Source organism: Curtobacterium ammoniigenes NBRC 101786, from assembly GCF_001571045.1.
GTDB lineage: Bacteria > Actinomycetota > Actinomycetes > Actinomycetales > Microbacteriaceae > Curtobacterium > Curtobacterium ammoniigenes.
On record NZ_BCSV01000003.1, the window covers coordinates 345,173 to 448,533 of the forward strand.

General features: G+C 68.2%; 96 protein-coding genes, 1 tRNA gene and 1 other RNA gene (1 of these 98 cut by a window edge). 31 read left to right on the forward strand and 67 right to left on the reverse strand.

Annotation, left to right across the window (positions count from 1 at the left end; genetic code table 11):
• Positions 1–185 carry the 5' portion of a zf-HC2 domain-containing protein gene (locus CAM01S_RS08595; protein ID WP_066519623.1) on the reverse strand. It extends 58 nt beyond the left edge of the window, so the window shows 185 of its 243 coding nt (coding positions 1–185); it begins with the start codon at positions 183–185; the stop codon falls past the left edge of the window.
• The gene (locus CAM01S_RS08600; protein WP_083527904.1) at positions 182–937 is read right to left on the reverse strand and encodes a sigma-70 family RNA polymerase sigma factor; all 756 of its coding nucleotides are present in this window, start codon (positions 935–937) and stop codon (positions 182–184) included. Before CAM01S_RS08600 ends, CAM01S_RS08595 begins: the two co-directional genes overlap by 4 nt.
• 128 nt (positions 938–1,065) lie before the next feature.
• Here CAM01S_RS08600 and aroA (CAM01S_RS08605) point away from each other — a divergent pair, with 128 nt between their 5' ends.
• From aroA (CAM01S_RS08605) to CAM01S_RS08620, 4 genes are all read left to right on the forward strand, one after another.
• Complete coding sequence (aroA, locus tag CAM01S_RS08605) at positions 1,066–2,430, forward strand: 3-phosphoshikimate 1-carboxyvinyltransferase (protein ID WP_066519624.1); 1,365 nt, start codon at positions 1,066–1,068, stop codon at positions 2,428–2,430.
• A 10-nt stretch (positions 2,431–2,440) separates the two neighbouring features.
• A complete protein-coding gene (rsgA, locus tag CAM01S_RS08610; protein WP_066519626.1) occupies positions 2,441–3,502 on the forward strand; it encodes a ribosome small subunit-dependent GTPase A in 1,062 nt (353 codons plus the stop codon).
• A 45-nt stretch (positions 3,503–3,547) separates the two neighbouring features.
• Positions 3,548–4,372, forward strand: a complete 825-nt coding sequence (locus CAM01S_RS08615) for an inositol monophosphatase family protein (protein WP_066519628.1) — start codon at positions 3,548–3,550, stop codon at positions 4,370–4,372.
• Between the two features lie 332 nt (positions 4,373–4,704).
• Complete coding sequence (locus CAM01S_RS08620) at positions 4,705–7,374, forward strand: LuxR family transcriptional regulator (protein WP_066519633.1); 2,670 nt, start codon at positions 4,705–4,707, stop codon at positions 7,372–7,374.
• Between the two features lie 70 nt (positions 7,375–7,444).
• On the opposite strand, the gene CAM01S_RS08625 is transcribed toward CAM01S_RS08620, so the two are convergent.
• Positions 7,445–8,713: a glycosyltransferase family 2 protein gene (locus CAM01S_RS08625; protein WP_066519639.1), complete on the reverse strand. Its 1,269-nt coding sequence runs from the start codon at positions 8,711–8,713 to the stop codon at positions 7,445–7,447.
• A gap of 266 nt (positions 8,714–8,979) precedes the next feature.
• Here CAM01S_RS08625 and CAM01S_RS08630 point away from each other — a divergent pair, with 266 nt between their 5' ends.
• The 8 genes from CAM01S_RS08630 (at position 8,980) to CAM01S_RS08670 (ending at position 19,459) form a co-directional block, all read left to right on the forward strand.
• Positions 8,980–10,362, forward strand: a complete 1,383-nt coding sequence (locus CAM01S_RS08630; RefSeq protein ID WP_083527878.1) for a nucleotide sugar dehydrogenase — start codon at positions 8,980–8,982, stop codon at positions 10,360–10,362.
• A gap of 19 nt (positions 10,363–10,381) precedes the next feature.
• The gene (locus tag CAM01S_RS08635) at positions 10,382–11,371 is read left to right on the forward strand and encodes an NAD-dependent epimerase/dehydratase family protein (RefSeq protein ID WP_066520017.1); all 990 of its coding nucleotides are present in this window, start codon (positions 10,382–10,384) and stop codon (positions 11,369–11,371) included.
• Positions 11,371–13,206: a glutamine--fructose-6-phosphate transaminase (isomerizing) gene (gene glmS, locus CAM01S_RS08640; protein WP_066519644.1), complete on the forward strand. Its 1,836-nt coding sequence runs from the start codon at positions 11,371–11,373 to the stop codon at positions 13,204–13,206. The genes CAM01S_RS08635 and glmS overlap by 1 nt, the downstream gene beginning before the upstream one ends.
• 32 nt (positions 13,207–13,238) lie before the next feature.
• A complete protein-coding gene (locus CAM01S_RS08645; RefSeq protein WP_066519645.1) occupies positions 13,239–14,879 on the forward strand; it encodes a polysaccharide deacetylase family protein in 1,641 nt (546 codons plus the stop codon).
• Positions 14,880–15,228: 349 nt separating this feature from the next.
• Entirely contained in the window at positions 15,229–15,909 is a 681-nt protein-coding gene (locus CAM01S_RS08655) for a hypothetical protein (protein ID WP_066519647.1), read from the forward strand.
• 18 nt (positions 15,910–15,927) lie between these two features.
• On the forward strand, positions 15,928–16,647 hold the full coding sequence (locus CAM01S_RS08660; RefSeq protein ID WP_066519654.1) for a M50 family metallopeptidase: 720 nt from the start codon (positions 15,928–15,930) through the stop codon (positions 16,645–16,647).
• Positions 16,648–16,719: 72 nt separating this feature from the next.
• A complete protein-coding gene (locus CAM01S_RS08665) occupies positions 16,720–18,129 on the forward strand; it encodes an O-acetylhomoserine aminocarboxypropyltransferase/cysteine synthase family protein (RefSeq protein WP_066519658.1) in 1,410 nt (469 codons plus the stop codon).
• A gap of 1 nt (position 18,130) precedes the next feature.
• Positions 18,131–19,459 (forward strand): LLM class flavin-dependent oxidoreductase, encoded by a 1,329-nt coding sequence (locus CAM01S_RS08670; protein WP_066519660.1) that lies wholly within the window; start codon positions 18,131–18,133, stop codon positions 19,457–19,459.
• A gap of 75 nt (positions 19,460–19,534) precedes the next feature.
• Here CAM01S_RS08670 and CAM01S_RS08675 read toward each other — a convergent pair whose 3' ends face one another.
• The 8 genes from CAM01S_RS08675 to CAM01S_RS08710 form a co-directional block, all read right to left on the reverse strand.
• Positions 19,535–21,199 (reverse strand): APC family permease, encoded by a 1,665-nt coding sequence (locus CAM01S_RS08675; RefSeq protein ID WP_083527880.1) that lies wholly within the window; start codon positions 21,197–21,199, stop codon positions 19,535–19,537.
• Positions 21,200–21,345: 146 nt separating this feature from the next.
• Positions 21,346–22,197 carry a hypothetical protein gene (locus CAM01S_RS08680; RefSeq protein ID WP_066519661.1) on the reverse strand — a complete coding sequence of 284 codons (852 nt, stop codon included), beginning with the start codon at positions 22,195–22,197 and terminating at the stop codon, positions 21,346–21,348.
• 85 nt (positions 22,198–22,282) lie between these two features.
• Positions 22,283–22,662: a transfer-messenger RNA gene (ssrA, locus tag CAM01S_RS08685) on the reverse strand.
• 154 nt (positions 22,663–22,816) lie between these two features.
• Positions 22,817–23,293 carry an SsrA-binding protein SmpB gene (gene smpB, locus CAM01S_RS08690; protein ID WP_066519665.1) on the reverse strand — a complete coding sequence of 159 codons (477 nt, stop codon included), beginning with the start codon at positions 23,291–23,293 and terminating at the stop codon, positions 22,817–22,819.
• A gap of 79 nt (positions 23,294–23,372) precedes the next feature.
• Positions 23,373–24,287 carry a permease-like cell division protein FtsX gene (ftsX, locus tag CAM01S_RS08695; protein WP_066519669.1) on the reverse strand — a complete coding sequence of 305 codons (915 nt, stop codon included), beginning with the start codon at positions 24,285–24,287 and terminating at the stop codon, positions 23,373–23,375.
• Positions 24,284–25,039 (reverse strand): cell division ATP-binding protein FtsE, encoded by a 756-nt coding sequence (gene ftsE, locus CAM01S_RS08700; protein ID WP_066519672.1) that lies wholly within the window; start codon positions 25,037–25,039, stop codon positions 24,284–24,286. The genes ftsX and ftsE overlap by 4 nt, the downstream gene beginning before the upstream one ends.
• A gap of 67 nt (positions 25,040–25,106) precedes the next feature.
• A complete protein-coding gene (gene prfB, locus CAM01S_RS08705) occupies positions 25,107–26,207 on the reverse strand; it encodes a peptide chain release factor 2 (protein WP_066519676.1) in 1,101 nt (366 codons plus the stop codon).
• A gap of 11 nt (positions 26,208–26,218) precedes the next feature.
• Entirely contained in the window at positions 26,219–27,385 is a 1,167-nt protein-coding gene (locus CAM01S_RS08710; protein ID WP_066519678.1) for a cysteine desulfurase family protein, read from the reverse strand.
• A gap of 166 nt (positions 27,386–27,551) precedes the next feature.
• On the opposite strand from CAM01S_RS08710, the gene CAM01S_RS08715 reads away from it, so the two are divergent.
• From CAM01S_RS08715 to glgB, 3 genes are all read left to right on the forward strand, one after another.
• Positions 27,552–29,585 carry a glycogen debranching protein gene (locus CAM01S_RS08715; protein WP_066519684.1) on the forward strand — a complete coding sequence of 678 codons (2,034 nt, stop codon included), beginning with the start codon at positions 27,552–27,554 and terminating at the stop codon, positions 29,583–29,585.
• Positions 29,586–29,648: 63 nt separating this feature from the next.
• On the forward strand, positions 29,649–31,640 hold the full coding sequence (locus CAM01S_RS08720) for an alpha-1,4-glucan--maltose-1-phosphate maltosyltransferase (RefSeq protein WP_083527882.1): 1,992 nt from the start codon (positions 29,649–29,651) through the stop codon (positions 31,638–31,640).
• Complete coding sequence (gene glgB, locus CAM01S_RS08725) at positions 31,637–34,042, forward strand: 1,4-alpha-glucan branching protein GlgB (protein WP_245631586.1); 2,406 nt, start codon at positions 31,637–31,639, stop codon at positions 34,040–34,042. Before CAM01S_RS08720 ends, glgB begins: the two co-directional genes overlap by 4 nt.
• Here the strand turns inward: glgB and CAM01S_RS08730 are convergent.
• On the reverse strand, positions 34,036–35,013 hold the full coding sequence (locus tag CAM01S_RS08730) for a tetratricopeptide repeat protein (RefSeq protein ID WP_066519685.1): 978 nt from the start codon (positions 35,011–35,013) through the stop codon (positions 34,036–34,038). The two genes, glgB and CAM01S_RS08730, sit on opposite strands and share 7 nt — an antisense overlap.
• Entirely contained in the window at positions 35,010–36,755 is a 1,746-nt protein-coding gene (locus CAM01S_RS08735; RefSeq protein ID WP_066519687.1) for a DUF8094 domain-containing protein, read from the reverse strand. The genes CAM01S_RS08730 and CAM01S_RS08735 overlap by 4 nt, the downstream gene beginning before the upstream one ends.
• 202 nt (positions 36,756–36,957) lie before the next feature.
• Here CAM01S_RS08735 and CAM01S_RS08740 point away from each other — a divergent pair, with 202 nt between their 5' ends.
• Positions 36,958–38,877 (forward strand): coiled-coil domain-containing protein, encoded by a 1,920-nt coding sequence (locus tag CAM01S_RS08740; RefSeq protein WP_066519694.1) that lies wholly within the window; start codon positions 36,958–36,960, stop codon positions 38,875–38,877.
• A 35-nt stretch (positions 38,878–38,912) separates the two neighbouring features.
• Here CAM01S_RS08740 and CAM01S_RS08745 read toward each other — a convergent pair whose 3' ends face one another.
• The 10 genes from CAM01S_RS08745 to CAM01S_RS08790 all read right to left on the reverse strand — a co-directional run bounded on the left by CAM01S_RS08745 (position 38,913) and on the right by CAM01S_RS08790 (position 47,588).
• A complete protein-coding gene (locus CAM01S_RS08745) occupies positions 38,913–39,680 on the reverse strand; it encodes an alpha/beta hydrolase (protein ID WP_157071486.1) in 768 nt (255 codons plus the stop codon).
• The gene (locus CAM01S_RS15095; RefSeq protein ID WP_083527883.1) at positions 39,677–39,973 is read right to left on the reverse strand and encodes an Rv1322 family protein; all 297 of its coding nucleotides are present in this window, start codon (positions 39,971–39,973) and stop codon (positions 39,677–39,679) included. Before CAM01S_RS15095 ends, CAM01S_RS08745 begins: the two co-directional genes overlap by 4 nt.
• A gap of 12 nt (positions 39,974–39,985) precedes the next feature.
• The gene (locus tag CAM01S_RS14900) at positions 39,986–40,978 is read right to left on the reverse strand and encodes an aggregation-promoting factor C-terminal-like domain-containing protein (RefSeq protein WP_157071487.1); all 993 of its coding nucleotides are present in this window, start codon (positions 40,976–40,978) and stop codon (positions 39,986–39,988) included.
• Positions 40,979–41,079: 101 nt separating this feature from the next.
• Positions 41,080–41,631 (reverse strand): DivIVA domain-containing protein, encoded by a 552-nt coding sequence (locus tag CAM01S_RS08760; RefSeq protein ID WP_066520031.1) that lies wholly within the window; start codon positions 41,629–41,631, stop codon positions 41,080–41,082.
• Between the two features lie 45 nt (positions 41,632–41,676).
• On the reverse strand, positions 41,677–42,651 hold the full coding sequence (locus CAM01S_RS08765) for a phosphatidate cytidylyltransferase (RefSeq protein ID WP_066519703.1): 975 nt from the start codon (positions 42,649–42,651) through the stop codon (positions 41,677–41,679).
• On the reverse strand, positions 42,651–43,205 hold the full coding sequence (gene frr / locus CAM01S_RS08770) for a ribosome recycling factor (RefSeq protein ID WP_066519704.1): 555 nt from the start codon (positions 43,203–43,205) through the stop codon (positions 42,651–42,653). The genes CAM01S_RS08765 and frr overlap by 1 nt, the downstream gene beginning before the upstream one ends.
• Positions 43,206–43,258: 53 nt before the next feature.
• A complete protein-coding gene (pyrH, locus tag CAM01S_RS08775) occupies positions 43,259–43,978 on the reverse strand; it encodes a UMP kinase (protein WP_066519706.1) in 720 nt (239 codons plus the stop codon).
• A gap of 168 nt (positions 43,979–44,146) precedes the next feature.
• Complete coding sequence (gene tsf, locus CAM01S_RS08780) at positions 44,147–44,974, reverse strand: translation elongation factor Ts (RefSeq protein ID WP_066519709.1); 828 nt, start codon at positions 44,972–44,974, stop codon at positions 44,147–44,149.
• Between the two features lie 32 nt (positions 44,975–45,006).
• Positions 45,007–45,906, reverse strand: a complete 900-nt coding sequence (gene rpsB / locus CAM01S_RS08785) for a 30S ribosomal protein S2 (protein ID WP_066519712.1) — start codon at positions 45,904–45,906, stop codon at positions 45,007–45,009.
• A 221-nt stretch (positions 45,907–46,127) separates the two neighbouring features.
• The gene (locus CAM01S_RS08790; protein ID WP_066519714.1) at positions 46,128–47,588 is read right to left on the reverse strand and encodes a sugar porter family MFS transporter; all 1,461 of its coding nucleotides are present in this window, start codon (positions 47,586–47,588) and stop codon (positions 46,128–46,130) included.
• A 354-nt stretch (positions 47,589–47,942) separates the two neighbouring features.
• Here CAM01S_RS08790 and CAM01S_RS08795 point away from each other — a divergent pair, with 354 nt between their 5' ends.
• Positions 47,943–48,443, forward strand: coding sequence for a murein hydrolase activator EnvC family protein (locus CAM01S_RS08795; RefSeq protein WP_066519716.1), 501 nt, complete (start codon positions 47,943–47,945; stop codon positions 48,441–48,443).
• A gap of 68 nt (positions 48,444–48,511) precedes the next feature.
• Here the strand turns inward: CAM01S_RS08795 and CAM01S_RS08800 are convergent, their stop codons facing one another.
• The 9 genes from CAM01S_RS08800 to rplS all read right to left on the reverse strand — a co-directional run bounded on the left by CAM01S_RS08800 (position 48,512) and on the right by rplS (position 55,673).
• Positions 48,512–49,447, reverse strand: coding sequence for a tyrosine recombinase XerC (locus CAM01S_RS08800; RefSeq protein ID WP_066519721.1), 936 nt, complete (start codon positions 49,445–49,447; stop codon positions 48,512–48,514).
• A gap of 25 nt (positions 49,448–49,472) precedes the next feature.
• A complete protein-coding gene (gene dprA / locus CAM01S_RS08805) occupies positions 49,473–50,732 on the reverse strand; it encodes a DNA-processing protein DprA (RefSeq protein WP_066519724.1) in 1,260 nt (419 codons plus the stop codon).
• Positions 50,729–52,270 (reverse strand): YifB family Mg chelatase-like AAA ATPase, encoded by a 1,542-nt coding sequence (locus CAM01S_RS08810; protein WP_066519735.1) that lies wholly within the window; start codon positions 52,268–52,270, stop codon positions 50,729–50,731. Before CAM01S_RS08810 ends, dprA begins: the two co-directional genes overlap by 4 nt.
• The gene (locus CAM01S_RS08815) at positions 52,267–52,653 is read right to left on the reverse strand and encodes a YraN family protein (RefSeq protein WP_066519742.1); all 387 of its coding nucleotides are present in this window, start codon (positions 52,651–52,653) and stop codon (positions 52,267–52,269) included. The genes CAM01S_RS08810 and CAM01S_RS08815 overlap by 4 nt, the downstream gene beginning before the upstream one ends.
• Before the next feature lie 270 nt (positions 52,654–52,923).
• Positions 52,924–53,331, reverse strand: coding sequence for a histone-like nucleoid-structuring protein Lsr2 (locus tag CAM01S_RS08820; RefSeq protein ID WP_373277698.1), 408 nt, complete (start codon positions 53,329–53,331; stop codon positions 52,924–52,926).
• Between the two features lie 49 nt (positions 53,332–53,380).
• The gene (locus CAM01S_RS08825; RefSeq protein ID WP_066519753.1) at positions 53,381–53,704 is read right to left on the reverse strand and encodes a DUF2469 family protein; all 324 of its coding nucleotides are present in this window, start codon (positions 53,702–53,704) and stop codon (positions 53,381–53,383) included.
• Positions 53,705–53,716: 12 nt separating this feature from the next.
• The gene (gene rnhB, locus CAM01S_RS08830) at positions 53,717–54,436 is read right to left on the reverse strand and encodes a ribonuclease HII (RefSeq protein ID WP_066519759.1); all 720 of its coding nucleotides are present in this window, start codon (positions 54,434–54,436) and stop codon (positions 53,717–53,719) included.
• On the reverse strand, positions 54,436–55,197 hold the full coding sequence (gene lepB / locus CAM01S_RS08835) for a signal peptidase I (protein ID WP_066519764.1): 762 nt from the start codon (positions 55,195–55,197) through the stop codon (positions 54,436–54,438). The genes rnhB and lepB overlap by 1 nt, the downstream gene beginning before the upstream one ends.
• A 119-nt stretch (positions 55,198–55,316) precedes the next feature.
• Positions 55,317–55,673, reverse strand: coding sequence for a 50S ribosomal protein L19 (gene rplS / locus CAM01S_RS08840; RefSeq protein ID WP_066519768.1), 357 nt, complete (start codon positions 55,671–55,673; stop codon positions 55,317–55,319).
• A 178-nt stretch (positions 55,674–55,851) separates the two neighbouring features.
• On the opposite strand from rplS, the gene map reads away from it, so the two are divergent.
• Positions 55,852–56,646 (forward strand): type I methionyl aminopeptidase, encoded by a 795-nt coding sequence (gene map / locus CAM01S_RS08845; RefSeq protein ID WP_066519773.1) that lies wholly within the window; start codon positions 55,852–55,854, stop codon positions 56,644–56,646.
• Between the two features lie 72 nt (positions 56,647–56,718).
• On the opposite strand, the gene trmD is transcribed toward map, so the two are convergent.
• The 9 genes from trmD to ffh all read right to left on the reverse strand — a co-directional run bounded on the left by trmD (position 56,719) and on the right by ffh (position 68,174).
• Positions 56,719–57,450, reverse strand: coding sequence for a tRNA (guanosine(37)-N1)-methyltransferase TrmD (trmD, locus tag CAM01S_RS08850; protein WP_066519775.1), 732 nt, complete (start codon positions 57,448–57,450; stop codon positions 56,719–56,721).
• Positions 57,451–57,452: 2 nt separating this feature from the next.
• Positions 57,453–58,163 (reverse strand): ribosome maturation factor RimM, encoded by a 711-nt coding sequence (rimM, locus tag CAM01S_RS08855; RefSeq protein ID WP_083527886.1) that lies wholly within the window; start codon positions 58,161–58,163, stop codon positions 57,453–57,455.
• The gene (locus CAM01S_RS08860; RefSeq protein ID WP_066519778.1) at positions 58,141–58,377 is read right to left on the reverse strand and encodes an RNA-binding protein; all 237 of its coding nucleotides are present in this window, start codon (positions 58,375–58,377) and stop codon (positions 58,141–58,143) included. The genes rimM and CAM01S_RS08860 overlap by 23 nt, the downstream gene beginning before the upstream one ends.
• Positions 58,378–58,381: 4 nt before the next feature.
• Entirely contained in the window at positions 58,382–58,816 is a 435-nt protein-coding gene (rpsP, locus tag CAM01S_RS08865) for a 30S ribosomal protein S16 (protein WP_066519782.1), read from the reverse strand.
• 199 nt (positions 58,817–59,015) lie between these two features.
• The gene (locus CAM01S_RS08870) at positions 59,016–61,100 is read right to left on the reverse strand and encodes an oxidoreductase (RefSeq protein ID WP_066519783.1); all 2,085 of its coding nucleotides are present in this window, start codon (positions 61,098–61,100) and stop codon (positions 59,016–59,018) included.
• 6 nt (positions 61,101–61,106) lie between these two features.
• A complete protein-coding gene (locus CAM01S_RS08875; protein WP_083527887.1) occupies positions 61,107–61,943 on the reverse strand; it encodes an SDR family oxidoreductase in 837 nt (278 codons plus the stop codon).
• An 86-nt stretch (positions 61,944–62,029) separates the two neighbouring features.
• A complete protein-coding gene (locus CAM01S_RS08880) occupies positions 62,030–63,187 on the reverse strand; it encodes an acyl-CoA dehydrogenase family protein (protein WP_066519785.1) in 1,158 nt (385 codons plus the stop codon).
• Positions 63,188–63,190: 3 nt separating this feature from the next.
• Complete coding sequence (gene aroA, locus CAM01S_RS08885) at positions 63,191–66,319, reverse strand: 3-phosphoshikimate 1-carboxyvinyltransferase (protein ID WP_066519786.1); 3,129 nt, start codon at positions 66,317–66,319, stop codon at positions 63,191–63,193.
• A 274-nt stretch (positions 66,320–66,593) separates the two neighbouring features.
• Complete coding sequence (ffh, locus tag CAM01S_RS08890) at positions 66,594–68,174, reverse strand: signal recognition particle protein (RefSeq protein ID WP_066519787.1); 1,581 nt, start codon at positions 68,172–68,174, stop codon at positions 66,594–66,596.
• Between the two features lie 116 nt (positions 68,175–68,290).
• Here ffh and lipB point away from each other — a divergent pair, with 116 nt between their 5' ends.
• A complete protein-coding gene (gene lipB / locus CAM01S_RS08895; RefSeq protein ID WP_066519789.1) occupies positions 68,291–69,016 on the forward strand; it encodes a lipoyl(octanoyl) transferase LipB in 726 nt (241 codons plus the stop codon).
• A complete protein-coding gene (gene lipA, locus CAM01S_RS08900) occupies positions 69,013–69,996 on the forward strand; it encodes a lipoyl synthase (protein WP_066519791.1) in 984 nt (327 codons plus the stop codon). The genes lipB and lipA overlap by 4 nt, the downstream gene beginning before the upstream one ends.
• Before the next feature lie 147 nt (positions 69,997–70,143).
• Here lipA and CAM01S_RS14835 read toward each other — a convergent pair whose 3' ends face one another.
• Together CAM01S_RS14835 and ftsY are read right to left on the reverse strand one after the other, a co-directional pair.
• A complete protein-coding gene (locus tag CAM01S_RS14835) occupies positions 70,144–70,305 on the reverse strand; it encodes a hypothetical protein (protein WP_169795852.1) in 162 nt (53 codons plus the stop codon).
• Between the two features lie 81 nt (positions 70,306–70,386).
• Complete coding sequence (gene ftsY, locus CAM01S_RS08905) at positions 70,387–71,256, reverse strand: signal recognition particle-docking protein FtsY (RefSeq protein ID WP_066519792.1); 870 nt, start codon at positions 71,254–71,256, stop codon at positions 70,387–70,389.
• A 242-nt stretch (positions 71,257–71,498) separates the two neighbouring features.
• On the opposite strand from ftsY, the gene CAM01S_RS08910 reads away from it, so the two are divergent.
• Positions 71,499–72,479, forward strand: coding sequence for a TerC/Alx family metal homeostasis membrane protein (locus CAM01S_RS08910; protein WP_066519795.1), 981 nt, complete (start codon positions 71,499–71,501; stop codon positions 72,477–72,479).
• 65 nt (positions 72,480–72,544) lie between these two features.
• On the opposite strand, the gene smc is transcribed toward CAM01S_RS08910, so the two are convergent.
• From smc to CAM01S_RS08945, 7 genes are all read right to left on the reverse strand, one after another.
• Entirely contained in the window at positions 72,545–76,066 is a 3,522-nt protein-coding gene (gene smc / locus CAM01S_RS08915) for a chromosome segregation protein SMC (protein WP_066519798.1), read from the reverse strand.
• A gap of 31 nt (positions 76,067–76,097) precedes the next feature.
• On the reverse strand, positions 76,098–77,057 hold the full coding sequence (mutM, locus tag CAM01S_RS08920) for a bifunctional DNA-formamidopyrimidine glycosylase/DNA-(apurinic or apyrimidinic site) lyase (protein WP_066519800.1): 960 nt from the start codon (positions 77,055–77,057) through the stop codon (positions 76,098–76,100).
• Positions 77,058–77,792, reverse strand: a complete 735-nt coding sequence (gene rnc, locus CAM01S_RS08925; protein WP_066519808.1) for a ribonuclease III — start codon at positions 77,790–77,792, stop codon at positions 77,058–77,060.
• Between the two features lie 13 nt (positions 77,793–77,805).
• The gene (rpmF, locus tag CAM01S_RS08930; RefSeq protein WP_066519812.1) at positions 77,806–78,009 is read right to left on the reverse strand and encodes a 50S ribosomal protein L32; all 204 of its coding nucleotides are present in this window, start codon (positions 78,007–78,009) and stop codon (positions 77,806–77,808) included.
• 66 nt (positions 78,010–78,075) lie between these two features.
• On the reverse strand, positions 78,076–78,630 hold the full coding sequence (locus CAM01S_RS08935; RefSeq protein WP_066520039.1) for a YceD family protein: 555 nt from the start codon (positions 78,628–78,630) through the stop codon (positions 78,076–78,078).
• A gap of 70 nt (positions 78,631–78,700) precedes the next feature.
• A complete protein-coding gene (gene coaD, locus CAM01S_RS08940; protein ID WP_066519814.1) occupies positions 78,701–79,186 on the reverse strand; it encodes a pantetheine-phosphate adenylyltransferase in 486 nt (161 codons plus the stop codon).
• A 32-nt stretch (positions 79,187–79,218) separates the two neighbouring features.
• Entirely contained in the window at positions 79,219–81,501 is a 2,283-nt protein-coding gene (locus tag CAM01S_RS08945) for an ATP-dependent DNA helicase RecG (RefSeq protein WP_066520041.1), read from the reverse strand.
• Between the two features lie 43 nt (positions 81,502–81,544).
• Here CAM01S_RS08945 and rsmD point away from each other — a divergent pair, with 43 nt between their 5' ends.
• Positions 81,545–82,111, forward strand: a complete 567-nt coding sequence (gene rsmD, locus CAM01S_RS08950) for a 16S rRNA (guanine(966)-N(2))-methyltransferase RsmD (protein ID WP_066519818.1) — start codon at positions 81,545–81,547, stop codon at positions 82,109–82,111.
• A gap of 14 nt (positions 82,112–82,125) precedes the next feature.
• Here the strand turns inward: rsmD and thiL are convergent, their stop codons facing one another.
• Positions 82,126–83,145 (reverse strand): thiamine-phosphate kinase, encoded by a 1,020-nt coding sequence (gene thiL, locus CAM01S_RS08955; RefSeq protein ID WP_066519820.1) that lies wholly within the window; start codon positions 83,143–83,145, stop codon positions 82,126–82,128.
• A gap of 17 nt (positions 83,146–83,162) precedes the next feature.
• Here thiL and CAM01S_RS08960 point away from each other — a divergent pair, with 17 nt between their 5' ends.
• Positions 83,163–83,651 (forward strand): DUF3515 family protein, encoded by a 489-nt coding sequence (locus CAM01S_RS08960; RefSeq protein ID WP_066519822.1) that lies wholly within the window; start codon positions 83,163–83,165, stop codon positions 83,649–83,651.
• On the opposite strand, the gene CAM01S_RS08965 is transcribed toward CAM01S_RS08960, so the two are convergent.
• The 6 genes from CAM01S_RS08965 to leuC form a co-directional block, all read right to left on the reverse strand.
• On the reverse strand, positions 83,648–84,751 hold the full coding sequence (locus tag CAM01S_RS08965) for a D-alanine--D-alanine ligase family protein (RefSeq protein ID WP_066519825.1): 1,104 nt from the start codon (positions 84,749–84,751) through the stop codon (positions 83,648–83,650). The two genes, CAM01S_RS08960 and CAM01S_RS08965, sit on opposite strands and share 4 nt — an antisense overlap.
• Entirely contained in the window at positions 84,752–85,765 is a 1,014-nt protein-coding gene (locus tag CAM01S_RS08970; protein ID WP_066520043.1) for an NAD(P)H-dependent glycerol-3-phosphate dehydrogenase, read from the reverse strand. It abuts the gene before it with no gap.
• A gap of 89 nt (positions 85,766–85,854) precedes the next feature.
• Positions 85,855–86,688 carry a lysophospholipid acyltransferase family protein gene (locus CAM01S_RS08975; protein WP_083527888.1) on the reverse strand — a complete coding sequence of 278 codons (834 nt, stop codon included), beginning with the start codon at positions 86,686–86,688 and terminating at the stop codon, positions 85,855–85,857.
• Positions 86,689–86,691: 3 nt separating this feature from the next.
• A complete protein-coding gene (gene murA, locus CAM01S_RS08980) occupies positions 86,692–88,059 on the reverse strand; it encodes a UDP-N-acetylglucosamine 1-carboxyvinyltransferase (RefSeq protein WP_066519828.1) in 1,368 nt (455 codons plus the stop codon).
• Positions 88,060–88,656 carry a 3-isopropylmalate dehydratase small subunit gene (gene leuD / locus CAM01S_RS08985; protein WP_066519831.1) on the reverse strand — a complete coding sequence of 199 codons (597 nt, stop codon included), beginning with the start codon at positions 88,654–88,656 and terminating at the stop codon, positions 88,060–88,062. It abuts the gene before it with no gap.
• A complete protein-coding gene (gene leuC, locus CAM01S_RS08990; protein WP_066519833.1) occupies positions 88,656–90,128 on the reverse strand; it encodes a 3-isopropylmalate dehydratase large subunit in 1,473 nt (490 codons plus the stop codon). The genes leuD and leuC overlap by 1 nt, the downstream gene beginning before the upstream one ends.
• A gap of 134 nt (positions 90,129–90,262) precedes the next feature.
• Here leuC and CAM01S_RS08995 point away from each other — a divergent pair, with 134 nt between their 5' ends.
• A complete protein-coding gene (locus CAM01S_RS08995) occupies positions 90,263–91,351 on the forward strand; it encodes an FUSC family protein (protein ID WP_066519835.1) in 1,089 nt (362 codons plus the stop codon).
• Positions 91,352–91,379: 28 nt separating this feature from the next.
• Here the strand turns inward: CAM01S_RS08995 and CAM01S_RS09000 are convergent, their stop codons facing one another.
• From CAM01S_RS09000 to CAM01S_RS09015, 4 genes are all read right to left on the reverse strand, one after another.
• On the reverse strand, positions 91,380–91,982 hold the full coding sequence (locus tag CAM01S_RS09000) for a histidine phosphatase family protein (protein WP_066519841.1): 603 nt from the start codon (positions 91,980–91,982) through the stop codon (positions 91,380–91,382).
• Positions 91,979–92,356, reverse strand: coding sequence for a fluoride efflux transporter FluC (locus CAM01S_RS09005; RefSeq protein ID WP_066519842.1), 378 nt, complete (start codon positions 92,354–92,356; stop codon positions 91,979–91,981). The genes CAM01S_RS09000 and CAM01S_RS09005 overlap by 4 nt, the downstream gene beginning before the upstream one ends.
• Positions 92,353–92,952, reverse strand: a complete 600-nt coding sequence (locus CAM01S_RS09010) for a fluoride efflux transporter FluC (protein WP_083527889.1) — start codon at positions 92,950–92,952, stop codon at positions 92,353–92,355. Before CAM01S_RS09010 ends, CAM01S_RS09005 begins: the two co-directional genes overlap by 4 nt.
• Positions 92,953–93,176: 224 nt before the next feature.
• Positions 93,177–93,252: transfer RNA gene (locus tag CAM01S_RS09015), tRNA-Glu, on the reverse strand.
• Between the two features lie 67 nt (positions 93,253–93,319).
• On the opposite strand from CAM01S_RS09015, the gene CAM01S_RS09020 reads away from it, so the two are divergent.
• Genes CAM01S_RS09020 through CAM01S_RS09035 form a run of 4 tightly spaced genes read left to right on the forward strand, consistent with a single transcriptional unit; the run spans position 93,320 to position 95,734 of the window.
• Positions 93,320–94,177, forward strand: a complete 858-nt coding sequence (locus CAM01S_RS09020) for a DUF72 domain-containing protein (RefSeq protein WP_066519845.1) — start codon at positions 93,320–93,322, stop codon at positions 94,175–94,177.
• A gap of 9 nt (positions 94,178–94,186) precedes the next feature.
• Positions 94,187–94,828, forward strand: coding sequence for an MBL fold metallo-hydrolase (locus CAM01S_RS09025; RefSeq protein ID WP_066519846.1), 642 nt, complete (start codon positions 94,187–94,189; stop codon positions 94,826–94,828).
• 10 nt (positions 94,829–94,838) lie between these two features.
• Positions 94,839–95,534, forward strand: coding sequence for a hypothetical protein (locus CAM01S_RS09030; protein ID WP_066519850.1), 696 nt, complete (start codon positions 94,839–94,841; stop codon positions 95,532–95,534).
• Positions 95,531–95,734: a DUF6186 family protein gene (locus CAM01S_RS09035; RefSeq protein ID WP_066519851.1), complete on the forward strand. Its 204-nt coding sequence runs from the start codon at positions 95,531–95,533 to the stop codon at positions 95,732–95,734. The genes CAM01S_RS09030 and CAM01S_RS09035 overlap by 4 nt, the downstream gene beginning before the upstream one ends.
• Before the next feature lie 113 nt (positions 95,735–95,847).
• On the opposite strand, the gene CAM01S_RS09040 is transcribed toward CAM01S_RS09035, so the two are convergent.
• From CAM01S_RS09040 to CAM01S_RS09050, 3 genes are all read right to left on the reverse strand, one after another.
• A complete protein-coding gene (locus CAM01S_RS09040; RefSeq protein ID WP_066519852.1) occupies positions 95,848–97,317 on the reverse strand; it encodes a cation:proton antiporter domain-containing protein in 1,470 nt (489 codons plus the stop codon).
• Positions 97,318–97,701: 384 nt separating this feature from the next.
• A complete protein-coding gene (locus CAM01S_RS09045; RefSeq protein WP_245631587.1) occupies positions 97,702–98,595 on the reverse strand; it encodes a nucleotidyl transferase AbiEii/AbiGii toxin family protein in 894 nt (297 codons plus the stop codon).
• Positions 98,592–99,170 carry a type IV toxin-antitoxin system AbiEi family antitoxin domain-containing protein gene (locus CAM01S_RS09050; protein WP_245631588.1) on the reverse strand — a complete coding sequence of 193 codons (579 nt, stop codon included), beginning with the start codon at positions 99,168–99,170 and terminating at the stop codon, positions 98,592–98,594. The genes CAM01S_RS09045 and CAM01S_RS09050 overlap by 4 nt, the downstream gene beginning before the upstream one ends.
• A 54-nt stretch (positions 99,171–99,224) precedes the next feature.
• Between CAM01S_RS09050 and CAM01S_RS09055 the strand changes: the two genes are divergently transcribed.
• Together CAM01S_RS09055 and CAM01S_RS09060 are read left to right on the forward strand one after the other, a co-directional pair.
• The gene (locus CAM01S_RS09055) at positions 99,225–99,491 is read left to right on the forward strand and encodes a hypothetical protein (RefSeq protein WP_066519854.1); all 267 of its coding nucleotides are present in this window, start codon (positions 99,225–99,227) and stop codon (positions 99,489–99,491) included.
• Positions 99,492–99,537: 46 nt separating this feature from the next.
• The gene (locus CAM01S_RS09060; protein ID WP_066519855.1) at positions 99,538–100,008 is read left to right on the forward strand and encodes a GNAT family N-acetyltransferase; all 471 of its coding nucleotides are present in this window, start codon (positions 99,538–99,540) and stop codon (positions 100,006–100,008) included.
• On the opposite strand, the gene CAM01S_RS09065 is transcribed toward CAM01S_RS09060, so the two are convergent.
• The 3 genes from CAM01S_RS09065 to CAM01S_RS09075 form a co-directional block, all read right to left on the reverse strand.
• A complete protein-coding gene (locus tag CAM01S_RS09065; protein WP_083527891.1) occupies positions 99,988–100,590 on the reverse strand; it encodes a GNAT family N-acetyltransferase in 603 nt (200 codons plus the stop codon). The two genes, CAM01S_RS09060 and CAM01S_RS09065, sit on opposite strands and share 21 nt — an antisense overlap.
• 76 nt (positions 100,591–100,666) lie before the next feature.
• Positions 100,667–101,140, reverse strand: a complete 474-nt coding sequence (locus CAM01S_RS09070) for a MaoC family dehydratase (protein ID WP_066519861.1) — start codon at positions 101,138–101,140, stop codon at positions 100,667–100,669.
• 129 nt (positions 101,141–101,269) lie between these two features.
• On the reverse strand, positions 101,270–101,923 hold the full coding sequence (locus CAM01S_RS09075; RefSeq protein ID WP_066519863.1) for an alpha/beta hydrolase: 654 nt from the start codon (positions 101,921–101,923) through the stop codon (positions 101,270–101,272).
• A gap of 559 nt (positions 101,924–102,482) precedes the next feature.
• On the opposite strand from CAM01S_RS09075, the gene istA reads away from it, so the two are divergent.
• A partial coding sequence (gene istA / locus CAM01S_RS09080; protein WP_245631594.1) for an IS21 family transposase occupies positions 102,483–103,361 on the forward strand: 879 nt, incomplete at its 3' end.

The window sequence follows — 103,361 nt, forward strand, 5'->3', positions numbered from 1 at the left end:
GGCGCTTCCTCACGGCAAGCCCGTTTGACCGTCTCCATCAGCACCGCGCCGACGCGGTGCTCTTCGGAGCATTCGACGCAGGTCTCCATGTGCGCCCGAATGTCCGCCACGTCGTCGCCACGCAACTCGTTGTGCAGAAACTCTTCGAGCTCGGCTCGTGCCTTGGCGCAATCGCAGCCGCTCATCGCGCGCTCCTTCCGCTGGTGCCCGCCGGGGCGGACGCGGTGCGCCCTCGGCCGCGCATCGTCGACGTCGACGTCGCGTCCGGAACCACACCGGTTTCTCTCGCATGGTCGGCCAGCAGTCCGCGCAGCAGACGACGGCCACGGTGCAGGCGGGACATCACTGTTCCCACCGGTGTCTTCATGATGTCGGCGATCTCCTGATACGAGAAGCCCTCGACGTCGGCAAAGTAGACGGCCATGCGGAAGTCCTCCGGGATCGCCTGCAACGCGTCCTTCACCGCGGACGACGGGAGGTGATCAATCGCGTCGGCTTCCGCCGACCGGGACGATCCGCCCTGCGTCACGCTCTCGGCGCCACCGAGCTGCCAGTCCTCGAGCTCGTCGATGGTCCCCTGGTAGGGGTTGCGCTGGTTCTTCCGGTAGGTATTGATGAACGTGTTCGTCAGGATGCGGTAGAGCCACGCCTTCAGGTTGGTGCCCTGCCGGAAGCTCCGGAACGCCGCGAACGCCTTGACGAACGTTTCCTGGACCAGATCGGAGGCGTCCGCCGGGTTCCGGGTCATCCGCATGGCCGCGCCGTACAGCTGGTCCATGAACGGGAGCGCCTGGGTCTCGAAGAGGTCGCGGAGCTCGTCCTCCGACACGGTCGTCGCATCCACGACGTCAGCGCCGTCTTCCAGCTCGATCGCGTCGAGTTGCTCTTCGGTGTCGCGCAGGAGCTGCTCGTGCTCCGGCTCACGGTCCTCGGTCATCGCCCGCCAGTCTAGGCGGACGACCCGAGCGAGCATCCCGGCGTCGAACGCGCTGGCCCGCGGCGGTGCGACGGGTGTCGCGAGTGTCATCACCATGTCCCTCCCGGGGTCGGTACTGTTGTGAACCGATGGAGGCCACGCCCAATTCCCGAACGCCCGCGCCCGATTTCTGGGCCGCACCGATCGCGACGCATGCGCTGGCGGGTGATGTGCGCCTCCCAGGGTCGAAGTCGCTGACGAACCGGGAGCTTGTCCTTGCCGCGCTCGCGGACGAGCCGGGGCGCCTGCACCTGCCCCTGTACTCCCGCGATTCCGCGCTCATGATCGATGGTCTGCGCGCCCTCGGCACCGATATCGCTCCGACCGGCGAAGTGGGCCCCTACGGCTCGGACCTGCTGATCACCCCGGGTCCGCTGCGCGGGGACGTCCGCATCGACTGCGGCCTCGCGGGTACCGTGATGCGCTTCCTCCCACCGCTCGCCGCGCTCGCCGTCGGCGACGTCGTGTTCGACGGCGACGACGGTGCACGACGCCGGCCGATGCGACCCGTCATCGATGCCCTCCGCGCGCTCGACGTCGCGTTCCCGGACGACGGGGGCGGCTCGCTCCCGTTCACGGTGCGCGGAACCGGCGCTGTCCACGGTGGCGCGATCGACATGGACGCCAGTGCGTCGTCGCAGTTCGTCTCCGCGCTCCTCCTGTCCGCGCCGCGGTTCACGAACGGACTCGTCCTCCGGCATGTCGGATCACGGCTGCCGAGCATCCCGCACATCGACATGACGATCGCTGCGCTCCGCGCGCGCGGCGTCACCGTCGACGTGCCCGCCTCCGGTGAATGGCATGTCCACCCCGGACCGATCCGCGCACTCGACGTCACGATCGAGCCGGACCTGTCGAACGCCGCGCCGTTCGCGATCGCCGCCCTCGTCGCTGGCGGTCGTGTTCGCATTCGCACCTGGCCGACGCAGACCACGCAGGTCGGCGCCGACCTCGAGACGCTCCTGCCGCGTTGGGGAGCCCGCGTCACGCGCGACGGCGACGATCTCGTGATCGACGGCGGCGATGGCGTCCGCGGCGGCGCAGAACTCCCGGGCGTCGACCTCGACCTCTCTCGCGGTGGGGAGCTCGCACCAGCGATCGTCGCGCTCTGCGCGCTCGCGTCGACGCCGTCGACGATCACCGGCATCGGCCATCTTCGCGGGCACGAGACCGACCGGCTCGCCGCGCTCGCCGCCGATATCAACGGCTTGGGAGGCGCCGTCACCGAACTCGACGACGGCCTGCGCATCGAGCCGCGCCCGCTCCACGGCGGCGGATGGAAGGCGTTCGACGACCATCGCATGGCGACCGCCGGCGCGATCGTCGGACTCGCGGTGCCCGGGGTCGTCATCGACGACATCGGCTCGACCGGCAAGACGCTCCCGCAGTTCCCGGAGCTGTGGGCCGCGCTCGTCGCGGCGACACCCGCGGCGGGCACCGCGCGCGATCGGTGACGAGTCGGCGATGAGCTGGTGGGAAGATACCGACGCGGATGACGACGATGAGCCGTGGGGCGCGTTCGACGAATCCTCGGCGCGGGTGCGCCCGAACCCGAAGGGCTCGCGGCCTCGAACCAAGGTTCGCCCAGCACATCAGGACGCCACACCGGGCTGGGTGACCGGCGTCGACCGGGGTCGATACGCGGTCCTCATCGACCAGGGACTCGCTGGCGCCGACGGCCGCACCGTCGTCGCGACAAAAGCCCGTGAGCTCGGCCGGAAGTCGGTGGTCACCGGCGATCATGTCTCCCTCGTGGGCGACCTGTCCGGCGAGCCGGGCACACTCGCGCGGGTCGTGCGCGTCGCCGACCGAACGACCTTCCTGCGCCGGAGCGCCGACGACACGGATGATGTCGAGCGTGTCATCGTCGCGAACGCCGACCAGCTGCTCATCGTCGTCGCGGCGGCGGATCCCGAGCCGCGCCCTCGCCTCGTGGACCGGTATCTCGTGGCCGCCTTCGACGCCGGCCTCGATCCGATCCTGTGCATCACGAAGACCGATCGCGCCGACCCAGGATCGTTCCTCGATCACTTCGCCTGCCTTGATCTCCGGATCGTGACGAGCGCGCGGGACGCCGTGCCGCTCGACGCCTTCCACACCGTCCTCGACGGTCACGTCACCGTCGCGGTCGGCCACTCCGGTGTCGGGAAGTCGACGCTCGTCAACGCACTGACCGGCGCCGATCGAGCCACGGGCGTGGTCAACGCCGTGACCGGACGCGGACGACACACGTCGTCATCCTCCGTCGCCCTGCGCGTTCGCGACGGCGGCTGGATCATCGATACGCCCGGAGTGCGATCATTCGGCCTCGGTCATATCGACCCGGCGAACGTGTTCCGCGCGTTCGCCGCCCATGCCGTGCCGGTCCGCCCGCCAGCCGACGGGATACCGCTCGCCGAAGCCCACGACTGGGAGATCGTCGATCGCGTCGCCGAGGGCGAGCTCGGACCGACCGGCGTCGAGCGACTGGACTCGTTCCGCGCCCTGCTTACCGCGCTGGGAGAAGACGACCCTGCAACAGAGTGACCGCGTCGAACAACGCGGTCCCGGTGAGCCGATAGGCTCCCCGGTGTGACCGAGTCTCCCGAGAGCCAGTGGGAATCTGACCTCAGTTTCGCGCTGCACCTCGCGGATCTCGCTGATGCCATCAGCCTCGACCGGTATCGCGCTGCCGACCTCCACGTCGACCTCAAAGCCGACAGAACGCACGTGACCGACGCCGACCAAGCCGTCGAGCGTGCACTGCGGGCGGCGCTCGCCGACGCGCGACCGAACGACGCGTTCCTCGGCGAGGAGACAGCGGCCACCGAAGGGAGCCCGGTCGCGGAGCAGGGCGGTCGGCAGTGGATCATCGACCCCATTGACGGGACCGCCAATTATCTCCGCGGCGTTCCGGTCTGGGCCACGCTGATCGCGCTCGTGGACGGCGGCATTCCCCGCGTCGGTGTGGTGAGCGCGCCCGCCCTCGGCCGGCGATGGTGGGCGGCAACCGATGCGGGAGCATGGACGTCTGACTTCCTCGATCCAAGCAACCCGCGCCGGATCCGCGTTTCGGGGATCCGCGAACTGGACCAGGCGTCGCTCAGCTACAACAGCCTCCAGCAGTGGGACGACGCAGCCCGGCTGCCCGCACTCCTCTCGCTCGCCCGGCAGGTCTGGCGCACGCGCGCCTACGGCGACATGTGGTCGTACATGCTCGTCGCCGAGGGCGCCCTCGACATCGCGGGAGAGCCAGACCTCCGACCGTGGGACATGGCAGCCCTCGCGCCGATCGTCGAGGAGGCGGGCGGGCGGTTCAGCTCGCTTGACGGCGAGGAGGGCCCGTGGCACGGGAGCGCCCTGGCCACGAACGGCCACCTGCACAGGGCAGCGCTCGACGGGCTCCGCGGGACGTAAGTCCCGGACTCAGCGCTTGTGCCCCCAAACTGGGGGCATGTCGCTCCGAGCAATCCAAGAACGGTCTGTCGCTCACCTCCGAACCTGAGTTATCGTTAAGCCAAGAAGCTCGGCTGGTCCGACTCGCGGCGTACCCCACAGCGCGAACGGTGTCGATCGAGTTCCGATACCCGTTCTTTCGTCGAACTGCCCTAACCCGAGGGGTGACCATGACGATTCCTTCGTCGACCCATGCCACCGGCGCTCCCCCAGGCGCCCACGCTCCACATCGCGCGTCGCTCGAGACCGTTCGAGAACGCGCCCATGGTCTCTGCCGAGCGCGGTGAGCCACGATGGAGATCACCGGCCGAGAACCCGAAATCGACCGGATCGCGGCCCTCGCCGCGCTCCCCCGAGAGTCCGCACTGCTCGTCGTCGGTGAACCCGGCGTCGGAAAGACCGCGCTCCTCGAAGCCGTGGCGCTCCGCGTCACGCTCCCTGTCGTCCGTGTCGCCGTCAGCGGCCGCGAAGAGGAGTGGTCCCGTTCCGGCGTCTCCGCGCTCTTCGCCGCCTTCGATCACGATGGCGCAGCCGAGCTGAGTGCTCGCTTCGCCCGCGATGAGGATCCTCGCATCCACGGACTCGCCGCCGGCCAGGAGTTCGTCGCGTCGATCCACTCGCTGCGCCTCCCACCGACGCTCGTGCTCATCGACGACCTCGACCGGATGGATGCGGCGAGCGTCGAACTCGTCGGCTTCCTGGCGACGCGACTGGCGGGCACAGCGATCCGCCTGGTCGCGAGTCTCCGTCGGCACCGCGCCGATGGAGCCATGCGATCGGTGCCCGTCATGCATCTCGGTCCGTTGGCGTTCGACGACGCGCTCACCGCAGTGCGATCGCACGCGACCGCCGATCTCGCGGACGGCGTCGCAGCAATCATCGCTGCGGAGACCGGCGGCAACCCCCAGGCCATCCACGAGCAGATCCACCACCTTCGGCCCGAACAGCTGAGCGGTGTCGACCCGATCCCGATGCCGCTGCGCCCGACTCCGGTCGTCGAGGCGATCGCGCTGCATGCGCTCAGCGATCGCACGCAGGACGACGTCGCCGTCTTGACTCGCCTCGCACTGGCCCCGGTGATGCGCGTTCCCATCGCAGGGATCGATCGCGACGCCCTCGACGATCTCGCCGACGCCGGACTCGTCGATCTCCACGGGCAATATGCGTGGGTGCGCGATCCGCATCTGCGGTCGTACCTGCACTGGCGGACGTCGGCGCGCGATCGACGGGAATCACACGCGGAACTTGTCGCGTCGACGGATGGACGAGCGCCGCGACAGCATCTCTGGCATCGGAGCTACACATCCGAGCACGTCGACCCGATCCCCCTGCTCGACGCCGCGCGATCCTATGCGCTCGAGGGGCTCCCCCGCGTCGCCGTCGCCTTCGCGGAGCGTGCGCTGACCGCCGGGTCGCTGTCCGGTTCCGCCGATCAGGATGCGCTCCTCGCCCTCGGCGAGGCGCTCGCCGGGCAGGGGCGGATTGCACTCGCCGACCGCTACCTGCAGATGAGCCAGCCGCATCGACGGCTCCCGGCCGAGGCACGGCGTCTGCGTCTGCAATACATCACCGAGTACCTCGCGGGCGATCACGTCCACGCCGACGAACTCCTCGCGCCCTTCGACGTGCAGGACAGTGACGAAGCCGAGACCTACGTCGGCCTCCTTGCGCTCGTCGCGGCGTTCCGAGCGCAGGAATGGGACCTCGACGGGGCGCGCGACCTCCTGCAGCGCACGCAGTCGCTCCATGACGTCGCAAGCCCCGCGACGAAGCAGCTCATCGGCGCCACCCACGACCTCATCCGGTCGATCGATGGCGAGCTTCCGCCGGACCAGGCGCTGTACGACGGGCTCGCCGCGAGCGCGCTATCGGCGCTCAGCGATCTGACCCTCATTCTGCTCGGTTGCGCATTGAGCACGGGCGAACGGTACCGGAGCGCCCGTCGCGTGTTCTCGCTCCTGCTCGGCCGCACCGGCTCGAGCGCGCCGATCTGGGCGGAGGCAGTCCGAGCGCTCTCCGCGCTGAACGAGATCCGTGCCGGCAACTTCCGGCAGGCGATCCGGATCGTCGACCAATGGGAGGCAACCCGTCGCGACGGCGAGCGGGTGTTCCCGAGCGATTTCGCGCTGGCGCTCGCTTGGCGCGATCATGTCGAGGGACGGTCCGAAGCGGCGATCGAACGCATCGATGCCGCACTCGGGATGCGCCCGAGCACGCAGGGCTGGAGTTCCAGTGCGCGGCTCCACGCGCTCCGCGGCCGCATCCTCCTGCTCGACGGCAACCCAGAGGCAGCGATCCCGGCGCTCGAGGCGGCGGATGCACTCGCACGAGGAATTCGAAACCCAGCACTCCTCCGTCATCTCGCGGACCTCGTCGAAGCACTTGTCCGCGCTGGCCGGCCGGACGAGGCGCGCCGGATCGCCGCGCGACTCGCGGCCGATCATCACGCCAGGCCAACGCGATGGGGCGCGATCGCGCTCGCACGCTGCATGGCGCTGGTCGCAGAGCCGCCATTCCGCACGGACGCGATCGCGCGGGCGCTCGACGTCTTCGAGCCGGCGGACTCGCCCTACGAGCGCGCCCGGTCATCCGCGGCACTCGCTGCCGTCGATGCGCCGGACCGCTGCGAACGGCACGTGGCCGCCGCTGCGGCCGCGTTCGAGGCGGCGGGCATGCGCTACCGACCGCGCCGTCGGCCGGTCGCCGTCCAAGAACAGCAGCATGTCGTTGCCGAGCTCACGCCGGTTCCCGCGACGCCGAGCGACCCGACGCCCTCGGCGATCTTGACGATGCTGACGGCCGAGGAGCGCGCGGTCGTGCAGAAGGTCACGCAGGGGTACCGGAACAAGGAGATCGCGACCTCGCTGTACATGTCCCAGCGCACCGTCGAGCTCCGGCTGACGCAGATCTATCGGAAGGTCGGCGCCCGGTCACGGTCGCATCTCGTGGCGCTGCTCACCTGACGACGACCGAGCCCCGCCCGGCACACCGCCGCGAACGGCGACCGAGGGTCACCGATGCGGTGCGCCGCCCTCAGGCGGAGGAGCTCGCCAACCGTCTCGTCGGCGAGTGCCAGACGCCCGACGAGGTCCCGCGGAAGGCCATGAGCAGTGCCCGCAGGCACAGATACGAGTCGAGGATCCTGATCAGCGGGAAGATGACTCCGAACACGATGTAGATCGGGCGTCGTGCAACCACGGCAACGAGCAGTGTGAGCACGTAGTCCGGGAGCAGCACCCCGATCACGATTCCGAGTACCGGGTCGAATTGGAGGATCTCCCCCGGGAGCGGGCCGCCGACACCGAGATCGATGAGCACGCCGGCTGTCGCCGCCGCGGCGAGCGCCGGCAGGATCGCAAGCATCATGAGGCTCGATGTGAGCAGTTCCGCCACGAAGAGCGACGTGGCCGCGCCGAAGCGGGTGAGGCCCACACGATGGCGCTTCAGCGTCTGCCAGAAGCCGAGGTTCCAGCGGCGCACCTGCTTGGCGTAATCGCGCAGGGTGTCCGGGTCTTGCGTGTAGGCGATCGCCGCGCCAGGACGGAAGGCGATGCGTCCGAGCCGTTTCGCGTGCACTTCGAACGTCATGTTGAAGTCTTCGATCGCAAGCCCCTCTGCTGTGATGTCGATGTCCTTCAGCACGCGGGTGCGGTACATGCTGGCGAAGCCGGGCACGATCGCGACGACGTTCGCGTGCCGTGACGCCTGCCCGAATTTCTGGAGGTACTGCACCGCGACGTAGACGCGCTCGCGGTAGGCGACCAACAGCCTCCCGACCAGTGAGGAGGCGTTCGGGTCGACGATCGTCGTCGCGCGTCCGGCGACCGCGACGATGTCGGGCGCGTCGAATTCACGCAGGCCGGTCGTGAAGTAGTCCGGAGAAAGGTGCGTGTCCGCATCGAGGAGCATCAGCACCTCGAAGCGTTCCGCGATCCGGAAGTGCTCGATGGCCGCGGCGATCGCGCCTGCCTTGCCGCGATTCGGGTGAAGGTCCCATACCTGCGCACCCGCGGCTCGGGCGATGGCGACGGTGTCGTCGGTCGACCCGTCGGAGACGACGAACACCTGCGTCGGGGCCACGTGCTCGATGGCGGAACGGATCGTGCGTTCGATGACGAGCGCTTCGTTGTGTGCCGCGACGAGGATCGCGACCTGATCGATCGTTGGAGCGACGCTGCTGTCAGGCGCTCGCTCGATCCGGCGCGGGCCCTGTGCGCGAATGAATCGGACCAGCCCGACGGTGGTCCACACGATGGTGTTCACGCCGAGGACGAGCACGAGTGCGATGCAGAAAGCAAGCATGGCGCGACCGTACTGACGCGGCGGCCCCGCGCGCACCGAAAAGCTGCACGGTGAACCGCATGGGCGATGCGGGAGCCCGCAGCCGTCCGCAACCCGGCGGCGGAGAACCGCAAGACGCCCGCGGATGGGTTGCCGGACCGTCTGCCGTGGTCCGAGTGTTGCCACCGCACGACGGATGCCCGACCCGAAGACGGGCACCGTCCTGCCGTTCGTTTCCGCGACCACGCACCGAACATGCGCAATCGCTTTTGAGTTGAGGGGTTCCCATGACCATTCTCGTCACGCCGCCGTCCGGCCCGTCCCGAATCGCGTCGCCGATCACGGCGCCGTCGGTATCGACGATGCCGAGCGCGACGAGCGCCACGCGCACCGTGCCTCCGCACCTGGGTCAGGCATTCGAGTTCGACGTGGCCATCGTCGGGCTCGGGTACGTCGGGCTTCCGACGGCGCTCGCCTACCATCACGCCGGCAGTTCCGTGCTCGGCCTCGACGTGTCGGAGGCGCGGCTTGCGACGATCCGATCACGCGCCGCCGACCTGCTCGATAGCGATCGGGATCGGCTCGAGGAGGCGTTCGTCGCTGACGACTTCCTGATCACGTCGGATCCGGCTGCCCTCTCGCGCGCCGCGGCGGTGATCGTCTGTGTTCCGACCCCGGTTGACGAATACCTCGTGCCGGACCTCGGCATCCTCCGGGCGGCGAGCGCCATGGTGGTCGCGAACAGCGTGCCCGGGCAGCTCCTCATGCTGACGAGCACCACCTACGTCGGCTGCACGGAGGACCTTCTCGTCCAGCCGCTCGTGCACCGGGGGCTGCTGCCCGGTCGCGACGTGTTCGTGGCCTTCAGTCCCGAGCGGATCGACCCGGGGAACGCGACCGTGGCACACGAGGATGTGCCGCGGGTGCTCGGTGGTGCGACCGACACATGCGCGGACGTCGCCGACGCCCTGTTGGCACGGTACGCCCCGGTTCACCGCGTGCCCTCACTCGCAGCGGCGGAGATGACCAAGCTGCTCGAGAACACCTTCCGGGCTGTGAACATCGCACTCGCGAACGAGTTCAGCGACATCTGCCGAACGATGGACATCGACGTGGCCGACGTGATAGACGCTGCGGCCACGAAGCCCTACGGCTTCATGGCGTTCTTGCCGGGGCCCGGTGTCGGCGGCCACTGCATCCCGTGCGATCCGCACTACCTGCTGTGGCAGCTCAAGGCGAAGCGACAGCCCGCGCCGATGATCACGCAGGCGATGGCGGAGATCGCCAGCAGGCCGGGCCGTGTTGTCGATCGGACCCGCGAGGTGCTCTCGGATGCAGGCCGCGGGTTGCGCGGCGCACGCGTGCTCGTGGTGGGTGTCGCGTACAAGCGGGACGTCGCCGACCTGCGAGAGTCCCCGGCACTCGAGATCCTCGAGGGGCTTCGCGCTGCGGGGGCAGAGGTCGGCTACGCCGACCACCGATTCCCGCGTCTCACGCTCCGGAACGGCGAGGTCCTCGACGACGTCGTCGACGAGGCCTCGTTCGCGGCGGACGTCGTCCTCCTGCACACCCGCCACTCGGACGCGGACCTCAGCTGGATCACGGAACGCCAGTTCGTGATCGACACCACCTATCGCGGTGCCGACCTCGTCGACCGCATCATCCTCTGAATCGGATCGGACCCGCAGCATGAAAAGCATCGTGACCGGCGGCGCCGGCTTCATCGGCAGTCACCTCGTCGAACGCCTCCTCGACGCGGGCGACGACGTCGTCGTGCTGGACGACTTCTCGACCGGCCGCCGCGCCAACCTCGACGCAGTGGCGGACCGGGCCGCGCTGCGCGTGATCGAGGGAAGCATCCTCGACCGACGCCTCGTGGACGAGGTCGTGAATGGCGCCGACCGCGTGTTCCATCTTGCAGCTGCCGTGGGCGTGCGACTGATCGTCGATCGACCGCTCGATGGCCTGCGCACGAACATCCACGGCACCGAGAACGTGCTCGATGCGTGTGTGCGCTCGGGCGCTCGACTCCTCCTGGTGTCGACGAGTGAGATCTACGGGAAGAACACGGCGGATCGCCTCCACGAGTCGTCGGACCGGATTCTTGGATCACCCCTCACCGCTCGGTGGACCTATGCGGCTGCCAAGGGCATCGACGAGGCGTTCGCGCACGCGTACTGGAACGAGTTCGGGCTGAACGTGGTGATCGCACGCCCGTTCAACACCGTCGGTGCGCGGCAGACCGGCCGATACGGCATGGTCGTGCCGAACCTCGTCGGCCAGGCGCTTCGCGGCGAGCCGCTCACGGTGTTCGGGGACGGCAAACAGACCCGATGCTTCTCGTCCGTGCATGATGTCGTTCCGGCGATGACGGCGCTCATCGAGTCTCCGGAGTGCGTCGGAGCAGCGTTCAACCTCGGCGGCAAGCGCGAGATCAGCATCCTCGAACTCGCGCAACTCGCGATCGACACGACGGGCTCCTCGAGCTCGATCGTCCTGGTCCCGTACGAGGAGGCGTACGGCGCGGGGTTCGAGGACATGCGGCGCCGGGTTCCGGACAACAGCGCGGCTGCGGCGGCTGTCGGCTTTGACCCGATCACACCCCTGGAGGCTGTGGTCGCCGAGGTCGCAGACGACCTTCGACGCCGGTCGCACGTGGCGGAGCCGGTGGCGCTCTGATGTGCGGGATCATCGGGGCACGTGTCGAGGGCGATGCGACACCGTTCCTCCTCGACGGGCTTGCCCGGTTGGAGTACCGCGGGTACGACTCGGCGGGCATCGCTGTCCGGACGCGGGACCGGGCGCTCACTGTCTCGCGGTCGACGCGTCGGATCGATGTGCTCCGCGAGCAGGTCGATGCGCTCGATCGCGACGGGCTCACCGGCGTCGGGATCGGCCACACGCGCTGGGCGACACACGGCGCGGTGACCGAGGCGAACGCGCACCCGCACCTCGACTGCGGTCGCCGCATCGGGGTCGTGCATAACGGGATCATCGAGAACGCCGACGCGCTGCGGACCATGCTCAGTGCCCAGGGGCACGTGTTCCGGTCCGACGTCGACTCTGAGGTGATCGCGCACCTCGTCGAGCGGACCCTCGCGCTCGAGCCGGATCTGCTCGTCGCCGTCCAGGTCGCAACCGCGCATCTCGAAGGCTCGTGGGCGATCGTTGTTCTCGACGCGCTGTCGGGCCGGATGGTCGCGGCGGCTGAGCGCTCGCCACTCGTTGTCGCGCGCGCCGCCGCCGGCGATTTCGTCGCGAGCGATGTCGGCGCGATCGCCGCTTGGGCGGACACGTTCGTGGCACTCCGAGACGGCGACGCAGTGGAACTCGCCGACGCCTGGGTGTGGACGAGCGGTGGCATGATCGTGCCGCCGCCGATCCCGCAGCCGAGCCCCTTCGCTGCCGCCGCACTCGATCTCGGGGATCACGCGGACCACATGGCGAAGGAGATCGCTGAGCAGCCGGAGGTCGTCGCAGGGCTCCTGGATCGTCGCGCCGCCGCTGTCGCCGATGGCCGACTCTGGACCGATCTCGGTCTGCCGGGCTTTCATCGGCTGGCGGTCCTCGGGTGCGGCACATCCCTGAACGCCGGTGCGGTGATCGCGTCGATGCTGCGATCGACAGGTCGGGTGCCAACCGATCTCATCGTCGCCAGCGAGGCGGACCGAGCCGTGCTCGCACCCGGGACGTTGATCCTCGCCATCAGCCAGTCCGGCGAGACGGCGGACGTGCTCCGCGCCCTCGATCGGTTCGACGGACGATTCCCCGTCCTCGCGCTCACGAACAACCTGCATTCGTCGCTCGCGCGACGCGCTGATGCGGTGCTCGACGCACACGCGGGACCGGAGATCGGCGTGGCGGCGACGAAGACGTTCACTGCGCAGGTCGTGGTCGGCGTCCTCGCGATGCTGTCCGCGCTCGTTACGTCCGGCCGCATCGAGCGCCGACAGGCGCAGTCGCTCGTCGGCGAGATGCACCGGCTGCCCGGCCTCCTGGAAGGGGCGTATCAGGCGAGTGCCACGCGCATTCCGCTGCTCGTCACGAGCGTCAGCGCGGCGACGGGGTTCCTGTTTCTCGGCCGGGGAGGCGCGCTGCCGTTCGCCACGGAGGGCGCGCTGAAGCTCAAAGAGCTGAGCTACCGGTGGGCAGAGGCATACCCGGCGGGCGAGTTGAAGCACGGTCCCTTGGCGCTGGTGACCGAGGGCACACCGGTGGTCGTCGTCGACAACGGTGAGCCGCGCCTCCAGGCCAATATCGCGGAGGTCGCTGCTCGCGGCGGCTTCGTGATCACGATCGGCGGCGACGACGCCGATATCCCCGCGGTCGGGCAGGAGGCCGGTCGGCGTCGACTTCGGGCCGCGCGTTCGGCGGACCGGCTTCCGGGCTTGGACGCGTGGGGGCCATTGGAGGCCGTGGTCCCGCTGCAGATGCTCGCGCGCGAACTCGCCCTGCAATTGGGCTGCGACGTGGACAAGCCGCGCAACCTCGCAAAGTCCGTGACCGTCGAATGATCCATCACCCCCACCCTCACGAAAGAACTGGCATGCTTCCTCTCCAACCGGTCGCGGACACTCCGCCGCGACCTTCGCGGCGCCTGACGGTGCTGCTCGCCGTGCTCGCGGTCCTCGGACTCGTGCTGACGGCGATCGTTTCGATCACCGGCCCGGCGCGCGCCGCGACCGCGAACAAGCACGTCGTCGTCAGCCTGACGTTCGACGACGGCGATGCCGAACAGATGCAGGCTGCTGCGGTGCTGCAGCAGTACGGCTTCACCGGCACGTTCTTCATCATCACCGGCTATGTGGGCGCTCCCGGCTATGTCACCCGCGACAACATCGCAACGCTCGCCGCGGCGGGCAACGAGATCGGCGGCCACACCGTCACCCACCCGGACATGCCACTCCTCAGCGCAGCGGAGCAGCAACGGCAGGTCTGCCAATCGCGGGCGACACTGGCGAGCTGGGGCTACCAGACGCGGAGCTTCGCGTACCCGTTCGCCGATGCGAACCGGGCCAGTGAGAACGCAGTGCGCAACTGCGGGTTCAACAGCGCTCGCGGTCTCGGCGACGTCCAGAGCGTGGCCGGCTGCGCGGGCTGCGTGCTCGCCGAGACGATCCCGCCGCGGAACCCGATGTGGACCCGCGCGCCCGACGAGGTCAGCAGCTCCTGGAAGCTCCAGGACCTCGAGAACCTGGTGACCGCGCCGGCGACGGCGAAGGGCGGCTGGGTTCAGCTGACCTTCCACCACTTCAGCGACAACACCGCCCTCGACCCGACCATGGATCTCGGCCTGTTCACGCAGTTCATCCAGTGGCTTTCGGCGTACACCCACACCGCGGCGAACAACGCGACCGTGGAGACCGTCGGACAGGTCGTCGGCGGTCCGGTGAAGCCCGTGGTCCAGGCCGTCTATCCGGCGCCCGCGCCCGCAGGCGTGAACGCCGTGAAGAACCCGTCCATGGAGACGCAGGCGCAGGGCGCGCCGTCGTGCTTCATGAAGGGCGGCTACGGCAACAACACGCCGACACTCACGACGACGTCGGACGCGCACACCGGAACGGTCGCCGGATTGCTCACCATGGCGAATTACACCGATGGCGACGCGAAGTGGTTGACGACTTTCGACCTCGGCGAGTGCGCACCGACCGTGGTTCCGGGCCAGACGTATCAGATGAGCACCTGGTACAAGTCGAGCACCGTCACGCAATTCGCCGTCTATCTCCGAGATACTGACGGTGTGTGGCACTACTGGACGTCGAGTCCATGGCTCGCTGCGGCCTCGACATACACGCTCGGCAGCTGGACGACAGCCGCCATCCCGGCCGGCTACAGCGGGATCAGCTTCGGGCTGAACCTGTTCCAGAACGGCACGCTCGAGACCGACGACTACGCGCTGTACAACAGCGTCGGTGCTCCGGCTCCGGCTGCGGTCGCACCGGCGAGTACTACCACTGTGACGTCGACGCTCACCCCGGCGACGGTGCAGACGTTCGCTGCGACAGCACCGGCGAAGCCGAAGGTCGCGCCGAACACGTCGACGAAGGTGACCGTCGTCTCGTCCGGCGGCCGTACCCTCGCTCGACAGCTCGGGCAGGTGCCCGCGCCGCGCACCGCAGCGCAGACACCGGCCGTTCCGTCGGGCAGCGTGTCCGGGCTCGCACCGGCAACGACGCTCTCGCACTGAGCGGAGTCCGGTGATCCGACACCACCACACCGAGCGGCCGTCTCAATCCCTCTTGCGGGGTCGGGGCGGCCGCCTGGCGCTCACCGCTGGCGCGATTCTCGTCGGGCTGACGGCGGCGGGCTGCGCGCCCTCAGCGGTGCCGAAGCCGACACACCACGCCGTACCGCGGGTCGCGCCATCGGCCACCGCCTCAGGTTCGAGTACCGCAACAGCCACAACGTCAAGCACGCCAAGCACGCCGAGCACGCCGAGCCCGTCGAATGCGCCGTCCCCGGTCGCGCCTTCGCCGGGCGGCACCAACAGCGGTGGCTCGGGAGCCGGGTCCACTGGCTCCGGCGCGGGTGGAACGGTGGCCGCGCCCCCACCGGCTGCGGGAACCGCCTACCCGTGGCATACGAATATCGTCTCGACGACGTTCTGGGTCGGCGAGGTGTTCGATCCGAACGCTGCCGATGGCTCGCAGGTGTACTCGACCTACGACGGCAAGTGGGAGGTTCACTACGGCGGCTGCGACGGCGTGTTCCGAAACGGGGTGTGCAGCACGGAGGCGCGGTCGGCCGCGAACGGGTACTTCCCGACCGCCATGACGCCGCTCGAGAACCCGTTCTATTTGGATCTGCCGTTCGACGACATCAATGACCCGACCGCGTTCGCGGAGCGCGACCAGGTCGTGCCGTGGGCGTCGCAGCAACCGTATGCGTCGCATCGCGGCGATCAGAACTTCAGCTACATGAAGAACCGTTGGGTCGAGATCCGGAAAGGATCCGCTGTCTGCTACGGCCAGATCGAGGACGCGGGCCCGGGTCAGTATCACGACGCGACCTATGTCTTCGGCGCGACCGACGCGCGTCCCGCGAACACCCGCTACAACAACGCCGGGCTCGACGTATCACCGGCGCTGAACGGGTGTCTCGGATACGCGGAGCTGGACGGCGAGAACGACCACGTCGACTGGCGATTCGTCGACGCCGCCGCTGTGCCTCAAGGCCCGTGGCTTCGTCGTGTGACGACGAGCGGCCTCACCGAGTAGGGGTGCGACGATAGGGGCTTGGTCGAAATCCTCTGCGCTGCCCTGCTCGGCGCTCTCGTGCCGTTCGTCCCGGGAGCCCGCCGCCTCGCGCGTCTCATTGCGACTGTGGTGCACGAGGTCGGGCACTGCGTCGCCGTCGTGCCGTTCGGTGGCCGTATCCGCCGCATCACCCTCCGCGCCGATGGCTCCGGGGAGGCGATCGTGGACCTTGGTCGGGTGCCGCGGATGCTTCGCGGACCGGTGCGGACCCTGAATCTGTTCGCCGGGTACAGTTCCCCGGTCTGGCTCGGCGTCGGCCTCGTCGCCGCTGCAACGGCCGATGAACGTCTCGCGCCGGCGATCGCGCTCGGCGTCGTCGGCGTGATCGCGCTCGTATTCGTTCGCAATGCGTTCGGCGCTGTCCTCGTCATGGCGCTGGCCGCGATCGCCGTCTGGACCGTGCTCGATGCCGGCACCCTGATCGAGGCGGTCCTCGCCGGCCTCGGCGGTCTGCTCGTGGTCGACGGCATGCGATCGGTCCTCCGCGTCGGCCGATGGCTTGTGGTCGCTGCGCCGGTGCGCACCGACTTCCATATCGCCGCCGCGGAGACCCGGATCCCGGCGACACTCTGGTTCGCGTTGTTCCTGGCAGCGCACGTCGCCATCACCGTGCTGATCGCACCGATGCTCTCGGTTCCTGCGCGAGCCCTCGCCGCAGCGGCACGCACCCTCCTCGCCCCCTTCGGGGTGTCTGCGTAACCGGAGGCCGCACAGCGTTCCCGCGCCACCCCGAGGTGGCAGAGTACCGGGAAACATCGGGAGGCACGGTTCATGACGAGCGAGGAACCATTCGGGTTCGCAACGGAACAGATCCACGGCGGCGTCGTACCGGACGCCGCGTTCGGCGCGCGGGTTCCCCCGATTCACATGTCTTCCGGCTTCCTGTTCGACGACTTCGACCAAGCACGAGACCGATTCGCCGGTACCGAGGACGGATACACCTACACGCGTCTCGGCAACCCGACGAACGCCGACGTCGAGCGACGGATCGCACTGCTCGAACACGGTACGGAGGCGATTCTCGTGAGCAGCGGCCAGGCAGCCGCCGCGGTCGCCTTCCTCGGCCTGGTTCAGGCCGGCGATCACATCGTCAGCGCGCAGAGCATCTACGAGGGCACCAAGGGACTGCTGCTGCAGAACCTGCGTCGGCTCGGCGTCGAGGTGGACTTCGTCGAGCGCTCCGGCGACCTCGCCGAGTGGGAGGCGCGAATCCGGCCGAACACGAAGCTCCTGTTCGGCGAGTCGATTCCGAATCCGAAGAACGACATTCTCGACGTCGCGGCCGTCGCCGACCTCGCACACCGCCATGGAGTCCCGCTCGTCGTCGACAACACGCTCGCGACGCCGTATCTGCTCCGCCCACTCGAGCACGGCGCCGACATCGTCATCCACTCGGCGTCGAAGTTCCTCTCCGGTCACGGCGTGGCGATCGGCGGGGCCGTCGTCGATGGCGGCCACTTCGACTGGCGTGCCGAGCCCGAGCGCTGGCCGCACCTGCACCAGCCCGAGCGGGCCCTTGAGGGTGCGAGCTACGCGGAGCGCTTCGGCACCGGTGCGGCGATCGTCTTCGCGCGCGACGTCGTGGCCGCCCGCCTCGGTCCCACCCCGTCCCCGTTCAACGCGTTCCTGATCCGCCAGGGCATCGAGACGCTCTCGCTGCGGGTTGAGCGGCACAGCAGGAACGCGCACGCCATCGCCGAGTGGTTGGCGCGGCGGCCCGAGGTGACGAGTGTCGACTACGCGGGGCTCGCCTCCAATCCGTATCACGCGTTGGCGGAGCGGTATCTGCCACGCGGGGCCGGGTCCGTATTCGCGTTCACGCTCGCAGGCGGCGAGGCGGCGGCGCGCCGTGTCATGGACGCGGTCCGGCTGTTCAGCCGGATGACCCATCTCGGCGACGTGCGATCGCTCATCCTGCATCCTGCATCGACGACGCACGCGCAGCGCACCCCGGACGAACGGCGCGCGGCCGGGATCGACGACGGACTGATCCGTCTCTCCGTCGGTCTCGAGGACGTCGCGGACCTGATCCGCGACCTCGACCACGCGTTCAACGCGCTGAGCGCGACCGGCACTGCAGACGAGTCCGGCGCGTCCCTCGCCGACGGCGCGTCGGATCGCGCGTTCGCAACGTTGACGCACGCCGTGTCCGGTGCCCGCCCGATCGACGAGGAGATCTGAGATGGCGCGTCCACAGCACTTCGGCTATTTCTTCGCCCGTGGATTCGGACCCCAGGCGTGGGGCCGTGACGACTGGCATTGGGGGTACGACTGGACGCGCCCCGACATGTACCAGCAGTCGGTCCGAACCCTCGAGCAGGCGGGTCTCGACCTCGTCATCGCCGAGGACGCGATCTCCCTCGGTAACCCGGCGACGCTCGACCTGCGCATCGCATCCGCCTACGGAGGCCCGAAGCACGACCCGCTCCTCCTCGCCCCGTTCCTGTTCGCCGCGACGGAACGGATCGGCGTCGCACCGACCATCAACGCGGGGATCACGCCGCCGTACCTCGGCGCGCGCCAGATCGCAACGCTCGCGCATCTCTCCGGTGAGCGGCTCGGCATCAACCTCGTCACCGATGTCGGCAGCGCCCGGCACGCCGGCCTCGATCCGCTGACGCACGACGCCGCCTACGACCGAGCCGAGGAGTGGCTCGCCGTCGTGCGGCGGCTCTGGCACTCGTGGGGCGATCGTGGATACGTCGGGCACGTCCGCGGATCGGACCCGGGCGAACGTGACTGGCACTTCGCAGACGGCACCGCGCTCGACGCGTTCGAGCACGACGGCGAGTACTTCCGCGCCGCTGGGCCACTGAACGCCCTGCCGCTCGCCGCGGATCCGGTCGTTGTCTCGCCTGGCGGCTCCGGACGCGGGCTCGCGTTCGCCGGAACGCACTCCGATGTGCAGCTCGCGCTCGCACCGCTCACCGCCGAGGCAGTGCGCGCCTACCGCGCCCGCATCGTCGATGCTGCAGCGTCAGCTGGCCGCGACGCCGCGTCCATTCGAATCCTCTTCGTGCTGAAGCCCGAGCTCGCGGGCTCCGCCGCCGAAGCGGACCGCCTGGTCGAGGCCGCGCGCCACCCGTCCGATGCGGATCTCCAGGCGATCGCGATCGGACAGTCGAGCGACTTGGAGACCGATCTGCTCTCGCTCGACCTCGACCGGCCGATCCCGTCGGGGTACTTCGGGGACCACGTGTCGCAGGGCAGCATCCGGGGGCTGCTCGGGGACACACCGGACGCGCCGCTCCGTGACCTCCTCGCACGGAAGGCGCGCAAGGGGCGCCTCTCCGACCGCTCCGGCTTCGTCGGCACCGCCGACGAACTCGCCGACTTCATCGAGGAGCTCGGCGACGACGCGCACAACGACGGGTTCATCTTCTCCGGCGACCTGCACCCCGCATCCGTCTCCCGGATGTTCGGCGACCTGGTGCCGGTGTTGCGCCGACGGGGCATCCTTCGCGGTGAGCGGGCACCTGGCGGTCTCCGTCAGAACCTCTTCGACTTCTGACGACCGACACCACGACGAACGGGAGGCCCGGTGCGGATCTGCACCGGGCCTCCCGTTTCGCGTTCGTCGCGTCGTTCAGTGCATGACCGGCTCGACGACGTTCGACTCTTCGACTTCGCGGACGTCCTCAGCGGTGCGGAGGATCTCCTCGCGGCTCGAGGCGGAGTTGATCGCCCAGTAGTAGATGATCACGCTGAATACGGCGGTGACGAGGATGTCCCACCAGAGCGGGAACCACGGGTGCTTCAGCGGGCCGAAGTCGCTGAGGAACACGATGAGCCCCATGCCGATCAGGTACGGAAGCAGCCACTGGGCCGCCTTCCAGTCCCAGCGCGGCTGCACGGCCTTGTTCCCGCCGAAGACTCGGTTCAGCACGATGACGACCACGCCGATGAGGATCGCCACGCCGAGCTTCCAGTCGGTCGTCCATCCGGTCCACAGGATGATGAGGTTCGCCACGATGAACGCCAGCGGAGACAACACGCTCGCCGCAGGGAGTGTGTAGGGCCGTTCGATGTCGGGGATCCGCTTCCGGAACGCACCGAGCGCCAATGGCGCGCCCGCATACATGAGCACCGACGCGCTCGTGATGAGGCTGACGAGCGACTGCCAGCTCGGGAACGGCGCGAAGCAGGCGCAGCCGATGACGAACGCCACGATGAGGCCGAACCACGGGACGCCCGACTTCGTCGTCCACTCGAATGCCTTCGGGAAGTAGCCGTTCCGACTGAGTCCGTAGGACACGCGGGAGGTTGCGGTCACGTAGATGAGACCGGTTCCACCGGGCGAGATCACAGCGTCGATGTAGATCACGACGGCGAGCCAGGTGATCCCTGCGGCCATTGCGATGTCTGCGAACGGACCGGTGAACTTTGTGAAGTCGGCGCTCGCCCAGTGGCCTGCGACGGCTGCGGGACGCAGTGCGAGCAGGAACACGAGCTGCAGCAGCAGGTAGATCACGACGCCGATGATGACCGAGCCGATGACCGCACGCGGGATATCGCGCTTCGGGTTCGACGACTCACCGGCGAGCTGGTCGGCCTGCTCGAAACCGAGGAGCGAGAAGATGATGCCCGATGTCGACACCGCGGCGAGCACGCCCTGCGCACCCGCGGGCGCGAAACCGCCGCCGGCGCCGAAGTTGCTGCCGTGCAGCCCCGAGAACGCGAGCACGATGATGACGAGGAGCGGAATCGCGACCTTCCACCACGTCGCCGCGGAGTTCGTGTTCGCCAGCACGCGAACGCTGAACAGGTTGATCGCGGTCAGCACGGCCATGAGGACGCATGCGACGGCGATGCCGGAGCCGGTGAGCAGCTGCTGCGTCGAACCGTTCACGGTGACGGTGTGCAGCCAGCCCTGCGCCCACTTCCAGTGCTGCGCATACTTCAGCATCGCCTCGACCTCGATCGGCGCGACGGTCGCTGCCTGCAACCAGGAGAACCAACCGAATGAGGCGCCCGCGACACCGCCGAATGCGATGTGCGGGAATCGGGCCGTGCCTCCGGCGATCGGGAACATGCCGCCGAGCTCCGCGTGCGTGAGCGCAAGGACGAGGATCGCGACCCCACCGATGAGCCACGAGATGATGGCGGCCGGGCCGGCGGTCTGGAGCGCCGCTTGCGAGCCGAACAGCCAGCCGGAGCCGATGATCGAGCCGGTCGAGGCCCAGATCAGGCCGATGAAGCCGACGTTCCGCTTGAGGCCGGTGTCCGGCGGGGTGGAAGTTGTGGTTGCCATGTCACTCCTGAGTCGAGCTGCCGTGGATTGGGACGACTCTGGCACTGATCAGCGGATGACGAGGCCCACGCAATGAAAATGCAACGCGACTGTAAAGAAATGGAAACACAATTCCTGTACGCGCACACAGGCTGAGTCGACGCGCGCTATTTTCGCTTCTTCTTGTGCTTCTTGCCGGACTTTCCCGAACCCTTGCGCTTCTTGTCCTTCGAATGACCGTTCGGCTCTGACTTGTCGGAGTTGCTCGGGTGATCGTCCTGCTGGGTCTTGTCTGAACGCCGCCCGGCTTCGAGCCGCCGCAGGTCGTCGGGATCCGCTGACGGGAGCGGGAGCGCGTCCGGCGTCTGACCCGGTCCAACGCCCGCGTCAGCGTCTGCTGCCACGGGGGTCGGGCCGGGCGACGGATCGGGGACGATCGTGACGCTGCCGTCATCCGGGATGAGGAAGGCGACCCGGCGCTCCTCAAGTATCTCCGCTGAGGCATCAGCGACCCGCTCGACCACAACGGCGGCCTTCGCATCGGCCAAGCACACGAGGGCCCTCGCGGCAGCGGTTGCCGTTCCCTCGGCGCCTTCTCGGACCTCGACACGAGCATCCTCGATCAGCTGTCGCACCATCCGTGCGGCGCCATCTCGCGCTCGGGGCGCAGCCAGATCGAGCGCATCGAGCCGGTCGCTCAGCTCCCCGTCGGACCCAGAAGCGGGCGCGAGCGTGGATTGCGCCGCATCCAACAGCGCCGCGATGACTGCCGCCGCAGCCTCGACGGCTGGAGCGGTGTGGGCGAGGACAACCACCATCGTCGTCGTGCCACCGAACGACGACGTCTCGATCCGAACCGGATCGGCTCCGGGCCCTCGGAGCGTCAGCCGCGCATTGGGCGTGGCGAGCCACGGCACAAGGGCGGCAACCGACGTTGCAGCATCGACCTGCTTGGCGTAGTCGCTGAACGAGAACCGATCGGGCGATGTCAGCCTGATCCGAAGGGCGATCTCCTGCATGGCGCACCACCGTACTCGGGCGGCGATGGGAGACGGAGCCGTCAGATCGGAGCGACCACCAGTGCGACAGCAACTGCGTCGGCGATGGTGGAGATGGGGGGAATCGAACCCCCGTCCATCGCTGTATTTCGACGTCTTCTACGGGCGTAGCCAGATCAGGCGTTCTGCTCGGCTCCCTCCATTGCTACTGGCTTCTTGGAGGACGAGCCCAGCCCGAGTGCAAGTCCCGCACGGCCCTCAGACACAACCGTGCAGCAAGTCCCCTGAATGACGCCGGACTCAGGTTAGGGGGCGATCACCTGGCCGACGGACTTCATGAAGTGCGCTCGCGCTTACGCAGCGAGGGCGAAGTCAGTGCGCTTGGAATTGGCACTTATTGTTTTCCACGGATCGTTAGCGAGACAACCGTGGGTCCTCGACCCGCTTCCCGTCGGCGTGCAGGCGATGTCGAAACCGATCATCCCCATGCGGGCCGACTGCGAGTCGCTGTCGCACTGTGGAGTTGTGAAGCTCGGCGAGGCCGAGCATGTCAGCCTACCTGACCAGGGTTGTTTCGCCAAGCCGCGGGCATCGTGCCACTGCTCGGGCGGCCACGGCCGAGCCGGTCGCGCCGAGGAGATCACTCACCCAGGCGATTGCGGGTGCGCATCGCGCGCTCGGCCTCGCGTCGATCCTGCTGTTCGCGAAGGGCTTGACGCTTGTCGTACTCGCGCTTTCCCTTCGCGACCGCGATCTCGACCTTGGCGCGCCCGTCATGGAAGTAAATCTGCAGCGGCACGAGGGTGTAGCCGCCCTGAGCGGTCTTGTGCGAGATCTTCACGATCTGCTCCTTGTGCAGGAGCAGCTTCCGCTTGCGGCGGGGAGCGTGATTGTTCCAGGTGCCCTCGGTGTACTCGGGGATGTGGACTGCGTCGAGCCACGCCTCCCCCGCTTCAACGAATGCATACCCGTCGACAAGCGATGCGCGCCCCTGACGGAGGGACTTGACCTCGGTGCCGCTGAGGACGAGTCCAGCCTCGTACGTGTCCTCGATCAGGTAGTCGTGGCGGGCGCGCCGATTGGTCGCGACGACCTTCTCTCCGCGCTCCTTGGCCATATCGACCCCTTCCCTCGTGACTCGCCGAATGATGGCGGGCCGACCAGCTTAGCGGATCGCGACCGTGCGGATCGACCGGTCAGACCTTGAGATATCGGCGAATCGCAACACTCGCCGAGAGCGCGGCGAGGATGCCGCCGACGATCACCACCGCGGGCACCACGAGCGCCGTCTCGCTCATACCGATGAACGGCGTCCCGGTGAATCGAACAGCGAGATATCCGCGGACGAAGAACCACACGACGGCGACGATCGCTCCCCCGGCCATCACCGCCCCGATCAGCGAGGCGATCACACCCTCAAGCACGAACGGCGTCTGAATGAACCGGTTCGACGCGCCGACCAACCGCATGATCCCGAGCTCTCGCCGTCGGGAGAACGCCGACAATCGGATCGTCGTCGCGATGAGCAGCACGGCCGCGATGAGCATGAGCGCCGCGATTCCGACGGCGGTATAGGACGACGCGTTCAGCACGGAGAAGATCGGCTGCAGATACCCGCGCTGGTCCACCACGCTCTGGACCCCCGCCATTTTCGACAGGCTCTCAACGAGGACATCGGACTGATTGGGGTTCTTCAGGTTGACCCAGAAGGTCTCGTTCAGGTACTCGGGCTTCACGAACTCCGTCGCGGGCGAGTCCTTGAACTGCTGCTTGAACCGCGCATACGCCTGCTGCTGATTCTGGAAGTAGACCTTCTTGATGAACGGCTTCAAGGTCGGCGAGTCGAGTTGCGCCTGAACCTGGTCCTTTTGGCTCGCGGTCGCCTGGGCACCGTTGCAGTTGCCCGTCGTGTCGGTCGAGGTGCACAGGTAGACGGCGACCTGCGCGCGGTCGTACCAATACCCCTTCATCTGCGTGATCTGCATCTGCAGCAGGATCGCCGTGCCCACGAAGGTCAGCGAGATGAAGGTCACGAGCACGACCGAGACGACCATCGACGCGTTCCGCCGGAGCCCCGAACCGACCTCGGCCAGGACCAGTCCGAGCCTCATCGGATGATCCCCGGAATGGTCTGGAGGCCCGTCGTCGTCGACACAGCGGGTCGCTGTACCGGGATCGCCTGCGTCTGGTAGCCGCCGGTCTGCTCATCGCGAACGACCTGCCCACTCGCAAGCTCGATCACGCGGCGCTGCATCTGATTCACGATGCTCGCGTCGTGGGTGGCCATGAGGACAGTGGTCCCGCCCTGGTTGATGCGATCGAGAAGTGCCATGATCCCGGCGGATGTGGATGGGTCGAGGTTTCCCGTCGGCTCATCGGCGAGCAGCACCGCCGGTTTGTTCACGACGGCGCGCGCGATAGCGACACGCTGTTGCTCACCACCGGAGAGTTCGTGCGGCATCCGGCCCGACTTTCCAGCGAGACCAACCATCTTCAGCACGTCGGGAACGGCCTCGCCGATGAACCCCTTGCTCTTGCCGATCACCTGCAACGAGAACGCGACGTTGTCGAACACGGTCTTGTTCGGCAGGAGTCGGAAGTCTTGAAACACCACGCCGAGGTTCCGCCGAAAGTACGGGACCTTCCGCGACGAAAGCGCACCGAGGCGCTGCCCGAGGACGTGGATCTGCCCGCGCGTAGGCTTCTCCTCTTTCAGCACCAGCCGGAGAAAGCTGGACTTTCCCGACCCCGAGGCGCCGACGAGGAACACGAACTCGCCCTTGAGGATCTCGAGCGTGACATCGTCGAGGGCTGGCTTCGGGTTGCCCGAATAGACCTTGGTGACCTGGTCGAATCTGATCATGACCGGATCAGGCTAAGCGCTCGCACGCGGACCGGACAGGAGGCGCGCCAGGCGTTCCCGGAACCGGTCAGGCCTGCTTCCGCCACCGGATCCCGGCGTTGATGAACCCGTCGAGGTCGCCGTCGAAGACCGCGCTCGGGTTGTTCACCTCGTACTCGCTGCGGAGGTCTTTCACCATCTGGTACGGCGCAAGGACGTAGGAACGGATCTGGTCACCCCAGCTCGCCGTGATTGTGCCGGCGAGTTCCTTCTTCTTCGCGTTCTCTTCTTCGCGTTTCAGGAGCAGCAGCCGTGACTGGAGCACGCGCATCGCGGCTGCGCGGTTCTGAATCTGCGACTTCTCGTTCTGCATCGACACCACAGTGCCCGTCGGAAGGTGCGTGATGCGCACCGCGGAGTCCGTCGTGTTCACGGACTGGCCACCCGGCCCGGACGATCGGAAGACGTCGACGCGGATGTCGTTGTCCGGAATGTCGATCGACTCGGTCTCTTCCATGAGCGGGATCACCTCGACCGCAGCGAACGAGGTCTGCCGCTTGCCCGCCGCGCCGAACGGTGACATCCGCACGAGGCGGTGTGTGCCGGCTTCGACGGAAAGGGTGCCGAAGGCGTAGGGCGCGTCAACTTCGAATGTCGCCGACTTGATACCCGCCTCCTCCGCGTAGGAGGTGTCCATCACCGTGGTCGAGAATCCGTGCTGTTCCGCGTACCGGAGATACATGCGCAGGAGCATCTCCGCGAAGTCGGCGGCGTCGACGCCGCCGGCACCCGCGCGAATCGTGATGACGGCAGGGCGCGCGTCGTACTCGCCGTCGAGCAGAGTCTGCACCTCGAGCTCGCTCATGACGGACTCGATCGATCGCAACTCGTCGCGGGCTTCGACGGCACTCGCCTCGTCGTCGGCCTCGTTGGCCATGTCCACCAGGACCTCGAGGTCGTCGATGCGCTGCTCGACCTCGGTGATGCGGCGCAGTTCCGCCTGCTTGTGGCTCAGCGCGCTCGTGACGCGCTGCGCATGCTCGACGTCATCCCAGAGGTTCGGAGCGCCCGCCTGCTCGCTGAGCTCGGCGATCTCACGCTCCAGGCGATCGACATCGACCACCGAGCGGATGTTGCCGAACGTGTCGCGAAGCGCGGCGATCTGCTCGGAGAAGTCCAGTTCGACCATGATCGGCAAGCCTACCGGGCGCCGATGGACGGCTCGCGCGACGCCATGCCCGCTGCGGAGGCGCGGGCGACGGCGTCCGGAAGCGCGGCAAGGAATGCGTCGACGTCAGCCTCGGTCGTCGACCAGCCGAGCGTCACGCGCAGCGCACCACGCGCCTCCGCGTACGGGAGGCCCATGGCCAAGAGCACATGCGACGCCTCCGGGACGCCCGCCTGACACGCGGACCCCGTGGACACGGCGACACCCACGCTGTCGAGGAGGAACAGCAGGGAGTCGCCCTCGCAGTTCGCGACCGTGAAGTGCGCGTTCCCCGGCAGACGCTCCGTCGGGTGGCCGCGGAGCACGGCTGACGGCACGCGCTCGAGGACGCCGGCGATCAGCCGATCCCGAAGGCCGCTGACGTCGTGCGCGCCCAGCGATGCTGCGGCTCCGAACGCCGCGGCAGCGGCCGCGTCCTGGGTACCACTGCGCACCTGGCGCTCCTGGCCGCCGCCGTGGATGAGCGGCTCCACGACCGTGCTCCGGCGCAGCACGAGTGCGCCGATGCCGACCGGACCGCCCGCCTTGTGCGCGGAGACGCTCACGGCGTCGAGATCGAGCGCCGCGACATCGATCGGGACCTGCCCGTACGCCGCAACCGCGTCGCAGTGCACCGGAACACCCCGCGCATGCGCCGCCGCGACGACCTCGGCGACCGGCTGCAGTGTGCCCACTTCGTTGTTCGCGTAGAGGAGCGTGACGAGGGCGACGTCCGCGGAGTCCGCAAGTCGGGCCGCCAGAGCGGATCGGTCGATGCGGCCGGTCCCGTCGATCGGGATCTCGTCGATCACCGCACCCTCGTGCGTGCGCAGCCACTCGATCGCATCGATCGTGGCGTGGTGCTCGCCAGCAGGAACGACGACGCGAGGACGTGGTCGGTCCCGCTGCCGCGCCCAGAACAGTCCCTTGATCGCAAGGTTGATGCTCTCGGTGCCGCCCGAGGTGAACACGACCTCGACCGGATCGACCCCGAGCGACGTCGCAACCCGGGCTCGGCCGTCCTCGAGGAGCATGCGCGCTCGCTGTCCGGCCTGATGGATGGACGAAGGGTTGCCGCCGACGGCAAGGGCTTCGGTATAGGCGGCGAGCGCTTCCGGGCGGATCGGCGTGGTGGCTGCGTGATCGAGGTAGACGGTCATGATCACCGTCGATTCTCCCCCGGTTCTGCGTCGCCGCACAGTCCGCTGCGTTGGGTCTCGCACGTGCACGCCGCACCGCTCCTCCACACCGAATGGGAGGCTGCCCGCGCCCCCCAAGCGCGGGGCGCGTTTTCGGGACACGGCCTGCGCCTCATACCCTGGGTGGGTGATCGTCGAGACCGAGACTCCGCTTGGGCTGCACCTCGCCGACTCCGGGTGGTCGTTCGGGCTCCGCTCGATGTCGGCCACGTCGGTGACACTCGTGGTGCACCGCTCCGCCGAGCACGACGAGTTCCGCGTGCCACTCCGGCGCGAACGAGGATCGGATCGCTGGAGCGGGCGTGTGGACGGCCTCCGGATCGGCGACCGCTACCACCTCCTCGTGGGTGGTCGGCGGGGGCCGACGAGCGACTTCGATCCCGCTCGACCGCTGCTCGATCCGTATGCGCGCGGGCTGCTCCCCGATGGGGCTGGTGGATGGTCCTCCGTCGTGGTCGCCGACGACTTCGACTGGGGCGCCGTGCCGAAGCCGGCCATTCCGATGGATCGCACGGTCTTGTATGAGGCCAACGTGCGGACGTTGACGCTGGCGAATCCGGCCGTGCCCGAGCACCTCCGCGGCAGTTACGCGGGGATCGCGCACGAGAGCACGATCGCTCACCTGAAGCATCTCGGTGTGACAACCATCGAGCTCCTCCCCGTGCAGGCGTTCGCCACCGAGCAGTGGCTGCAACAGGCCGGCCGGGAGAACGCCTGGGGCTACAACACGGTCGGGTTCTTCGCGCCGCACGCGGCATACGCGTCCGGCCCGGCCCAAGCGTCCGGCGCCGATGCGGTGCTCCGCGAATTCAAAGGGATGGTCCGTCTCCTCCACGAGGCCGGAATCGAGGTCATCCTCGACGTCGTCTACAACCACACCGCAGAAGAGGGGCGCTCCGGGCCGACGATGGGCTTTCGCGGCATTGATGGCCCGAAGGCCTACCGATGGTCAGCCGACGACACCTACTTCGACACGACCGGCTGCGGCAACTCCGTGAACACGGCGACACCGTGGATAGCCGACCTCGTGCTCGACAGTCTGCGGTACTGGGCGCGCGAGATGCGCGTCGACGGGTTCCGGTTCGATCTGATGGCCACGCTCGCCCGCGACGACGAGCACCGCTTCAGCCCCGATCACCCGCTGCTGGCGGCGATTCGCACCGACCCAGCGCTCCAGGACGTCAAGCTCATCGCCGAGCCGTGGGACGTCGGACCCGACGGCTGGAAGACGGGTGCGTTCGGCGAGCGATTCTCGGAGTGGAACGACGGGTTCCGCGACACGGTCCGGCAGTTCTGGCTGACGGACATCGCCGACGAACGCCGCGTCGGGGCGCCGTCTGTCGGGATCGGGGCGCTCGCAGGTGCCCTCACCGGCTCACGACACCTGTTCGACGTCTCGCGCGGGCCGCTCGCCGCGGTCAACTTCGTGACGGCGCATGACGGCTTCACGCTGGCGGACCTCGTCGCCTACGACACAAAGCACAACGAGGCCAACGGCGAGGACAACCGCGACGGCACCGATCACAACCGTTCGTTCAATCACGGCATCGAAGGACCCACCGAAGACCGTGGTGTGCGAGCGGCGCGGCAGCGCAGCTACCGCAACCTGCTCGGCACACTGCTCCTCTCGGCGGGCATACCGATGATCGTCGCCGGCGACGAGAACGGTCGGACCCAGCACGGCAACAACAACGCATACGTGCTCTCCGACGATGTCACCCCGGTGTCCTGGGAGCACACGGAGTTCGGGGCATTCGGCAGCGACACCGTCGCGACCCTCACGCGCCTCCGACAGCGGCACCCAGCGCTCCGCCCGAGCCGGTTCGGCGTCGACGGTCAGGTCACGAAGTCAGCGTCCCGCATGACCTGGTATGGCACCGACGGGCATCCGATGACATCGGAAGGCTGGGATCAGCCACTGCACCGGGCCCTGCAGTATTTCGTCGAGTCGACGCCGGAGTACGAGCCCTACGACCGCGTGCTCGTGGTCGTCCACGGCAGTGGGCGCACGCGGGACATCGTCCTGCCCCCGCGAGACGACGTGTCCGCCTACCGTCTCGCCTGGACCAGCGAGAAGCACCGCGATCACGACCGTCGACGCCCGCCCGGACAGATCTTCACCGCCTACGGTCCGGGCATCCACGTGTTCGAAATCGACTGACCGTTCGGCCGCGAACTACCAACTTCCGATACCCGTCGGAGGTCGACGGGTAGCGTCGAACGCGTGGCAGCAGCAGTTCGACCCGTCATCGGGCGCATCCCCATCACCGAACTCACTCCGTCGACGCCGAACGGTTTTCCATCGAAGGCCTTCGACGGCGAGGTCGTGACCTTCGGAGCCACCGTCTTCCGGGAAGGCCATGGCGTCATCGGCGCCGATCTCGTGCTCGAACGGCACGGGGGCGGCGAACGCACCGTGCCGATGCGGCTCGTCGGCGCCGGAACCGATCGCTTCGAAGCGACCGTCCAACTCGACGGAGTCGGCAGCTGGTCATGGCGCGTCGAGTCGTTCGCGGACGATTGGGCCACCTGGGTGCATGGCGCTCGGCTGAAGATCGACGCCGGCGTCGACACCGAGGCGACGCTCCTCGACGGTGCGGTGCTCCTTGAACGCCTTGCGACCGAGTCGGACTCCACTGCAGCGGCCGCGGCGGCGGAGCGACTTCGGGACGCGAGCCTGCCGGCGACCGAGCGGATGCGAGCGGTTGACGACCCTCGGGTCACCGCTGCACTGGACGACGCTCCCCTGACGAGCTTGCGAACGCGATCGCCGAAGCAGCATCTCGAGGTCGAGCGCGCCAGGGCCGGAGTCGGGGCGTGGTACGAGTTCTTCCCCCGGTCCGAAGGCGCCAAGCGAACCGACGCAGGAACCTGGCGGTCGGGCACGTTCCGAACGGCTGCGCGACGCCTCCCCGCGATTGCCCGAATGGGGTTCGACGTCGTCTATCTCCCCCCGATCCATCCGATCGGCACGACCGCACGAAAGGGTCCGAACAACACCCTGCACGCCGGCCCCGGGGATCCGGGCAGTCCGTGGGCCATCGGTTCCGCGGCTGGCGGCCACGACGCCATCCATCCCGACCTCGGAACGGAACGAGACTTCCGCGAGTTCGTGGACACCGCAAAGAACGCGGGACTCGAGGTCGCACTCGATTTCGCGCTGCAGTGCTCCCCGGACCATCCCTGGGTGGCAGCGCACCCGGAGTGGTTCACCGTGCGCGCCGACGGGTCGATCGCGACCGCCGAGAACCCGCCGAAGCGCTATCAGGACATCTACCCGATCCAGTTCGACAGCGACCCGGACGGCATCGTCGCCGAGGTCCTGCGCGTTCTGCGGCACTGGGTGTCCTTCGGCGTGCAGATCTTCCGCGTCGACAATCCGCACACGAAACCACTGTGGTTTTGGGAGCGTGTGATCCGGACGATCCGAGCCGAGCACCCCGAGCTCGTATTCCTCGCCGAGGCGTTCACACGGCCCGCGATGATGCGGGCACTCGCCGAATGCGGATTCGAGCAGTCCTACACGTACTTCACGTGGCGCAACACGAAGGAGGAGATCGAGTCCTACTTCGATGAGCTCTCGCACGAGACGAGCGCCTACCTGCGTCCGAACCTGTTCGTGAACACGCCCGACATCCTGACCGAATATCTGCAGTTCGGCGGCCGAGCCGCGTACAAGATCCGGGCCGCGCTCGCAGCGACCGGATCGCCGACGTGGGGCGTCTACTCGGGGTACGAGCTGTTCGAGGACGTCGCGCGTCCCGGCAGCGAGGAGAACATCGACAACGAGAAGTACGAGTACAAGCCCCGGGACTACGCACTCGCCGAGGCGGAGGGAGCATCGCTCGCGCCGTATCTCACGATGCTGAATCGGCTCCGCACGGCGCACCCCTCGCTCCGGCAGCTGCGGAACCTCCATGTGCACGCCGCCGACAACGAGGCGGTCGTCGTCTACTCGAAGCATCTCGACGGTCGATTCACCCGAACCGGGAGGCCCGATTCCGTCATCGTCGTCGCGAACGTGGATCCGCACTCGCTCCGGGAAGCCACCGTGTACCTTGACCTGACTGCGCTCGGACTCGAGCCGGGCACTCGATTCGACGTTCGGGATGTCGTCACCGGGAATCGCTGGGTGTGGGGAGACGCGAACTACGTTCGCCTTGACGCCTTCGACGAACCGGTACACCTCCTCGTCGTGGAAGGACCGCACCGATGACCGACACCGCACCGCGTCACCCCGACGAGCCGACGACCTCGGCGCCCGGCGAGGACCTGCCCGGCGCCGAGCCGATCCGGGAGAACCCATCGCGGAATGTCGCCGAGTCCGCCACGCTCGCAGGCGGCCGCACACCGCTTCCGGAGGCACCAGCGGCCTCACGCGCAACACCGGCGGTCCCTCCAGTCCTCGGTCCCCAATCTGTCCGCGGCGACGCGCGGGGCGCAGCCGCCGAGCCCGCACCCGCACCGGTGCCCGAGTGGCGCCTCCAGGAGATCGCCGAAGGGCGCTCGTCGCAGCCCCACGATGTTCTCGGACCGCATGCTGTCCCCGGCGGCACGAGCGTTCGGGTCGTGCGGCACCTCGCCGACGCGGTGCGGATCCATACGCGCTCCGGCGACGAATTCGATCTCCACCACGAGGGGTGGGGCGTGTGGTCCGGGGCGGTCGCCGGTTCACTCGGCGCCTACCGTGTTGAGGCAGAGTACGGCGAGGAGACCTGGACGACAGACGACGCGTACCGGTTCCCGCCGACGCTCGGCGAGCTGGATCTTCACCTGTTCGCCGAGGGACGCGACGAGCAGCTCTGGCAGCACCTCGGCGCGCACCTCCGCACGATCGACGGCGTCGACGGTGTCGCGTTCTCCGTGTGGGCGCCCCGCGCCACCGCGGTGCAGGTCATCGGCGACTTCGACGGTTGGAACGGATCGACGACGTCGATGCGTCGTCTGACCGACAGCGGAGTCTGGGAGCTGTTCGTGCCCGCCGCCTTCGACGGACAGCGGTACAAGTTCAAGATCCTCACCGACTCCGGCTGGGTGGAGCGCGCGGACCCGCTCGCACGACGCACCGAGGTCCCGCCCGCGACGGCGTCGGTCATCACGCGCTCCGACTACACCTGGTCAGCGGACGACGACGACTGGATGACGCGTCGAGCGTCCACCACCGTGCACGATCACCCGATGAGCGTCTACGAGGTCCACCTCGGCTCGTGGCGACCGGGGCTCGGATACCGCCAGATAGCGGACGATCTCATCGGACACGTGCACCATCTCGGCTTCACGCACGTGGAGTTCCTGCCGCTCGCGGAGCACCCGTTCGGCGGCTCGTGGGGCTATCAGGTCACCGGGTATTACGCGCCAACCGCTCGATATGGCTCCCCGGACGATCTGCGGTATCTCATCGACCGCCTCCATGCCGCGGGCATCGGCGTGATTATGGACTGGGTGCCGGGGCATTTCCCGAAGGACGAATGGGCGCTGGCGCGATTCGACGGATACGCGCTGTACGAGCATCCGGACCCCCGGCGCGGCGAACAGCTGGACTGGGGTACGTATGTCTTCGACTTCGGGCAGCCGCAGGTGCGGAATTTCCTCGTCGCGAACGCGCTCTACTGGCTCGAGGAGTTCCACATCGACGGGCTTCGCGTCGACGCGGTCGCCTCGATGCTGTACCTCGACTACTCGCGCACCGAGTGGCTTCCGAACAAGTACGGAGGCCGCGAATACCTCGAGGCGATCTCGTTCCTGCAGGAGACCAACGCCACCGCGTACAAGCGCTACCCCGGCATCGTCATGGTGGCGGAGGAATCGACCTCGTTCCCCGCCGTGACCGGCCGCACCGATGCCGGTGGGCTCGGATTCGGCCAGAAGTGGAACATGGGCTGGATGCACGACTCGCTGGAGTACATCCAGCGCGAGCCCATCTACCGCTCGTACCACCACGACGAGATCACATTCTCGATGGTCTATGCGTTCAGCGAGCAGTTCACACTCCCGATCAGTCACGACGAGGTCGTGCATGGCAAAGGCTCCCTGTACGGGAAGATGCCCGGTGATGCGTGGCAGCGCCTTGCGAACGTGCGCGCCTACTTGGCGTTCATGTGGGCGCACCCGGGCAAGCAGCTGCTGTTCATGGGTCAGGAGTTCGCGCAGATCCAAGAGTGGAGCGAAGCGCGCGGCCTCGACTGGTGGCTGCTCGACGACCCGGGACATCGCGGCGTTCAGGACTTCGTCGCCGCGCTCAATCGGGTGTACCGCGACTCCCCTGCGCTCTGGACCTACGACTCGTCTCCCGATGGCTTCGAATGGATCGAAGGCGGTGACGCGCCGCACTCGACCGTCGCGTTCCTCCGGAAGTCCGAGGACGAACGAGTCGCGGTCTTCGTGAACTTCTCCGGAGTGCCGGTCGAACGCCGCTTCGGGCTCCCAGCCGCTGGCACGTGGGACGAGGTCCTCAACAGCGACGCCGCGGCGTTCGGCGGATCCGGCGTCGGAAACCTCGGTGCGGTCGTCGCCGAGGAAACGCCGTGGGCCGGTCGCCCGGCGTCCGCGCATCTCGTCGTACCGCCACTCGGCGCGGTGTTCCTCCGGCAGCGAGTGGAGCCGAGGCGGCTTCAGTAGAGCGCGGCAGCGAGCCGACGACGCGCGCTGCTCACGCGCGGGTCGTCGGCTCCGACGAGCTCGAAGAACTCGACCAGACGAAGGCGCACGGCCTCTCGCGCATCCCCGAACACCGTCGGAACGAGCTCGAGCAGCCGATCGAAGGCATCGTCGACGTGACCACCGGACATGTCGAGATCGGCGACCGCGAGCTGTGCCTCGAAGTCTGCCGCGTTCGCAGCGGCCGCGGTCCGGATCGCTTCTGCACTCTGCCCGTCGAGCCGGTGAAGGAGCGACACCTGGGCAAGACCGGCAACGGCCATCTGGTCATGCGGGTCCTGTGCGATCGCCGTCTTGTACTCGTCGATCGCCGCGGCGTAGTCGCCGCGCTCAATGGCCTCGAAGGCAGCTTGATGATGCGGCGGCAGCGGCTCCGGCTCGCGTTCCTCGGCGTCCGCTTGCGCTTCCGCGCCGACCTCTGACTCGTCAGACGGGGACACCGTCCCGGTGATGCCGTTCTGCGCGGCGACCTCGAGCACCTGCTCGATCACGTCCCGCACTTGCGCCTCGGGAAGCGCCCCGACGAACAGCCCGAGCGGGCGGCCGCCGATCACGGCGGCGACGGTGGGGATCGATTGCGCCTGGAAAGCCTGCACAAGTTGTGGATTCGTGTCGGCGTCGACCTTTGCGAGGACCACGCGTCCGCCGAAGGAGCGCACAACGCGTTCAATGATCGGCGACAGCTGTTTGCACGGACCGCACCACTCGGCCCAGATGTCGACGATCACCGGAACGCTCATGGAGAGCTCGACAACCTCGGTGAAATCGGCATCCGTCGTGTCGAAGACAAGCCCGCTCGCCGGTGACTCATCGTGACTGTGATCGGCTGCGCCGTGCTGGGTGGCCGCACTCGGCGTCGCCGCGCGCTGGACGAGCGCTGACAGATCGACCGCTCCTCGGAGGCCGGCGGGGGTCGGCGGGACGTTCGTCATTTGACCTCACTCGCTGTGATCAGGCCCTGGGTGAATCCCAGGAGTTCAATCTTCTGCTTCGAACCGACCGGTGGCACGTAGAACAGCACCTGCACGCCGTACGTCGCCGAGATGCCCTTGGTGCTCGAGTCGACTCCGGACAGCGCCTTCACCGCACCCTCGGTATTCACCTGTGCACCGGCAGTCGTCGGCGTGACCGTCTCGATCTCGTTGAGGTCGGTCGAGACCAGCGCCCCTGCGGTATTCGTCGCGAGCGCGACGCTGTCGTTCGAGGGGATCTGCGAGGAGTACGTGATCTTCGCAGTCGACGGCAGCGATTTCGCCTTCTGGTCCTTATAACTCTTGCCGATCTTCGAGCGCAAGTCGTCGCCGGCGCTGCTGAAGAGCGCATTGTCCTTGCTGGCGGTGTCATTGGCGAGGACGTCCGCATAGGCCGCGGCGAGCTGCGCTGGTGGGAGGACGAGCAGTTTCACGTCCGGGGCGAGCAGGGGCGCTCCGACACTCGCGGACGGGACGCCGCTGAAGGTCGCGTTCGCTTCCAGGGAGACGTCGTACTCGACTTTGTAGGGATCGCGCGGCGCGTCCTGGACCAAGGTGAGCGCCTGCGCGTTCTTGTCTTTTGTGTTCGTGTCGACGACGAAGAGCGTGCGCGGCCACTTCGCAGTCTGCTCGGGGAGCGCCACCGACACGCCGTCAGGCGCGATCACGGGTGGCGCAGCCTCCGACGAGTCCTTCGCCCGGATCGCGTAGTTCGCGCTCCGGAGCGCGAGCGCCGGTCCGGTGAAGCGCTCCGCCGCGAGCTTGGCGTCCTTGTTGGCGTCGGCCTGCGCCGCTGTCGCGGCGACACGAGCGACTATCCGCTTCATCTGGGCTGCCGTCGCCGCAGTGGGCGGCGCAGGTGCAGCCGTTGCCGTGCTGGTCGGCGAGGCGGAGGCAGACGCCGGGGCCGGTTGCGGCCAATACTGCGGCGAACACCCCGCCAGCGCGAGCGCAGTGAGCGCAGCGAGCGGCGCGACGGCGAGGAGGCGTCCGCGGCGGGTCCGGCGGGGCACCTGCGCACCCGCAGAGGCGGCACGACGGGACGCCCGGACACGGGGCGGGCGTCCGCCGCCGCTCCGCCTGCGTGGGCCGCGTGACCGACGCTGATGAACGAGTGCCCACACCAGGAACACGATGCCAAGCGCGACAAAGAGTCCGCCTGCGCTGAGCAGTGGCCCGAGCAGTGGCGTTGCAGTGCTTTGCGGCCACGTGATGGACACATTCGGCGGAGCCGGCTTCGAGCCGTCGCTGACGATGAGGATCGACATGTTGGCGGGAAGTCGCGTCACGAACGACAGGCTCGACCCGGTGTACTGCTGCCACCACAGATCACTGTTCGAGGGGTTCGGCACTGACCCCGCACTCCCCGACACGCGGGCAGTCAGCGCATGGCTCGTGGTGTCGAATCGAAGCGTCGTGTGCCGAGCGTTCCCGACCCATGCGTTGATGTCGGTGGTCGTTCCGTAGGCGGCGAAGGCGGTGTTGCTCCCGGAGACGCGGATGCGCTGGTAGCCGGGGTTGGCGTTCAAGGTCGAACCCGGGATAACCGTGACGGGGGCACCCGCTGCATGGGACGCGCGAGCGGTGAGCGTCGGCGATGGAGCGAACACGGTGCGCTGTCCGACACCGAGGCCGACGAGCAGCACGCCGAGGACGAAGCTGACGATGGCCAGGACGAACCGCACGAACGTATCTCCCTGCACGCCGGGACGGGAGCGGCGCGCGAATCAGCGCCCAACGATACCTGGCAGCGCTGAGGATCGCATCCGTGGAGCGTTCAGCGCGCTCCGCGACTGCGTCGCGCGGCATGGCATGGACGCCGTTCGCGCACCTGGTGGTCGCAGCACACCGTGCCAATACAATCGACCCGCGCCATGCGGTGCAAGCGAGGACTGAGGAGCGATAGTGGCAGGCGACGAGGCGGAATTCGGCACCGAGCTGCGGGGGTACCGCAAGGACGACGTGGACCGAGCCGTCAACGAGCTGCGCCGCGAGCTGATCAAGTCCAACACCGACCGCGCCGAGGCCGCCAAGGAGATCCGACTCCTGCAGGCGCGCCTCGATGAGCTGCAGGCAGAGCTCGACGAAGCGGGCACGCCGACCTACAGCGGACTCGGCACCCGGCTCGAGAGCACCCTCCGGGTGGCGGAAGAGCAGGCCACACGGCTGGTGAGTCAAGCCGACATCGACGCCGAGCGACTTCGCGTTTCGAGCACCGCGACCGCACAGCGGCTCCTTCGCGATGCGGAGCGACAAGCACGCGACACCATCGCCGACGCCGAAGCACGCGCGACGAACGAGCTGGCCCGCGCTCGCGCCGAGTCGGCGGACATGGTCGAACGTGCGCGCGCCGACGCCGCCATGCTCATCCAGGACGCAACGAACGAAGCCGAGACCCTCCGGTCGTCGGCGATCACCGAGGCGGCACAGACGCGCTCGACGGTGCTCCGCGAGACGAGTGCTCTGCGCGCCCAGGCGGAGCACGAGGTCGCAGAGCTCCGTGAGATCACGCACCGGGAGTCCTCCGCGGCTCGCGAGGCCGCCGCCGAGCTCGACCGTGACACCGAACACCGGCGTGCCCAGTTCGAAGCCGAGCACGAACAGCGCACCGCCGATCTCGAACAGTTGATTCGCGACGGGCGCGCGCGACTCGAACGGGAACTGGCAGCCGAACGCGACACGTGGGAGCGGGAACGAGCGACTTCCGAGCAATCACTCGCTGCGCACATCGAGCACAGTCGCGCCGAGCAGACCGAGCGACTTCGCGCGGAAGCCGCCGACCACGCAGCAGCGCTCGCCTCGGCAGCGCAGAATCAGCAGGCCGAACTCGCGGCGGAGCGCGCGGAGTGGGAGCGCGAGCGAACCGAGCAACGATCCACGCACGAGCACACGCTGACCGCCGAGCGTGCGGCCTGGGAGGACGAACGCACGGCAGCGCTCGAGCAACTCCGCCACGAGGTCGACGCAGAGCGTGCTCGTCTCGCTCGCGAGACGGCCGACGCCCGAGCGGATCTGGACGCGGAGCGGGCGCGGGTCTTGTCCGACAATGAGCGCAGGACCGCCGAGACCCGAGAGCGCATCGAGCGTGAGATCCGCGACCACGAGGAGCGCCTCGCCAGGGAGTCATCTGCGGCCGAGGCGGCTCGCGCCCACGAGCGTCGGGAGCACGAGATCGCCCTCGCCGACCGGGTCGCGACGGACCACGCGGAACTCGACCAGGAGATCGCCGACCGCCGCGAGGACGAACTCGGCGCGCTCGAACGCGAACGCGCCGCACTTCGCGCGGAGATCGACCGGGCGCGAGCCGACCTCGCCAAAGAACTGGACGAGACGCGGTCGCTCATCGAGCGCGAGCAGACGAGCGCGCGCGCAGCACTCGAAGCGGAGCTCACCGAACGCCGAGACGACGCTGAGCAGGACTACCTGGAAAAGCATCGCGAGACGATCGCGCAGACGCAGAAATACCTCGACGACGCGAACCTGCAGCTTGCGGAGGCCCTTCGCCGCGCCGCGCTCGCCCGAGCCGACGCCGAAGAGCGCGAACGAACCTCGACCGCAACGGCGGCCTCCACGGTCCGCGACGCGTCCGAGCAAGCCGCCCAGACCCTTCGGGCCGCCACAGCGCGCGCCCACGAGATCGTGGACGACGCGCAGGACCAAAGCGAGGCGCTCATCGCGGACGCGGAAGAGCGGCTCGCACGCATTCGCATGGAGCGGGACGCCGTCGCCGGGTATCTGGAGAGCCTCCGGAGCGCGCTCACACAGGTGGGCGACGTCGGTGCACCGCGAGATATTGCCGCCGACGCTGCGCAGGTCTCCGAGTGACCATGTCGCTCAATGCACGCTGCGACCGCGTGATCTCATCCGGCTGTCGCTGAGCGGGCAGGGCGCTGTTCAGCGGGCGGCCACGTCGTCGGCAGCGGCGCCGAGCCGGGCACGACCAGCGACGCGATGCGGTCCAGGACGATGCGAACGTATCGCTCCCCCACCCACAGGTGACGCGCTCCGCCTACCGGCTCGACTCGGATGGTCGGGGCGAGCGCGAACCGTCGCGCAGCCTCCTCCGGCTGGAGGAAGTCGTCGTGCTCCGGAATCATCGCGACAACGGGCGCGGTCGCCCCAGTCCACGAGGACAGCTCCGCGTCGGTCGCGCGCCGAAGCGGCGGCGACAGAAGGATCACGCCCGCGATGGAGCCGGCGCGAACGTGTTCCATCGCGTGCTTCAAGATCACCTCGGTTCCGAACGACCATCCCACAAGCCACGGTGCCGGCAACTCGCGGCGCCGCATCTCCTGCACCGCAGCGCGGAGATCGAACCCTTCGGTCACGCCGTCGCCGAACGTCCCGTCCGACGTGCCCCTCGGGGACGAGACCGACCGGAAGTTGAACCGCAGCACCGCGATGTCGGCAAGGGCCGGGAGGCGCGCGGCGGCCTTCTTGATGACGTGCGAGTCCATGGACCCGTGCGCCGTCGACAGAGGGTGGAGCATGATGATCGCGCCGCGCGGCGCGCTGAGCGGTTCCGCCAGCTCCCCCACGAGCGCCAGATGATCGTCAGTGACCAGCTCGATGTCGGTCCTCCGCGCGGGCAGCACCGCGTTGCTCCGGATCTCGACGGGCTCGTTCACGCGATCCTCCAACAGTGCGTGTGCCAATGGCGGCGGGCCGCCAGGTCCGCCTCGTCGCCGAGCACCCCGTCCTGTTGCCACACGACGAGGTGCGCAACGCCGGGTTCGATGGGGCCCTGACATCCAGGGCACACGTAGGTCTTCGCGGCCGCACGCGCGCTGATCGGCTGCACCGTGAACGCGCGCCCACGCCGGACTTCGGTCCGGGCCCATCCGCTCAGCAGGCGACGAAGGTCATCCTCATCGGAATCCTCAGGGCGCGCACCACGGCGCGGACGGTTGCTCCGTGACACGGTGTGCCCCGATCAATACCAGTTGTAGGCCTGGCTGTGCGCCCACGCGCCGCACGGCGTTCCGTAGGAACCCGTGATGTAGTTCAAGCCCCAGGTGATCTGCGTCGCCGGGTTGGTCTGCCAGTCGGCTCCCGCCGTCGCCATCTTGCTGCCGGGGAGGGATTGCGGGATGCCGTATGCGCCACTCGGGTTGTACGCGTAGACGTTCCATCCCGACTCTTTGTTCCACAGCGACACGAGACAGTTGTATTGGCTCGCGTCCCAGCCACGAGCGGCGACCATCTGCTGGGCGATCGCTTTCGCGCTGCCCGGGCTCGGCGTGCCCGCTGCGGGCGCCGCCGCGGCCGAGACGGCGGGCGTCGTCGCCTTCGCCGCCGTCTTTGTCGTGGTGGTGGTCACAGTGGGCGCCGGGGGCGTGACCACGACCGGCTTGGGGTTGGTCACGCTGTAGCCGTCGCGATTGATCGATGCCCCCGCGTACGTGCCGTGTGCGCTGTAGTGCTGCGACGGGACCGTGCGGAGTTGCGCCGGCGCCGCGATCACTGCTGCCGACGCGATGTCAGCCTGCAGCGGGTTCACGAGCGAGCCGCCGACGAAACCGAACACCGCGAGGAACGAGAGTGCCGGAATCGCGGTGCGACGACGAAGGAACGAGTTCGCAAGCGTCTTCGCCGGCTCGCGCTGGTCTTGCTGCACGAGCGCGATCGGCTGGCGGTGCCGCTCGACGGATGCCGCTCGCCGGCGCGCAGCCGCTGCGTGCTCGGCGACGAGGACATCGTCGATCACCGGGGACTGCGGGACGCCATCGCGCAGTGGCGCGGCGAAGTCGGATCGCCCGCGCGCGCGGGACGGGGATGCGTCACGCGCCGTGCGAGTCGCGGGACGCAACGACGGCCGCGTGGTGCGGTCGCGTTCGAGCGCTGCCCGTCGCTCGCCGATGACGCGAGTGCTGTCACCCTGGCGGGGAGCGCGGACGGATTCGTTGTCTGCCGTGTGCCTACCCATGAGTCCTACGACTGTAACGGAATCATCACGGAAAGCGAAACCTCTGCTGTGGCGGGTCTCGTCACCAAAGCGGGGGGCGTCGATGAAACGGACCGGGCGCTTCAGCGAACGGCGAGCATCACTCGCACGACACTGTCGAGGAGCGCATCGACCTGCGCTTCCCGGTACCCGCCATGTTTCGATCGAAACACCACGGAGCGGACGTCGGACGCGCCGAGCGGCTGTGAGTCGCGGAAATAGCCCTTCAACCGGGCCGCGAACGCATCGACGTCCTTCGGGTGATACCCCACGGACAGGGCACTGACGCGACGGAAGCGCTGCCCCTCCGGCCGCTCGAGGCGCGCGAGGATCTCGGATGCAAGTTCGCGAGCGTCCGAGAACCATGCGTGCTCTCCGGACCGTGCGATGAAGCTCTCGCGTTCGCGCGCTGCGAATGCATCCTCCAGTCGCTCCAGCGCGGCATCGACATCGCTCGTCGCGTACCCGCCCTTCCGCATGCTGAACGCCGTCCCGCGGATCTTCTCGGAGGCGAACGCCGCCGCCGTGGCCGGGTCCCCCGCATAGGCGCGACGCGCGTCCGCGAGGAAGCGCTCGACTTCCGCGACGTCGTAGCCGAACGTGTTCTTGGGGACGAGAGGGAAGGTCGAAGCCACGGCGACATGATGCCATCCCCCGGCCCGCACGTTGCTGAAGGCGCGCTAGTGCACCATCAGGAACATCATGAGTGCGACGGCCCCTGATGGGAGCACACTGTCCATGCGGTCGAGCAGGCCGCCGTGGCCGGGCAGGAACGATGAGATGTCTTTGATGCCCAGGTCCCGCTTGATCATGGACTCGGTGAGATCCCCGACCGTTCCGGAGGCGGTGATGAGGAGCCCGAGGATGACGCCGAACCACCAGCCCTGCCCAAGCATCAGCCACGCGACGAGGACGCCGGCGATCACGCTCGCGAGCACCGACCCGCCGAAGCCCTCCCAGGTTTTCTTCGGGCTGATCCTCGGCGCCATCGGGTGCTTCCCGAAGGTGAGGCCGGTCGCATACGCTCCGGTGTCCACCGCTGCCACCACGATGATGAATCCCACGACCCAGAGGGCGCCGGCCCGCTCCGCGGACAGGAGGACCACGCAGGCGCCGAGCAGCGTGACGTAGGACTGGACGAAGAGGCCACTCGTGAGGTCGAGCAACAGCTCGGCACCTGTGGGGCGCTTCCTCGCAGCGGCAACCTCGACGAGCCTCCAGATCGACACGAGCACGATTCCGCCGAGCAATGTGAGGAGTGCGGTCTCCGGTCCCCCGAAGAACGCCGCAGGCACGATCGCAATGCCAGCGATCACGCTCGGGATACGCGGCACATCTCGACCCGAGAACCGCATTGCACTTGCGAGTTCGTACACTCCCATGCCGATGAGGAATGCGGCGACCGCCATGAACGCCGGCGTCCAGACGAGCAAGGACCCGAGCATGACTCCGGCGAACAGGAGGCCCACGCCGATCGCCGCGGGGAGGTTCCGTCCGGTTCGCGCGGTCAGCACCTCGTTGCGCGCGTCGAACTCCGCCTTTCGGGCGCGCATCTGCAGCTCGAAATCGGTGCGTGCGGCGCGCGCACGCGCGTCGAAATCGCGGTGCGGTCGCTTCGGTGCTGGACGGTCTCCGGCGGACTCGGGGTCGCTCATCAGACCTCGAGGAGTTCTGCTTCCTTCTTCTTCAGCGCCTCATCGATCTGGTCGACGTGGCGCTTCGTGATCGCCTCGAGCTCCTTGTCGGCACGCGCAATCTCGTCGTCGCCGACCTCACCCTTCAGCGCGTCGAGGTCATCTTTCGCGCGGCGACGGATGTTCCGGATGACGACCTTGTGGTCCTCGCCCTTGCTCCGCACGATCTTCACGAACTCTTTGCGGCGCTCCTGCGTCAGTTCCGGAATAGTCACTCGCACGATCTCGCCGTCGTTCGTCGGGCTCGCGCCGAGGTTCGGGAATGTGGCGATGGCCTTCTCGATCTCCTTGAGCGCCGACTTGTCGTAGGGCGTGACGATCATCGTCCGCGCCTCCGGCGTCTGCAGGGAGGCAAGCTGCGCAAGCGGCGTCGGCGATCCGTAGTAGTCGATCGGGATCTTCTGGAACAACGCCGGGTTGATTCGTCCGGTGCGAACCGTCGAGAAGTCGTCCTTCGCGACGTCGACGGCCTTGGCCATCTTCTCGGTCGCATCGGTCAGGACATCACTGATCACGGTCGGTCTCCTTCATACTGCGTTGAGTCTACTGGCGCGGTCGGATCGGGCAGTCAGTTGCTGACGATGGTCCCGATCCGCTCGCCGCGGATGGCGGCGGCGACATTGCCGTCACCCTCCATCCCGAACACGTGCATGGGCATCCCATTGTCCATGCACAGACTGAATGCGGTCGCGTCGACCACCTTCAGTCCGCGGACGAGCGCGTCCTGATACGTGACATGGTCGAGCTTCTGTGCGGTCGGGTCCTTCTTCGGGTCCGCGGAATACACGCCGTCGACACCGTTCTTCGCGACCAGCACCTCCGATGCGCCGATCTCGAGAGCGCGTTGCGCCGCGACGGTGTCCGTCGAAAAGTACGGGAGGCCCGCCCCGGCTCCGAAAATCACCACGCGGCTCTTTTCGAGGTGCCGCTCCGCGCGGCGAGGGATGTATGGCTCCGCGACCTGTGTCATGGCGATCGCCGACTGCACTCGGGTTTGCGCGCCCGCTTGCTCGAGGAAATCCTGCAGCGCGAGCGCGTTCATGACGGTGCCGAGCATGCCCATGTAGTCGGCTCGGCCTCGGTCCATGCCGCGCTGGCTCAACTCAGCGCCGCGGAAGAAATTGCCGCCACCGACGACGATCGCGATTTCCACGTCGGCCGCAACCGTCGCGATCTCGCGAGCGAGGCGCGCGACGACGTCCGGATTCACACCCAGCGAGCCGGCGCCGAACGCCTCACCGCTCAACTTGAGAAGGACGCGTCGTCGGTGCGTGGTGGCCTGATCCATTCGGATTCCCTCCGGTCGTGTGTGGTCGAAATCTACTCGTGCAGTGCCAGCCTCCGACCCGACGGTCACGGCGTGACTGCCCGGCGCGAAGGTGCGGCCAGCGGCGCCTGTCAGGTGACAGCGAAACGGGGTCCGGAACCACTGGTTCCGGACCCCGTCATCACGACGCTACGCGCCGACCTTCACACGGGCGAAGCCCTCGATGGTCAGCCCCGCGTTCTTCGCGACCTGCGCAACGGACAGCTTGTTGTCCTTCGCGTAATCCTGGTCGAGCAGTGCGATGCCCTTGATGAACGCGTTGAGACGACCCTCGACGATCTTCGGCAGCGCTGCTTCGGGCTTGCCCTCTTCGCGCGTGATCGCCTCGACGGTCGCTCGTTCCTTCTCGATCGCCTCGGCAGGAACGTCGTCGCGCGTGAGGTACTGCGGCGCGGCGAACGCAATGTGCTGCGCGATCGACCGCGCCTCGGTCTGATTGTCGCCCGCGTAGGCAAGGACAACGGCAACCTGCGGTGGGAGGTCCTGGCTGGTCTTGTGCAGGTAGATCTCGAACTCGGAGCCCTCGACCCGGCGGACGGTTCGCAACTCGACCTTCTCGCCGAGCGCGGCTGCTTCCTCGTTGATGACCTCTGCAACAGTCTTGCCCTCGAGCTGGGCGGCGTTGCCAGCGGCGGCGTCTGACGCGCCGCTCGCCGAGACGGCAGCGAGAACCCGGTCTGCGAGCGCGATGAATCGTTCGTTCTTCGCGACGAAGTCGGTTTCGCTCGCAAGCTCGACGACCGTGGCGGCGCCATTCGCAGCACTCGCCGCGACAAGCCCGGCCGTGGTGGCCCGGTCCTCGCGCTTGGCGACGCCCTTCGCGCCCTTGATACGGAGGATCTCGACGGCCTTGTCGTAATCGCCGTCGGCCTCGACCAGCGCGTTCTTGCTGTCGAGCATGCCGGCCCCGAGAGCCTCACGCAGTTTCTTCACGTCAGCAGCGGTGAAGTTTGCCATTGCCTGGCGTCCTTTCTGGACTGGAATCGTGTCTACTCGGCGGGAGTGGTTTCGGCGGCGGCTTCGGCCTCCGCCGTGGGCTCGGCGTTCTTGTCGCCCTCGGCAACCGGCTCGCCGATCTCCTTCGCCGCGACCTGCGCGTCGGCATCGTTCTCTTCGACGGTCGCGCCCTCGCCCTCGGTCTGTCCGAGGAGTTCCTGCTCCCACTCGGCGAGCGGCTCGGCCGGCTCGTCCGAACTGCCCTGGTGCCGCTGAACGAGGCCCTCGGCGGCAGCATCGGCGACGATGCGGGTCAGCAGACCGACCGACCGGATCGCGTCGTCGTTGCCCGGGATCGGGTACGTGATCTCGTCGGGGTCGCAGTTCGTGTCGAGGATGCCGATCACCGGGATCCCCAGCTTCTGCGCCTCGTCCACCGCGAGGTGCTCCTTCTTGGTGTCAACCACCCAGAGCGCGCTCGGCGTGCGAGTCAGGTTGCGGATTCCGCCAAGCGTCTTGTGCAACTTGTCGAGCTCGCGCTTCTTGATGAGGAGCTCCTTCTTGGTGAAGCCCTTCGTCGTGTCGTCGAAGTCGATCTCCTCGAGCTCCTTCATGCGCGCAAGGCGCTTGGAGACCGTCTGGAAGTTCGTCAGCAGGCCGCCGAGCCAGCGCTGGTTCACGTAGGGCTGGCCCACACGAGTCGCCTGTTCGGCGATCGAGCCCTGTGCCTGCTTCTTGGTCCCGACGAACAGGATCGTGCCGCCGTGCGCGACGGTCTCCTTCACGAAGTCGTAGGCACGATCGATGTACGACAGCGACTGCTGGAGGTCGATGATGTGAATGCCGGAACGCTCAGCGAGGATGAATCGCTTGACTTTCGGGTTCCAACGGCGGGTCTGGTGTCCAAAGTGCACGCCACTGTCAAGCAGTTGGCGGATGGTGACGACGGCCATGGCCGTACTCTCCTTCATGGCGCACAGCAGTCCGCTGCGCACAGTTGCGGTTATGTCGAGCGCGGCCGGCGGCCGCGATCCCTGGCGCCCTGCACCGAGCCACCGACCTCGGAGAGGCCGGACCGACGGCTCAGCGACACGATGACACAGTTGTCATAGGGCACGCGAAGTCAGCGCGTGAGCGCTGCGAGGGATAACTCTAGCAGCCAGACCGCCCGCGCTCACGCTCCGGCGCGGACCGGTGCCTCCGCCTGCTCGACGCCCATCTCCTCCAGGGACCGCCCCTTTGTCTCGGGAATCTTCGTCAAGACGAAGAAGAAGGACAGCAGTGCGAAGAGCGCGTAGATCCCGTACGTGAAGGCGAGGTTGAAGCTGGACAGCGCCGGGAACGTGATCGTGACGACGAAGTTGGCGATCCAGTTCGCGGCGGATCCGACCCCGAGCGCCGCAGCGCGAATGCGGTTCGGGAACATCTCGCCGAGGAGCACCCACATCAGCGGCCCCCATGTGGCCGAGAACGAGATGACGAAGATGTTCGCGAACACGAGGGCGATGGGACCCCAGGCGCCGGGGAGCGACGGGGCTCCACCCGCCCCGGGCGTCGACTGCGAGAAGGCGATGGCAACCATGATGAGGGCGACCGTCATGCCCGCCGACCCGGCCAGCATGAGGGGACGGCGGCCGACGCGGTCCACCAGCCAGATCGCGATGAACGTCATCACCAGGTTGATCGCTGAGGAGATCGTCGAGATGAGGAACGACTGGCTCGGCTTGAATCCGACTGCCTGCCACAGCGTCGTCGAGTAGTAGAAGATGACGTTGATCCCGACGAACTGCTGGAACACGGCCATGATGATGCCGATCCACACAATCGGCTGTAGCCCGAATCGCTTGCCGCGAACGGAGCCCTTTCGTTCCTTGGAATCCCGCTCGATCCCCTCTCGGATCTCGTCCAGGCTCATGTCCACAGTGTCGCTCGGGACGATCTTGGCGAGGACGTCACGGGCGTCATCTGTGCGACCCTGCGCCGCGAGGTACCGCGGAGATTCGGGGAGCGCGAGCGCCAGGATGCCGTAGACGACGCTGGGCACGACGCCGACGATGAACATCCATCGCCATGCTTCGAGACCGCCCCAGAGTGCGTTCGCGGCGTTGTTGTTCGCGCCTGCTGCAAGGAGTTGATCCGAGAGCAGCGCCGCGAAGATGCCGACAGTGATTGCCAGCTGCTGGAACGAAGCGAGGGTGCCCCTGATCTGCTTCGGCGCGACCTCCGAGATGTACGCGGGCGCGATCACCGACGCCGTCCCGATCCCGAGACCGCCGACGAGCCGCCAGATGACGAAGTCGACCGTGTTGAATGCGAATCCGACGGCGAGCGAGCTGATGAAGAACAGGATCGCGGCGATGAACATCACTCTCGTTCGGCCCAACCGGTCCGCGATGCGCCCCGAGAAGTAGGCGCCGAACGCGCATCCGATGAGTGCCGAGGCGACCGCGAATCCGGCACCCCCGGCAGAGAGCTGGAACTGGCTCGTGACGGCCTTTTCCGCGCCGTTGATGACCGATGAGTCGAAGCCGAAGAGGAACCCGCCCACCGCGGCGGCGATCGCGAAGGCCGTAACTTTCGCGGTGTGTGTCCCGCTTCCGTTGCTCTCGTTCCTGCGTTCTGCTGTGGCCGACACGATGCTCCCCTTACTCCCGTTCGAACGTGTGTGGCACCTGCCCACGAGCTTGGACGGACAGCCGGGATCGCGCGGTGTGCACAAGATTCGACCAAGACATTACGCGCGGCGTTGACCATACATTCAGGATGATTTCGGCTCGCGGTGGTTGCCCTCCACCGAGCGTCCGCCGATGCCTGGCTCCCCAGGTGACGCTCCGGGCATGCTCGACCCCCGACTTCCCTCGACACTCGAGGTATGACGACCGCGCGCACTCCCCTCACCCGCCTCGGCGCGGGGTCGCGCTCGGAGCGATGGTTCCCGACGTCCCCCAATGGGCTCCCCGTCAGATCTCGCGCGCGCCGAAGCATCTTGATGATCGTGTTGGCTGCGCTGATCACGCTCTGCCCCGCGCCGGTGGCCACGGTGGGCGCCCAAGCAGCCGTGAGCAGCCGTCTCGTGCCTCGTCCGAGCTGGTCCTGGCCGGTCGCCGCCCGGGAAATGGCGCGAGGCTGGGAGGCTCCAGCCCACGATTTCGGGGCCGGCCACCGTGGGGTCGATTTCCGTGTCCGCATCGGCGAGCCCGTTCGGGCTCCGGACTCGGGGACTGTGTCGTTCGCAGGTCCCGTGGCCGGGCGTCCAGTGGTCGTGATCGAGCACGTCGGCGGCTTGCGCAGCACGATCGATGCGGCGGACCCCGAGGTCCGCGCGGGCCAACGGGTAGCACGCGGCCAGTTGATCGGCACCGCTCGCGGCGATCATTGTGCCGGGCGCGAGGCATGCCTGCATCTTGGTGCCCGGATCGGTGAGCAGTACGTCGACCCGACGCCCTATCTGCTCGCCCAGAGCTGGCCCATCCTGCTGCCATTGACCTGAGGCGGTCCGACAGTGACCTGAGGCGGTCCGACAGTGACCTGAGGCGGTCCGAGCGTCAGGAGTCGCGTTCAGGCCCGGGGGTGCGCCTGCCGGTAGACCTCTCGAAGCCGCGCCGACGAGACGTGCGTGTACAGCTGCGTGGTTCCAAGGCTTGCGTGGCCCAGCATCTCCTGAACGGCCCGGAGATCCGCGCCTCCGTCCAAGAGGTGCGTCGCGGCGGTATGGCGAAACGTGTGCGGGCCGAGTTGCCCTGACCCGACTTCCTCCCCGAGGAGCCCGGCGATGAGGCGGTAGACGCCTCGGGTGCCGATGCGAGCACCGCGTCGCCCGATGAAGAGCGCCGGCGAGGGGCTTTCGATCCCGGCCTGCGCGAGAACCGTCGGGCGTCCACGCTCGACCCAGTCCATCGCCGCCGTTGCGGCAGGGGCACCGAGCGGCACGACTCGTTCCTTTTGGCCCTTGCCGATGACGCGGACGGTACGTCGCGAGAAGTCGATGTCGTCGACGTCGACCCCGACGAGTTCGCTGACGCGAAGTGCGGACGCGTACAGCAATTCGACGATGGCGCGGTCGCGAAGTGCGAGCGGGTCGGCGCTCTCCCGGACGTTCGTCTCGAGGACGGCCAGCAGCTCGCGAACGGTGTCCGCTCCGAGAACCCGGGGAAGATGTGTGGCCGCCTTCGGACCGCGGAGGCGATTTGCAGCATCGCTCGGCATCACCCCCTCTTCGACGCACCACCGGACGAATGAGCGCACGGATGATGCGCGCCGACTGAGGGTTGCGCGGGAGCGTCCGGACGCCTGGGCGTCCCACAGCCACGCGCGGAGGAGCTCGAGGTCGATATCCTCGGCTCGCCGCGCGCCCCGATTCGTTGCGAATCGGAGCAGCGCAGCGAGGTCCGACGCGTACGCACGCACTGTCTGCGGGCTTCGTCCCCGCGCATGGGTCAGCGAGTCGAGGAATCGCTCGATGATCGCCGGGAGTTCGGAGCCCGATGCTGACACGTGTCCGATCGTATGCGTGCTCGTTTCACCGCACGATCCGCCACCCCGAGTCATCCTGCCGCGCGACTCCTTGCAGTTCCGCGAGCGCAAGGAGACCCATGGTCTCGTCGACGCCGAGCCCGGCGTTCCGGGCGACTTCCGTGAGCGGGATGGAGCGCCGAACCGGTAGCGCGTCCAGGACGCGAATCAGTTCCGGATCGGATCGAGACTGCAGCGGCACTGACTGGCCCTCGAGGGTTCCGCTGCGTACGACGTCATCCGGCTGAATGAGGATCTCCGCCCGACTCGTGGCGATCAGATTGTGGCAGCCCACCGAGCCCGTCGACGTGATCGGCCCCGGTACGGCGAACACTGACCGGCCGAGTTCCGCCGCGTGGTGCGCGGTGTTGAGTGCGCCGGACCGGCGGCCAGCCTCAACCACCACGGTCGTCTCGGCCATCGCCGCGATCAACCGATTCCGTGCTAGGAAGCGCCACCGAGTCGGGCGCGTCCCCGGCGGGGACTCCGCCACGAGGACTCCTTCCGTCGCGACCTGTTCGAGCAGCGCGGTGTTGCCGGCGGGATAGACCTGGTCGAGCCCGCCCGCGAGCACGGCCACAGTGGTTCCATGGGCGAGCAGCGCAGCGCGGTGCGCGACGGCGTCCACGCCGTACGCCCCACCGGAAACCACGACGCGGTCCTTCTGCGCCGCGAACACGGCCAGGGTGGCGGCAACGTCTGCGCCGTACGGGGAGTTCGCTCGTGAACCCACGATCGACACAGCGCGTTCAGGCGGCGGCAGTGCGCGACTTCCGCGATGCCAGAGGACCAGCGGCGCGTGACGGCCGAGATCCGAGAGGCCCCCGGGCCAGCCACCGTCGCCCGGTACGAGGACGCTCGCGCCGACGGCAGCTGCCTGTTCGAGCACGCGCGCCGTATTGAGTGAACGGAGGCGCGGCTCCCAGCGGTCAAGCGCTCGCGCGAGCGTCCGCGCCGCCTCGGCAGACGATGCTCGGTCGAACACGTCTGCCTCAATGCATGCCGCAGCGAGGTCGGCGACCGATCGGTCGCGACCCGTCGCGCCCGCGTCGAATACCTCGAGCGCAAGCGCAAGCGCTCTCGACGGCCCGAAGGTTCCGATGAGTCCACCGGCAATGCCGTCGCCCGGCTCCGCGATACTCGACCAGGCGACGCGCGACACGATCGATTGCCCGGCTCGCTCTTCTGGGGCGGCGTTTCGAACGGCGCCCACGGCCTCGAGCGCCTCAGTCAATACCCGCTCGACGCGAGCCTGCAGCGTCGTCATACGATCGCCTGCCGGAGAGCGAGTGCACCGCGCAAGTGATCGGCAGCCGGTTCGTCGGCACCGCCGAGGTCTGCAAGCGTCCAGGCAACCCGAGCGACGCGGTCCCACCCGCGCATCGACACGGACCCGCGCTCGAGCGCCTCATCCAACGGCCGGGACACCGAAGGTCGGAGCCGCATCGCTCCGGAACGCATCCAGGCTCCGGGAACGTCGCTGTTCTGGGTCCATCGCGTCCCGGCAAGCCTGCGGCGCATGCGCGCGCGAGCATCGGCGACTCGCTTCCTGGCTTCCCCCGTGCTCACAGACGCATCGCCGCTTGCTGCGATGCGGGCCTGGGTAACCCGAGGAACACGAATCCTGATGTCAACGCGATCCATGAGCGGGCCCGAGAGTCGACCGAGGTACCGCCGCACTGCATCCGGAGCGCACGCGCACGCCGCCGGACCCGCACCCGCGCCGGCGTTGCCGCACGGGCAGGGGTTGGCGGCCAGCACTAACTGGAAGCGCGCCGGGAAGCGCGCTCGTCCGGACGATCTGTGGATGACGATCTCGCCCGACTCGAGCGGCTGTCGGAGGGCGTCCAGAACGCGACGAGGGAACTCCGGGGCCTCGTCAAGGAAAAGCACGCCACGATGCGCCATGGAGATCGACCCTGGTCGGATCGCACCCGAGCCGCCGCCGACGAGGGCGATCGAACTGGCGGAATGGTGGGGCGCCTCGAGCGGGGGTCGTGCTGTGAGCGAGCTTGCGCCGAAGCCCCCCACGGAGCGCACCGCCGCGAGTTCCAGGGCCGCACCGGCGTCGAGATCGGGAAGCAGGCCGGGAAGCCGTTCCGCCAGCATCGTCTTCCCCGCGCCCGGCGAACCGACCATCAGCATGTGGTGACCGCCCGCAGCAGCGACCACGAGAGCGCGCACTGCTTCAGGATTGCCGATCACATCCGCGAGCTCTGCGTCGTCGTGCGCTCCCGGCGATGCCCGCTCGTCAGGCTCGATCGCCACCGGGTCGACAGGGACGGGAGTCAGCGCCGCTCCCTCCGCGATGGCGGCATCTCTCAGCGACGCCACCCCCACGATGTCGATGCCGCTGACGACCTGCGCTTCTGCAACGCAGGCGGTCGGCACGACTGCTCGCGTTATTCCCGCTGATCGCGCGGCGAGCAGCATCGGGATGACTCCCGTGACCGGACGCACTCGGCCGTCGAGCCCCAACTCCCCGAGGTGCACGCTCTGCTGGGCGCCGCTGGGGACGATCCCGCTCGCCCGGAACACAGCGATCGCAATCGCGAGATCGAAGCCGGAACCATGTTTCGGGATGGTCGCCGGAGTGAGGTTGACCGTGATCTTGCGCGGTGGGAGCGGGCAACCGGACGTCGTGGCCGCGGACCGCACACGCTCACGCGCCTCCCCCAGCGAGGTGTCTGGCAGACCGATGAGCGTGAAACCCGGGAGCTGGCTGCTGAGATGCGCTTCGATCTCCACAAGCTGTCCGCTGATCCCCAGCAGTGCGATGCAATTGGCGCGCCCGATGACGCTCATGCGACGCCCTGCAGGTGTTCGACGACGGAACCGGTGCCAGACCCCTCGATCATGATCCCGACGACATCGATCCGAATCGGCGCGCGCTGCGCCTCGGCGCATGTCGACCGCCAGGCAAGCGCCAGCATCCGAAGGCGCGCCAGCTTCGCTCCTGTGACGGCTTCCAGCGGGTGACCGGCTGCCGCGGTGGTCCGCGTCTTCACCTCAGCGACGACGAAGGTGGAGCGGTCTTTCGCGACGATATCGATCTCGCCGCCTCGAATGCGCCAGTTGCGCACGACGATGCGATATCCCAACCGGCCAAGATAGTCGGCCGCGATCTGCTCGCCCCGTTTCCCGATGGCGGCGTTGTGGCCTCGCAGCCTTTGTTGTACCTGGTGCATGAATCCTCCCGCGCACAGCGTCCCGCGGCGGCGGAGATCGCGCGTCGTCAGGAGGTGTTGTTGTGGACAAACTGCGCTCGGCTCCGCTTTGTGGAGGGTGAGTGATGCAGGCCGCGGGTCATCGGCGCGAGCTATTCGATGACACTTGGCGCTCACTGGACGCGAGCATGTGCGCCCGGCAGACAGCGCAGCGTGACCGTACTGAGCGAGGAAAGCGAGCAGGGCGGCTCTCCCAAAGGAGAGCCGCCCTGCAAAGCGGTACAACCGAAATCAGTGCGCGGCTGCGTAGGCTTCCTGCACCTGCGCGGAAATACGACCGCGGGACGAGACTTCGTAGCCGTTCTCCTTGGCCCACTCGCGAATCTTGCCAAGATCGTTGGAGGCCGAGCGCTTTGTGCTCGATCCCGCACGAGCGCCGGTCGAACGACGGCCTGCGGTCTTGCGAGCCGCGGCAACATAGTCGGATAGCGCCTCGCGAAGCGCGTCGATGTTGTCGTTCTTCAGATCGATCTCGTAGGTTGCCCCGTCGAAGCCGAATTCGACCGTCCGACCGGCTCCCGGTCCGATCGGCGAATCGTCGAGATCATCGACGAGTTGAACGGTGACTTTTTGCGCCATGGTGATCTCCTCATTCTGGGTATGTCGACCAGGATAAGGCACTCGAAGCAATTCGGTCATAACATCGCGCTTGTTATCCAAACGCGAACGAGATCGAACGACTCGAGGATTACTCGTCGAGCGCCAGTTCCTTTGGCAATTCGAGCTCGCGGTTGGTCAATTCCTCAACATTGACATCCTTGAACGTGAGCACTCGTACTGATTTGACGAATCGGTCAGACCGGTAGACGTCCCATACCCAGACGTCGGTCATGCTCAGCTCAAAATAGAAATCGTGCTCGGTGTCCCGCCGCACGAGCTCGACTTCGTTCGCCAGATAGAAGCGGCGTTCGGTCTCCACGACGTAGCGGAATTGAGACACCACGTCCCGGTACTCCCGGTAGAGGGCCAGCTCGACCTCACGGTCGTAGTCATCGAATTCGTCGTCGTCCATTGCAGGACCATCCTACGGCGCGGGCAGCGCGCCTGCGGCAGGCGCCTCATCGACGGCCCGCACCTCCAGCCCTGCGGTCTCTGCGAGCGAGGGCCGCTCGTGCAGCCACGTGCGGCGGTGCAACCCGTGCACCCCGTACTCCGCAATCGCGCTGTAGTGCGCGCGCGATCCATAACCCTTGTTCGCCTCCCATGCGTAGTGAGGCGCGTCATCGTGAGCGGCCACCATCAGGGCGTCACGATGCACCTTCGCGACCACGGAGGCCGCCGATACTGACGCGCAGTCTCGATCCGCCTTGATCCGAACCTGCACGTCGATCGGATCGTCAAGCGCCCGCGAAAGCCAGTCGAATGATCCGTCGAGCAGCACGACCGCGGATTGAATGTCGACGCCGAGCGTCCGGAGGCCTGTGACGGCCCTACTCCCCGCAAGACCGAGCGCAGCAACGATGCCGAACTCATCGATGTATGCAGCATCCGCAAGACCCACTGCGGAAACGCACCATCTGCGGATCATCGGGACGAGTCGCTCTCGCCGATCCGGCGAAAGCAGCTTCGAGTCCGCAAGCCCTGCGGGCATTCTCCGGACGCTCGTCGTAATGGCGGCCACGCCGACCGCTACGGGTCCGGCGATCGCGCCCCGCCCGACTTCGTCACAGCCGATCACCGTTGATCGGCCGAGCTCGAACTGCTCTCGCTCCCACCGCAACGTCGGACGATACTGCGGCACCATCAGTCCTTCGCGCGTCCGACCCCGGCGAACGTCGATGAGTAGTCGCTGAGCCAACGCCAACGGTCTGCCGGCCACGAGATCACGAACGCACGTCCGACGACATCGGACATGGGCACGAAGCCCTTGCTCGGCGTTGTGCGGTTGTAGCGCGAGTCCTTCGAGTCGTATCGGTTGTCGCCCATGACCCACAGCGAATTGGCTGGGACGGTGACCGAAAAGCTGGTGCCAGAGGCGGCGGACTTGCCGGACGGGAGTGTGATGTATGGCTCGGCGAGCGGAACGCCGTTGACAGACATCTGCCCGAGGTCATTGCAGCAGCTGACGTGATCGCCGGGAAGCCCGATCACCCGCTTGATGAGGTGGTTGTCGCTGTCGGCGGTTCCGAGCCCGACCTGCGTGAGCAGCCATTCGAACGCGCGACCGAGGTCGCTCGTCGGCTGGACATTCGGCAGGTTCTCGCCGGCGAGCCAGCCGCCAGGGTCGGTGAACACGATGATGTCCCCACGATGCACCGGGATCACATTGGGCACGAGTTCGTCCACCACGACTCGGTCGTTGACTTGCAGCGTGTTCTCCATTGACCCCGACGGGATCCAGAAGGACCGGACGAGGAATGTCTTGACCAGGAAGGAGACCAACAACGCTGCGAGGACGATGATGAAGAGATCGCGAAGGAAGGTCAGCGCGCCGCCCCGGCGTGGTTTCCGCCGGTTCTGCCGCGTACGCGGGCGCCGCAACGTCGTGGTGGTCGAGTCGCTCATGGATTGCCCAGATGCATCCGTTTCAGACATGGAAAACGCCCCCCGTCACTTGCACCACGGTACAGGGACGAGGGGCGTCATCAGGCGCCGAAGAAGACCGACGGTGCCTGCGAGTCAGATCAGGCTTCGCGCTTCTCGCGGATCTTCCGGCGCGCTGCCTTCCCGCGGAGCTCGCGGAGGTAGTAAAGCTTCGCCCGGCGCACGTCACCGCGCGTCACGATCTCGATGTGGTCGATGATCGGCGAGTGGACCGGGAACATGCGCTCGACGCCGACCTGGAAGCTGACCTTCCGGACCGTGAAGGTCTCGCGAACGCCGTGGCCCTGACGACCGATGACGACACCCTGGAACACCTGGATACGCGAGCGGGTGCCCTCGATGATGTTCACGTGCACGCGAACGGTGTCGCCCGGGCGGAAGTCAGGGATGTCGCTCTTGAGATTGGCGGCATCCACCTGATCGAGAAGCTGGCTCATGATGGGTCACTCTCTGCGAACGCGCACGGGTCGCTCGCGGATCGATGTCAACGAAGAATGAAGGCATGCCCGACGATGGCGGCTCCCCCGTGGCAGAGCCGAGCCTGGGCACAAACATCTATCTTGCCACACGTGCACGCCGCTCCGCCATCGGGTCGGGCACGGCAGGATACAAGGCATGATCGAACTGCGCTCGCCCGCTGAAATCGAACGCCTCGCCACCGCGGGCCGCTTCGTCGCTGAGGTGGTGACCGCCCTTGCGGAGTCCGCAGCGGTCGGGGTGAACCTGCTCGAGCTGGACGCGCTCGCCGCCCGCCTCATCGCTGATCGCCCTGGCGCCTCGAGCTGCTACGTCGACTATCACCCCTCGTTCGGCAGGAGCCCATTCGGGCACTCGCTGTGCACCTCGGTCAACGATGCTGCCCTGCATGGCCTGCCGCACGACTATTCGCTGCACGATGGCGACCTGCTCAGTCTCGACTTCGCCGCGAGCGTCGACGGCTGGGTCGCGGATTCGGCAGTCACCGTGCAAGTCGGCTCGGAGCGCGCTGAGGACCAGCGTCTCATCGCCACGGTCGAGCGCGCTCTCGCCGCAGGGATCGACGCGGCCCTCCCCGGCAACCGGATCGGCGACATTGCGTCCGCGATCGGGAGCATCGCCCGCAGTGCGGGCTACGGCGTGAACCTGCAGTTCGGCGGTCACGGTGTCGGACGCACGATGCACGGAGACCCGCATATCCCCAACGACGGCCGCCCGGGGCGCGGCCTTCGGCTCCGCCCCGGCCTCGTCATCGCCATCGAGCCCTGGCTCATGGCAGGAACGGACCAGATTGTTCAGGATGACGATGGCTGGACGTTGCGCAGTGCCGATGGATCCCGTGCGGCCCATGTCGAGCACACCGTCGCCATCACCGAGCGCGGCCCGCTCGTACTCACTCAGCGGAGTACGGAGCGCGCTCGCGTGACCTCATGACGCGCCGAGTTGGCCCATCGCCCCGCTGCGCGCCGGTCGGGTCATCGGAGATCGACCGAGGCAGCGCCGGGTCTACGAACGCGGCACACCCGGTCCGGCTGCGCCCGCATCGTGGTCGAGGAGTTCGATGAGGTCTGGACGAATGCGCCGGGTGCGCTCAAGCTGCTGGGCGCGCCGCCACTCGTCGATTGCTGCGTGGTGACCACTCAGGAGCACGGGAGGCACGCTCCGACCCCGCCACGTCGATGGCTTCGTATACGACGGGTACTCGAGAAGGCCGTCCTCGTGTGACTCCTCGACCAGTGACTCGGGGTTGCCGACCACGCCTGGCACGAGTCGACCAACCGCCTCGAGCATCGCCATGGCCGCGACCTCGCCACCGTTGAGGACGTAGTCGCCGAGCGACAACTCCGTCACGCGGCACCGCTCGGCAGCCCAGTCGAGCACCCGTGCATCGATGCCCTCGTACCGTCCGCACGCGAAGACCAGATGGTCGGCCGTCGCCAATCCGCGCGCGATCGGTTGGCTGAACCGCGTCCCGGCCGGCGTTGGCACAACGAGTGTGGAGGTCCCGTCGGGTCGCAGCAGCGCTTCGAGTGCCTGCGCCCAGGGCTCTGGCTTCATGACCATGCCCGCACCACCGCCGTACGGCGTGTCGTCGACCGTGCGATGGCGGTCCGTCGTCCAGTCACGAAGGTCGTGGACCTGAACGTAAAGCAGCCCGTCCTGGCGCGCCCGACCGAGGAGTGAAACGTCGAGGACCGAGAAGAACGCCGGAAAGATCGTGACGATGTCGACGCGCATGGCTATGAAGGGTCGGCGGAATCTGGTTCGGACGCTCCAGCACCGTCACCGGCAGTGTCCGTCCGACGCTCGGCCACTGCACCGTCGCTCGGCTCGGCCGGCGCGCCATCGCTCGGCGCGGCCGGCGCGCCGTCGCTCGGCTCGGCAGCCTCACGGTCGTCCACCGGGTCTTCGAAGAGCCCCATCGGCGGGGTGATCGTCACCGAGCCGGCGGCCACATCGACGGTCGGCACGATCGCGCGCACGAACGGCACGAGCACCTCCCGATCGGCGTCAGCGACGGCGAGGAGATCATGCGCAGGTAAGTGGTCGACGCGGGCGACGACGCCGACCTCGACGCCGTCGCGGAGGACCCGGAGTCCGACGAGCTGGTGGTCGTACCACGCGTCATCGTCGCCGGTCTGCTCGGATTCGTCGTGGTCGATCCAGAGAATTGCCTTGATGAGGCTTTCGGCGACCGTGCGGTCGGGCACATCGCGGAAGAACGCGACAGGGTGCCCGTTGTACCACCGCAGCTCGTCGAGCACGATCGTTCGACCCGCCCAGGGCGAGTCGTCCGGGACCTGCAGCGAGAACGTCGCGCCGGGCACGAACCGACGATCCGGGTCATCGGTGTAGAGCTCGAGCTTGATGCCGCCCTTGAGCCCATGCGCCTTTGTCAGTCGACCCACCCGGAGCTGGGTCGTGCGGCTAGGAATCGGAGTCGACCACATCGACCCGCACGCGCTTGCCGTCGGCGAGAGCCGTGACGAGCGTGCGGAGCGCCTTGGCGGTCCGTCCGGCGCGACCGATCACGCGACCGAGGTCCTCGGGGTGCACGCGCACCTCGAGGACCTCGCCACGTGGAGTGGTGGAACTGGCGACGCGGACTTCGTCCGGGTGATCGACGATCCCCTTGACGAGGTGCGTCAGCGCGTTCTCCAACAAGTCCTTACGCCTCAGCAGGGGTCTCGTCGGCGGTCGCCGCGGCGTCCGACTCGGACTCGGCGGCAGCAGGAGCCTCGGCGGTCTTCTTCTCGGACTTCGGCTTGAGCACGGGCTTCTTCGACGCGTCTGCGACGAATGCCTCCTTCGGCTCGCGCGTCTTGACCTTGCTCGCGGTGTCGGCCTCGCCCTTGAAGGCGGCCCAGTCGCCGGTGAGCTTGAGGAGGGCTGCGACCTGCTCGGTCGGCTGCGCGCCGACACCGAGCCAGTACTGCGCGCGCTCTGAGTTGATCTCGATGAGGGAGGGCTCCTCGGTCGGGTGGTACTTGCCGATCTCCTCGATCACGCGACCATCGCGCTTGGTGCGCGAGTCGGCGACGACGACACGGTAATAGGGCGCCCGGATCTTTCCGAGGCGCTTGAGGCGGATCTTGACAGCCACAAATGCTCCTGTTGCGTACTTGTTGTGGTTGAACTGGAACCGCGGGCGTGGGGGCACACACGGCGAAGCTCGGGTGAGTGACGCGCACCGCCGGATAGAGGGTCGAGCGGGCACGATTCGACCGTTCATTCTTGCAGATCGGCGCGCGTGCCGCCAACCGGCCGGTTGAGCGTGTCCACCCGGATGCAGCTCGGCGTGGTCAGGGAGCGAGTCGGCGGACGGCCTCAAGCGCCTCACTCGTGGCACGGACCGCGTCGACGCTGCTCGCGTCGCGCGCACCGCCGACGAGGGCGAACGGGATCGACATGGTCTGGAGGTCCGTGCTCAGGCCGTCACGCGCCTCCTGTCCGGCGCAGATCACCACGGAGTCCGCGGGGATCTGCACTCGCTCGCCGGCGTCGTCGACGATCTCCAGGAACCCGGGCTCGATGCGGACGTACTCGCGCACCCCACCGACGAAGCGGACGCCCGCATCCCGCAGTCGGCCAAGCGCCACCCACCGCGAGGTGATTCCGACGCCCTGACCGAACTTGCCCGACCGTCGAAGGACGGTGACGAGCGCTCCCTCACGCGTGGAGCGGTGCGCGACGGGCTCCCGCTGCGGCACCTCGCCGACGACCCCGTCGAACGTCTCGACGTCCCAGCGACGCGCGAACGCAGCGGCACGCGCCTCCTCGGACGGCGATTCGACAAGGAATGCAGCCGTGTCCACGCCGATGCCTCCGCCGCCGATGATCGCGACGGATCCTGGCGGAACCCCGTCGCGAAGCGCGCTTTCATAGCTGAGCACGTGCGGAAGGTCCGCGCCGGGGATCGACACGCTCCGCGGCTCCACGCCGGTGGCGACGACCACCGCGTCGCTCTCCTGCAGGTCGGCCGCGCTCACGGCTCGACCGGTGGTGATCTGCGCACCGCGCTGCAGCAGCTCGGTGCGCGCGGCTCGAACCGTCGCCGCGTAGTCCTCTTTCCCGGGGATGAGCGCGGCGAGGTCGAACTGACCACCGAGGCGATCGCTCGCCTCCCACAGGTGTACCCGATGCCCCCGACGCGCAGCATCGACGGCGGCTGCGAGGCCGGCTGGACCGCCACCCACGACGTCGACACGCTTCGGGTCTGCGGTCGGTGCGAGCGGGAACTGTGCCTCACGGCCGGCGCGCGGATTCACCAGGCACGACACGGGAGCCCCGATGATGGAACGGTCGAGGCACGCCTGATTGCAGCCGATGCACGTGTTCACCGCCGCCAGATCGCCGCGGAGCGATCGCGACACGATCGTGGGATCGGCGAGGAACGGGCGTGCGAGCGCCACTGCGTCGACGAGCCCCCGGTCGAGCACGGCCTCGGCATCGCGGAGGTCCGTCATCCGGTTCGAAGCGATCACGCGCACGTCCGGATACGGCGAGGCCCGCACGACTGCCGCGATCCGCTCGACGTACGACACCCACACGGCGTGCGGAACCGCCGCCTGAACGGTCGGGGTCCGCGACTCGTGCCAGCCGACCCCGACGGAGATTCCGTCGATCCCGAGTGGGAGGAGGTCGGCGACTAGCGCGTCGACGTCATCCTGGGTACTCGAGTCGGGCATGAGGTCGACACCGGAGAGTCGGATCGTGACGGCGAGGTCCGGCACTGCGGTGCGCACGGCGCGGACCACCTCGACGGCGAAGCGGCGACGACGAACCGGGTGCCCGCCCCACGCGTCGTCGCGATGATTCGTCAGCGGCGAGCAGAACTGGTTGATCAGGTACCCCTCGGACGCCATGATCTCGACGCCGTCGAACCCGATCGAGCGCGCCGTGCGTGCGGCAGCTGCGAAGTCCTCGATCGTCCGCTCGATCTCGGGCGCGGTGAGTTCTTCCGGCACGATGCCGCGGGCCGCTGCCCACGGCAGCGCCGATGGTGCTACCGCCCGCTGCGGGTCGCCGTTCCGATCGGTCAGCCCGCTGACGAGCGCGTACCGGCCCGCGTGGAAGAGCTGCGCGAGGATGTGCGCGCCCTCCTCGTGGACCGCGGCCACCGCCTCCCGGAAGCGGTCGTCGGCGCCATCGCGGCCAAACACCGCGAAGTCCGCACCGCCCCGAGCTTCGTCGCTCACTGCGATGCCCCCGGTGATGATGAGTGCGGCGCCGCCGGACGCGCGCTCTCGGTAGAACGCCGCCATGCCGACACCGCCGTCATCACGCGTCTCGAGGCCGGTGTGCATCGACCCCATGATCACGCGATGCGGCAGGCGCAGCGGGCCGAGCGTCCACGGCGACGCCGTCGTCGCGAGCGTGTCCGTCATGGTGGGCTACTCCGCGACGGTCGCGTCCGGCGGAAACACCGCGTCGTGCAGCGGAGCGGTGGTGTCCGACCAGTACGGCGGCGCGATGACGGTGAGTCCGCCATCGACGGACAGGACCTGACCGGTGATGTAGGACGCTTTGTCCGACAGGAGGAAGTCGACCGCATCTGCCATGTCGTCGGCGGTGCCCGGCCGCTGCAGCGGCAGCTTCGACAGCACGGACTGCATCGGCGCCATGCCGGGCACGCGGTTGTAGAAGTAGTCGAGCGAGTCTGTGTCGATGAGCCCCCCGTTCACGGCGTTCACCGTGATCTGACGCGGGCCGAACTCGGTCGCCATGAACTTCATGTACGCCTCGTTCATGGCCTTCGCAGCTCCGAGGGCCGCGTAGGTCGGGAACGCACGCAGCGACCCGTACGACGTGACGACCACGATGCGGCCGCCCCGGTCCATCAACGCTGCAGCACGCTGCGCACCGAGCACGAACGAGCGGGCGTTCGTCGCATAGCTCCGATCCAGGTGGTGCAGCTTCAGCTCGGCGACCGGCTTGAACGCGCTCGCTGCGGCGTTCGCAACGAAATAGTCGAGCCGTCCGTACGTGTCGCGGACCAGGTCGAAGAGCGCATCGATCGACTCGGGGCTCTCGATGTCCACCTGCGCGGTGATCCCGTCGCCGCCTGCCGCCTTGACGTCGGCGAGCGACTCCTCCGCGAGCTCGGCGTTCCCCTTGTACGTCACGACGACGGTGACACCGCGCTCCCCGAGCTTCTTCGCAAGCAGGCGGCCGATACCGCGGGATGCGCCCGTGATCAGGGCGATGGGGGCGTTCGTGGACTCGGTCACAGTGTTCCTTCGCTTCGGTTGCGCCTGGTCGGTCTGGAGGCGGTGCGCACGACGCGCGCCGAGCCTCCGGTCGGTCGGATGGTCGGTCAGAAGCCGGCGTGGCCGGTCACGACGGCTCGGCCGACGACGAGCTTCTGGATCTCGTTGGTGCCCTCCTCGAAGCGCTGCGCGCGCGCGTCACGGTAGACACGCTCGATCTTGTTGCGCTTCCAGTAGCCCTGGCCGCCGTGCACCTGGAGTGCCTTGTCCGTGACACGGGCGAGCATGTCGACGGCGACCATCTTTGAGGCGCTCGACAGCGTGCCGGCGTCCGGCCGGCCCTCCTCGTAGGCTCGCGCTGCCTCGAGCACGAGGGCGCGCGCCGCGGCGATGTCGGCGTAGTTCTCGGCGAGATAGAACTGGATCGCCTGGCGCGTCGCCAGCTTCTTCCCGAAGGTCTCCCGCGTGTTGGCGTATTCCACGGCGAGCTCGTTCGCACGCTCCGCCAGACCGACCGCGCTCATCGCGACCGACACGCGGCTCGGGAGCAGGAAGCCGCCGAGGGCGACCTCGAGGCCCTGTCCTTCTTGCCCGAGGAGCGCGGACGCCGGGACGGGGACGTCCGTGAACCGCAGGATCGCGTGGTCCGTGCCACGAATGCCCATGGTGTCGGAGTCATCGATCACCTCGGCACCCGGGAGGCCGTTGTTCGGCATGAGGAACGCGACCGTGCCGTCCTGACCGGTCGTGCCCTCAAGGCGCGCGGCGATGAGCCAGTAGTCGCACTTCACGCCGAACGTGATGAGGTGCTTCTCGCCGTTCATCACATAGACGTCGCCCTCGCGCCGCACGGTCGTCCGGATGTCCGCACCGGTGCCTGCCGTCGCCTCGGTGAGCGTGAAGGCGACGAGCTTGTCGCCGGCTACCGAGGGCTTGACGACCTGCTCGAGCTGCTCAGGCGTCGCGTACGGCGCCATGGCACGCCATGTGCCGTTGATGACGTGCACGATCATCCGGATGGACGCGTGCGAGCGACTGATGATCTCCATGATCTCGAGGTAGCGCGAGAACGGGATGCCCTGACCACCGAGCTCGGCCGGTGCGGCGAGCGACAGCCACCCCTTGTCCTTCAGCTCGGCGAACAGCGCCGGCGGCACCGCGCCGCTCCGCTCGATCTCGTCGGCCCAGTCCTCTCCCGGACCGCGGACCCACTCGGTGACCTCGGTCTTCAGACGCTGGAAGGCGGCCTCGTCAAAGGTCGTCATGTGTCAGTTCTCCTTCGTGGCAACGAGCGCGGCAGCGTGCTCCCGCAGGACATTCTTCTGCACTTTCCCGACGGCGTTGCGCGGCAGCTCGCCGATGTACTCGAGCCGCTCCGGCCAGTAGTACTTCGACACGTTCGCGTGCTCCAGGTACTGCTGCATCGCGTCGAACGTCAGGGGTTCGTCATGGCGCGCAAGCACGACATACGCGCACGCGCGCTCGCCGAGTCGCTCGTCCGGCATCGCGACGATCGCTACGTCCGTGACGAGCGGGTGCTGGTACAGGAGGTTCTCGATCTCGACGACCGGGATCTTCTCGCCACCGCGGTTGATGACGTCCTTCACGCGACCGGTGATCGAGAGGAAGCCCTTGTCGGACAGCTTCGCGAGGTCACCGGTGCGGTACCAGCCGTCCTCGGTGAAGACGTCGTCGGTGAGGTCGGGTCGGTCCAGGTACCCGTCGAACATGGTCGGCGAGTGGAGCTCGAAATTGCCCTCGGTGTTGGGAGGCAGTTCTCGCCCCTCGTCGTCGACGATGCGGATTCGAATCCCCGGGAGCGCGCGACCGTCATGGCCGTAGGCGTCGGCGGGGTCGTCGTCGGGGCTCGACAGTGCCCCGAGGCATGTCTCGCTGGTGCCGAACGCTCCGAGGATTGCCGATCCGAGCACGGAACTCGCGCGCTGGGCGAGCGCCCGCGGAACAGCTGCACCCGTGGGGACGAAGATGCGGAGCGACTCGGGCGCTGGCGCCCCCGCCTCGACCAGATCGACGAGGTCGGTGAGGAACGGGGTTGCGCACTGCACGAACGTCGCGCGCGCCGCGCCGAACGCCTGGTCGAGCGCTGCGCTCGCATCCCAGACGGGTTGGATCACCTGGGCGGCACCGAGCCGGAACGCCAGCAACATGCCGTACAGGAAGCCGGTCTGGTGTGCAAGTGGCGACGGGATGTAGATCCGGTCGTCGCTCGTCAAGCCGGTCTGCGCGACGTGCAGCGCGGTCGCGATGCCGAGGGTTCGATGCGGATGCTGCACGCCCTTCGGCTCACCCGTGGTGCCGGATGTGAACAGGAGCTGACAGATGTCATCCGGCGCCGGGGACAGGCTCCGGATCTGCTCGACGTCGGGCTCGACCGACTCGAGCGCGGTGTCGAAATACCGCCAGTTCCATTCAGACGCGGCCACGCGCTCGGTCGCATCGGCGGGCATCGGCGGCAGGTTCGTCGGTGTGTCCGCGTGACCACGAGCCTCCGACCGGATCACGATCACGTGTTCGACGGCAAGACGCCGGCGCTGCGCGCGCGCCTCGTCGACGACGTCGAGCAGTTCCAGCGCGGGTCGGCGCTTCCGGAAGACGTTCGGGAGGAACACGACGCGCGCACGCGACCGCGCCAGGGTCATGGTGGTCTCGCGCGGACCGAACACGGGCATGATCGGTGTCGCGACGGCGCCGATCTGGATGGCTCCCAGCGTGATGGAGACGAACTCGCGCCAGTTCGGCAGCTGCATGGCGACCGATTCACCCGGACGCACTCCGAGCTCGAGGAGCAGGGCCGACACCCGGTCCGCCTCGTCCTGGAGTTCCTTCCATGTGGTCTCGAGCGGCGTCGGACCGCCGACCTCGATCACCGCGGGATCGTTCGGCCGGTCTTCGCTGAGTGCGCGCACGCGCTCGCTGAGGACGAGCGGCTCCGCGTCGATGCCGGCACGTGCCAGCTCGTCCGTCGTCTCCTCGACGCCGTCCTCGTCCTCGAGTTCGGCGCTCTGTTCTGCAGCGTGCGCAGCGAATGCCTGCTCGGCGTCGCCGACCTCCATCTCGAGTCCGACCGAGTTCATCGCCTCGAGGAATGTCGGGTAGGAGATCCGGTAGGCACGCGGGTAGGTCAGCGCCGACACCCCGTCAGCCTTCGACGCGGCGACCGCGAGTGACATGAGGACCCGGTGATCGTTGAACGAGGACATCGGGGAGCCGACGAGCCGCTCGACGCCGGTGACCCGGAGTTCGTCGGCGCCTTGCTCGGCCCGGCCGCCCATCCGGTTCAACTGCAGCATCGCCGCGACCCGGTCCGATTCCTTCAGGCGAATGTGTGCAACGTTCCAGAGCCGAGAGGTCCCCTCCGCGAACGTGGCCATCGTGGCGAGGATCGGCAGGAGGTCCGGGATGGGCTGGCAGTCGATATCCAGCGGTGCGAGCGGTGAACCATCGTGTTCGATGCGCACGAACCCGGTCTCTTCGTCGATGCGCATTGGCACGCCCATCGCGCTGGCGATATCGAGGAACTCGGACTCGGGATGGTCTGTCTCGCTGGTCCGGAACGAGGTCATGCCGCGCAGCAGAACGTTCGACTCGCGGATGCCCGCAGCGGCGATGCCGAATGCCGCCGAGCCGATGTCGGGCGGGATCACGTAATCGTGCGGGGTCGCCCGCTGACCCGCAGGGATCCGATACTCGAGCCAATCGTCGGAGACCTCGACGGTCAGGCCGAACTGTCGCATCATGCGGATGGTGAGCTCGACGTACGGCTGCTCATTGAGGCGCCCGCCGGTGATGTGGAGGCGCGTCTCCTGTTCTGCGAACGGCGCCACGAGCAGGAGGCCCGACACCCACTGCGAGAGGGTGCCGGCGATCGAGACATCGCCGCCGCGCGGACGGCGCGGCTGCACGGTGATCGGCGGGCAGTCGTTCGTCGAGCTGAGCTCGACCCCCATCTGCGTCAGCGAATTGAGCAGGGCTTTGATCGGGCGACGCTGGAAGTACTTCATGCCGGTGAGCGTCATGGGTCGGTCCGCGAGCGACGCGAGTCCGGTCATGAAGTACAGGGTCGTGCCCGACGAGCCCATGTTCAGCAGGCCGTCCGCGCCACGACTGCCATGATCGACGACCGTCGGATCGGCCTGATAGCGCCCGCCGAGACCAGTGACGAGGTAGTCATTTCCGCGCCGGCGAATATCGACCCCGAGCGCGCGCAGCGTGCCGACGGTCCACTCCACTTGACGGGTCGTGCTGATCCCCGAGACGACACTCGTTCCCTCAGCCAACGACGCGAGCACGAGCGCTCGATGCGCGTGGTACTTCGAGACCGGGATGTCGAGTTCTCCGACGAGCGGTGCGGATGTCCCGCGCACGACCAGCTGCATGCGTATCCTCTTTTCCCTAGCGAGCGTCACCACCGTAGCCCGGCGCCGGACCCCCTCGGATGATGGATCCCGGACCACTGCACTGCCCCGCTTTTGTGCGTGTCTGACAAGAAGTGCTCGAACGTCACTGGTCGAACCCCTGCACCACGAGTGTGGCACGCGCCAGCCCGATTGACGACGCGCGATGAGGGGAACTCAGTCAAGCGGGTACGGGCGTGCGAGGGCGCCACCTGGTGCCCGACCTCACCGGATCAGGCACGTGCGGGGCGGGACGTCAGCGTCCGAGGAACTTGTTCAGCGCTGCGAGCTCTTCCTGCGTCGGCTGCTTGCCGACGGGTTCGCCGTCGGCACTGCCGCCGCGGCGACCGAACCCGAATCCCGATCCGGCTGGCGCCGCAGGGACGGGAGCGGGCTGTCCGGATGCGATCGCGGCATTCTGCGCCGCACGCTTCGCCGGGTTCCCGGCCTTCGACTTCTTCTTGCCGGGCTGGGCCTTCCGGCCGCCATGCATTCCGGGCACAGGACCCATGCCGGGAACCTGCGGCACGCCGCCGCGGGCGACGGTCTTCATCATCTTCGCGGCCTGCTCGAATCGGTTGACGAGCGAGTTGACCTCGGTCACCGTGGTGCCGGCACCCTTCGCGATGCGAAGCCGACGGGAGCCGTTCAGCAGCTTCGGCAGTTCGCGTTCCTGCGGCGTCATCGACTGGATGATCGCCTCGGTCCGGATGATCTCGCGCTCGTCGAAGTTGTCGAGGGCCTCCCGCATGCCACGTGCACCGGGGAGCATTCCGAGCATGCCCTTGATCGATCCGGCCTTGCGCAGCTGCTGCATCTGCCCGAGGAAGTCGTTCAGCGTGAAGGTCTCGGTCGCGATCTTCTCCGCGACCTTCCGCGCCTCTTCCTCGTCGAAGGCCTGCTGCGCCTGCTCGATGAGCGAGAGGATGTCGCCGAGGTCGAGGATGCGGCTTGCCATCCGGTCCGGGTGGAACGGCTCGAAGTCGTCGAGCCCTTCTCCGGTCGACGCGAACATGATCGGACGCCCGGTGACGCTCGCGACGGACAGCGCAGCCCCACCACGGGCGTCGCCGTCCAGTTTGGACAGCACAACGCCCGTGAAGTCGACGCCGTCCTGGAAGGCACGCGCGGTCGCGACCGCGTCCTGCCCGATCATCGCGTCGATGACGAACAGGACCTCATCCGGGTCGACGGCCTTCCGGATGTTCGCCGCCTGCTTCATCAGCTCGGCGTCGACGCCGAGACGGCCCGCGGTGTCCACGATGACCGTGTCGAACTGCCGGTCGACGGCGACCTTCAGCGCGTTGCGCGCGACCTTGACGGGGTCACCAACACCGTTTCCCGGCTCAGGCGCGTAGACCTCGACACCGGCCTGCTCGCCGACGACCTGGAGCTGGGTCACGGCGTTCGGACGCTGCAGGTCTGCGGCGACGAGCATCGGGGTGTGGCCGTCCTTCTTGAGCCACTTTCCGAGCTTGCCGGCGAGCGTTGTCTTTCCCGCGCCCTGGAGGCCGGCGAGCATGATGACGGTCGGCGGTCGCTTCGCGAACTCGAGTCGGCGCTGCTGTCCCCCGAGGATCTCGATGAGCTCCTCATTGACGATCTGAACGACCTGCTGGGCCGGATTCAGCGCCTTGTTGACCTCGTCCGACAGCGCGCGCTCGCGGATCGCCGCGGTGAAGGCCTTGACGACCTCCAGCGCCACATCGGCGTCGAGCAGCGCGCGCCGAATCTCGCGGACCGTCCCGTCGACATCTGCGGGCGTCAGCCGCCCTTTCGAGCGGAGGTTGCGGAAGGTCTCGGTGAGCCGGTCGGAAAGTGAGCCGAATTGCGCCATGGTCCGCCAATTCTACCGGTGTCCCTCCCGGGCGGCGGGCTCCCACTCGCACCGCCGTCAGCCGACGACTGTGCGCGTTGGTAGACCGGATCCAGAAACCCGCTTAGAGTTGCCCCATGGCGGAATTGCAGATCGTTCGCGTCCCAGAGCTCCTGCCGTATTTGGACGGGCTCGCCCTGCAACAGCACCTCCGGCGCGAGGTCGCAGCCGGCCGATCCTCCGGAGCCGTCGTCCTCTGCGAGCACCCGTCTGTCTACACGGCGGGCCGACGGACGCAACCGAGCGACCTCCCGAGCGACGGCTCTCCCGTGGTCGACGTCGATCGGGGCGGCCGCATCACCTGGCATGGTCCAGGACAACTCGTCGCGTACCCGATCGTCCGGTTGAGCGACCCTCTCGACGTGGTCGCATGGGTGCGCGATCTCGAGCAGGTCCTGATCGACGTGGCCGCGTCCGTGGGGGTGCGCGCGGAGCGTGTTGACGGCCGCAGTGGTGCGTGGGTCCGGCACCCCGACGGCACCACGGCGAAAGTCGCTGCGATCGGGCTGCATGTGGCCGAAGGGATCTCCAGTCACGGCATCGCCATCAACTGCACGAATGACCTCGCACCGTACGACGCGATCGTCCCCTGCGGCATCAGCGACGCGGGCGTGACCACCCTGAGCCACGAGGCCGGACGAACGATCGACGTTGCGGACATCGCCGACACCGTGGCAACGCGGATCGTCGCCGCGGTCGACGGCATGCGCAGCGGTCACCGGATCGCGCAGGCCACGACGAGCCTCCGGACCGATGCGCCCACCCCGGCGCACGCGCCCGTAGCGGCGGGAGTCTCGGCATGACGCTCGCCCCCGAGGGCCGGCGCATGCTGCGCGTCGAAGCGCGGAACGCGGCCACCCCGATCGAGACGAAGCCGGCGTGGATCAAGACCCGCGCGACGCAGGGCCCCGCCTACCGCGAACTGACGGGGCTCGTGCACGATCAGCGGCTGCACACGGTCTGCCAGGAAGCGGGCTGCCCGAATATCTTCGAATGCTGGGAGGACCGGGAAGCGACGTTCCTCATCGGTGGCTCGCAGTGCACGCGCCGCTGCGACTTCTGCCAGATCGACACCGGCAAGCCGGAGCCGCTCGACCGGGACGAACCCCGGCGCGTCGCTGATTCCGTCGCCCGCATGGGTCTCCGCTACGCCACGGTGACCGGCGTGGCCCGGGATGACCTCGACGACGGAGGCGCGTGGCTCTACGCAGAGACAATCCGCGCGATCCACGAGCACTCCCCCGGCACGGGCGTCGAAATCCTCGTGCCCGACTTCAACGGCCTGCCGGACCAGCTCGCCGAGGTGTTCTCGGCGGCGCCGGAGGTATTCGCCCACAACGTCGAGACGGTGCCGCGGATCTTCAAGCGAATCCGTCCGGCATTCCGGTTCGAGCGGTCGCTCGATGTCATCAGGCAGGGACACGACGCCGGTCTCGTGACGAAGTCGAACCTGATCCTGGGGATGGGCGAGGAGCGCGCGGAGATCGAGGACGCGCTGCAGCGGCTCCGCGACGCGGGGACCGACATCATCACCCTGACGCAGTACCTCCGGCCATCGCCGCGGCATCTGCCCGTTGCACGCTGGGTGCGGCCGGACGAGTTCGTCGAACTGCGCGAAGTCGCGGAGTCGATGGGCTTCGCGGGTGTGCTCGCAGGACCGCTGGTTCGATCGTCGTACCGTGCGGGGCGACTGTGGGCACGGGCGACCGAGGCCCGCGGGGGCACCGTCCCCGAGCACTTGCGGCACCTGCTCGACGCAGCACCGGGGCGGCAGGCGCTCTAAGCCGGTCGACCGCGCTCGGACACACGGGAATTCGTTGCGGGAAACGGATCGTGGCCAGCTCCGCACTGCGGGGCTGGCCACGGGTCCTGATCGGGCTGGTCGGTCCGGACGCAGCGATGGCGCCGGACGCGGTGCTCTCGGCTGTCGTCAGACGCGACGGCCGGTGAAGCTCCGCCAGATCCAGCCGATGATGCCGATGATGAGCAGGATGATGCCGACTGCGATCATGAATTTCAGCGCGGCGACGAAGATGCCGCCGAACAAGAATGCAAGACCCAGGATCAGCAGAATAATGAAGAGGACAGGCATTGCAGGTCTCCTTTCTGGGGGACGGCCCCGACGGTAGACCTCGCTCGCAGGCGTTGCGCAGGAACTATCCAGCAACCGCTGTCAGCCGACGAGATTCTCCACGAAGACGTGGGGCGTGAACCCGGTCAGGTCGCCGATCCCCTCACCCTGACCGATGAGCTTGATCGGGATTCCCGTCTTGTCCTGGACGCTGATCACGAACCCCGCTTTCGCCGATCCGTCGAGCTTCGTGATCACGAGTCCTGTGACTCCGGCGCCGTCGATGAACGCCTGCGCCTGGTTCAGTCCGTTCTGCCCGGTGGTGGCGTCGAGCACGAGGAGCACTTCGGCGATCTCCGTCTGCTTCTCGACGACGCGCTTGATCTTGGCGAGCTCATCCATGAGACCGGCCTTCGTGTGCAGTCGCCCGGCAGTGTCGATGACCACGATCTCGACGCCCTCCCGCATCGCGCGCTCGACGGTCTGGTACGCGACCGAGGCGGGATCCTGCCCTGCCTGGGCCGGCCGCACCACGTCGACGCCGGCTCGCGCGGCCCACGTCGCGACCTGCTCGACCGCGGCAGCGCGGAACGTGTCCGCCGCGCCGATGAGCACGGTCCGGTTGTAGGAGCGGAGGAATTTGGCGAACTTCCCGATCGTCGTGGTCTTGCCAACCCCGTTGACTCCGACGACGAGCACGACGGCGGGCCGATTCGAGAGCTTGAGCGTGGTGTCCAGTTTGGAGAGCCGCTCTTCGAGCACCTCGCGGAGCATTCGATTGAGATCAGCAGGGTCAGTCGTCTGATACCGATCGACGCGCGCGCGGAGGTCGTCGATGATCTCCTCGGTGACGTCCGGGCCGAAGTCAGCGCCGATCATCGCCGTCTCCAGGTCGTCCCATGTGGTCTCGTCGATCGTCCGACGCTGGAACAGCCCTCGAAGGCGGGATGACAACGACCAGGAACTCGGCATGGTTCCAAGCTTAGGACCGGGCCACCGGACGATGCCGGGGCCATGCGCACCCACGTCGGCGGCCGTCACGCCCCACGACGCGGTACGATCGGTGTCACGAAGGGGAGTATTCCCAAGCGCATGTCTCGTCAATACGGTGTGGATCGACCCGCACCCGGGGCATCGGCGAGACCCGCGGTGCGGAGCTCGTGGAAGAGACCTTCAGTCGCTCGTCGCGCACGCGACCGCACTGAAGGACCCGCATGGACGTCACTCCCCTCGTCTGGATCGCCACGATCGTCGGAATCGTCGCGCTGCTCGCGTTCGATTTCATCGCGCACGTTCGCACTCCGCATGAACCCTCGATGCGGGAGGCTGCGGTCTGGTCCGCCATCTCCGTTGCGATCGCCATCCTGTTCGGCGTCGGCATCTGGGTGTTCGGCGGCCATGATGCGGGAGGCGCGTACTTCGCCGGTTGGCTGACCGAGAAGGCGCTGAGCGTCGACAACCTGTTCGTCTTCCTGCTGATCATGAATGCCTTCGCGGTCCCGCGTTCGAATCAGCAGAAGGTGCTGCTCGTCGGTGTCGCGATCGCATTGCTCGCGCGCGGGCTGTTCATCGCGCTCGGGGTCGCGATCATCAGCGCCTTCTCGTGGGTGTTCTACCTGTTCGGTGCGCTCCTGTTCTGGCTCGCGTGGACGCAGGCGCGCGGCACGCACGACGACGTCTCCGCGGACGAGGAGTCCCGAGTCGTTCGCGTGCTTCGCCGCGTGATCCCGACGGCACCCGAGTTCGACGGAGATCGCCTGACGACGATCGTCGGCAGCCGCCGGATGCTCACCCCGATGTTCATCGCCATGGTCGCGATCGGTCTCACCGACGTGCTGTTCGCACTGGACTCGATCCCGGCGATCTTCGGCCTGACCCAGGACGCGTTCATCGTGTTCACGGCGAACGCGTTCTCGCTCATCGGGCTCCGGCAGCTCTACTTCCTCATCGCCGGACTCCTGCAACGGCTCGTGTTCCTCGGCCAGGGCCTCGCCGTCATCCTGGCATTCATCGCCGTCAAGCTGGTCCTGCACGCCATGCACGAGAACACGCTCCCGTTCATCAACGGGGGTGCGCCAATCGAATGGGCACCAGAAATCCCGATCGGCATCTCGCTGGGCGTGATCGTGACGGTGATCGCGGTCGCTACGGCTGCAAGCCTGATCGTCAGCGCGCGGCGGATTCGGAACGTGTAACGGGGCGATGCCGTCAGGCCGCATTGGGACCTGCGAGGACGCCTCGTAGCGTGAGCTCGCCGCGGTCAGGCCACCGCCTCCGCGGGCTCGCGGGTCTGTACTCGCTGGCCAACAACCGCAGAAACCCCGTCCTGCCGCATGGACACGCCGTACAGCGCATCCGCGATCTCCATCGTGCGCTTCTGATGGGTGATCACGATGAGCTGCGACGAGGCACGAAGGCGTCCGAACACCGTGAGGAGTCGACCGAGGTTCGCGTCGTCGAGCGCCGCCTCCACCTCGTCCATGATGTAGAACGGGCTCGGCCGCGCCGTGAAGATCGCGACAAGCAGCGCAATCGCCGCGAGCGAGCGCTCACCGCCGGAGAGCAGCGTGAGCCGGTCGATCTTCTTCCCCGCGGGCCGGACCTGCACATCGACGCCGGTGGTCAGCAGCGCACCGGGATCGGTGAGCGTGATCGTTCCCGATCCGCCTGGGAACAGGATCGGGAACACCTCGTCGAACGCGCGCCGCGTGTCCTCGAACGCGGCGGCGAAGATCGCCTGCATCTTGCCATCGAGCTCCTCGATGATCGTGAGCAGGTCTGCTCGGGTCTTCGTGAGGTCCGCGAGCTGCTCGGTCAGGAACGCGTGCCGCTGCTCCAACGCCTGGAACTCCTCGAGCGCCAGCGGATTGACCTTGCCGAGCTGCGCCAGATCGCGTTCCGCGTCGCGAAGCCGACGCTCCTGCTCGGCGCGCACGTACGGGACTGTCTGCGGGGAGCCGTCCTCATCCGTACCGCCGGTCGGCACCGGCTGGTCCGGCCCGTACTCAGCCACGAGCACCGATTCATCCACGCCGAGCTCGCTCGCGACACGGTCGACGAGGGACGACAGGTGCAGCCGCTTCTCATAGATCTGCATCTCGAGCCCGTGGAGCCCGTCCGCGATGGTCTGCACACGCTCGCGCAGGGATCGTTCCCGCGCTCGGATCTCGACCAGCTCGGTGTTGCGAGCGGCGCGAGCCGTCTCAGCCTCCTGCAGCGCTGCCCGTGCGGCCGCGAGCGACCGATCGATGCCGTGAGCGAGGAGCGGGAGGTCGGCGAGCACGCTCTCGGCTGTCGCCATCGCGCGACGACGCACGACCTGCGCTCGAGCGCGCTCGAGCGACGCCTGGCGTTCGGCCTCCAACTGCCGGCCGAGGCGCGCCGCGCGATCCCGTTCGCTTCGCGCCCGCTCGCGGACGGTCTCGATGACAATGCGCTGCTCGATCTCCGCGGCACGCGCCTGCTCGAGGGCAGCCGCGAGCGCCGGTCGGCCGGTCGCATCGACGACTGGGCGCGGCGTCCCTGCAAACGCGTCGACGGCGGCACGCGCGTCCGCGAGCGCGCGCTCCGCCTCGTCGGCGGCGGGGCCAGACTCGGCCAACGCCTGTTCCAGGCGCTCGACCTCCGCATGCGCCGTCGTCGCGGTCGCTCGCGCCGAGGCGCTGCTCCGGTCATACGCGGCCTTGGCCGTCGTGTACGAGCGCAGCGCGCGCTCCGCCTCGTCGGCGGCATTCCGCGACGCGTCCACCGTCGCCCGCGCGATCTGGAGGCGCTCGGTCGCCGCCGCCACGTCCGTCGCCATTGCCGCGAGCCGCATCGTCGCATCCTCATGCTGAGCGGCGATCTCGATTCGCGAGGTGCGACGTGCTCCCCCGCCACGGACAATCGTCGTCGACAGAATGTCGCCGGCGCGGGTCACGAGCGCGAGATCCGGCTGGGAGGCGAGGAGCGCCTCCGGATCGACCTGATCGGCCTCGACGATGAGTGTCCGGGACAGTAGGGCGCGGACGACTGGCGGCCCGGTGACCACGTCCGCAGCCACCGTGGTCCCGGCGGGCGCGGCAGCGAGCGAGTCCGGTGTGCCGTTGTCCGCGAGCACCGCGGTGATCGCTCCGATGTCGCTGTTCCGCGCGTAGTCGACAGCGGCGCGGGCGTCGGCGAGCGAGTCGACGACCACTGCATCGACGAGCACATCGAGCGCGGCGGCGACGGCTGCCTCATACCCGGGCGTCACCCGCATGGCGTCCGAGAGCCGTGTGCCGACCCCTGGGCGACTGGCGCTGATGAGGGCCTGGGTTCCGTCGCGGACATCGAGCGCGAGCGCGAGCGCGTGCACGCGGGCGTCGAGCGCGTCCCGCTCCCGTTCGAGCGCGTGCAGGGCGTCACGGGCGGCGTCGCGCTCGCTCTGCGCGGCCTGCTGGGCGGCGCGTGCGACCTCGAGTGCATGCGCGAGCACCGTCTCATCCGCTTCGGCGCCGGGGTCGGCGGGCAGGGCGGCGAGCGCAGCGTCCGCGAGGTCGGCCCGGGCGACGGCATCGGCGAGGGCGCGCTGTCGTCGCGCGAGGTCCGCACTGGCGGCCGCCTGTGCGGCTTCGGCTTGCTGCACGCGGTTCGCGCGCGCTTGCGCTTCGAGGTCGTGCGCGGTCACGAGCGCGCTCTGCGCGGCGATCTGCTCGTCGAGCGCGTCGAGCTCGGCGCGCGTCGTGGCGACCAGCTGGTGTGCGGCGGTGAGGTCGCCGGCGCGCCCGTCGGCTTCCGCTTCGAGGCGCGCGGCCTCGGTGCGGGATCGCTCCACCTGATCGGGCGTGACACGCGGGCCCGGCTCCGGCGCCTCGGCCTGCTGCGCCAGGAACACGAGGCGCTGCCGGGCGAGCGCACCGAGGCTCTGCACGCGCTCCTGAACGCTTTCGAGACCGTGGACCACGGTCCGAGCTCGGTCGACGTCGTCGGACACCATGGTCTGCTCGATGTGCTGCTGCCGCAGCCGGACCTGCTCGAGCTGCTCCTGCACGACGATCCGTTCGGACTTCTGCCCCGTTTCGACGCCCAGGTGCTCCGCGAGTTCGTGCCGGAGGCGCACCGCGTCCTCCGCCATGATCCTCGCCTTGGCATCGCGCGCGACCGCGGCGACGGTCTGCGCGCGGCGTGCCACCTCGGCCTGCCGTCCGAGCGGCTTCAGCTGCCGACGGAGCTCGCCCGCAAGGTCGGAGAGCCGGGTGAGATTGGTCTGCATCGCCTCGAGCTTGCGAACGGTCTTCTCTTTGCGACGACGGTGCTTGAGAATCCCGGCGGCTTCCTCGATGAACCCGCGTCGATCCTCCGGGGTGGCGTGCAGCACGCGGTCGAGTTGTCCCTGACCGACGATGACATGCATCTCTCGCCCGAGCCCGGTGTCGCTGAGGAGCTCCTGGACATCCAGGAGACGACACGACTCGCCGTTGATCGCGTATTCGCTCCCACCGTTGCGGAACAGCGTGCGGGAAATCGTGACCTCGGTGTACTCGATCGGCAGGGCCCCGTCGCTGTTGTCGATCGTCAGAGTGACCTGCGCCCGACCGAGGGGCCCCCGTGTCGAGGTTCCGGCGAAGATGACGTCTTCCATCTTTCCGCCGCGCAGGGTCTTCGCGCCCTGTTCGCCCATGACCCAGGCGAGCGCGTCGACGACGTTGGACTTGCCGGACCCGTTCGGACCGACGATGCAGGTCACTCCCGGTTCCAGTGCGAAGGTGGTCGGCTGGGCGAACGACTTGAAGCCCCGCAGGGTCAGGCTCTTCAAGTACACGGCACTCCTGACGACGAATCGTGCGGTCAGGCTAACGCAGCGCAGCGCGTGGACGGCGCTGGCACACGGGGCATCGATGACTCGAGCGGTTCATGAAGGCTTCGCGAACGATGGTCGCGCCACAGCGCCGGCACGGCCTCCCCTGCTGCCCGTAGACCGCGAGGCGCTGCGAGAAGTACCCCGACTGTCCGTTGACGTTGACGTACTGCGCGTCGAAGCTCGTTCCACCATCCTCGAGGGCGCGCCGGAGCACGCTGCGCACCTCGTCGAGGAGCACCCGGACGCGCGCGCGCGGAAGCCGATCGCCCGGCCATTCGCCGTGGAGGCGCGCCCCCCAGAGCGACTCGTCGGCGTAGATGTTGCCGATGCCGCTGACGATTCCCTGGTCAAGGAGGATCCGCTTGATGCCGGAACGCCGACGACCCACCAGTGCGACGAAGCGATCGTCATCGAACGCTGGGTCGAGCGGATCGCGCGCGATGTGTGACACCTGCTGCGGGATGCGGCGACGCCAGGTTGCGTTCGAATCCACGGCATCGGCTCTGCCCGCGTAGCCGGCCGGTTCGTCGTCGATCGTCGGCAGCATCGGGTCGATCGCCATGGAACCGAAGGTGCGCTGGTCGACGAACACGAGTTGCACGGGCGCCTCGCGAGCACCGGCGGCATCGACCGTGACCGGCGCAACGTCGAGCACGATCCGCGCGTGCGTCGGGAGCGCGACATCAGCGTCGCGGCGGAGCAGGATCTGACCGCTCATGCCGAGGTGTGCGACGAGCGCCTCGTCCGCGGACAGCGGCATCCAGATGAATTTTCCGCGGCGGACGGCGGCGGCGATGGTTCGACCGACGAGGCGTTCCGTGAAATCAGCGGCTGACCCGTCGTGGCGCGTGAGCGCGCGCGGGTCTCGAACAACCGCGTCGAGGATCGTGGCACCGGTCACCGCCGGTTCGAGGCCGGCCCGAACGACCTCGACCTCTGGGAGCTCCGGCACCTAGGCGGTCCGCTCCGCTCGGCCGGAGAGACGGGTCCATGCGTCCAGCGCGGCCGCCATCTCTGCGCTCTTCTTGCTGGAGCCCGTTCCGACGGATACCTCGTCGCCCGCGAGGACGACTGTCGCGTGGAAGGTCTTGTCGTGGTCGGGGCCTTCGTCGGCGATCCGATACACGGGGTTGCCGAGGCCGAGCGACGCCGCCAGCTCTTGCAGGCTGGTCTTCGGATCCATTGCCGCCCCGAACCGCTCCGGGTCGACGAAGAGCGGGTCGACGAGCCGGAGCACGAGATCGGTCGTCGCGTCCGGCCCGGCGGAGAGGAACGACGCCCCGATGATCGCCTCGACCGTGTCCGCGAGGATCGACGACTTGTCGCGTCCGCCCGTCAGAATCTCGCCGCGACCGAGGTGAACGTACTCGCCGAGGCCGATCATTCTCGCGATCTCGGCGAGGGCGACGGTCGACACGAGACTGGCGCGGCGCTTGGCGAGTTCGCCCTCATCGAGGTCTGGGAAGGATCGGAAGAGCTTGACGGTGACCGCCTGGCCCAGGATCGAGTCGCCCAGGAACTCAAGACGTTCGTTGTGCGCGAGGCCGCCGTGCTCATACGCGTACGACCGATGCGTCAGCGCGACCTCGAGCAGGTCCAGGTCGATGTCGGCGCCGAGGATGTCCCGGAGACGCGCAACGTCCGGTTGCGCGGGCGAAACGCCAGCGGAACCGGACGAAGCGGACATCAGTGAACGTCGATCAGACGTCAGCGACCTTGCGGCCCTTGTACTCCATGTACAGCGGGGTGCCCGCGGAGTCTTCGACGACCCGCGCGCGGTGCGGGAGGCTGTAGACGACCTTGCCGTTCTCGATGGTCTTGACGAGCGCGATGGGCGCCGCCTTCCACTGCGAGCGGCGTGCGTGGGTGTTCGCGCGGGACTGCTTGCGCTTGGGAACGGCCATGGGTTTCTCTCTCTGTTTCGTCAGCTCGCGCTGAACATCAGGTCCTCGTGGGCTGGCGCTGGACTGTCAGCGCTCGGTCGGCTCGGCGTCGGTGTTCGCTCCGCCGTTCGCGCGCAGTTCCTGCAGCGCCGCCCACCGGGGGTCGATCTGCTCAGGAGCCGCACGCTCGCCGACGTCAGCCAGACGCTCACCCGTTACCGGGTCAAGGCCTGGACAGTCCGGTCGGCAGACCGGCTGGAACGGAAGCGACAGCACTACCGCGTCTCGAACCACTGGTTCACAATCCACGTGATCATCGTGAACCTGGTAGTCGAAATCCTCCGAAGCATCATACGCGAACAGTTCGGCGAAATCGACCTCGACCGGTTCGGTGATCTCGATCAGGCACCGACTGCATGCGCCGACGGCCTCTGCGCTCGCGTGCCCGCTGACGAGGATTCCCTCGTGCAGACTCTCCAGACGGAGATCGAGTTGCAGCGTCGCGCCCTCGGGAACGACGATCTGCCCGGCGCCCAGCGTCTCTGGAACCGTGATGTCACGTTCGAGCGTGCGCATCTCGCCGGGACGCTGCGCGAGGTCGCGGATACGGATGGCGTACGGGTTCGAGGCCGGGCTGGACACGGTTGACCAGCCTACCGCGTGACCGTCGAAGCGGCGGCAGATCGGCGACCAGACGCCGCCATGAACGCCGTCAGCGCGCTGCGAGCGCCGCTGCGACAACGCGCGGCACGTACGGCGTCACGTCGCCGCCGAGTGACGACACCTGCCGGATCAGCGAGCTGGACACGTGCGACCGGCCCGCGTCCGGGAGCAGGAACACCGTCTCGACGTCGGCAAGGTGCCGGTTCATGATCGCCATCGGCGTCTCATACGCGACGTCCTCGCCGGAGCGCACGCCCTTCACGAGGACGGTCGCCCCGACGGACCGGCAGTAGTCGACGAGCAGCCCGGCGGTCCATTCGCCGACACGGACATCGCCGACTTCGCCGAGTTCCTCCAGGGAGGCGCGGATCAGTCGCACGCGCTCGCCCGCTTCGAACATGGCCGGCTTCTTGTCCGGGTTGTGCACGACGAGCACGTGGACCTGCTCGAAGATCTGCGCTGCCCGACGGATCACGTCGAGGTGACCGAGGGTGACCGGGTCGAACGAGCCGGGCACGACAGCGATCTGGGTCATGCGCCGAGCCTATCGGCGACGGGCGAATGCCCTCAGCTCTTGCCGAGGAACGCCTCGTCATCCGCCGCGAGGCGTCGCGCAATCGCCTCGGCGAGCGCCGGGTGCGCGTCGAGCGTCGGATCCGCGCCGAGCAGACGTTCGGCCTCCTGTCGGGCGTCCACGATGACCTCTGCGTCACGAACGACGCGGAGGAACACCAGCGACGAGCGTCCGCCGGACTGCCGTTCGCCGAGCACGTCGCCCTCGCGACGGAGCTCGAGGTCGATTCGCGCGAGTTCGAACCCGTCATTCGACGCGGCGACCGCATCGACGCGCTCACGAGACGGGCTTTCGGCTTCCGCCTGCGTGACCAGCAGACAGACGCCGGCGTGTTCCCCCCGCCCGATTCGACCGCGGAGTTGGTGCAGTTGGGAGACCCCGAAACGATCCGCGTCGAGCACGACCATGACCGAGGCGTTCGGCACGTCGACACCGACCTCGATGACGGTCGTGGCGACGATCACGTCGATCTCGCCGCGCGCGAACGCGGACATCACCCGATCTTTGTCGTCGGCGCTCAATCGTCCGTGCAATGCCTCCACCCGGCGGCCAGCAAAGGCCGGCATCGCACGGATGCGCTCGAGGGTGCCGACCACCGTGGCTGGGCCGGCGGCAGCCGAAGCGCTGTCGGGTCGCCCCCCGTCAGCCGCTTCGGCCCGCGACCGCGCCGAGCGCTGCGCGTCGACGTCGGCCAGAGGCAGTACGGACTCGTCATCCTCCGCGGTCGCATCGTCGATCGCGGGGCAGACGACGAACGCCTGCCGCCCCGCGTCGAGCTCTTCGCGGGTGCGACTCCAGATCCGCGCCTCCCAGCCCGGATGTTCCCGGAGCGGGACCGTGAATGTCTCGACGCCGGGGCGCCCCGCGGGCACCGCCTCGATCGTCGACACGTCGAGGTCGCCGAAGACTGTCATGGCGACAGTGCGGGGAATGGGCGTCGCGGTGAGGACGAGGACGTGCGGCGGAACGCGACCCTTCGTGCGCAGAGCCTCCCGCTGTTCGACCCCGAAGCGGTGCTGCTCGTCCACCACGACAAGGCCGAGGTCCGCGAAGTCGACACGATCGCCGAGCAGCGCATGGGTGCCGACGACGATCCGTGACCCACCCGACGCCGCAGCGAGCAGGGCACGCTGCCGCTCCTTCGACCCTTGCGAGCCGGTGACGATGACCGGCCGGAGCTCCGCCTGCAGATCGGGGCCGAGGAACCGCGCGAGGGAGCGCAGGTGCTGCGCGGCAAGCACTTCCGTCGGGGCGATGAGCGCCGACTGCCCACCGGACTCGGCGACCGTGAGCATCGCGCGAATCGCGACGAGCGTCTTCCCGGAACCGACCTCGCCCTGAACGAGCCGGTGCATCGGCCACTCCGCGGCGAGATCCGCGCCGATCGCGTCGCCGACCGCCTCCTGGTCGGGCGTCAGCGTGAACGGCAGACGCGCATCGAAGCGTTCGAGCAGCCCGCCGGGTCGCGTCACCCGCGGCGTCGCGGCGGTTTCGCGCAGCTCGAGTCGGCGCCGGACCAGCGCGGTCTGCAGCACCAGCGCCTCCCGATAGCGCAGTGCCGCGCGAGCCCGAGCGACGTCCGCGATGCGCTCGGGTCGGTGCAACAGTTCGAGCGCGCGGCGGTACGGCACCAGGTCCAGTCGGGCGCGCACGGTCGGATCGATGGGATCCTCGAGCTCGGGCAGGGTGTCGAGCACGACCCCGATGGCGCGCGCGATCTGCCATGACGCGAGCGACGATGTCGCCGGGTAGATCGGCACCGGTTGCTGCGCGCGGCGCATCGCCTCGGCGGTGAGCGCGGCATCGCCGGACGTCGTCCCGGCGTCGGCGTGACCATCGTCGTCGAAGAGCTCGTAGTCGGGGTGCGCGAGCTGCCGCGCGCCGCGATAGTCACCGACCTTGCCCGCGAAGATGCCGCGAACGCCGGGAACAAGGTCGCGGGCGCGCCAGCCTTGATTGAAGAACGTGAGTGTGAGGAAGCGGCCGGCGCCGTCGCCGATCTTCGCCTCGAGGATGGAACCGCGCCGCGCGCGCATCGAGCGTTCCTGCACCGCGACGACCTCGGCCACGATGGTCACGGACTCGCCGATCGCGAGCTCGTCCAGCGCAGTCAGGGCTCCGCGCTCGGCGTACCGGCGCGGTGCGTGGTCGAGTAGTTCACCCACCGTGCGGTAGCCGAACGCGCGCTCGAACGCCGTCGCGGTGCGGCCTCCGAGGACCGCCGACAGCCGCTCATCGAGCGCGGAGGCCGCGCCGGTTGCGGAACGCGTGGGCATGCTCCAACGGTAGCCCGCCCCACCGACCGATACCGTTGCTGGCATGACGCGCATCATCGCCGGCGCTGCAGGCTCGCTGACGCTCCGCGTTCCACGGTCCGGCACTCGCCCGACGAGCGATCGCGTCCGAGAAGCGATCTTCTCCTCCCTGGAAGCGCGGGACCTGCTGGACGGTGCCGCGGTGCTGGACCTGTTCGCGGGAACCGGCGCGCTCGGGCTTGAGGCAGCCTCCCGCGGTGCTGCCGAGGTCACGCTCGTCGACGGCGCTGCAGCGGCGGTCGCAGTGTGTCGGCAGAACGCGCACGCCGTGACCGGGCGCCTCGGCGACGCGGCATCGATCGCCGTCGTCGGCCAGCCTGCGGCGGCGTACCTCCGCACCACCACCCGAATGTTCGACCTGGTGTTCATCGACCCGCCGTACGAGGGCACCGCAGCCGAGCTCGACGCGGTTCTGGCGGCGCTTGCGGCGCATCTCACCCCGGACGCGCTCGTCGTCGTCGAGCGCGCGAAGCGATCGCCGGAACCGGGGTGGCCGTCGTCCCTCGAGCGGGTCGCACGCCGCGCGTACGGCGAGACGATCGTGTGGGAGGCGCGTCCCGCCTCCCCCTGATCGGCGTGGGTCCGTCAGCCGGTCGCGCCATCCCAATCGGTGTACGGGTCCCAGCCGATCGGATCGACCGGCGCGCCCGCGCGCGTCACGGCTGTCGCGCTCCGCGCCACGACCCGGCCGATCGCCCGGAACGGCGCCGGCAGGTCGGCATCGGACGGAAATGTTGCGAGGAGTCCGTGGTCCTCGCCGCCGTACAGCTCAGGGCCGTCGGGCACGGTCGCGGGATCGAGTTCGATCGTGACGGCGCTCGCGTCCGCGAGCCGGCTCGCGTCGATCGCGAGGCCGTCCGAGAGGTCGAGCATCGCCGTCGCCCCCGCACGGCTCGCATGAACGCCGCTCTCGACCGGCGGACGCGGTCGCCGCTGGCGGGCCACAGCCTCCCGCGCGCCCTCATCCGCATTCGCCAGCCAATCGGCCAGCACCGAGGCGTCCGGCGTGCCGCGCTCGTCGACCCCGTGCCGGAACAGCATCGCAAGCCCGCGGGCAGCGACACCGAGCGCTCCAGCGACGGCGACGACATCGCCGACGGACGCACCGGACCGGAGAACCGGAGCTCCCCCGTCGAGGTCGCCGAGCGCCGTGACCGTCACCGTGAACGTCTCCGATGTCGAGAGATCGCCGCCGACGACACCGCACCCGGGAGCGAGCGCGTCGCATGCGGCCCGTAGCCCGTCGGCAAAGCCCTCCAACACCGCGACGGGTGTGGTCGGCGGGACGGCGAGCGCGACGAGCAGCGCGGTCGGCCGCGCGCCCATGGCGGCCACGTCCGACAGGTTCGTCGCCGCGGCCTTCCAGCCGAGGTCCTCCGGACCCGACCACGCGAACCGGAAGTCAGGGCCGTGGACCATCATGTCGGTCGTGATCACCGTTCGGCCGTCCGGCACTCGAACGACGGCGCAGTCGTCCCCCGGTCCGACGATCGCCGCATCCCCGGACCGGAGGCGCGCCACGATCCGCGCGAGCACCGCACGTTCCCCGAGCGCCCCGACCGTCCCATCGGCGCCGACCGCCGCATCCGTCTCCTGCACGCTCAAACGCTAGCCTGGAGGCGATGGACCGGTCCCGCATACGACTCCCGCTGGTGCTCACGGCGGCCGCCGTCCTCGTCGTCGGCCTGACCGGGTGCGCGGGCACGGTCAGCATGGGCGCCGCTCCGTCCGCGAACGCCGTCGCCTGCGCCGGCGCGCAAGTACGCCTCCCCGGCACCGTCGACGGAACGCTCCGGCAGCGCACCACGAACGCGCAGTCCACGGCCGCATGGGGAACGCCCACCGCCGTCCTCTACCGCTGCGGCGTCGCCGTCCCCGTCGTGTCGAACCTGCCGTGCTTCACGCTCGACCAGATCGACTGGATCCGCGACGCACGCGGCAACGACGTGATCTACACGACCTACGGTCGTAATCCCGCCGTGCAGGTCGTCATCGACAGCACTCGGGCGACACCATCGGTCCTGCAGGACATCGGCACGGCCGTCGGGACGCTTCCGCGGAACGGACTCCGCTGCCTCGCACCGTCGGACGCGGCGACGCCGGCAGGCTAACGTTCCGCAGCCAGGCCGAGCTCGATGAGCTCCGCGACGAGCTCCGAGTACGGGAGACCGGTCGCCGCCCAGCATCGCGGGTACATCGACAGCGGGGTGAAGCCCGGCATCGTGTTGATCTCGTTCACGACGAATCCGTCGTCCGTGAGGAACGTGTCGACCCGGGCGAGACCTGCGCACCCGAGCACCTCGAACGCGCGCGCGGCGATCGACCGCACCGCATCCGAGTCGGTCTCGCTGAGCGGCGCGGGACACCGCAGCTGCTCATCGCCGCCGAGGTACTTCGCGGCGAAATCGTAGAACCCGTCCGGAGCGACGACGATCTCGCCAGGGACGCTCGTGCGAGGGGTTCCATCGCGACCCTCGAGCACCGCGACCTCGATCTCGCGGCCGACGATCCGCGGCTCGATGATCACGGTGCTGTCGTGCTCGAACGCGAGATCGAGCGCTGGAGCGAGCGCGGACGGCTCGTCCACTCGCGAGACGCCCATGCTCGACCCGGCACGGGCGGGCTTCACGAACAGCGGGAAGCCGTGCGCGGCAGCGGACTCAGCCACGGCCTCCCGATCGGCGACCCACTCACGGCGCCGAACAGCGGCCCACGGTGCGACACGAATGCCCGCGGTCTGCAGCACCCGCTTCGACATCGCTTTGTCCATGCCGAGCGCGCTGGCGAGCACGCCGTCCCCGACGTACGGCATCCCGACGAGCTCGAGCATGCCCTGCACGGTGCCGTCTTCACCGAACGGGCCGTGCAGGATCGGGAACACCACATCCACCGGTCCGAGCGAGGCCGTCACGCCGTTCGCGTCGACCACGGTGAGTTCCCGCGATCCGGCACGATCCGGGAGGCGCACACGGCTGCCGTTGTCGGCCACCGTCGGCAGGACGGTCGCGCCGTGCTCGTCGGTGCCGAGCGCCCAGGAGGCCGGATCGTCCGTCTGCAGCGTCCATGCACCGTCCCGGGTGATCCCGACGGGGATGATCCGAAAGCGGTCGGGATCGATGGCGGCCATGATGCCACCGGCGGTGACGCAGCTGATCTCGTGTTCGCTGGAGCGGCCACCGAACAGGACGGCGACGGTGGTCGGGCTCGGCATCTACTCCCCTTGCGGTTCGTCGGTCTCGGTGAGGTGCGGGGCGATGTTCCGCGGATCGAGCCTACCGGCGAGCACCTCGCCGACCTGCGACACGATGGGCATGTCTACGCCGTTCGCGGCTGCGAGCGTGAGGATCGGCGCAACCGATGCGAGCCCCTCCGCTGTCTGGTTCATGGCGCGCACGACTTCGTCGAACCGATATCCCTGACCGAGGAGCCGACCGGCCGTGTTGTTCCGCGAGAGCGGCGACTGACAGGTCGCGATGAGGTCGCCGAGGCCCGCGAGACCGGACAACGTCGACGGTTGCGCGCCGAGGGACACCGCGAACTCGGTCATCTCGGCGAGGCCGCGGGTGATGATCGACGCCTTCGTGTTCTCGCCGTAGCCGACGCCGTCCACGATGCCGATCGCCACCGCGATGAGGTTCTTGAGGACACCGCCGAACTCCGTGCCGATGACGTCCGTGTTGATGAACGACCGGAAGTACGGGTTCGTCGCCACCGCGGCGACGGCGGTCGCGGTCTCGATGCTCGTGGATGAGACGACGGCTGCGGTCGGCTGCCGTCGCGCGATCTCCAGCGCGAGGTTCGGGCCGCTCGCCACCGCGATCCGGTCCTCGTCGATGGCGAGCCCGTCACGGAGCACCTCGCTCATCCGCAGGCCCGTCGACTGCTCCACGCCCTTCATCAGCGAGACGACCGGCACCGTCGGCGGCAGCAGCGGCGCGAGCTCGATGAGGTTCTCGCGAAGGCTCTGGCTCGGCACCGAGATGTACACCTGCTCCGCCCCGTCGAGCACCTCCGCGAGGGAGGTCGACGCGGTGATCGTACGGGGCAGGTTGATGCCGGGCAGGTACCCCGAGTTCCGCTTCGTCTCGGTGATCTCGCGGGCGACCTCCGGTCGTCGGGCACCGATCGTGACGGTCGCGCCGCCCTCCGCGAGGACCTTCGCGAACGTGGTCCCCCAGCTCCCGGCACCGATCACGGCGACGCGGCGCGACTGCGCCGTCCGCATCACCACGCGGATCGCCGCAGTGTCGACAGCGCCCGGAGCGGCCTCGATCGGATCTTGGCGGGAGTGGTTGGGCTGCAGGGCCGGGTCGCTCAAAACCGTCCGGTCTCTTTCTGGTTGTTCGCCGCGGGATCCCAGCGCGTCGCCGGCGCGCGCTCGCCGCGGAGCTCTTCGACGAGCGCCGTGATCGCCTGCATGAGTTCTTCGGTCGCCTGCTGCAGCAGGTGCTGGTCGATCGGCTTGCCACGGTACCGGGAGAGGTCGAGGGGCTCGCCGATGATCACATCGACACGGGTGCGTGGGAAGAGCCGGAGCTTCTTGCCGTAGCGCGGCATGATCCCCTGCGTCCCCCAGTGCGCCATCGGGATGAGCGGCACATCGTTCTCGAGCGCGATCCGGACGGCACCGGTCTTGCCGCGCATCGGCCAGAGATCGGGGTCGCGGGTGAGCGTGCCCTCCGGATAGACGATGAGGCCGCCGCCGTGGGTGACGAGGGATCCGCCTCCCGCCAGCGGATCGCTTCCCCGCGTGCGGCCGGAGCGCTCCACCGGGATGTCACCCATACCGCGCATCAGCGCACCGAGGACCGGCACCCGGAAGAGCGACGCCTTCGCCAGGTACTGCGGCAGCCGACGGTGCAGGTAGACGGCGGTCCCGACGACGAGCGGATCGATGTTCGTGAAGTGGTTCGGCGCGACGACGAACGCGCCGGTCGCCGGAAGCCGGCGCTCACCGTGCCAGTGAAAATGGGCGGCGAATCGGAACGTCGGAATGACGAACGTCGCGACGATCCGGAACGCCGTGTTCAGCTCGCCGCGGCGCCAGCGGCGTCCCGGGACCGGGAGGCCCGTGGTCACCCGGTCTGACCTGCGCACCGCCGCCTCGTCCCGCGCTCCGCCCACGTCGATGGGATCGGGGCTGGTCATCGCTCAGCCGGCGAAGTCGAAGTCGGCGCCGAGCTTGCGCAGCTTCGGAATGAAGTGCTCGTAGCCGCGGCTGATGATGCCGACGTTGGTGATGTGCGACTCCCCCTCCGCGGTGAGGGCCGCGATGAGGTGGCTGAACCCGCCTCGGAGGTCGGGGACGCGCACATTCGCGCCGTGCAGCTTCGTCGGACCGGTGATGACGGCGGCCTGCTCGAACGGGCGCCGGGCGACACGACGGTCATGGCCCGGCAGACCTTCCTTGTGGACCACGATGTCCGCGCCCATCTCATTGAGCGCGTCAGTGAACCCGAATCGGTTCTCGTAGACGGTCTCGTGCACGACGCTCCGGCCTTCGGCCTGGGTGAGGGCGACCACGAGGGGCTGCTGCCAGTCCGTCATGAATCCGGGGTGCACGTCCGTCTCGATGACCACGGGCTTCAGGACGTCGAGCTCGCGGTAGAAGCGGATGCCGTCTTCGACGATGTCGAATCCGCCGCCGACCTTCCGGAACACGTTCAGGAACGTCATGAGGTCTTGCTGCTTCGCGCCCTCGACGAAGATGTCACCGTTCGTCGCCAGCGCTGCGGAGGCCCAGCTCGCCGCTTCGTTCCGGTCGTTGATCGCGCGGTGCGTGTATCCGCGCAGCTTCCGGACGCCCTCGATGAAGATGACGCGGTTCGGCTCCACCGAGACCACGGCGCCCATCTTCTGCAGGATGGCGATCAGGTCCATGATCTCGGGCTCGATCGCAGCGTTCCGGAGCTCGGTCACTCCTTCGGCGAGCACCGCCGACAAGAGCACCTGCTCGGTGGCGCCGACGCTGGGGTAGGGCAGCTCGATGTTCGCGCCCTTGAGACCGTTCGGCGCCGTGATGTGGATGCCGGACAGCTGCTTGTCGACCACCGCGCCCATCGCGCGGAGCGCGTCGAGGTGGAAGTCGATCGGTCGGTCACCGATGCGGCAGCCCCCGAGGTCGGGAATGAACGCCTCGCCGAGCCGGTGCAGGAGCGGCCCGCAGAACAGGATCGGGATACGGCTCGACCCTGCGTGCGCGTCGATCTCCGCGAAGTGCGCCGACTCGACGTTGGACGGGTCGAGGATCAGCTCGCCGCGCGCCGGGTCAGTGATCCGCACGCCGTGCACGCCGAGGAGACCGCGGACGACGCCGACGTCGGCGATGTCGGGCACGTCCTTCAGGATCGAGGGCGTCTCGCCCAGGAGCGCGGCAACCATGGCCTTGGTGGCGAGGTTCTTGGCCCCGCGGACTTCGACGCGTCCGACCAGCGGTTTCCCGCCGCGGATGACGATCTCGTCCGACTTGAGCCCGACCTGGGCTCCGGCCGCCGCTGCGTCCTGTACGAGTGAGTTCACTTAGTTCACCGGCAATGTCTCTGGCCGCCATCGTGCGCGGCGCTGTTCGAACTCCGTGATCGCGGGTTCGTCACGGAGGGTGAGCCCGATGTCATCGAGCCCTTCCATCAACCGCCACTGAGTGTAAGCGTCGATCTCGAACGTCGTGTCCACCGACCCCACCGACACGCGTTTGTTCGGGAGATCCACGGTCGCCTCGATCCCCGGGTTCGCGTCGATCTCGGCCCAGATCCGCTCGACCTCGGGCTCCGCGACGAGCGCGGTGACGAGGCCCTGCTTGCCGGCGTTGCCCCGGAAGATGTCCCCGAAACGCGGTGCGATCACCACGCGGAAGCCGAAGTCGCGCAGCGCCCACACGGCGTGCTCCCGGCTCGAGCCGGTGCCGAAATCGGGGCCGGCGACGAGAATGGACGCGCCACGGAACTCGGGCCGATTGATGACGAACTCCGGGTCCTGTCGCCATGCCGCGAAGAGTGCGTCCTCGAAGCCGGTCTTCGTGACGCGCTTCAGGTAGACCGCTGGGATGATCTGGTCCGTGTCGACGTTCGAGCGCTTGAGCGGCGCCGCGATTCCCGTGACGATATCGATCTTGTCCATCAGCGAGCTCCTTCGTTCGTGACTGAGACTGCGGGTTCGGCGTCGTCCACGGCCGCGCGTGCGTCATCTTCGCCGAGGTCCCACGGACTCGACAGGGTTCCGCGAATCGCCGTGGCGGCGGCGACCAGCGGCGAGACCAGGTGCGTCCGGCCTCCCTTGCCCTGTCGACCTTCGAAATTCCGGTTCGAGGTCGATGCGCAGCGTTCGCCAGGGGCCAGCTGATCCGGATTCATGCCGAGACACATGGAGCACCCGGCAAATCGCCATTCTGCGCCGAATTCGGTGAAGACCTTGTCGAGCCCCTCGGCTTCGGCCTCGAGGCGGACGCGAGCGGACCCGGGAACGACCATGACGCGAACGCCGTCAGCCTTCTTCCGACCGCGGACGATCGATGCGAACGCGCGGAGATCCTCGATGCGCGAGTTGGTGCACGAGCCCATGAAGACCGCGTCGACCGCGATCGACTTCATCGGCATGCCGGGGGCGATGTCCATATAGGCGAGGGCACGCTCCGCTGCCGCGCGGTCGTTCGGGTCGTCGAAGTCCGCGGGATCCGGCACCGAGTCGGAGAGCGACACGCCCTGGCCAGGGTTCGTCCCCCAGGTCACGAACGGCTCGAGCGCATCGGCGTCGATGAAGACCTCCGCGTCGAACACGGCGTCGTCATCGGTGCGGAGCGTCTCCCAGTAGGCCACCGCTTCGTCCCAGGCGGCACCGGTCGGCGCATGGGCGCGACCCTGCACGTAGTCGTACGTGGTCTGATCGGGCGCGACCATCCCCGCTCGCGCGCCCGCTTCGATCGACATGTTGCAGATCGTCATGCGCCCCTCCATCGACAGGGCGCGGATCGCGGAGCCACGGTATTCGAGCACGTAGCCCTGGCCGCCGCCCGTACCGATCTTTGCGATGACCGCGAGGATGATGTCCTTCGCCGTCACGCCGGGGCGCAGCTCACCCTCGACCGTGATCGCCATCGTCTTGAACGGCTTCAGCGGCAGTGTCTGCGTGGCAAGCACGTGCTCGACCTCGCTCGTACCGATGCCGAACGCCATCGCACCGAAGGCGCCGTGGGTCGACGTGTGGGAGTCGCCGCACACGACGGTGATTCCCGGCATCGTCAGCCCGAGTTGCGGCCCGACGACGTGCACGATGCCCTGCTCTGCGTCCCCGAGCGGGTGGAGCCGGACGCCGAACTCGGCGCAGTTCCGTCGGAGCGTCTCGATCTGGGTGCGGCTCGTCGGATCCTCGATCGGCTTGTCGATCGCGAGCGTCGGCGTGTTGTGGTCTTCGGTCGCGATCGTCAGGTCGGGCCGTCGGACCGGGCGGCCGGCCTGCCGGAGACCGTCGAAGGCCTGGGGGCTCGTCACCTCATGCACAAGGTGAAGGTCGATGTAGAGCAGGTCCGGCGTGCCGTTCTCCCCCTTGACCACGACGTGGTCGTCCCAGACCTTCTCGGCGAGCGTCCTACCCATGAGCCCGTTCCTCTTTTCGCGTCATTCATCCGCGTCAGTGCGGCGTCCGGCGAGTGTAGCACCGTTGGTATACCAATTAAGGCTGTCCCATCCTCGAGGGTTCTGCGCCCGGGAGGCACCAGAATGAACGGGTCATGACGCAGCACTCGGCCTCCACACCCACCCGTCAGCCGATCCCGCGTTCCCGCAACCTTGAGGGGGCGGTCCGCGCGGCGGCGGCAGGGGGCGTTCCGCTCGTCGTGCTCGTGATCCTCGGGATGCAGCAATATGCCGCGTTCGCCCTGTTCGCGGGATTCACGGCGATCTTCGGCGCCCGCGAACAGTACCGGCATCGGATCGTCACCACGACGAGCGCCGGCATCCTGCAGGTCCTGTGCATGCTCGGCGGTCTCGCGATCGGCATGGCACACGCGGCGCTCTGGGTGGAGGCGCTCGGGCTCGTCGCGGTCCTCATCGTCTCGTGTGCGCTGCTCACCGTGCTCGGGACGATTCCCGCGCAGCCGATCTTCCCCGTGTTCGCATTCCTCGTCGCAGCGCTCGTCCCGCTCCGGGCCACCGAACTTCCCGGGGCACTCCTCGTCATCGTCGCCTCGGTGGTGTTCGCATGGTGCGTCGCCCTGTCCGGCGCGGTCCTGCGGCGGCTGTTCGGGAGGCGCCACCCGCGCTGGTTCCGTCAGCTCGCTCCCGAGCCGCGGCGGTCGCTCACGGTCCTCCGACAGTCGGCACTGTGGGAGACCGTCGGGCTGAACGTGGTCGGCGCGCTGATCGCCGGGGCGATCGCGGTGAGCCTTCCCGGTCTCGGGCACCCGTACTGGGCCGTCGTCGCGGTCGTGTCGACCCTCCCCGCGATGCGTCAGCGGCACACCGTGCAGCGGTCGCTGCATCGCGTGCTCGGGACCTACGGTGGCGTCATCATCGCCGTGCTCGTGCTGTCGCTGCATCCCGACGTGTGGTGGGTGGTCGTGCTCGCGTTCCTCGGCCAGTTCGGTGCGGAGATCTTCGTCGCGAAGAACTATGCCGTGGCCCTGCTGTTCCTCACGCCGCTGGCGTTGAGCGTCTCGTGGTTGAGCCTGCCGGAGGCGCCGGCTGCCCTCGCACTCGATCGCACGGTGCAGACGACGCTCGGCGCGCCGATCAGCGTCCTCCTGCTCCTCGCCGGCCGCGCGGTGGAGCGTCGGCGCGGGCGGGCACTCGGCGTCACGTCGAGCATCCGCACGGTCTGAGGCACTTCAGGCGCGGTGCGCGGCAGCGTCAGCGCGGACGGACGTTCCAACTGTCGAGCACCGGGCGGCCGTGTTCGTATCCGAGTGTCGACACCGATGCGGTCGTCAGGTAGAGGACTGCACCGTCGTGCGGCGCGAGTCGGATCCACGCCGCGCCGATCGCGCGGAGCACGTGGCCGTGCGCCACGAAGACGGCATCCTTGCCGTCGGCGAGCACCGGACGCGCGCGGTCGAGCACCCGCTCGGCGCGAACGCGCACCTCGGCGGCGTTCTCCCCGGGGGTGTCACCCGCGGGGACGCCGTCATCCCAGAGGTCCCATGGCCCGTGGCGGAGGACGCGGATCTGTGGTGTCGTCAGGCCTTCGTAGGCGCCGTAGTCCCACTCCATGAGGTCGTCGTCGATCTCCGCGTCCACGCCGATGTAGCGCGCTGTGTCCTGCGCACGTTGCAATGGCGATGTGAGCGCGAGCGCGAACGTCCGATCCGCCAGATACCGTCCGGCGCGCTTGGCCTGCTCGATGCCGTTCTCGGTCAGCGGAATGTCGGTGCGACCGGTGTGCTGGCCGCTCTTGGACCACTCGGTCTCTCCATGACGGACGAGAACGAGCTCACCGGGGCGATCCGTGGTCATGCGATCCTTCCGAGCAGGAGGCCGAGCACTGCTGCTGCGACCGACACGACGAGCATGCCGAGACCGTTCAGCACGCCGAGCACGGGGCGGCCCGCGCGCATCAGCTGCACGGTCTCGACGCTCGCCGTGGAGAACGTCGTGTACCCACCCATCATGCCCGTACCAAGCGCAGCCGCGGCCAGGGATGGCAGCAGCCCGGCCCCCGAGAGGCCGGTGATGAACCCGAGCAGCAGCGAGCCCGACACGTTGATGAGGATCGTGCCCACGGGCAGCGGCGTGCGCGTGCGTGCCTTGACGGCACCGTCCAGCGCGAGCCGACCGGCCGCACCGACGCCCCCGCCGACGGCGACGAGCACAAGGCTCAGCACGCTCATCGCACAGCCTCCTCGCTCGGTGTCCGCGCGGAGAGCCGTGCGGCGGCCACGATCCCAAGCGCCGCCGCGACGACTCCCGACACGACGGTCAGGCCCGCATACCCCGCCCCCGGACCCCAGCGCCCTTCGACGAGCAGCTTCGCCGTGTCGACTGCGAGCGTCGAGTACGTCGTGAACCCGCCGAGCACGCCGGTACCGATGAGGAGGCGCACCCGCCGTCGCCTGCCGATGTCAGGTCCGCGACGCGCGAGCGACTCGATCAGGCCCCCAAGTGCGAAGGCGCCGATGACGTTGATCCAGAAGATGATCCACGAGATGCCGTGAGCGTCCGGAAATGCCGCGGCGAGCACCGCCCGTACGGCGGTGCCGACTGCACCGCCGAGCGCGACGAGGCCGATCGACGACCACCGGAGATGCACCGGACGCTGCGACGACGCTCGGGACAGCGCCAGCGAGTCGGAGTCGGAGTCGGGGTCGATCGTCTCGATCGTCTCCGCCGCGGTGTGGGACGTGCCGCTGTCGACGCGGTCATCGCTTACCGGCTCGGCTCCGATCGGCTGATGATCGCCGCCGTGCGGCTCGGGTTGGGCGGACATGGTGCTCCTATCGCCGGGACAGGCACGCAGCGGTGCACCCAGGAGCGGATGCGATTCGCGTGCGAGCGAATGCGGGATAGGGACCGTTGGCGTCGTCGCGGTTTGGTCCGGCAGGCCCCACTGCCGGGTCGGGAGACGCTGCAAGGCTACCGGAAAACAACGAATCCCTCGCCAGAGCGAGGGATTCGGATGTTGCTGCGACGCGTTCTGTCACGACCATTCGGTGGTGACCCCAGCGGGATTCGAACCCGCGTTACCGCCGTGAGAGGGCGGCGTACTAGGCCGCTATACGATGGGGCCGTTTTGGCAACTCGAAGAGTATGGCACAGCACCGCCACCTGCAGCAAAACGGGCATACGGTGGCCGGGTGTCGCCACAGGTTCGGATCGGGCTGTCGGGCTGGCAGTACGACGCGTGGCGCGGTGATTTCTATCCGGAGCGGCTGCCGAAGCGCCGTTGGCTCGAGTACGTCGGGGAACGATTTCCCACCGTCGAGTTGAACGGCTCGTTCTATTCGCTCCAGCGGCCATCGCGCTATCGCGCTTGGGCTGCGGCGGTGCCGTCGGGCTTCTCGTTCGCCGTCAAAGGCGGTCGATTCCTCACACACATGCTGCATCTCCGGACGCCGCATCAGGGGTTGGCGAACTTCTTCGCGTCAGGCGTCCTCGAACTCGGTGACCGGCTCGGACCGGTGCTGTGGCAGCTGCCGGACGGCTTCGCTCCGGACCCGGCTCTCCTCGAGGGGTTCTGCGCGGGCCTCCCCCGCACCTTCGGGGCCGCGCGCCGGTTGGCGAGCGACCATGACGACCGCGTGCATCTCGACCCGGGCGACGAGGACGGGACGCGACCACAGCCTCCCGACAGTGCGCCCATCCGTGCGGCCCTGGAGATCCGCGACCCACGCGCCGTGACGGAGGCGCATCTCGCGATCCTGCGTGAGCACGGCATCGCGCTCGTCGACAGTCACGCGGGGCCTGCTTGGTCGCGATTCACCCACGACACCGGGGCATCGTTCGCGTATCTGCGACTGCATGGCGCGCCGCGTGTCTACGCGGACGGCTATTCTCCGCAAGCCCTCGGGGTGTGGGCATCCCGCATCGCCGCCCATATCCGCGCCGGACGCGATGTGTTCGTGTACTTCGACAACGATGCCGAGCGGCACGCCCCCTGGGATGCGCTCGCACTGCAACGGATCGTCCGGCAACGCGGGTTGCCCTCGGCGTAGCGTGCCGGTATGCGCGTCACGAAGCTGGAACATGCGTGTCTGATCGTGACCGAGGGCGACGCCGCTCTCGTTATCGATCCCGGCAACTACACCCGTCCTGTCGATGCGAGCGGTGTCGTCGCGGTGGTGATCACCCACGAGCATCCGGATCACATCACGAGCGAGCAGCTGCGTCGGATCCTCGGCACCAATCCGGAGGCCGTGGTGCTAGGACCGCCGGGCGTCGCGTCTGCGCTTCGCGCCGAAGTGCCCGACGTGGCGGTGGACGTCATCGGCGATGGCGCGCTCCGGACCGTCGGCCCGTTCACCCTTCGGTTCTTCGGGACGAAGCACGAGCGCATTCACGCATCGGTGCCGCTCGTGGACAACACGGGCGTGCTGATCAACGATCGGCTGTTCTATCCCGGCGACGCCTATACGAACCCGGGCGTTCCGGTCGACCTCCTCGTCTGTCCCGTCGGAGCGCCGTGGTTGAAGGTCGGCGAGATGATGGACTACGTCAGCTCGGTAGCTCCGGCCCGCTCGATGCCGACGCACGAGGGGACCCTGTCCGCTGCTGGGTTCGACCAGGCGACGATGCGCCTTGCGCAAGCCACCGAACCGCACGGGACGGCGGTGATCGTCCGCGCCGGCGAGTCCATCACCGTGTGAGGCGGACGACATGAGCACATCGACGAGACTGCAGCGCCTCGCGCTGACCTGGCCGTGGGCGGCAATCCTCCTGATCACGAGCGGCTTCCAATTCGGCCGCGGTGCGCCCGTCGACGGCATCGTCTTCGCCGGCGTCGCGGTCGCGCTCGTGATCGACGCGCTCATCACCTCGCGCCGTCGCACGCGCCGACGGCGCCGACCGCTCCTTCGGCTTCCGGAGCAGTCGTTCACCTGGCGCGCCACCGTCGTCGTCGGGCTCCTCGTCGCCGCCGGGGTCGGTGTCGCGGCCCCGCAGTCGATCGTCGCGCTCGTCGCCGTTGTCGCCGCCGGCGTGCTCGCCTCAATCCTCGCCTGGCCCCGTGACCGCCCGATGCGGGCGCTCCACGATGCCACGGCACGGAGCGCCGGGCTCTGGGCAGTCCTCATCGTCGCGCTCTGCACGTGGGAGCTGCTGAACTTCTTCCTCGGCGTCGGCTCTGCGCGCGCCGACTGGCAGCATCCGGCGCTGTCCGACCTCATCGCTCCGCTCCTCGACAATCGCGTCGTGCGCGGGCTCGGTTTCGCGATCTGGCTCGCGGCGGGTGCGGCGCTCATTCGGCACGGGGTCGGGGTCGGGACCGACCGCGGGCTCGGGAGGCGCGTCGGCAGCGGGCGCCGCGGGCCACACCGGCGACGCCTCGCCCGGACCGACGGGGAGCGGCGATGATGCACGTCCTCACCACCATCGTGTACGCGACGATCGGGTTGGCGGGGCTCACGCTCGTCATCGTCTCGCGCCGGATACCGGATCGGATCGCGCCCGCATCGACGCTCCTCAACCGTGTGCTCAGGACGCGCGCGGCGCGCATCACCGTGCTGACGTTCTGGTGGTGGCTCGGCTGGCACTTCTTCGTGTCGGGACCGTGACCAGCCGCCCGACCGTGCGGGCGGCCGTCCGGGGTAGCTCGCCCGTCAGTCGGACTCGTCGTCCGGGGTGGCTCGCCCGTCAGTCGGACTCGCCGTCCGGGGTAGCTCGCCCGTCAGTCGGACTCGTCGTCCGGTGGCACCGTGAACCGGTCGAGGAACGCGTCGTCGTCCGGCGACTGAATCATGACGATGTCACCTGCCTGGAGGGCCGCCTCGGCATGCAACGGAAGGTTCCGCCCGTCGCGACTCGCCATCGAGAGCCACGCCGTCCCTCCCGTCTGCAGGGATGCGACAGTCGCACCGTCCGCATCGGACCCTTCATCGACGATGAGTCGGTGCATGTTGGTCGGCGGATGCGCGAACCGAATGTCGAGGGCGAACGGTCGTGGTTCGACCTCACGCATCGCAACCTTGCCGATCCGCGCGAACAGCGGGACGAGACTCCCCTGCAGCAGCACCGACACGAAGACGACCACGAAGATCATCGCGTAGACACCGGACGCGCCGGGCACGCCAGCGCTGAGGATCGTGAGTCCGAGCAGGATCGGCACGGCGCCGCGGAGGCCGGACCAGAGGAGGAACAGACGCTCTCCGCCGGTGAGCCGGATCGGGAGCGACACCGCGCCGACGAGCACCGGCCGAATCACGAACACGAGCAACGCGGCGAGCACGATTCCGCCGATGAGCACGTCGGGCCGGAACACGGTCTGCAGACGGATCGTGAGCCCGAGCATAACGAACGCGGTGATCTCAGCGAGGCTGGAGACGCCGCTCGCGAACCCGACGATGTCCGTCTTATAAGGGGCTCGAGCGTCGCCGATGGCGATGCCCGCGACAAGTACTGCAAGGAACCCCGACCCGTGGGCCAGGTCCGCCGCCCCGTAGAGGAACGCGGCGGACGCGATCGCGAGCACCGACGCGAGCGACTCACTCGGAAGCACGAACCGCTGGAGGACCTCGCGAAGCACCAGCCCTCCGACGATGCCCACCGCCGCACCGACGACGAGCTGCAGCCCGAACGTCAGGACGCCGGTTCCGATCGCCTGCATGCCGCCGCCGGACGCGGCCAGGAGGCTCGTCACGATCGCGATGCCCACCGGGTCGTTCGCACCGGATTCACCCTCGAGCATCGTCCCGACGCGGCCGGTGATCTCGCGTTGGCCGAGCACCGAGAAGACGGCAGCCGGGTCAGTCGGTGAGAGGGCTGCTCCGACAAGGAGGGCGAGCCTCCAGTCCAGTCCGAGCAGGAAGTGCGCGACGAGCACGATGGCCGCAGCGGTCACGAGCGTGCCGACGACGCCCAACCAGACGATCGGTGCTGCGGAGGCGCGGAACCGCCGCCAACCGATCTTCATCCCCCCGTCGAACAGGATGAATACGAGTGCGATGGACACGATCCGATCGTCGAGGCTCCGGCCGGCCTCGCTGACGGGTGGGAGCGCGAGCGCGGCGACCGCCGCGGCCGCGAGGAAGAACACTGGCGCCGGCACACGGAGCCATCGGCTGAGCTTCTGCGAGAACACGGCGAGGATGATTGCCGCTGCCGCGACGGCGACGAGGACGGAGAAGGGCAGCGTCGACATGGGACTCCTCAGGGGTACGGAGATGACGTTGCCGACCAGACTTCCCGGCGCACCACAATCAGCTTACGGGTGCGAGGTTGTCCGCGGTCGCTCGGGGGCTCCAGGTGGGGTTCGTCAGGTTACGAGCTTCCGGCTTCCGGAGGCTCGCGCTCCCCGGCGCCTGCTCTCCCGGGGAACAAAAAACGCTCCCGACGAGGACGGGAGCGCCACCAAAGCGGTCACCAGTTCCGGCGCCCACCGACGACTACAAATAGCGCCCCTCCGGAATCTCCCGATCTCCCGATCTCTCAGTAGCCGTTCATCTCCGTTCTGGCGGCGGTGAAAGCGCGCGTGCGCGGGTTGACGGGCACGCGTGCCGTCAAAGAGCGGAGCGCTCGATTCGCGCTACCGCCACGCCCTCGCTTCCGGATCCCAGCGCAGAGCTGTCGCGCCGGCCAGCACCGGATCGGCGAACGCGATGCACTCCACGAGGAGCTCCTCGAACTGCGCGGGCGTCGATTCAGTCAGCCGCTGCTTTCTCCGCCAGGTCGCCCACTTGCGCTGGGCCACGCTTGGCATTCCCTCGAGGAGAGGCGCGAGCGGTTCGAGCGTGACGTCGCGGTAAGCGGCGACGCTGTTGAGCGCCTCACGCAGGTCGCGAGCGGGGATCTGGCGCGTTCGCGTGAGGGCGGCGATGTCGACGAAATCGCGCCAGCGGGTGTTCTGCTCGCCCCGATCGATCGCCGTCATGATCTTCTCTGCGAGCACCATGTGATCGGGATAGCCGCGGAGTCGAAGCGTGCCACCGAGCAGCAGTGGGAGCTCCGCTTCGGTAGGCGCCGGCCAGATCGGATCGCCGAAGTTCAGGTCGACGTGCAGAGCGATGACCGCCGACACCAGTCGTGCGACCACGCGAACGCGCACGCCGCTGTAGGCAGCGTCCTCCCGGATCTCCTCAGCCGACACCGATTCAAGATCGAAGGAGAGGCCATCCCCCACCGGACTTGCCAGCACGCCACGGATCCGCCGTTCGACCTCGGCGACGTCGTTGGCGAAGCCGAGGGCGGCGAGGTCGATGTCGCGGGTCGGGCGACGAACAGCGAACGCCGCCATGAGCACGCCGCCCTTGAGTACGAAGTCTTCCGCGTTCGGTGAGGCCGCGAGACGGGTCAGGAAGCCTTCCAACGCGTAGAGCGTGAAGTACTCGGAAGGCTCGCGCCCGTGGCGCTTCGCCAGGTTGCGAAGGTCGTTGTAGGCGCGACCTTCCGGAGTATCTCGCATCGGCGCGGGCGGCGTCACAGGAGCACCTCCAACGCCAGCCGCAACCGAGGCAGTACTTTCGGGAACGAGCGCGCCATCGCCAGCAGAGCCGCCGGAGAGTTCCCGCGACGCCGCAGCCAGCGTCGCAGCGCCTTGTAGGCCACGTCGCTGCCTTCCTGGTGCATGAGGCGAAAGGCGTCGATGATCGTCCGCTGCGCCGAGTAGATCGCCACCCGGGTTCCTTCTCCTGCGTCGATCTGCTCCCGGCCGATATCGAAAGTCGCGGCGTCGAAGCTGTGCCAGCTTGCGTGTGCGAACCCCGCCGGGTGGCGGGTTCCCCGAGGTAGTGCGATGTCCGTCGCGAAGGGGATGGCGTCGCTCAGCTCGTGATGCACGAGCGCGCTCGTCAGACACAGCGTTGCGGTGGAGTGCACAGCCATTGCGGCCGCAATCGTGGCGAACGCAGGGTCGACCGCGATCGGGCGCACGAATGCGCCGCGACCCACCCGCTCGATCTCGCCCCGTTCGAGCAGCACATACACCTGGTCCTTGCGTAAGCCTGCCGCGCGCGCATCATCGAGGGTGAATGCGGGTGCGAGCTCGATCGTTGCCACGACTCCTCCTAACTGATTACAGATCAATGCTACCTGTATGCAGATAGGAGAGCAATGCGCGCCCAGCACCCCAGCACCGCGCCCGTCAACGGTGGCGGTGCTCAGTTTCCGGACGTCGATGAGCGATTCGACGTACAGCCTCGACACCTGTTCGGCCCGTTCTGGCGGTTGAAGGTCACCGACACGCTCATGGGACGAGATGTGAACGTGTCTGGGGGCGGGCCGCTCACCGGCTACGGCTCGGTTCGGAGAGCAGCCCGGTACTCGACCCGCCTGTATCTGACGCAGCTCGCGCGCAGAGAACGCCGCGAGGCCCGGTAGCCGATCGTCGACCGGGCGCCGTTCGCCGCAATCGTAAGGTGTTGCTATGAGCACCAACGTTCGCGCGATCGAGGACCGTGACGCTGCTGATTGGGCAGCGCTCTACACCGGATACCGCACCTTCTACAAGCAGCCCGAGGACGCCGCTGCCGTGGAGAAAACGTGGCAGTGGGTGCGTGCTGGTCGGCACGGTCTCGTCGGTCTCGTTGCGGTCGATGAGCGGGACAAGCCGATCGCGCTGGCGAATCTTCGATGGTTCGCGCGGCCGTCGACGGCAACTATGGGGCTCTACCTCGACGACCTTTTCACTGCGCCCGATGCTCGCGGCCGTGGTGCTGCACGGGCGCTCCTGGAACGCGCATCCGAACTGGCGCGCGATGGCGGTGCGAACGTGGTCCGGTGGATCACCGCCGCCGACAACGAAGCCGCGCGACACCTGTACGACACCGTCGCGACCGCCACGCCCTGGGTGACCTACGACAAGCGACCCGCGGAATCAGCAGCGATCGACGAGTGAACCTCGTCGACCCGCTATAACCCGATATTCGATCGGCTTTCGGGTCGTGGGCATGCGGTGCAGGACGAGCCCAGGTTGGCCGTCGGGTGCGTCGGGACCGTGCCCGATGGGGGTGAAGCCGAACCGCTCGTAGAGGCGTAGCGCCGGCGTTGAGATGTCCGTTGTCTGCAACCACACGGCCTCGCCGTCCAATCCAGCGAGCCAAGCGTCGAGAACTCGTGCACCCAGTCCCGTTCCGGCGACGTCGGGGTGTCGCGCGAGCAGCGACAACACCACGGTCCCTTCGAGCATTCGAGCTGCAGGGCCGAGACGAAGGCGGAGTTGCGTACCCCATTGGTCGCTCTGCTCGTCCCATCGCCATCGGTGGCCGTATGCGAAAGCGAGCAAGCGGCCATCTTCGACCGCGCTCACCGCGTGCAAATGCTCGGCCGATGAAGAGGTCGCGTAGAGGCGAGCGAACAGATCCGCGACAGCCTCGGGCTCGTTCAAAGGCGGCCCCGAGGATGCCGCCCGGTACAGTTCTCGGACCTGCATCTCGGACGGCATGCGGTCGCGATCAGCAGAAACTCTGAGCTGAATCATGAAAGGACGCTAGCCCGACACTGCCTGCCCCGTAACGGATCCGCTACCGAGACGAGGCTAAGTCGGACAGGAGCCGCTACCCCTGGTCTCGGCAGCGGAGCATGTTCATCGCGATGAGCGTCATCACGGGCTCGTCTCGATCGTTGGTGACGGTGATCCGCGTCCTGAGAATGCCTCGGTCCGGCTTCGACCGGGATCGTCGCGCTTCCAGCACCTCAAAGCGCGCCGAGAGAACATCGCCCGGACGAACTGGCCGAAGCCAGCGCAGCTCGTCAACGCCGGGAGACGCCAAACTGGCCGCATCGTTCAGGAACGATGTCGCGAGGATGCGCATCATCAACGCCGCTGTGTGCCACCCCGAGGCGATGAGACCACCGAACGGACCGTCGACGGCCCGCGCCGGATCAGTGTGGATCATCTGCGGGTCAAACTCTGTGGCGAATCGGAGCAGATCGTCCTGACGGACCGGCTCCGACCCGTACTGAACATCGATGCCGGGTACGTAGTCCTCGAAGAAGCGATCGTCGACGGGCCGTTGGAAATCCTTCATGACGCCTACCCTGACCGTCCGGTCGTGGTCACCAGCGCAACGGCAGTCACAACAACGACGCAGACGGCTTGTTCGATATCGAGCACGGCGGCCGTTGCCTGCACTCGGCCGTCTCGTTAACCGATCGGATCAGCGGGCAGTGGTGAACTTTGCGACGACCGGTTCGAAGTCGGGGTGGTCTTGGACTCGATGCTTATTTCCTTCAAGCCGGACGTGTGTTGCGCCGTGGTCGGTGAGGATGGAGGCGATCGCTTCGTACTCCGCGTTCCACCCACCCGTGAGAACAAGCGTGTGTATGGGCGTGATGACCTCGGGATCGATGTCGTGACCCCACGGCGGTGTCAGGTGGGAAAACCGGCGAGCCATCGCCTGTTCGGTGTTCCACTTCTCCGGCTCAAACGGGCCGCCGAACATGAGGGGCCGAACGATGCGCCAGTACGCGACAAGGTCACCGTCGCGGGCATACTCTCTCGCTTTGGACATGATCGCGATGTGACGCTCGATCGCTGGATTCCCGCGCGCGATGTCATACAGCGCCGGCTCCACCAGCACAAGGTCGTCCACGCGCACGCGACCGTCTTGCAACGCAATCATTACCGGGATAGCGCCGAAGGAATGCGCGACGACTGCGACCGGGGCGGTAACCGGAATGCGGGATAGGGCGATCGCTTGCTCAGCGGCCTCGGTCGTGGTGTCCAGCTCCGCGAACACCGCGTCCTGACGGGCGGCGCTTGGCCACGCGTCAGCGCCGGTACGGCCGGCACCGTGGACGTAGAGACGCATGACCCGAGGGTAGCCAATACCGCGGGCACGGCCCCGCGCGGAATTCGGCTAGGAGCTGACGACGCCGAGTGCAACCGCGACGGCCACGCCGACACCCGCGAACACCGCCACCAGACCCCCGATGAGCGCCGCGAGCCGCTGATTCGTAACCATGCCCACCCTCCGAGCATAGGAACTATGACCAGGACAGCCGCAGCCCCGATGGCGGATCCGTGAGCGGGGGGCGTGAGTGCTCGGCCCGACGCGGAGAACGGGACTGTCGCTAGCTGAGCCTGAGGGTCTCTTTGCATTCGGTTATGCCGAACAACTCGATGTCGTGCCGCCGTTGGCCGATCCATCCCTTTCGTGTGAGCCGCCATCGCTGCATCAGGCCGGGTTTTCCGCGACGCGCCGCCCAAGTCACGCCGTTCTTGTGGTACCCGGCGGCACGGGAGACGGCGTTCGAGGCCGGATTGTCGAAAAAGGCTTCCGTGGCCGTGTCGACGCTCTTCGAAAAGGTTGCCAGTAGCGCTCGTTGAAAAGGGGACCACCTGAGGCCGAGATTGGCTGGGTGATCAACGTGCAGGAGTGGGCGGAGATCCGTCATCTTCATGTGGCGGAGGGACTGTCGCAGCGAGCGATCGCTGACCGGTTGGGTGTGGCGCGGAAGACCGTCGCCAGAGCCCTAGGGTCGGAGGGACCGCCGGAGTATTCGCGTCCGTCGGGCCCGTCCGCGTTCGACGTGTTCGAGCCGAGGGTCCGTGCGCTGCTGACGTCGTTCCCCACGATGCCCGCGACGGTGATCGCGGAACGCGTCGGTTGGGTGGGGTCGGCGTCGTGGTTCCGGAAGCGGATCGCCGTGCTGCGGCCGGAGTATGCGCCGAGGGATCCCGCGGATCGGCTGGAGCATGCGCCGGGCGATCAGGCGCAGTGCGATCTGTGGTTCCCGCCGGCTCGGATCCCGCTCGGCGCCGGGCTGGCGGGGTCGCCGCCGGTGCTGGTGGTCGTGGCGTCGTACTCGCGGCTGATCACCGCCAGGATGCTGCCGTCCCGGACGACGCCGGACCTGCTCGCGGGCATGTGGTCGCTGCTGTCCGAGCAGGTCGGCGCGATCCCGAAGCGGCTGCTCTGGGACAACGAGGCTGGCATCGGTAGGCACGGACGCCTCGCCGATGGGGTCGCCGCGTTCACTGGGACCCTCGCGACGAAGCTGGTGCAGGCGAAGCCGTTCGATCCGGAGACCAAGGGCGTCGTGGAACGCGCGAACGGGTTCCTGGAGACCTCGTTCCTGCCCGGCCGGTCCTTCGGCTCTCCGGGCGACTTCAACGCGCAGCTGTGGGACTGGCTGCCGGTCGCGAACCGGAGAACCGTCCGGAGCCTGCATGCCCGCCCGGTCGACCTGCTCGACACGGACCGGGAGCGGATGCTGCCTGTCCCGCCGGTGGCGCCGCTCCTCGGG

Coding starts and splice junctions, on each gene's coding strand:
- rsgA (WP_066519626.1), top strand. CDS start 2,441: ATGAGCTGGTGGGAAGATACCGACGCGGATGACGACGATGAGCCGTGG.
- CAM01S_RS08870 (WP_066519783.1), bottom strand. CDS start 61,100: ATGACGGACACGCTCGCGACGACGGCGTCGCCGTGGACGCTCGGCCCG.
- CAM01S_RS08600 (WP_083527904.1), bottom strand. CDS start 937: ATGACCGAGGACCGTGAGCCGGAGCACGAGCAGCTCCTGCGCGACACC.
- CAM01S_RS09075 (WP_066519863.1), bottom strand. CDS start 101,923: ATGCGTCTCTACGTCCACGGTGCCGGCCGTACCGGCGCTGACGCGTGG.
- glmS (WP_066519644.1), top strand. CDS start 11,371: ATGTGCGGGATCATCGGGGCACGTGTCGAGGGCGATGCGACACCGTTC.
- CAM01S_RS09055 (WP_066519854.1), top strand. CDS start 99,225: ATGCGCGCCCAGCACCCCAGCACCGCGCCCGTCAACGGTGGCGGTGCT.
- CAM01S_RS08765 (WP_066519703.1), bottom strand. CDS start 42,651: ATGAGCGACCCCGAGTCCGCCGGAGACCGTCCAGCACCGAAGCGACCG.
- CAM01S_RS08665 (WP_066519658.1), top strand. CDS start 16,720: ATGACGAGCGAGGAACCATTCGGGTTCGCAACGGAACAGATCCACGGC.
- CAM01S_RS08880 (WP_066519785.1), bottom strand. CDS start 63,187: ATGACGACCTTTGACGAGGCCGCCTTCCAGCGTCTGAAGACCGAGGTC.
- rplS (WP_066519768.1), bottom strand. CDS start 55,673: ATGAGCCAGCTTCTCGATCAGGTGGATGCCGCCAATCTCAAGAGCGAC.
- lipB (WP_066519789.1), top strand. CDS start 68,291: ATGGCGGAATTGCAGATCGTTCGCGTCCCAGAGCTCCTGCCGTATTTG.
- CAM01S_RS08960 (WP_066519822.1), top strand. CDS start 83,163: ATGGACCGGTCCCGCATACGACTCCCGCTGGTGCTCACGGCGGCCGCC.
- aroA (WP_066519786.1), bottom strand. CDS start 66,319: ATGCAGCTGGTCGTGCGCGGGACATCCGCACCGCTCGTCGGAGAACTC.
- CAM01S_RS14835 (WP_169795852.1), bottom strand. CDS start 70,305: ATGCCTGTCCTCTTCATTATTCTGCTGATCCTGGGTCTTGCATTCTTG.
- CAM01S_RS08630 (WP_083527878.1), top strand. CDS start 8,980: ATGACCATTCTCGTCACGCCGCCGTCCGGCCCGTCCCGAATCGCGTCG.
- trmD (WP_066519775.1), bottom strand. CDS start 57,450: ATGCGCGTCGACATCGTCACGATCTTTCCGGCGTTCTTCTCGGTCCTC.
- CAM01S_RS08635 (WP_066520017.1), top strand. CDS start 10,382: ATGAAAAGCATCGTGACCGGCGGCGCCGGCTTCATCGGCAGTCACCTC.
- CAM01S_RS08820 (WP_373277698.1), bottom strand. CDS start 53,331: ATGACCGAATTGCTTCGAGTGCCTTATCCTGGTCGACATACCCAGAAT.
- rnhB (WP_066519759.1), bottom strand. CDS start 54,436: ATGGTGCCGCAGTATCGTCCGACGTTGCGGTGGGAGCGAGAGCAGTTC.
- CAM01S_RS09060 (WP_066519855.1), top strand. CDS start 99,538: ATGAGCACCAACGTTCGCGCGATCGAGGACCGTGACGCTGCTGATTGG.
- smpB (WP_066519665.1), bottom strand. CDS start 23,293: ATGGCCAAGGAGCGCGGAGAGAAGGTCGTCGCGACCAATCGGCGCGCC.
- CAM01S_RS08810 (WP_066519735.1), bottom strand. CDS start 52,270: ATGAGCGTCATCGGGCGCGCCAATTGCATCGCACTGCTGGGGATCAGC.
- CAM01S_RS09010 (WP_083527889.1), bottom strand. CDS start 92,952: ATGTCCGCCCAACCCGAGCCGCACGGCGGCGATCATCAGCCGATCGGA.
- CAM01S_RS09035 (WP_066519851.1), top strand. CDS start 95,531: ATGATGCACGTCCTCACCACCATCGTGTACGCGACGATCGGGTTGGCG.
- CAM01S_RS08675 (WP_083527880.1), bottom strand. CDS start 21,199: ATGGCAACCACAACTTCCACCCCGCCGGACACCGGCCTCAAGCGGAAC.
- CAM01S_RS09025 (WP_066519846.1), top strand. CDS start 94,187: ATGCGCGTCACGAAGCTGGAACATGCGTGTCTGATCGTGACCGAGGGC.
- rsmD (WP_066519818.1), top strand. CDS start 81,545: ATGACGCGCATCATCGCCGGCGCTGCAGGCTCGCTGACGCTCCGCGTT.
- CAM01S_RS08965 (WP_066519825.1), bottom strand. CDS start 84,751: ATGCCGAGCCCGACCACCGTCGCCGTCCTGTTCGGTGGCCGCTCCAGC.
- rpsB (WP_066519712.1), bottom strand. CDS start 45,906: ATGGCCGTCGTCACCATCCGCCAACTGCTTGACAGTGGCGTGCACTTT.
- CAM01S_RS08945 (WP_066520041.1), bottom strand. CDS start 81,501: ATGCCCACGCGTTCCGCAACCGGCGCGGCCTCCGCGCTCGATGAGCGG.
- ftsE (WP_066519672.1), bottom strand. CDS start 25,039: ATGATCAGATTCGACCAGGTCACCAAGGTCTATTCGGGCAACCCGAAG.
- CAM01S_RS08620 (WP_066519633.1), top strand. CDS start 4,705: ATGGAGATCACCGGCCGAGAACCCGAAATCGACCGGATCGCGGCCCTC.
- map (WP_066519773.1), top strand. CDS start 55,852: ATGATCGAACTGCGCTCGCCCGCTGAAATCGAACGCCTCGCCACCGCG.
- CAM01S_RS09005 (WP_066519842.1), bottom strand. CDS start 92,356: ATGAGCGTGCTGAGCCTTGTGCTCGTCGCCGTCGGCGGGGGCGTCGGT.
- rnc (WP_066519808.1), bottom strand. CDS start 77,792: ATGTCCGCTTCGTCCGGTTCCGCTGGCGTTTCGCCCGCGCAACCGGAC.
- CAM01S_RS14900 (WP_157071487.1), bottom strand. CDS start 40,978: ATGGGTAGGCACACGGCAGACAACGAATCCGTCCGCGCTCCCCGCCAG.
- CAM01S_RS08970 (WP_066520043.1), bottom strand. CDS start 85,765: ATGCGGACGGCGCAGTCGCGCCGCGTCGCCGTGATCGGTGCCGGGAGC.
- pyrH (WP_066519706.1), bottom strand. CDS start 43,978: ATGGATCAGGCCACCACGCACCGACGACGCGTCCTTCTCAAGTTGAGC.
- leuC (WP_066519833.1), bottom strand. CDS start 90,128: ATGGGTAGGACGCTCGCCGAGAAGGTCTGGGACGACCACGTCGTGGTC.
- lepB (WP_066519764.1), bottom strand. CDS start 55,197: ATGAGCGACTCGACCACCACGACGTTGCGGCGCCCGCGTACGCGGCAG.
- rpmF (WP_066519812.1), bottom strand. CDS start 78,009: ATGGCCGTTCCCAAGCGCAAGCAGTCCCGCGCGAACACCCACGCACGC.
- glgB (WP_245631586.1), top strand. CDS start 31,637: ATGACCGACACCGCACCGCGTCACCCCGACGAGCCGACGACCTCGGCG.
- prfB (WP_066519676.1), bottom strand. CDS start 26,207: ATGGTCGAACTGGACTTCTCCGAGCAGATCGCCGCGCTTCGCGACACG.
- leuD (WP_066519831.1), bottom strand. CDS start 88,656: ATGGACAAGATCGATATCGTCACGGGAATCGCGGCGCCGCTCAAGCGC.
- CAM01S_RS08730 (WP_066519685.1), bottom strand. CDS start 35,013: ATGACGAACGTCCCGCCGACCCCCGCCGGCCTCCGAGGAGCGGTCGAT.
- CAM01S_RS08910 (WP_066519795.1), top strand. CDS start 71,499: ATGGACGTCACTCCCCTCGTCTGGATCGCCACGATCGTCGGAATCGTC.
- lipA (WP_066519791.1), top strand. CDS start 69,013: ATGACGCTCGCCCCCGAGGGCCGGCGCATGCTGCGCGTCGAAGCGCGG.
- CAM01S_RS08625 (WP_066519639.1), bottom strand. CDS start 8,713: ATGCTTGCTTTCTGCATCGCACTCGTGCTCGTCCTCGGCGTGAACACC.
- CAM01S_RS09070 (WP_066519861.1), bottom strand. CDS start 101,140: ATGAAGGATTTCCAACGGCCCGTCGACGATCGCTTCTTCGAGGACTAC.
- CAM01S_RS08710 (WP_066519678.1), bottom strand. CDS start 27,385: ATGACCGTCTACCTCGATCACGCAGCCACCACGCCGATCCGCCCGGAA.
- CAM01S_RS09000 (WP_066519841.1), bottom strand. CDS start 91,982: ATGACCACGGATCGCCCCGGTGAGCTCGTTCTCGTCCGTCATGGAGAG.
- CAM01S_RS08680 (WP_066519661.1), bottom strand. CDS start 22,197: ATGCAGGAGATCGCCCTTCGGATCAGGCTGACATCGCCCGATCGGTTC.
- CAM01S_RS08815 (WP_066519742.1), bottom strand. CDS start 52,653: ATGCACCAGGTACAACAAAGGCTGCGAGGCCACAACGCCGCCATCGGG.
- CAM01S_RS09065 (WP_083527891.1), bottom strand. CDS start 100,590: ATGATTCAGCTCAGAGTTTCTGCTGATCGCGACCGCATGCCGTCCGAG.
- dprA (WP_066519724.1), bottom strand. CDS start 50,732: ATGACGACGCTGCAGGCTCGCGTCGAGCGGGTATTGACTGAGGCGCTC.
- CAM01S_RS08995 (WP_066519835.1), top strand. CDS start 90,263: ATGACGCAGCACTCGGCCTCCACACCCACCCGTCAGCCGATCCCGCGT.
- CAM01S_RS08825 (WP_066519753.1), bottom strand. CDS start 53,704: ATGGACGACGACGAATTCGATGACTACGACCGTGAGGTCGAGCTGGCC.
- CAM01S_RS08795 (WP_066519716.1), top strand. CDS start 47,943: ATGATCGTGTTGGCTGCGCTGATCACGCTCTGCCCCGCGCCGGTGGCC.
- rimM (WP_083527886.1), bottom strand. CDS start 58,163: ATGTGGTCGACTCCGATTCCTAGCCGCACGACCCAGCTCCGGGTGGGT.
- CAM01S_RS08645 (WP_066519645.1), top strand. CDS start 13,239: ATGCTTCCTCTCCAACCGGTCGCGGACACTCCGCCGCGACCTTCGCGG.
- CAM01S_RS09030 (WP_066519850.1), top strand. CDS start 94,839: ATGAGCACATCGACGAGACTGCAGCGCCTCGCGCTGACCTGGCCGTGG.
- CAM01S_RS09040 (WP_066519852.1), bottom strand. CDS start 97,317: ATGTCGACGCTGCCCTTCTCCGTCCTCGTCGCCGTCGCGGCAGCGGCA.
- coaD (WP_066519814.1), bottom strand. CDS start 79,186: ATGACCCAGATCGCTGTCGTGCCCGGCTCGTTCGACCCGGTCACCCTC.
- ftsX (WP_066519669.1), bottom strand. CDS start 24,287: ATGAGGCTCGGACTGGTCCTGGCCGAGGTCGGTTCGGGGCTCCGGCGG.
- CAM01S_RS08670 (WP_066519660.1), top strand. CDS start 18,131: ATGGCGCGTCCACAGCACTTCGGCTATTTCTTCGCCCGTGGATTCGGA.
- aroA (WP_066519624.1), top strand. CDS start 1,066: ATGGAGGCCACGCCCAATTCCCGAACGCCCGCGCCCGATTTCTGGGCC.
- ftsY (WP_066519792.1), bottom strand. CDS start 71,256: ATGCCGAGTTCCTGGTCGTTGTCATCCCGCCTTCGAGGGCTGTTCCAG.
- ffh (WP_066519787.1), bottom strand. CDS start 68,174: ATGGCGCAATTCGGCTCACTTTCCGACCGGCTCACCGAGACCTTCCGC.
- tsf (WP_066519709.1), bottom strand. CDS start 44,974: ATGGCAAACTTCACCGCTGCTGACGTGAAGAAACTGCGTGAGGCTCTC.
- CAM01S_RS08975 (WP_083527888.1), bottom strand. CDS start 86,688: ATGACCAGCCCCGATCCCATCGACGTGGGCGGAGCGCGGGACGAGGCG.